The organism is Arthrobacter dokdonellae (assembly GCF_003268655.1).
Lineage (GTDB): Bacteria > Actinomycetota > Actinomycetes > Actinomycetales > Micrococcaceae > Specibacter > Specibacter dokdonellae.
In genome coordinates this window covers 3,265,947-3,381,289 of the sequence record NZ_CP029642.1, presented here as the reverse complement: position 1 = coordinate 3,381,289, position 115,343 = coordinate 3,265,947, and the positions used below count along the sequence as shown (strand labels likewise).

Sequence of the window (115,343 nt, the reverse complement as noted above, 5' to 3'; positions counted from 1 at the left end):
GCCAGTGACGGCGGCGCCCTGGCCACCACCGACTTCAACGGACCCGGCAAGCAGGACGGCAAGACGGGCCTGTACGCCCTGGCCAACGCCGACCTGTTCAACCTGCTGTGCATCCCGCCCTACCTGAACGGACCGAACGACGGCGACATCGACTACGCCGGGCTGGTTCCGGACGCCGTGGCCTACTGCCAGTCGCGCCGTGCCGTCCTGCTGCTCGACTCCCCGCACGCTTGGGGCGACGCGGCCACCGCCGTCACGCAGTTCCGCTCCGGCGTGATCGGAACCACCAGCAACTACGCGGCCCTGTACTTCCCCCGGATGCTGTCCCCGGACCCGTTGCGCGGCAGCCAGCCCGGAGAACTGGTCCCCTGTGGGGCCATGGCCGGCATCATGGCACGCACCGACAGCAGCCGGGGCGTGTGGAAGGCACCGGCCGGGCTGGACGCCACGTTGAATGGCGCGCAGGCCCTGACCGTCACCATGAACGACGCCGAAAACGGCAATCTGAACCCGCTGGGCGTGAACTGCCTGCGCAGCTTTCCGGCCGCCGGCACAGTGGCCTGGGGCGCCCGGACCCTGGAAGGAAACGACCAGCTGGCCTCGCAATGGAAGTACCTCCCGGTGCGCCGGACGGCACTGTTCATCGAGGAGAGCCTGTACCGGGGCACGCAGTGGGTGGTGTTCGAGCCCAACGACGAACCGCTCTGGGCGCAGATCCGGCTCAACGTCGGCGCCTTCATGCACAACCTGTTCCGCCAGGGCGCGTTCCAGGGCTCCACGCCGAAGGACGCCTACTTCGTCAAGTGTGATGGCGAGACCACCACGCAAAACGACATCGACCTGGGCGTGGTCAACATCCTGGTCGGATTCGCCCCGCTCAAGCCGGCCGAATTTGTGGTCATCACGCTGGCGCAAATTGCCGGCGCGGTGCAGGTTTAGGAGGGGACCATGGCCCAGTTCAGCGTCAATGCCCAGCGTTTTGACCCCTACAAGAACTTCAAGTTCCGCATTAAGTGGGACGGGAGGTACGTGGCCGGCGTCAGCAAGGTTGGCGGCCTCAAGCGCACCACGGAGGTGGTCAAGCACCGCGAAGGCGGGGACCCGTCGTCGTCCAGGAAGTCCCCGGGCCGCACCGAATTTGACGCCGTCACGATTGAACGCGGCGTCACGCATGACACCGACTTTGAGGCGTGGGCGGCTAAGGTGTGGGACTTCGGCTCGGGGCTCGGTGCCGAAGTCTCGCTCAAGGACTTCCGCAAGGACATCATCCTGGAGGTCTACAACGAGGCCGGCCAGAAGGTGCTCGCCTACAACATCTACCGCTGCTGGGTTTCCGAGTACCAGGCGCTGCCGGACTTGGACGCCAACGCCAACGCCGTCGCCATTGCGCACATCAAGCTGGAAAACGAAGGCTGGGAACGGGACCCCTCCGTCACCGAACCCACGGAACCGACCCTGAGTTCGGCGAACGGGTGATGGGCGGTGCCGGGGCCGGGGGCAGCCCAACTGCTGGAGGTGTGGGAACGGGGCCTTGACCAGGAGCCGGTGCGGCGTGCGCTGACCTTGCTGGCCGCAGCCTGCCCGCGGGAATCGGCAGGGGAGCTGGCCGGCTGGCCGCTGGGCCGGCGCGACGCGGCGCTGCTGGCGTTCAGGGCGGAACTGTTCGGGCCGGAGCTGGAGGCTCTTGCGCAGTGCCCGGGCTGCGGCCTGGAGGTGGAGCTGTCCTTCCCGGCCGGCTCCCTCGGGCCCGCGGGCGCCGCGCAGCCGGTCACGGTCCGGCGGGACGGCTTCGAGGTTGTCCTGCGCGCCGTCACCAGCAACGACCTGCTCGGCCTGGACTCCGCCGACGCACAGCCCGACGCACAGTCAGCCCTGGTGCACCGCTGCATCGCCGGCGCCTCGGCCGGCGGGGTCGCCGTGGAGCCGGCATCCCTGCCCGCCGGCCTGGTGGCCGCCCTCGGGGAGGAGCTGGGCCGGGCGGATCCTGCCGGCACCACGGAGCTCGCGCTCGAGTGCCCCGGGTGCGCCCGGCACTGGCTGGCGCCGCTCCACATTGCCTCCTACCTGTGGGCGGAGCTGCACCACTGGGCCCGGCGCATGCTGCTGGACATCCACACCCTGGCGCACGCCTACGGCTGGTCCGAGCGCGACGTCCTGGCCCTGCCGCCACGCCGCCGCCAGGCCTACCTGGAGCTGGTGGCCCCGTGAACTACCTGGCCGGCTTGTTGCGCCGCGAGCTTCCCCCCGCTGCCCCAGGTGCCGGAACCTTGGGCGCCGGCACCTTTATAGCTGGAAGAACGACGCCGGAGGGCGCCGTGGTGCCGCGCCTGGCCTCCCGCTTCGAGGAACCGGGCGCCCCGCTGTGGCCGGGCAGCGGAAACGTGGCAGCAGCAACGGGCGAGGACGCGGGCCCGTGGACAGGCGACGCCCCCTCCGGCAGCACGTGTACCGCCGCTGCCGCCAGCGCTCCGGCACCGGACCGTCCTGCCGTGCCGCGGCCGGGACCGAGGCCCGCGCCGCCCGCAGCCGCCGCGCCGCAGCCGGGCGGAGTCCGTACTCCCCGGGCTGGCACTGTGACGCCGCCCGCCGTCCGGGAACGCCCGCACCTGGCGGTGGACGCCGCGCCGCCGCGCGCGGCCGCGGCGAACCGCCCCGGCAGCCCCGTGCCGGCCGTGCCCCAGCCAGGCGTCCGGCCGGGCGCGGCTGGCCCGGACGACCGCCACAACACCGGCGGCGAGCCCGGGCACTTGATGCGGGCGGCCGGCGTCGTCCGCGGGGAGGCAACGGTATGGCGGCCCGCCGGGGTGCCGGCACAGCGCCGCACCGAGACGCCTGCGCCGTCCCAATTCCCGGAAGCCGGCACGGTCCGGCCGCGGCTGGAGCAGCTGCTGCGCCGCGAACCGGCACGGGCCCCCGAACAGCACATCCACGTCCACATCGGCCGGATCGAGGTCAAGGCCGCGGCGGCGCCGGCGCAACCGCCCGCTGCCGGGCCGCCGGCATCCGGGCTCATGAGCCTGGATGAGTACCTCAAGGGCCGGCGATGAGCAGCACCTGGGCAGTCGCCGTCGTGACCGCAGCCCTGCGGAACCTCCTGCTGAACACCGTCCCGGTGCTGGATCCGGCCCTTTCCGACCTCAGCGTCACCACCCGCACGCCGGACATGGCCCGCAAGACCGTCACCGGGGCCTCCCTGAACGTGTTCCTCTATGGCACGGCCGTCAACGCCGGCTGGCGCAACCAGGACCTGCCGCGGACCCGGCCGGGGGAGTCGGCCACCCCGCCGCTGTCGCTGAACCTGCACTACCTGGTCACGGCCTACGGCCGCGACGACACGGACCAGGACGCGGTGAGCCACCGGGCCCTGGCCGCGGCCATGAGCGTGCTGCACGACCACCCCGTGCTCAGCCCCGACGAACTGACGGCGGCGCTGGCCAACAGCGACGTGGCCGGCCAGCCCGAACGCCTGCGCATCACGCCGCTGCCGCTCTCCACCGACGAGTTGTCCAAGCTGTGGACGGCATTCCAAACCAGCCTGCACGTCTCCGCCGCCTACGAGGTGACGGTCGTGCTGATCGACAGCCACACGCCGGGGAGCGCCGCACTCCCCGTCCTGGCCCGCGGCAGCCGCGACGAAGGCGCACAAACGGTCCTCGGTGCGGCTGCCACGCTCAGCGCGCTGGTGCCGCCGCGCTCGCAGGCGGCCGCCGCGCAGGGGCAGCCCGTGGTGGTGGCCGGAAGCGGGCTGGCGGTGCTGGACACGGTGCTGCGCTTCACGAGCCTGTGGCGCCCCCTGCCGCCCGGCCCGCCGCTGCCGCCCGTGGAGCTGGCCCCGGCGCCCGGCCCCGCGCCCGGCCAGCTGGTGGTGGTGCCGCCGGACCTTGGCGCGGACCCCGCCGCCTGGGGCCAATGGGTGCCCGGCTTCTATACCGTGTCCGCCGTGACCCGTACGCCCGGCCTCCCGGCAGTGGTCAGCAACAAGGTGGCCTTTGCCCTGGCCCCGGCCGTGACCGTCAGCCCGCACAACCCGGCCGCCGTGTCCGTGGGCGGCACGGTCACACTGACCTGCTCGCCCCGGATTGGCGCCGGCCAGGACGTCGTGGTGCTGTGCGGCGGCGCCACGGCCGGGGCCACCGTGAGCAACCCGTCGCCCGGGGACCCGGGCTACGCCGGCACGCCCACCACTGTGACGTTTGCCGTCCCGGCCGTTCCTGCCGGGCTCCACCCGGTCAGGCTGCGCGTGGACGGCGTGGACAGCATCCCCGTCGACTTCACCGGTCCCGTGCCGGCCTTCGACCCGGCCCAGCAGGTGAGGGTCACATGATCGCGCAGCAGGAGTGGCTGGCGGCCAACGACGAGTTCCTGGCCGCCCGGCTGGACTGGCTGCGGGGGAGGCTGGAGGCGCTTGCCGGCGGGGGCGCCGGCGAGAATGGAATTCGCCGCTCCGGCCCGGCGGCGCCGCGGCCTGAAGCGCCCCGGCCGGCGGTCGCGCCCGGGCCGGGTGAGCCGGCGGTGGAAGGCGGGCTTCGCGCGGAGCTGCCGCTGGAGCGGCTGGCCCGCGCCTTTGGCCTGAGCAGCTTTGAAGAGGACGTGCTGTTCCTGTGCGCGGCCATGGAACTGGACACGGGCCTCGGCGGGCTGTGCGCCCGGGCCCAGCACGATCCGCAGTGCAACTACCCGACCTTTGCCCTGGCCCTGGCGGCCTTTGACAACCCCGCCTGGGAGGCCATGGCGCCGCACCGGCCGCTGCGCCATTGGCCGCTGGCCGCCGTCGAACGGGCTGCCCCCCTGACGGGCGCCCGGCTGTCCGCCGACGAGCGGATTGTCAATTACCTCAAGGGCCTGGACCACCTGGACGAATTCTTTGAACCGCTGCTGGCGCAGCTGCCGGCCTCCGGTTCGCTGCCGCCGTCACAGGCGGCCGCCGCGGCACGGATTGCCGCGATGGCTGCCGGCACCGGCGCCACCCCGGCCATTGCCCTGCCGGGACCGAACCAGCTGGGCAAGGAACTCGTGGCAGCCCACGTGGCGGCCGGCTTTGGGCTGGAGCTGTTCAAGCTCGACGCCGCCGAACTGCCCGCCGGGGCCGCGGACGTGACGGCGAGCGCCCGGTTGTGGCACCGGGAGGCACTGCTGTCCACGGTTGCGCTGTTCATCGACGCCACGGACACCGAGCCCGCGGGGGCGCAGGCGGACGCTGTCCGCCGGTGGCTGGCGCAGACCGGCGGGCTGGTCTTTGTGGCCGTCAGGGAGCCCTGGCCCAGGCTTGGGGCGGCCGCCGTCACCATCGGCAAGCCCACCGCAGCCGAACAGGCCGACGCCTGGCGGTCCGGCCTGGGGCCCGGGAGTGCCGGGGCGGCCACCGCGCTGGCCAACAGCTTCGACTTTGAACTTGGCGAGATCGCCGCGTCCCTGGCGCAGGCCGCCTCCCTGGCGCAGGCCGGCCCGGCGGATGCGGCTTCCCCGGCGGAGGACGGGAAGCGGCAAGGCGGGCTGGACGGTGCACTGGCCTGGGCCGCGGCACTGGAAACCTCCCGGCCCGCCCTGAACCGGCTGGCCCGCCGGGTCGACGCCAGGGCCCGGCTGGCCGACCTCAAGCTGCCGGCCGTCGAATCGGCGATGTTGCGCGAAATTGCAGGCCAGGCCGGGCAGCGCCGCGCCGTGTACGACGGCTACGGGTTCGGCGCCCGGATGAACCGCGGCACCGGCATCAGCGTTCTCTTTGCCGGCGAGAGCGGCACGGGCAAGACGATGGCCGCGGAGGCGCTGGCCAACGAGCTGGCCCTCATGCTGTACAAAATTGACCTCTCCGCCGTGGTCAGCAAGTACATTGGCGAAACCGAGAAGAACCTGCGCAGGCTCTTCGACGCCGCGGAGGGGGGCGGGGCCGTGCTGTTCTTCGATGAGGCGGACGCCTTGTTCGGAAAGCGCAGCGAGGTCAGGGACAGCCATGACCGCTACGCGAACATTGAAGTGAGCTACCTCCTCCAGCGCATGGAGAGCTTCAACGGACTGGCGGTGCTGGCTTCCAACCGCAAGGACAGCCTGGATCCGGCCTTTCTGCGGCGCCTGCGGTTTGTGGTGAATTTCCCGTTCCCCGCGCAGGCCGAACGGCTGTCCATCTGGCAGGGGGCCTTCCCGGCCCAAGCCCCCGTGGGTGGCCTCGACCTGGACCGGCTGGCCCGGCTGAACCTCACCGGCGGGAGCATCCACAGCGTGGCCCTGAACGCGGCATTCCTGGCCGCGAACGACGGCGGCCGGGTCACCATGCCGCTGGTCCTGGCTGCGGCGCGCAGCGAGTTCCGCAAGCTGGAGCGGCCCATAATCGACGCCGACTTTTTCTGGCACACGGAGGCGGACCGCTATGGACATTGACGTGAGAATCGACAGGCTGGTCCTGGAGGGGCTGGATGTGGATACCCGCTCTGCAGCCCTGGTTTCCACCGCCCTCGAGACGGAGCTGGCGCGCCGGCTGGGCGGTGATGCCGGGAACACCGCGGAGGCCGGCGATGGCGGCGCCCGGGCGGCGGATTGGATGCTGGCCGGTGCGGCGGTGCCGGCCCTTCGCCCGGCGCCGGTGGCCTTGCCCGGCGGTTCCGACCCGCGGGCCATGGGCCGTTCCATCGCCGGAGCCGTGATGGGAGGGCTGAACCATGGCCGATGAATTTGACGGCGCACGGGCGGAAGCGGCCAAGGCGGCAGCCATGTCTGTCGCGCGCCCGGCCCGCGCCACGGGGGAGGCCGCCCGGTCCGGCGGCGCTCCCCTGGCGGACGGGGTGCGGCGGGGCTTTGAAGCGCGTTTCGGGCGGGATTTCACCCGGGTCCGGGTGCATGCGGATTCGGGGGCGGCGGCCCTGGCGCAGTCGATGAACGCGGCGGCACTGACGGTTGGCAGCGACATCTTCTTTGGCGGGGGCCGGTTTCAGCCGGGCACCATGGAAGGCAGGATGCTGCTGGCCCATGAACTCACGCACACCCTGCAACCGGCAGGCCAGGGGGTTTCCACGCCAGGGGATGCGTCGGAGCGGGCAGCCGACCGGAACGCGGCCGCCTACCCGGGCAGCGGCATGCTGCGCATTCCCCCCGGCGGCCGGCACCTTCCCGGGGCGGTCCGCCGCCAGCCGCTGGCGGGTGCCGGCAACTCCGTGCAGGGCGACCCGGCGACGGCCCTGATTGAAGACGCCTCCCCGTTTCTGGCGTCGGCCATTGGCTCGCAGACCCTGGACAATTTCCCGACCGGCCAGGCCGAACCCACGCCGGACCAGCTGGGGCAGCTGAAAGTGCTGGCCGCCACCATCACCGTCCTCCTGCAGCGCTACACGCTGTCCATCGTCACCATCACCGGCCACGCCGACACCGTGGGCACGGAAGCCAGCAACGCCCGGCTCGGCCAGGACAGGGCGGATGCGGTGGCAGGCGCCCTGTCCGGAATGGGCGTCCCCGCCGCCATCATGGCCACGGACAGCCAGGGCGAGGGGCCCGCCCAGGCCGTGGCAACCAAGGACAATGTCCCCAACGCACGCAACCGGCGGGTGGAAATCCGCTTCCACCCGCGCAAATCGCCGCTGGGACGGATGGTGCCGGAACTTGTCCCGCCGCCCGGACCGGGTGGTGCCGGCCTTGGCCCCCCGGCCCCCAAACCCATCGACCTCACCTACCATCCCCAGCCCGTGCCGGACAACGGCGTGAACCTGCCGCCGGACTTTTACAAGCCACTGCCCCCGCCGGTCAAGGGCAGCGGGCCGACGTCAATCGTGGACACGGTGGCGGAAAAGTTGATCGACCCCGTCATCGACGCCGTGGCCGGGGGGCTGTCCAAGGACAAGCGGGACTGGCTCAAGGAGAAGGCCCGTGACGCCGTCATCAAGGGTTCCTCGGCCGCTGCGCGCGCCGCGGCCGAGAGCCTTGGCCTGCATGACGCGGACGGATTGAAGGCTGTCGAAAAGGCCGTGGAAGCAGCCATCCAGGAGAAAGGCAGGGGTACCCCATGAGCTCCCCGCCCATCGCCCCCCGGCTGGTCCGCGGCGGGATCGTGCTGATCGACCCGGTCACGGCCGCCGTCGTGCGCATCATCGCGCTGCAGTACAACCCGGCCACCCTGACGCGCACCCTGGCCGTGCACGGCGCCGGCACGGACACGCCGGACCGCTCCGAGGTGCTGCGCATCAAGGGCCCGCCCACCGAGACGATCAAACTGGAGGCGGACATCGACGCCGTCGACCAGCTGGAGCTCGGCACCGGCCCGGCCACCGCCTCGGGAATCTTCCCGCAGCTGGCCGCCCTGGAAACCATGGTGTACCCCAGCAGCACGCAACTGCTCGCCAACAACGCCCTGCAGCAGGCCGGCCGGCTGGAGATCCTGCCCATGGAGGCACCCCTGCCCCTCTTCGTGTGGAGCAGGAACCGGGTAATTCCCGTGCGCATCACCGACTTCTCCATCACCGAGGAGGCGTTCGACGTCAACCTCAACCCCATCCAGGCCAAGGTCAGCCTGGGCCTGCGCGTGCTCACGGTGGACGACACCGGCTTCGACCACCGCGCGGGCGGCCTGTTCATGAGCTACCTGGCGCAAAAGGAACAGTTCGCCGCCGGCAGCCCGCAAGCCACGCTGGACACGCTCGGAATCAGGGGGATTTAGCCATGGCCGCCAGCTTTGCCGCCAACAGCCGCTACGCAGCAACGGAGTCCCGGACGTGGACGACGCCGGACGGGCAGGTCATTGCCTACCTGGCCCGCCGCTTCCTCCCGCACCCGGAAAACCTGGCGGGGACCGGCAGCCACGTGGTGGTCGCGGGGGACCGGCTGGACAACATTGCCGCCGCGGCGCTGGGGGACCCGGACCTGTGGTGGCGGGTGGCCGACGCCAACCGGGCCATGCTCCCGCGCGAGCTCACCGCGGAGCCGGGCACCACGTTGCGCATCGCCCTGCCCGAAGGAGTCCCGGGGGTGCCCCATGTCTAGCTCGCTGCAACTGGGGCTCATGGTGGGCCCGGCCATCGCGGTTCCGGTCCCCGGGGACGTCATCGAGGCGCTCACGAGCGTCGAGGTCACGGCGGGGGACACCGGCCCGGGGGCCTTCACGCTCCTGTTCACCATGAGCAACAACTCCGTGCTCCCCACCCTGTTCCTCGTGTCCGGCGGATCCCCCTTCCCGATCGTGCGGGTGGTGCTCACCGCCACCCTCAACGGCTCCGTGGCCGTGCTGGCCGACGGCGTCGTGACCCAGGTCCAGGTGCTGCCCGGCAGCGACGCGGCGCACTCGGTCCTGCAGGTCACGGGCGAGGACCTGACCAAGCTCATGGACAAGCTGGACCTGACCGGGCTGCCGTTCCCGGCCATGCCGGCCGAGGCGGCCGTGGCGCTGGTGCTGGCCAAGTACGCCGCCCTGGGCGTGCTGCCGCTGATCGTGCCGAGCATCATGCTCGACGTGCCCATCCCCACGGAGAAGATCCCCGCCCAGCAGGGCACGGACCTGAAATACATCACGGCGCTGGCCACGAAGGTGGGCTACGTGTTTTACCTTTCGCCCGGCCCCCTGCCCGGCACCAGCACGGCGTACTGGGGACCGCGGATCAAGGTGGGCGCCCCGCAGCCTGCGCTGAACCTGGACATGGACGCCTTCACGAACGCGGTCTCGATCACCTTCAGCTACAAGCCGCAAAGGTCCGTCCTGCCCCTGGTCTACATCCACAACGAACAAACCCACATCCCCGTCGTCATCCCCATCCCGCCCATCACCCCGCTGAACCCGCCGCTGGGACTCGTGAACCCGCCGCCGTCGAACACGCTGCCGCTGAGGGACACGGCCAAGTACACCCCGGCCCAGGCCATCATGGTGGGGATCGCCGCCGCGGCGAACACTGCGGACACCGTCGAGGGCACCGGCTCCCTGGACGTGTTGCGCTACGGGCGGCTGCTGTCCCCGCGCCAGCTCGTGGGCGTGCGCGGCGCCGGGCTGGCCTTTGACGGCCTCTACTACGTCTCCGGGGTGCGGCACTCGATCAAGCGCGGCGAGTTCACGCAAAAATTCACGCTCAGCCGCAACGGGCTCATCTCGACGGTATCGGCGGTGGCGGCATGAGCGGGGACTACTTCGGCAAATTCCGCGGCACCGTCGTGCAAAACGTGGACCCGCAGCAGATGGGCCGGATCCAGGCGATCGTCCCCAGCGCCACCAACGTCATCCCCACCACGTGGGCCATGCCGTGCGTGCCGTTCACAGGCACGCAGTCGGGCGTGTTCGTGGTCCCGGCCATCGGATCGGCCGTCTGGATCGAGTACGAACAGGGGGACCTGGACTACCCGATCTGGACGGGCGGGTTTTGGGGCAGCGCCGCCGAGGTGCCCGCGATCGCGCTCGCCGGCAACCCGCTCAGCCCCAGCATCGTGCTCCAAAGCGGGCTCGGGAACTCCATCACCATCAGCGACCTGCCCGGGCCCGCCGGCGGCATCCAGATCAAGAGCGCCGGCGGGGCGGCCATCCTGGTCAATGAAACGGGCATCACCATCACCAACGGGGCGGCCACGATAGTGCTGGCCGGCCCCACGGTGACCATCAACAACGGGGCGCTGGCCGTCACCTGAGGGCCGGAACGAAAGGGGAACACCATGCCGGGACCACTGCTCCACGTGGGCGCCACGGTGCTGTGCGCGCACGGCGGCCAGGCCCAGCCCACCACGCCCAACCCGCGCGTCACGGTGGGCGGGCAGCCCACCGTGACCATGACACCGCCCTGGACCGTGGCCGGCTGCCCCATGCCGCCGCCGTCGGCCGGAAACGGCCCCTGCGCCACCGCCACCTGGACGACGGCGGCCACCCGCCTGCTCTCCGGCGGCGTGCCGCTGCTCCTGGCCGACAGCCAGGCGCTGTGCGCACCGACGGCCACGCCGCTGCGGCCCGTGGCGTTCCAGCTGCGGGCCACGGGGACGTGAGGGACGCCATGAACTTCGACTACCCGTGGCACTTTGACGAAAAGGGCCGCACGGCGACCACCGACGAGGCCGGCCACGTACGCGACATGATCGAACAGTTCCTGTTCACGAACCCCGGCGAGCGCGTGAACCGCCCCGATTTTGGCAGCGGTCTCCAACAGCTCATCTTCGGCCCCAACAGCCCCGAACTGGCCGCCGCCCTGCAATTCACCGTCCAGGCCGGGCTGCAGCGGTGGCTCGGCGACGTCGTGGACGTGCAGTCCCTGGCCGTGGACAGCAGCGACTCGACCATCAGCGTGGACATCAGCTACCGGCTGGCCGGCAGCGGCGACGTCCGGACGGAAACGTTTACGGGTGGGGGTGCGCCATGAGTGACGGGACTGCCGGGACGCCCTGCGGCGGCCGGTGCGCCGGCTGTTGCGGCACGGACGTGGCCCGGGCGTCGGCCTTTGCCAACCGGGCGCAACTGAACGCGATCGATTATGTGGAGGTCTCCGACGACCAGCTGACCGTCTTCGTGTATTTCATGGGTGCCGTGCCCGCCGTGGCGGGCGGCACGGCCCCCGACGGCCTGCGGACGGCCAACGCCCGCATCACCGGCGGCGAGGCCGTGACCGGGATCGCGGCGACAGGCGTGTACGTGCTTGAAGCCGACGACGGCGCCGCCCCGGGCGACGACTCCGGCGCGGAATCGGCCGGCACCGCGCTCGCCGTCACGGTGGACCGCCGCGGGGACTTCTCCACGTACACCCTCAGCCTGGGCGTCCCGGCACCGGACGGCGGGTGGGGCACCCTGCCCGGATTCGACCCCTCCTTCTCAGCCGCCTGCTTCAGCTTCAAGGCCGCCTGCCCCACCGGCATCGACTGCGTGCCGGCCTGCGACACGCCGGCCGGCGCACCGCCGGACTCCTCCATCGACTACCTTGCCAAGGACTACGAAAGTTTCCGCACGCTCCTGCTGGACCGGCTCGCCACCACCATGCCGGCGTGGCGGGAACGCCACGCGGCCGACGTCGGGATCGCCCTGGTGGAGGCGATGGCCTACGCCGCGGACGAGCTGAGCTACTACCAGGACGCCGTCGCCACCGAGGCATACCTGCGCACGGCGCGGCGGCGGATCTCGGTGCGCCGCCACGTGCGCCTGGTGGACTACTACCTCCACGAGGGTCTGAATGCACGCGCCTGGCTGACCGTGTGGACGGACCGCGACACCCCTCCCGTGGACGCCGCCGACGCCTACTTCATCACCGGCTTCCCGGACCTGGCCGCGGCTCCGGGCACAGTGCTCACGGATGAAGCCCTGGCGCAGCTGCCCGCCGGCGGCTACACCGTGTTTGAACCCGCCGACGCCACCGCCAGGGCCCTGGTGTTCCGGGCCGCGCACAGCGAAATCGCGCTGGACGCGGGCGGCGAGCAGGAGTGTTCGCTGCCCCGGGGTGCCACGCACGCCACCCTGGTGGACAAGGCCCTGTGGCGGCAGGCCAACCCGGAGACCCCGACGCCGGCCCATTGGGGCGGCGCCATCCCCGGGCAGCCGCTAAACCTGGCGGTGGGCGACGTGCTGATCTTCGAGGAGGTCCGCGGGCCCGCCACGGGCGACCCCGCCGACGCCGACCCCAACCACCGGCAGGCCGTGCGGCTGACCGCCGTGACCCCGCCGGCCGACGGCGGCTGGCTCGTGGACGTGGAATGGGACGCCGCCGATGCGCTCGCCTTCCCGCTGTGCCTGTCCACCCGCGCCCCGGCCCCGGACTGCGCGCCGGTGGAGGGGGTCTCCGTGGTGCGCGGCAACGTGCTGCTCGTGGACCATGGCCGGCGCGTGGCGGACCCGCCCTGGGACCCCGTGCCGACGCTGACCGTGACCGGCGAATGCTCCTGCGAGGGCGCCGCCGTGGAGGAAACCCGCGTAGCCGCGGCCCTCACGCCCACCCTGGCCCGTGGTCCCCTCACCCACTGCGACGCCGTGGTGCCGGGCCCGGCCGCCAACGTCCTGGTCCGGGACCCGCGGTGGGCGCTGCCCGCCGTCGGACTTTCCTTCACGGACCCCGCCACCGGCGCGCCCACGCTGTGGGAGCCGCGGCGGACCCTGCTGGACAGCGGGCCCCTGGACCGGGTTTTTGTGGCGGAGATCGACGACGGCGGCCGCGCCTGCCTGCGGTTTGGCGACGGCGCCCTGGGGCAACAGCCCGGCGCCGGGCTGGTGGGAACGGCACGCTACCGGGTGGGCAACGGGGCGGCGGGGAACGTGGGCCGGGACAGCATCGCCTTCTTGGTGCTGCGGAATGCGTCCTGGAGCGGGGCCAACATCAGGCCGCGGAACCCGCTGCCCGCCATGGGCGGCACCGATCCCGAAACCGTGGCCGAGGCCCGGCTGCTGGCGCCTGACGAGTTCCGCCGCGGCCGGCTGCGGGCCATCACGGCGGAGGACTACGCCGAACTCGCCGGAACGCAACCCGGCCTGCAACGGGCCGCCGCCCAACTGGCCTGGACGGGAAGCTGGTACGAGGCCAGGGTGGGCGTGGATCCCTGGGGGAGCGAACAACCCACGGCGCAACTGCTCTCCGACACCCGCGCCGGCCTGGCCCCCTACCGGCGCATGGGGCACGACCTCGCCGTGGCCGCGGCCGACTACGTGCCCGTCGACGTCGAACTGTCCGTGTGCGTGCTCCCGCACCATGTCCGGGGGGATGTCAGGGCGCGGCTGCTGCGCGTGCTGGGCAGCGGCGACGCCGGCAACGGGGCGCTTGGCTTCTTCCACCCGGACCGGCTGACTTTTGGCGGCGGCGTATACGCCTCGGCCCTGGTGGCGGCCGCCCAGTCCGTTCCCGGCGTCGAAAGTGTCGTGGTGACGCGGCTGCAGCGGCAGGGGAAAGCGGCCAACCATGAGCTGGAAACCGGCGTGCTGGCCGTGGGGCCGCTGGAAATCGTGCGGTTGGACAACTCCCCGGACTTCCCGGACCACGGGAAGCTCACATTGACGTTGGGAGGCGGGCTGTGAACAATCCGGCAGCAGGCGGGTGCGGTCCGTGCGGCTCATGCGGCGGTGGTTGCGGGTGCGGCGGATCCGCGGCCACCCCGGCAGCTACGTCCAACCCGCCGGGCCTCGCAACATTGTCCTACCGGGTGGGGTCCCGGCCAAGCTTCCTGGCCGCCATGACCGCCAGGCTCTCCAGCGGCGCCCACACGCCTCTCGCGGCGCTGCGCACCCGTGACCCCGGCGACGCGTCCATGGCCATGCTGGATGCCTGGGCCACGGCCGGCGACGTGCTCACCTTCTATCAGGAGCGGCTCTGCAACGAAGGCTACCTGCGCTCCGCCACGGAACAACGCTCGGTGCGGGAACTGGCCGCACTGGTCGGCTGGCGGCCCCGCCCCGGCGTCGCCGCCACCGCGTACCTGGCGTACACGGTGGACCCCCACACGTCCGAGGTCCTCATTCCCGCCGGGTCCCGGGCCAACAGCATCCCCGGCCCGGACGAGACCATGCAGGCCTTCGAAAGCAGCGACGACCTCCCGGCCCGGGCCAGCTGGAACGAACTGCGCCCCCGCATGGCCCGTGCCCAGACGGCGGCTTCGGTCATCGCCGACGGCCTGTATCTGGCAGGCACGGCCACCAAACTGGCACCCAACGACCCCCTCGTGCTGGACCTGGGCACCGGGACGGTGCAGGCCGTGCGGGTCAGAACCGTCACCGAAGACCCCGTTGCGCAGCTGACCCGGGTGGAACTGGCGGACTGGCAGGGCGGCAGCTTCGGCGCGTCCGCCCAACGCCAGGCGCTCGCCGCATCCAGGGCTGCCATGGACGCGGCCGCCGGGACCGCCACCGCGCAACGGGTAAGCCTCGTGCTCGACCGGCTGGAGCGGCTCGTGGGCACCGTGCCGGCCTCCGAACTTGCCCGCCAAGCAGGCGCAAACGCTATGCCCGCGCTGGGCCGGGAACTGGCCGCAGCCAGGGACAGGGGCTACGCCCGGCTGATCCCAGCCCTGGAGGCGGCCCACGCCATCCTTGCCTCCATCGCGGCCCCCGGACCGGAGCCTGCCGGCGCGCCTGCGGGACGGACACCGGCGCGGCCGGCAGATCGCGCCGGCGGCCGCGAGGAGAACCCCGTGGACATCCTGGTGGACGGCCTGCTCCGCCCCGCCTCCGTGCCGCCCGCCAACGCCCAAAAGCTGGAACGCTCCTACTCGGCCACGTTCGCCGGCGCCGGCGAGGTCTACCCCCAGCTGCTCGCCGGCCTGTACGCCAACCTGGGACCCACCCTGTTCCCGGCGCTCGCCGCGGAACGCATCAGCAGTTCCACCACGCTGTCCGTGTCCGCCTTGCGCCAACGCTGCCCCCTGTTTGGCCACAACGCCCCGGTCCCCGGCTCCTTCAAGGGCGGCGTCTATGTCCCGCCGACCTCCGACTGGGCCCTGGCCCCCGACGAACACGCGAATGTGGCCTACCTGGACGGTGCCCGGGAATTGCTTCAGGCCGGGCAATACGTGGTGATGCAGCACGGCGCCGACACGGATCCGGGCGACTTCACCGCTGAGCTGACCGTGATCAAGACCGTCCGCACCGGATCCCGCCTCGCCTACGGGCTCGCGGCTCCCGCCACCACCATGGTCCTCTCCGATGCCTGGTGGAAGCCGAGGGGTCGGGACTTCCCCGACGGACCCGACACCATGGGCACGCTGCGGGCGTCCACCGCCTACGCCGGGCAGGAAGCCCTGGAGCTGGCCCGGGAACCCATCACCGAGGACGTCGGCGGCAGGGAACTCGAACTCGACGGGCTCTACGACGGACTGACCGCAGGGCGTTGGGTCATCGTGACGGGGGTGCGGACCGACGTGGCGGCGGCCGGCGTGCAGGGCGCCGAGCTGCTCATGCTGGCCGCCGTCGTCCACACGGGCCAACGCGGCGACGGCGGCATCCTGGCGGGGGAGGAACGCCACACCTTCCTGACCTTTGCCCGGCCGCTGGCCTACACCTACCAACGGGACACGGTGAGCGTCTTTGGCAACGTTGCCCATGCCACGCACGGCGAAACGCGGCAGGAAGTCCTCGGCGCCGGCAACGCCGCACTGGCACTGCAGCAGTTCACCCTCAAACAATCACCCCTGACGTATCTGGCCGCGCCCACGCCCGCCGGGGTCGCGAGCACCCTGGTGGTCCGCGTCAACGGCGTGCAGTGGCCGGAAGCACCGTCCCTGGGCTACCTGTCCGGATCCCGGCGCGGATTCTTCACCACCGCCGCGCCCACGGGCAGTACCACCATCACGTTCGGCAATCCGCCCCACGGCCAGCGGCTTCCCACCGGAACGGACAACGTCAGGGCCGGGTACCGCAGCGGCATCGGGGCGCCGGGCAATGTCCGGCCCGGGCAGATCAGCCAGCTGGCAACGCGCCCCCTCGGCGTCATGGCCGTCACCAACCCGCTGCGGACCTCCGGCGGGGCGGACGCCGAGCCCTCCGAGCTGACCCGCAGCAACGCGCCGCGCTCCGTCACGGCCCTTGACCGGCTGGTGTCCGTTGGGGACTATGCGGACTTCGCCGCCACCTTCGCCGGGATCGGCAAGGCAAGCTCCGCCCTCCTGTACGCCGGGGGCTCGGCACTGCTTCAGGTGACGATTGCCGGTTTGGGCGATGTCCCCATCGATGCCGGCTCCGACCTGTTCCGCAACCTCCGCAGCGCCCTCATCCTTTACGGAGACCCCCAGCTGCGCGTCCGCCTGGTGGCGCGCGAGGCGCTGGCCCTGGTGCTCAGCGCCAACGTGAAAGTGGCTGCCGACTATGACTGGACCCTCGTGGAGCCCGCCGTGCGGGCGGCACTGCTCCGGACCTACGGCTTTGACGCCATGGCGCTGGGCCGGGACGTGCCCACCAGCGCCGTCACCGCCGCCATGGCAGCCGTGCCCGGCGTGGACTACGTGGACGTGGACGTCTTCCGCACGCTCCGGGCAGCGGAGCTGACCGCCGGCGTGGCGGACCTGACCGGGGGGCCCACGCCGAATTCGCCCCTGCAAGCGGGCGATGATCCCGGCACGCAGCCGCCCCGCCGCATCCGCGTCGCCCCGGACCGGGTGGAGTCCGGCGCGGCACTCCCGGCCCAGCTGGCCTGGTTCCAAGCCGCTGTCCCGGACAGCCTGATCCTGAACGAGGTGCGCCCATGAACCGGCCGGCAGACTACCTGTACAACCTCCTGCCCGTCATCTACCGCATCCGCGATGCCGAGCAGGGATACCCGCTGCGTGAGCTGCTGGCCGTCATGGACGAACAGGGCGCCCTGATTGAGCAAAACATGGCCACGCTCTACGGGAACTTCTTCATCGAGACGGCCGAGGACTGGGCCGTCCCCTACCTGGGGGAGCTGGTGGGCTACCAGCCCGTGCACGACGCCGGCCTGCCCGGGACCGGGGCGTCCAGCGCCGCCCGCAACAGGATCCTGGCACCCCGGCGCGAGGCCGCCCACACCGTGAACTTCAGGCGGCGGAAGGGAACCCTGTCCGTTCTGGAACAGCTGGCCCTGGACAACTCGGGCTGGGAGGCCCACGCCGCTGAGTTCTTCACGCTGCTGGGCTGGAACCAGCAGCTCAACCACCAGCACTTGGACCGCGGCGGATCGGCTTCCCTGCGCGACGGCCGTGTCCTGGCCAGGCTCGGCGGCCCGGACGACGGCACGGCACATTCCGTCGATGTCCGGCGTCCGGGCTCCCACCGCACCCGCGGCCGCCACAACATTCCCTCCATCGGCCTCTTCGTGGCGCCCCTGTCCTCCTTCGGGCTCACCGACGCCCCCGCCTGCTGCGTGGAAAAGGAAGGCAGCCAGTGCTTCACCTTCAGCGTGCTGGGCCATGACGCCCCCTTGTTCACCCAACCCGTGGACCACGGCTCGGCCGACGCACTCCGCCCGGAACTGCGTCTGCCCAGGGCCATCGGCCGCCGGGAATTCGAGCAGGTGGAGAGCCGCCGCCCGCCCAGGGCCAGGGCGTCGGCGTCGTACTTCGGGCCCGGCCGCAGCATCTCCGTCACGGCGTGGGGATGGCGGGGACAGTCCCGGCTGGTGCTGGAGCCCGACGACGTCATCCCGGCCAACCTTTCCGACTGGCACGCCTACAAGGCGCCCCGCACCAAGGTCCTGGTGGACCCCGAACGTGGCCGGCTCGTGTTTCCGGCTGGCCAGCTGCCCCGCGGGGTGACGGTGGACTACCACTACGGCTTCAGCATGGAGATCGGCGGCGGCGAATATCCGCGCCCAACGGCCCAGCCGGACGGTGCACGCGTGTACCGGGTGCGCAAGAGCGGCCGGCTGGCCGGCGAATATGCCACGGTGTCCGCCGCCTACAGCCAATGGTGCACCGACCGCGACGCCGCGGACCCGGCGGCGGGCACCAAATCTGCCGTGCTGGAGATCATGGACAGCCGCGCCTACGAGGAACGCTTCGAATTCGCTCTGGTTCCCGGCGAGTACCTGCAGCTGCGGGCGGCCAACGGTACCCGGCCCGTCCTGCGGCTCCTGGACTACCGGGTGGACCAGCCCGACCCCCTCAGCGTCACCGGCGGGGCGGCCGCCCGCTTCGTGCTGGACGGGCTGCTGGTGGTGGGCCGAGGGCTGGTGGTCAACGGGCCGGCCGCCCGACGCGCCGCCAGCGACGGCGAGGACCCCACAGGCGCCGGCGATCTGTGCGACGTGTCCATCCGCCACTGCACGCTGGTGCCCGGCTGGAACCTGGACTGCGACTGCGTGCCGCTGCGCCCCGAGGAGCCCAGCATACTCCTGGACGGTACGCGTGCGGCGGTGCGGATCACCCGCAGCATCCTGGGGCCCGTGCAGGTGCGCCGCGACCCGGACAACGGCCAGGCTCCCGTGCTGGCGCTCGCCGACTCCCTCTGGGACGCCACCGATCCATGCAGCATCGTGCTGGGCGACGAGACAGGCGGCTCCGCGTTCAGCGTACTGTGCGTGCGACGCTGCACCGTGATGGGGGACGTCCTGGTCCACGCCGTCACGCTGGGGGAGGACACCATCTTCCTCGGCACTCTTCTGGCGGCCCGCCGGCAGCTCGGCTGCCTGAGGTTCTGCTACGTTTCACCGGGTTCCAGGACCCCGCGCCGCTACAACTGCCAGCCGGACCTGGTGCGGGAGGCGGCCGACCTTGGGGCGCCGTCGGACCCGGCTGCAGCAGCCGCGGCGGCGGATCGGGAGGCGCTGCGGGTCCGCCCCGCGCTGGAAAGCCGGCGCTACGGCAACCCGGTGTACGGGCGGCTGGCCCCGGGCACCGCCGCGGAAATTGTGCGCGGCGCCTCCGGTGAATCCGAGATGGGCGCCTTCCACGAGCTCTTCCAACCCCAGCGTGCCGCCAACCTGCACGCACGGCTGGATGAATACACCGTCGCCAGCTATTCCGCCGGCATCTTTTACACCAGATAGGGGCACATCATGAAGGGCGACTTCAGCCGGGACACCTTTGATCCGCGGAACCACTATACCCGCGTCCTCATGCAACAGGGACGTGTCCACCTCGACGCCGACTTCAACGAGCAGGCCGCCATCGCCGTGCACGCCCGGCGGCTCCTTGCCCGGGACCTGATCGGCCCCGAAGGCGGGCCGCGGGACAATGCCGGTTTTGCCGTCATCACGGACCCCGCCGCGGCGAAGGCGCTGGGCAAGAAGCTGGTGCCGGGGGACTTTTTGATCGGCGCCGGGCGCTATTACGTCAACGGGGCCATGTGCCAAAATCCCGCAGCCCTGCTGTACAGCGAGCAACCGGGCTACCCGTTCGACGCCGCGAGCACCACGGACAACCTGGCCGAGCTGCCCAACTACACCATCTACCTCGACGTCTGGGAGCGGCACATCAACGTCGTGGAGAACCCGGGACTCCTGGAACCGGCCCTCGGCGGACCGGACACCGCCACCCGGGCACAGCTCACCTGGCAGGTGCGGGTGCTGCCCATCAGTTTGCCCGACGACGGAACGGGTGTGGCGGGGCAGTTTGTGCGTGCCGTGCCGTTGCTGGCCGCGCAGGCTGAGCCGCCCGCCACGAACAACGACCCCTGTTCGGTGGATCCGGCGGCCCGCTACCGGGGCCTGGAAAACCAGCTGTACCGGGTGGAAATCCACGCCCCGGGACCTGCCGGCGGACCGGGGCGGGGCGCCACGTTCAAGTGGTCGCGGGACAACGGCTCCGTGACCCTGCCGCTGGCCGGATCACCCGCCGTGGACGCCGCGTCCAACACCACCACTGTCACACTGGCCACGCTGGGGCGGGACACGGACCTGGGCCTGGTGGTGGGCGGCTGGGTGGAACTGGTGGACGACAATTCCACGCTCCGGCATGCCGCCGCGCCCCTGCTGCGCGTCCATTCGATCGACCGCGACGAGTTCAGCGTGGTGCTGGAAGGGCAGGCGGACCCCGAATCGGGCCTGGACCCGCGGCTGCACCCGTACCTGCGCCGCTGGGACCACGACGGCGACGCGGCCGCCGGCGGGGCCGTCGCCGTCGTCGAATCCCCGGTGGGGCAGCCGCAGTGGCAGGATCTTGAGGACGGGGTGCAGGTCTGTTTCCCCGCCGCCGACGGCGGATCCCCGGCCACGTACCGGACGGGCGACTATTGGCTCATCCCGGCCCGGACCGCCACCGGCGACGTCGAGTGGCCCCGCGACGACGGTGCGGCAGCCCTCAACCCGCAGCCCTTGCCGCCCAGGGGCGAGGAACACGCGTACGCCTCGCTGGCAGGCGTCGGCCCCGGACCGGCCGGCACCCCGGGGCAGGTGTTCACCGAGCTGCGGAAGTTCTTTGCCCCGCTGGCCGTGTGAGCCGCCGGCCCCGCTGGCATGGCCCTGTGCCGCCCGGCGTCACACTGTGAAGCCGGTTCTCACGCCTTCCTTGCATCAACACCAATCAAGGAGGTGGCTGCAATGCCAGAAACCACAGCTCAAACCCTTTCCGCCCGGATGGACCCCGCCACGGAGGCCCTGGCGCGCCGGTTCGTCCAGTTTCTCGAGACGGGAACGGCGCCCGCTGGCCTGTTTGCCGAGGACGTCTTTGTCGACTTCACCCTTCCCCTGTGGCGCAAGCAGGTCCGCGGAAGGCGGGCCGCCGAGCAGCTGCGCCGGGCGGGCCACCCCGGTCCCGGCACCGTGCCCCGCTGGCGCGCCGACGCCACCCCCGGCGGCTTCGTCATCGAATTTGAGGAAGCCTGGGCCGCCGACGGGCAGCAGTGGACCGCACGCGAGATGGCCCGGGCGGACGTCGCCGGCGGAGAGGTGGCCGAACTGTCCGTCTACTGCACCGGGGACTGGGACCAGGCGCTCAGGGCGCAACACGCGGCCGCGGAAACATTGATCAGGCCCTGACGCCGCCGGAAAGGTGGGAACGGCCCCGCCGGATGTCTATGATCTATGCATGGCCACTGCCATGGGGTCCGATTCATCCGCCGGGGCCGGCTCTTCCGGGCCATCCGCCGTCGAACTCCTCCAGCGCGCGGCCGCCGCCCGCCAGGCCAAATCGTCCGACGCCGACGGGCTGTACCTCGCCGCGTGCCGCGCGGCCGCGCAGTCAGGCCAAACCGGCGTGCTGGTCTCCGCCGCGCTGGCCCTGGTGGACCACCACCGCTTTGGGACCCCGGCCGGCACGCTCCCGGCCCTCCTCCACCAGGCCTACTCCGCTGCGGGGCCGCCTGAGCGCGGGCGCCTGGCCGTTGCGCTGGCCCGGCTCTGGGTGTACGCCGGGGAGGCCGCCCGGGCGGCGCCCTTCGCTGCGGAGGCGTTGGACACGGCCCGCGCATCCGGCGACGCCGACGACGTCGCCGCGGCGCTGGAGGCAGGGCTGCTGGCGCACTGGGGGCCGGACGACTTTGGGGTCCGGACACCGCTTTGTGCCGAGCTGGAAGAACTCACGGCCCATACTGCCGACGTCGACCTGCGCCTCCGCGCCCTGTGCTGGGCCCTGACGAGTGCCCTCGAACGGCTTGACGGGCTGGCCCTTCAGCGCCGACTGCGCGACCTCGAACTGCTGGCCCGGCAGTCCGGTGCGGAACGGGCGCTCTTTTACTCGCAGTGCCGCAGGGCCATGGCCGCGCTCCTCGCCGGCCGGACCGGCGAGGCCGAACGGTTGGCTGCTGCCGCCGCAGCCTCCGGCGCCCGCGCCGGCGAGGCGGACACGTATGCCGTGGGGCATGCGCTCGGCGGCGAGATTGCCCGCCAGCGCGGCCGGGCCCCGGAGCTCCGTGCCGAGGCCGCGAGCTATGAGGACTACGCGACCGCCGAGGGCGTGCCTTCCATCCTGGCCCAGGCCGCCGTCCTGTGGCTCGACGCCGGGGAGTCCGGACATGCGTCCGTCCTGGCACGGCGCATCATTGGCGACGGCTTTGCCGGCATTCCCCGGGACGTCGACTGGCTGCTGACCGCAACCCAGGTGGCGGAGGTTGCGACGGGGACCGGCGACCGGGCCGCCGCGGCGCTCATGGCAGGCGTCCTTGAACCCTTTGCGGGGCGGGGGGTGGTCAACGCCGCGGCTGTCAGCTTCCACGGCGTGGTGGACCACTATCTTGCCGGCGCCTACACCCTGCTGGGCGACGGCGGCCGGGCGGAGCGCCACCGCTCGGTCGCCGAAAACGCGTATGCCGCCCTCGGGGCCGATTGGTGGGCCGCGCGCCTCTCCCCGGCGGCCGGCGAAGGTGCGGCGGCCGGCGGCAGGGCGGCCGGAGACGGGGCGGGAGACCGCGGCGCGGCGGACAGGCCAGGTCCTTCCGTCCACCTCGCGGGCGCGCCGCCGGCTGAACTGCTGTTTGCGCCCGGGGCGCCCGGGATCTGGCAGATCGGCCGGAAAGAGGCTCCACAGGTCTTTCCCGCGCGAGTGGGATTCTCATACTTGCGGCTGTTGCTGCGGAACCCGGGGAAGGACATTGCCAGCGTTGACCTTGTTTCAGGGTTTGACAGGGCGTTGCGGGCCGACCAGGACTCGGGCGGCCCCGTTCTCGACGCACGGGCCCTTGCTGCCTACCGGCGGCGCCTGGCGGAGCTGGATGCGGAGATCGGCGAGGCCGAGGACTGGAACGATCCGGACCGCGCCGCCGCAGCCCGGAGTGAACGGCAGGAGTTCATCCACCAGCTGGCCGCGGCCCGCGGGCTGCTGGGGCGGCCGCGCGCCTTGGGCCCGGCGTCTGAACGGGCTCGGACATCGGTGCGCAAGGCTGTCGCCGCCGCCTTGGAAAGGATTGCCGCCGCGGATCCGGACGTGGCCCGCCTGCTGCGCGACGGGATCAGCACCGGGAGGATGTGCCGCTACGAGCCCGACCCGTCCCGGCCTGTCCGGTGGCTCACCGACCCGGCCCGGCGCGAGTAGCCGCGAGGGACGGAGTGCCAGGCCGGCGGCGGCGTGTGAAATTCACACGCCCCGCCGGTATGGCGCGCCGTCGGCTTTGGGGCCGCTGGAAGGTGTGCCCGCCGTCGTCTTGGCTTCAGCGCGTCCACTCGTACGGCGTCGTGGTGGACACCTTGACGAGCCCGGACCGTTCGAGGATGGGGCGGGAGAATTCCGTGGAGTCGCTGTGGACCAGCTTTTTGCCCATGGCCAGCGCCGAACGGGCCCGTGCGGCCGTCAGCGCCCGGTAGATGCCCCGGCCGCGGAACTCCGTCAGGGTGGCGCCGCCCCAGATCCCCGCGAAGTCCGTGCCCGGGACAGGTTCCAGCCGGCCCGCGCTGACCATGCGGCCGGCCGTCTCTGCCACCCACAGCTCCATCCCGTCATCGCGCGCCAGGCGCGCGATGAGGGCGTCCGCGCTGCGCGTGTTCACGGACTCGCCGAACGCCTCGTCGGCCATGGCGCTCATGGCCCGCACGTCGCCATCGTCCGTGACCTTGCGCAGCGTCACGCCGGCCGGCACGGGGGCGTCCGCACACAGGCCCTCGAGCGGGCCGACCATGATGGATTCGGGCTCGCCGGGCACAAAGCCGTTCGCCACCAGCGCCTCGTGCAGGCCCGGCGCGTGGTCGTGGCCACGGGTCTTCCATTCGACGCCGGCGATGTCCGGGTCCGCGCGGAAGTGGGCCAGCGCGTCCCCCACCAGAGCCGCGATATCAACGGCCCCCGCCAGATCCCGGTAGGTGACGAATCCGCGGCCCCCGGCAAAGGTCACCAGCCGCAGCGGCCCCATCGCGGCCACGCTCAACGCGCTGGGCGTTTCCGCGTCGGTCCGGAGCTGGTCGTCATAGGCCTGAAGGTACCGCTCTGTGTCAGTCATTCTGACCATCTTCACAGTCCGCTACGCTGGCCGCAACCGGGCCCGCCGCTGTCATCCCGCCGGCGGACGCACCGTGTCAGCCCCACCCGCTACGGTTAAACCATGACCCTCACCGTCGCCCAGCTGTCCGAGTCCGAGCTGCTCCAGCGCATCTTCCCGCGCCTGCATGCCGGCACCTCCACGCTGCTGGGACCCGGCGACGATTCAGCCATCATCGCCGCCCCTGACGGCCGCACCGTCATCTCGATCGACACCCAGGTCCAGGACAGGGACTTCCGCCTCGCCTGGCCCAACGGCTACGCCACCACCGGCTACGACGTCGGCTGGAAGGCCGCTGCGCAAAACCTCAGCGACATCAACGCCATGGGCGCCGTGGCCACGGCCATGGTGGTGAGCCTGACACTTCCGGGCACGACGCCGGTGGCCTGGGTTGAGGGGCTGGCCGACGGCCTGAGCGCCGCGATTGTTGCGCTCGGCGCAAGGCAATGTTCCGTCGCCGGGGGAGACCTGTCCGGCGGCTCTGAAATTGTGGTGACCGCCGCGGTGACCGGCTCCCTCGACGGGCTGGACCCCGTGCTGCGCAGCGGCGCCCGCCCCGGGGACGTTGCGGCCGTATGCGGCAACCTGGGATGGTCCGCAGCCGGGTGGGCGCTGCAGGAAAGCGGCATCGCGCCGGAGAGTTACACCGCGGGCCCGCAAAAGGCCGCGGACCTCTTCAACCGGCCGCAGCCGCCGCTGGCAGCCGGACCCGCTGCCGCCCGTGCCGGGGCAACAGCCATGATGGACATTTCCGACGGCCTGCTGCGCGACGCCGGGCGCCTGGCCGCGGCCAGCGGCAGCGGCCTGGACCTGGACGGCGTCGTGCTGGCAAACATGGCCGGGCAGCTGGCGGAGTGCGCGCTGGCGCTGGGGGCGGATCCGCTGCGATGGGTGCTCAGCGGTGGGGAGGACCACGGATTGTTATCCACATTCCCAGCCAACGCTGCGCTCCCGCACGGGTTCGTTGGGATAGGCTCAGTAGTGTCCGCGGGCGCCGGCCAACCGGCCGTTTCCATCGACGGACGGAACTTCAAAAGCGTCGTGGACGGCGCTGTGGGATGGGATCATTTTGCAGTCTAAGATTGCCGCAACTGCCCCCGTAATTCGGCGTTGGCTCGTCAAGGCCGAACAGACACTCGCCAACCACAGCGACCGGCTCAACGCCATCAACATCTATCCCGTGGCCGACGCCGACACCGGGACCAACCTCTACCTGACCGTCAGGGCCGCCTCCCAGACCGTGGCCGAGCTCGAGCCCTGCGACGCCGGGGCCACCATGGCCGCCGCCGGGCGGGCCGCCATGGAACATGCCCGGGGCAATTCCGGCACGTTGTTCTCCGTTTTCCTCAGCGCCATGGCCGAACCCCTGGCCGGGCAGCAGCGGCTCAGCGGGCCCCTGCTGGCCGCCGCCCTGCACCGGGCCCAGCTGCGGTCCTGGAGCGCACTGAGCGATCCCATGCCCGGGACCATGCTGTCCGTGCTGGAGGCAGCGGCGCACGGCGCCTCCGAGGTGGAATCCGCGCTCAACGGCGACGACTCCAACCAGGCGCTGGCCGAAACCCTTGACGGCGCCGTGGCCGCGGCCCGGGAAGCCGTGGTGCTGACCGAAAGCCAACTCGGCGTGCTGTCGGACGCCCATGTGGTGGACGCCGGCGGGGTGGGGCTGCTGCTGATCCTGGACTGCCTGCGTTCGGTGGTCGTGGGCGAGCCGCTGCAGGAGGACCTGCTGGACGGGCTTGCCGGATACAAGATCCAGGACCCCAACATCGCCCTCGACATGCCCGAACAGCTGGGCGTTGAGGTCATGTGCACCATCAACCTCACGCCGCTCGCGGCCGCCGGGCTGCGCATGCAGCTGGACGAACTGGGGGAGTCCGTGATCATGAGCGCCGTCTCCGAACAGGCCGACGACACCGGCGCGTACCCGTGGCGCGTCCACGTCCACGTCCCCTCGCCGGCCACCGCGCTGGATGCCATCCAGGCCGTGGGTGATCCAAGCAATGTCAGCATTTCAGGCCTGAGCCCCAACGCCGTGGCGGACGCCCATGACCTCCTCTGAGGGCCCCGGCTTTGATTTTGGCGCGTTCGACGCCGGGCTCGGCGGCGTGCCCGACTCGCCGCAGCCGCCACGCCCCCGCGAATACGCCGACCTGGCCCTGCAGCTCTCCCGGCTGGTGGGCGCAGCCAGCGCGAAGTCGGTGGAGAAGCACCTGGACATCACCACGGTGGGCCAGATGCTCCACCAGTTCCCGCGCCGGTATCTCGCCCGCGGCGAGCTGACCGACCTTGACAACCTTCCCCTCGATGAGGAGGTGACCATCCTGGCCCGGGTGGTGGACCTCACCACCCGGCACATGCAACGGCGCAAGGGGACCATCAGCGACGTCGTCATCACGGACAATTCCGGGCGCCCCTCCACCCTGAAGATCAGTTTTTTCAACGGCTGGAAGGCGCAAAAGGAGCTTCATGCGGGCGTGCTGGCCATGTTCTCCGGCCGAGTCTCCCTGTACGGCGGCCACAAGTCGCTGACCAACCCGGACTACGTGCTGCTGCCGGATGATCCCCTCGCCGAACACGAGGCCGAGCTTCAAGCGGTCAAGCCGGTGCCCGTCTACCCGGCCACCGCAAAGTTTCCGAGCTGGAAGACCCAAGGCGTCATCACGGCCCTGCTGCCGGCCCTGGACCTCACCAAGGTTCCCGACCCCGTGCCGCCGGCCATTGCCGCGCGGGAAAGGCTCATGCCGTTGTGGGAGGCCTACGAGCAAATCCACATGCCCGCCACCATGGACGACTGGCCGCGCGCGCAGCAACGCTTCCGCTACCAGGAGGCCCTGGCGCTGCAGGCCTCGCTGGCGCAAAAGCGGCTTGAGGCCCTGCGGCTGGACGCCACCGCGCGGCCCCTGGTTCCGGGCGGGCTGCTGGACGCCTTCGACGCGCAGCTGCCCTACACGCTCACCGCTGGCCAGCGTCAGATCTGCGACCTCGTGGCCGGCGAAATCGCCGCCGGGCACCCCATGCACCGGCTGCTGCAGGGCGAGGTGGGCTCCGGCAAGACCGTGGTGGCCCTGCGCGCCATGCTCCAAGTGGTCGACGCCGGCGGGCAGGCCGCCTTCCTGGCCCCCACCGAGGTGCTCGCCGCCCAGCACCTGACCTCCGTCCTTGCCCTGCTGGGGAGCCTGGGCCAGGGCCCGCTGCTGGGCGGGCCGCACGCCACCACCGTGGTGCTGCTGACGGGCTCCATGCCGGCGGCGGCCCGCAAGAAGTCACTGCTGGCCGCGGCGTCAGGGGAGGCCGGCATTGTCATCGGCACGCACGCGCTGCTTTCGGACAACGTGCAGTTCGCCGACCTGGGACTGATTGTGGTGGACGAGCAGCACCGCTTTGGCGTGGAACAGCGCGACGTCCTGCGCTCCAAGGCGGCCAAGCCGCCACACCTGCTGGTCATGACCGCCACGCCGATCCCGCGCACCGTGGCGATGACCGTCTTCGGTGACCTGGAAGTGTCCGAGCTGACCGAGCTGCCCAAGGGCCGCGCCGCCATCACCACGCACGTGGCGCCGCTGGCCGACCACCCGTCGTGGGCATCGCGGGTTTGGGAACGGGCGCGCGAGGAGATCGACGAAGGCCGCCAGGTGTACGTGGTGTGCCCCAAGATCGGCGACGACGACACACCCGGTGGGAGCGGCTCCGGTGGTCGAGCAGCGAGCCCTGCGAGCGGCCCCGGTAGTCGAGCAGCGAGCTCTGCGAGCGCGTCGAGACCTGGCGTTTCGACAGGGGCCCACGAGCGCGAGGGGGCCCCGGCCGAGCTTGCGAGGCAGGGGAGCGCTTGGGGATCGACCACCGATGGCGGCGACGAGCGCGCCATGGCGGGGGTACTCGACGTCGTACAGTATCTGCGCACGGTCCCGGCGCTGGCAGGCACGCGCATTGAGGCGCTGCACGGGCGGCTCGATTCGGCGGACAAGCAGGCCACCATGGCCGAATTCGCGGCTGGCGGCATTGACGTGCTCGTGGCCACCACGGTGATCGAGGTGGGCGTGGACGTGCACAACGCCGCGCTGATGGTGATTCTTGATTCGGACCGGTTTGGGATGTCGCAGCTGCACCAGCTGCGCGGGCGCGTGGGCCGCGGCGGGCACAAGGGCCTGTGCCTGCTGGTGACCGGGCTGGAACGCGGCCACCCCAGCAGGCGGCGGCTCGACGCCGTGGCTGCAACAACGGACGGATTCGCGCTGGCGCGCCAGGACCTGGAACTGCGGCGTGAGGGTGACATCCTCGGTGCCCGGCAGTCCGGCGGGCGCTCGGGCCTGCGCATGCTCAGCGTCCTGCGCGACGAGGAACTGATTGAACGGGCCCGTGCGGATGCCACCGAGATTGTCAGCGCCGATCCGGAGCTGAAAACGCACCCTGCGCTAAAACTTGAAATCGACACCTACCTGACTGAACAGAATGAGGCCTTCCTTGAACGCGGCTAAGGGCAGTTCGGATCCTTCAAGGATGGCCGCGTGAGCCGGATTGTTGCCGGTGCCGCCGGTGGAACGCCGCTGGTGTCGGTGCCCGGCGACGGCACGCGGCCCACCACGGACCGGGTGAAGGAGGCGCTGTTCTCGCGCCTGGAATCCATGAACATGCTCGCCGATGTCCGGGTGCTGGACCTCTATGCCGGCTCCGGCTCGCTCGGGGTGGAAAGCGCCAGCCGCGGGGCGAAGTCCGTGGAGCTGGTGGAGTTCAATGAAAAGGCCGCCGGCGTGTGTCAGCGCAATGCCGAACTCGTGAACAAGGTCCGCGGAGCCAAGGTTGTCTCGGTGCAGCGGTCCCGGGTGGAATCGTTCCTCGCACGTGTGGCCGACGCCGGCGTGGACCAGTGGGACCTGGTCTTCATGGACCCGCCCTACCCCCTGACCGAGCCCGAACTGTCGCAGGTGCTGGAGCTTCTGGGCCCGCGGCTCAGCCCGTACGCGGTGGTGGTGGTGGAACGCTCCGCCCGCACGCCCGAGCCCGCCTGGCCGGCGTCGTTGGAGCTGTTTGCGGAGAAGAAGTACGGCGAGACACGGCTGTGGTTCGCCGAGCCGGCAGGTAATTGACCCGCAGGTGACTGCACGGCTGTCGTTTCCCCGCCGCCCGACTGGCACCGCCGTCTTGCATGAATTCGACTTTGATCAGGATGACGAATCGGAGATTTGAGGCGGGTATATCGGCCTCAAATCTCCGATTCGTCATCCGCGGCCGCGGGACCGCCTGACAACGTCCCGCGGCCGGATCAGGCTGCCTAGAACGTGAAGTTCAGAATGCTCGTCGTCCCCGAATTCAACTCCAGGGTCATGGACTGTTCGCCCGACTTGAAGCCGGGGATCCGGGCCTGCTCGGCCAACGGCTTGCCCGAGGACTCCTCGCCGTCGATCCGGGTCTGGTCCCGGGCGCTCAGCGCCGGGCCGGACAGCTGGGTCATGGTTCCCGTGGCCGCCTGGCGGGGCAGCATCAACGTGATCTTGACAGGGGTCTGCTTTGCGGGGTCGTTTTGGTTGACCACCATGACACCCATCGTGCCGTCCTTGTGCTCGACCGGGTAGGCGTAGATGTTTTCGTCGCCGTCCACTTCAGACCTGAGGAAGTTTCCGGCACCGAGCTTGTTGACCATCATGATTCCGTAATACAGGGGCTCCATTCTTAGCTTGCCCGTCGGCTGACTGCGCGTTCCGGTGTCACACAAGGGCGACATTGGAGCGCCGCCGCGGCACGGTTCAAAGCCCCCGTGGAAGTTGAGCTGGGTCACTCCCGCCTCGGCGGAGCCCAAGGCAAAGTTGACGGCCCAGACAGCGGTGGCATGGGACCGGGTGACTTCATCGGAGCCCGAGCACGAGGACGCGTTGGTCTCCGTATTCCAAGCGTGGAGGCCAGCAGCGCTGGCGGCTTTTGCTGCTGCCGCGGCATAGTCGAAGCTGGCTTCCGCCCCTTGGCGTGACATAAGGTTCGCGATGGAACGCGTGAACGGTTCAGGCGAGTCTACTTTGCACAGGTATAAGGGGTAGTTGTGGTACGACATCGCGCCAATGTTTGGAAGCTTGAGCGCCACAAAATCCTTCCACCAGCTTTCCCTGTATACCTCGGGGCCAATGACCTTGACGCCGGGTGCCGACGTGGCAATGGCAGCCGACACCTGCTGCGCTTCCACGTTGTAGTCCTGGACCGTCCAAGGGGCCTTTCGCAGGGTCTTATACGGGTCGCCCGTGAGGGCCCAGCCGTTGGGCTCGTTACCCAAACTAATGCCAACGAGCCGGTTGCCCAGGATTTCTTGGGCCCATTTGGCCAGGTCCGCGGAACGTGCGGGGTCCAGGTGGCCCATGTCCGTTGACAGCAGGACGCGGGCGTCCCCGGCGTCGAGCAGGCGTTTGAGCGTACGCAACGTGTCGGGCGTCACCTTGACGATTTGGCGCTTGTCGCCCTTGTAGGCCGGCACGACCTTCCAGTTCGGGATGGGCTCGTCCGTGGACGTCCAGAAGAACCGGCGGTCCACGGCCTGCGCCCCGAAGCGGATGACGGGATCGCCGGACATCTTCAGGATTTCCGCAAAGTTCGATTGGGCTGGATCCATCTGCATATCAACAAGATGATCCGTGTCCATGGAAAGCCCGGCCAGCCCGACGGGCATGATTTTTCCGGTGGCGTCGGAGCCGACCTTGATGGTGGTCGGCTTGACCGCTTCGGTTGCCGTCGCTGGCACGGCCGGCTGTACGTACGCCGGCCTGTTAAAAGTCGGGAACACCGACGGCGTGGCCGGAGTGGTAATGACGATGGGAGCCTGTGTGATTTTCTCGGCGCCGCTGGACCCGAAGAAGTTGTTTAGCATCGGCATGCCCGCCACCACGAGGGACACCACGGCCGTGGCCACCACCGCACCGGCCACGCCGGCCGCAGCCATGCGCTTTCGGGCCATGCCGCCCGCAGGGGACCGCTTCATCCGGCGGGCCTGGCCTTGGCCCTTCGGTTTGGCGGGTTGCTTGGGGGACTTGCGGGACGGTGTCATTTAGGCTCCAGAAATGCAGGTGATGGTGGGGCCTGCCAAAAACAGGCCCGTCAAAGTCTATCGGGACATGCGCCGACACGGACGTCGGCAGCCCCTCCGGTTGCCCGTCCCGCGGCGTGTGTTCTCCCGGCTGCCAGCGGGTCAATTCCAAGCATCGGCGAGTAGCGTTGCCTGCAACAAAAAGTACGTGCACATAAAGGCTCCAACCAACCAGCCTTTTCGTTCCCGCCGCCGGTGCGCTGCCGGCGTCGAGCCCGTCGACGCGGCGCGCGGCACTCCCCGGAGGCCGGAACGCCGCCGGCAACCACAACTTCATTTCAGGGCCGCCGGGCAAGCCGGCGGCCCGCGGCCGGCGCCGCACGCGGCGTCTGGCCCAGTGCAAAGGCCGCGACCATGCCATTACTGTTAGCGTTCCTGCCACTCATCGCCATCATCGTGGCGGTGGTGGTGCTTCTCGTGGTGATCCGGGTGTCCGTGAAAATGATGTGGCAGGTGGCCGAACCCAACGAGGCCCTGATTATCTCCGGCTTGACCCGCGGACGGCCCGCCACCACCGACGGCATGGACTTTAAGATTGTCACCGGTAAGGGCGCGTTTGTGGTCCCCGGGCTGCAGACCGTCCGCGCCCTGTCGCTGACGTTGAACGAGACGGAGCTGCAGGTCAACTGCGTCACGTCGCAGGGCATCCAGGTGGTGGTCCAGGGCGTGGTGATCTTCAAGATCGGGGACTCGACGCCGTTCATCGCCAACGCCGCGCGGCGCTTCCTGGGACAGCAGCCCAAGATGGAAAGCCAGGTCTACAACGTCTTTGAAGGGCACCTGCGCTCCATCATCGGCAGCATGACCGTCGAGGAGATCATTCGGGAGCGCGACAAGCTCGCGTCCCAGGTGCGCAGCGCCAGCGGCATTGAAATGGAGAAGCTGGGGCTGGTGGTCGACTCCCTGCAGATCAAGGACCTCGAGGACCCCACCGGGTATATCCAAAACCTGGCGAAGCCGCACATTGCCCAGGTCAAGATGGAGGCGCGGATTGCGGAGGCCACCCGCAACCGCGAGGCCGCCGAGAAGGAAGCCGAGGCGGCGTCTCTCATTGCCGACGCGCAAAGCGTCTCCGCCATCCGGCAGTCCGCCGCCGCCGCCAACGCCGAGCGTGCCCGGGCCAACGCGGCACAGGCCGGCCCGCTCGCCGAGGCCACGGCGCGGCAGCAGGTGGTGGTGCAGGAGACCCAGGTGGCCATGCTGGAGGCCGACCGCGAGGAACAAAAGCTTCAGACCACCGTCCGCAAGCCCGCCGACGCCCGGGCCTACGCCCAGCGCACCGAGGCCGAAGCCCAGAAGGCGGCGGACATCAGCGCCGCCGAGGCCCGGGCCAAAAAGACCGAGGTGGAGGCGCAGGCCAACGCCACGGCCGCCGCGGCCATGGCCGGCGCCACGAAGATCACCGGCGAGGCCGAGGCTGCCGCGACGAGGGCACGCGGGGAGGCGGCGGCGTCGGCCATCAAGGCCAAGGCCCTTGCCGAGGCCGACGGCATCAAGGCCCGCGCGGAGGCCCTCGGCAGCAACCAGGAGGCCGTCATCTCGCAGCAGCTGGCGGAAAACATGCCCGCCATTGTTGCCGCCGCGGCCGAGCCCTTCGGCCATGTGGGCCAGCTGACCGTCCTCAACGGCGGCGACGGCGTCAACGAGATGGTCGGCGGCATCCTGGCCCAGGTGGGGAGCTACCTGCCCGCCCTGACCGAATCGCTGAGGAAGGGAAAGGGCGATGGCGGGCGGCCGTCCCAACCGTAGGGACCTGGACCGGAGCCTGACGGGACGGGTGGGCCGCGTGTCAGGGGCGGTGGGGCCGGGAACGGTGGGTGAGGTGATGGTCCCGTTTCTGGGCGGAACCACCGCGTTCCATGCCCACCCCTACGACGAAACCAGCGTGTATCCCGTGGGGGAGCGGGTCCTGGTGATGTACTTCGAACCGCCGCAGACCGTCTACGTGGAGCAGCTGCCGGACTTCCTTCGCGAAGACGGGTGACGTGGGCCGCCGCGGCTGCGGCGCGTGTCACCCGGCGAGCTCGTCCAGTTCCACGCCGCTGAGCACCGTGGCCGGGTGCGGGCCGGCCGCGACCAGCGCCTGCGACCATTCGGCCGGCCAGCCACCCTTCCGGCCCAGCAGGATGATGTTGCCGGGGTAGCGCCGCGTGAACAGGTTCGTGGCGCCGTACGCCGCGGTGCCGGGAATGGCCTCCCGCATCGCCCGGGCCTGGCTGCGCACCAGCGAAAACCCGGGCTCGTCGCCCACATTGACGGCCAGCACCCCGCCAGCCGCCAGCACGGCCGCCGCTTCGCGGTAAAAATCCGTGCAGGCCAGGTGGGCCGGCGCGTCCGGTCCGCTGAAAATGTCCAGAATGACGACGTCGAACGTCAGGCCGGCGGGCAGCGCGCCGAGCGCTTCGCGGGCGTCGCCCACGTGGCTGGTGAGGTTCGTCCCGGCCGGCAGCGGCAGGTGTTCAAGGACAAAGTCGAGCAGTTCGCGCTCCAGCTCCACGGCGTGCTGGACGGAGCCCGGGCGGGTGGCCTGGATGTAGCGGGCCAGCGTGAGCGCGCCCGCGCCCAGGTGCAGGACAGCGACCGGTTCCCCGGCCGGCTTGACCAGGTCCACGGCGTTGGCGATCCGGCGCAGGTATTCGTAGAACACCTCGTCCGGGTGCGCCAGGTTGACCTGCGACTGTTCGGCGTTGTCAATGCTCAGGACAAAGGCATGCTCATGCCAGGGATCGGCGTCGATCGTGGCGTGCACGCCTGAAGCGCGCAGGTAGCGGCTGGCCAGGACCACTACAGCTTGTCCTGCAGGGTGGCCAGACGTCCGGCGGCCTGCTCCAGCACTTCTTCCCTCTTGCAGAACGCGAAGCGCAGCAGGGACCGGGTCCGTTGTGCGCCCTCGGGGTGGCAGAAAACGGCGACGGGGATGGCTGCCACGCCGATGAGCTCCGGGAGGCGGCGGGCCAGGGCCGTGGCGTCGGTGATGCCCAGCGCTGCGGTGTCGGCGTTGATGAAGTAGGTGCCCTGGGAGGTGAGCACGTCCAGGCCGGCTGCGCGCAGGCCTTCGCTGAGGATGTCGCGCTTGCGGCGCAGCGTGGCGGCGGCGCCCGTGAAGAAGGTCTCATCCATGCGCAGGCCCGCGGCGATGGCGGTCTGAAACGGGGTGCCGGAGGAATAGGACAGGAACTGTTTAACCGTGCGGGCCGCGGCGACCAGCTCCGCCGGGCCCGAGATCCAGCCGACCTTCCAGCCAGTGAAGGAGAACGTCTTGCCGGCCGAGGAAATGGTCAGTGTCCGTTCCGCCGCCCCGGGCAGCGTCGCCACGGGTATGTGCCGGGGACCAAACGTGAGGTGCTCGTAGACCTCGTCGGTGAGGATCACGGCATCGTACTTGATGGCGAGGCGGACCACCTCGGTGAGCACGGTCTCGGGGAACACTGCGCCGGTGGGGTTGTGCGGGTTGTTGACGATGACCATTTTGGTGCGTTGGCTGAAGCTGTTTTCCAAGGCGGCGAGGTCCGGCATGAAATCGGGGGCCAGCAGGGGCACGGTGGTGTGGCTGGCGCCGCTGAGGCCGATCATGGCGCCGTAGGAATCGTAGAACGGTTCGAAGGTGAGGACTTCGTCGCCGGGTCCGGTCAGCGCGAGGATGGCCGAGGCGATGGCTTCCGTGGCGCCCGTGGTGATGACGATTTCCGTGTCCGGGTCCGGGGTGAGGCCGTAAAAGCGTTCCTGGTGTTTGGCGACCGCTTGGCGCAGCTCGAGGATGCCCTTGCCGGGCGCGTACTGGTTGTGGCCGCCGGCGATGGCCTCCTGCGCCATGCGGCTGAGCTCGGCCGGCCCGTCCTCGTCGGGGAAGCCCTGGCCCAGGTTGATGGCCTGGTGCCTGTTGGCGAGCGTGGTGATTTCCTCAAAAATGGTCACCCCCAGCGAGCCGTCCGGGCCCAAAAGGTTGGCGCCGTCCGCGGTGCGCTGCCATGGGGTGGTCATTGCTGCTCCTTGCTGCCGGACCCGCGCGGCTGCCGCGGGGTGGTGTGGTTCTAAATACGTTACCCGGGGTGGCGCCGGACGGCGCGCCGTGGCGGACCGGGGCGTACCGGCCGGTAGGCCACGTAACGGAGACGACATGGGCCCGAACGGGTCGTTTCCGGGGCGTTCTTCGGATAGATTCAGGCTATGCAGCGCGCCGTATGCCCCGGATCGTTCGACCCGATCCACAAGGGGCACATAGAAGTCATCGCGAGGGCCACCGCACTTTTCGACGAGGTGGTCGTGGCCGTGTCGACAAACTATGCCAAGACGTACCGGTTCACGCTGAATGAACGCCTGGACATGGCACGGACCACGTTTTCGGCCCTGTCGGGGATCGTGGTGGAGCCGATGGGGGAGGGGCTGCTGTCCGACTTCTGCCATTCGCGCGGAATTTCCGCCATCGTCAAGGGCCTGCGCTCCTCCTCGGATTTCGACTACGAGCTGCCCATGGCCACCATGAACCGCCAGCTCTCCGGAGTGGAGACGGTCTTCCTGCCCGGTGACAGCCGCTACCTGCACCTGTCCTCAACGCTCATCAAGGAAGTCCACACGCTCGGCGGGGACGTCTCCGACTTCGTGCCGCGGGCCGTGTTGCGCCGGCTGCAGGGCGACGTGGGACCGGACACCCGCCCGACGCCGGTGGTCCCGCCACGCCCATAGCGTCCCGTCCGGTTTTCGTCCCGTGGTGCGCACCGCCCGGCATGCCCACGGCGCACAACACCGTCCTGCGCCAGACACGCAGCGGCCGCAGCGCAAAACAGGACAGGGTCGGCGGCCTCCGCTCCGCACCACGGGACCACAGCGGCGGGCCGGCGCGCGGCGCAAGCCGGCCCTCCGGCGTCGTGCCTCCTGAGAGTCACGTCACGGACGGCACGCCCCGTGCGGTTCGACTCCCCGGTGGCGGCTGGCGTAGACTGGACAAGGCCGAAATGGCTTTGGTAACCGCCCGTTTTGAAGCCCGTGATTATTCGGGATAGGATGGTGCGTCGGTCGTATGTTCATTCAGGAGTTCTCATTAGCGCAACCACGTTGGGCAGCAATCCCAACCACGGCACCCCCCTCACCGTAGGTGTCAGGGAGCTCGGGCGAAGCCCGGGCAGCATGCGGACTTTCAACGAACGTATTCCCGTGCCAGAGGATTTTGGCACCCCGCTCATCAAGGTGACGCCCGGAACCGATCTGGATCTGGAACTCCGATTTGAGGCCGTCCATGAAGGAATTCTGGTGTCGGGCAGCGTGCTTGTCGAATTGACAGGCGAATGCTCCCGGTGCCTGGCGAACTTCACGGAGGACCTTGAGGTTGATGTGCAGGAACTTTTCTTCTACGAGCAACCCCCCGCGGGCCTTGATGAAGACGAAGATACGCAACGTTGGGTCGAGCACGATTTCATCGATCTTGAACCGGTGTTGCGGGACGCAGTGGTAACCGCCCTGCCGTTCCAGCCGGTGTGCCGGGAAGACTGTGAGGGCCTGTGTTCCGAATGCGGGATACGCCTTGCGGATGAGCCGGGGCACCACCACGAGATCCTGGATCCCCGGTGGTCCGCCCTGCAGGGCTTGACCGGCGAAGAAGACTAGTCAATAAGTTTTACCTGTGGGCACGTGCCTGCCGGTTATCGAGAGAAAAGAGTTTGCCGTGGCTGTTCCCAAGCGGAAGATGTCCCGTGCCAATACGCGCGCACGCCGTTCCCAGTGGAAGGCCACCGCGCCGAACCTGGTCAAGACCATCGAAAACGGCCAGGTTGTCTACAGCCTGCCGCACCAGGCCAAGGTCGTCACCGACTCCGCCGGCACCGCCCTGTTCCTGGAATACAAGGGCCGTAAGGTTGCCGACGTCTAAGACGTCCTTGCGGCCATCCGGCCGTTCGACCACTTAATAGTCTTGCAGGAGCTGCTCATGTCCTCAGTTGCGGAACCCCCGAAGCTCGAGGACGGGCACAAACTGCTTTTGAAGCGTCTCGGTGTCACTATTGATGCCGGGACGCTTCGTCTTGCCCTGACACACCGTTCCTACGCATATGAAAACGGCGGCATCCCAACCAACGAACGCATGGAGTTCCTCGGCGACTCCATTCTGGGCTTCTCCGTCACGGACGCCCTGTACCGCGACAACCCGTCGCTGCCCGAGGGTGAGCTGGCCAAACGCCGCTCCGCCGTGGTCTCCACCCGGGCCCTCGCCTCGATTGCCCGCTCCCTGGGCCTGGGCGAATTCATCTACCTGGGCCAGGGCGAGCGCCTCACCAAGGGCCGCAACAAGTCCTCGATCCTGGCCGACACCATGGAAGCACTCATCGGCGCCACGTATCTGACGAACGGCATCGAGACGGCCCGGCAGCTGGTCATGCGCCTGGTGGGGCCGCTGCTGGCCGACTCAGAGGTCCTCGGAGCCGGCACCGACTGGAAGACCAGCATCCAGGAAATTTCCGCCGCCCGCCACCTGGGCTCGATCGCCTACGAGATCGACGGCACCGGCCCCGACCACGACCGCTCGTTCTCCGCGCGTCTGGTGATCGGCGGCCACCACTACGGCACCGGCGCCGGGCCGTCCAAGAAGGAAGCCGAGCGCGCCGCCGCCGCCGCCGGGTGGAAGGCGCTGCAGGAACGCTTTTACCCGTCCAAGGATTCCAAGCACGACGCCGGGACCCCGTCTGCCGATACCGCCCGTTCCGTGGCTTCCGGGGCTTCGGTGGCTTCCAGTGCGGCTTCCAGTGCGGATTCTTCCCCGTCCAAGTCCTCCGGACCAGCCGCGGACTAAATGCCTGAACTACCCGAAGTCGAGGTTGTCCGACGCGGTCTGGAACGCTGGATCGTGGGCCGGACCGTCATCGGCGTCGCCGTGCACGATCCCCGCTCCATCCGCCGCCACGCGCTCGGCGTGGAGGACTTCACCGGGAATCTGGTCGGCGCAACAGTCCTGGACGTGGTGCGCCGCGGCAAGTTCCTGTGGATGCCGCTGGGCGATTTCGCACCCGGCACTTCCGCACTCCCGCACACCGCGCCGCCGCACACCGCTCTCGTTGCCCATCTGGGCATGAGCGGCCAGCTGCTGGTGGAATCGCCCGGGCAGCCGCACGAGAAACACTTGAAGGTCCGGCTCTCCTTCTCCGCGCGTGACGGTGCTCCCGAAGAACTGCGCTTTATCGACCAGCGGATCCTTGGCGGGCTGTTTGTCACGTCCCTCGTGAAGACTGCCGACGGAAAGCCCGGCGGTACCGGCATTTCCATCCCCGCCGGAGCCGCGAACGGGCGCGAATCCGGAGGATGGGCACTGATTCCGTCCGAGGCGGCGCACATCGGCCGCGATCCGCTGGACCCCAACTTCTCCATCGACGCGCTGCACCGAAAATTGCGGGCCACGAAGACGGGCCTCAAGCGAGCCCTGCTCGATCAGGGGCTCGTCTCCGGCATCGGCAACATTTACGCTGACGAGGCCCTGTGGGCGGCCAAGATGCATTACGCCCGGCCCACTGACACCATGCGCCGCCCCGACACGGAGCGGATCATCCACGCCGCACATGACGTGATGTCCCGGGCCCTCGACGCCGGCGGCACCAGCTTCGATTCGCTGTACGTCAACGTCAACGGTGCCTCCGGCTACTTCTCCCGGTCACTGAACGCCTACGGGCGGGAGGGCCAGCCGTGCCTGCGGTGTGCTGCCGCCGGGCTGTCGACGAGGATCCGCCGGGACACCTTCATGAACCGGTCCTCCTACAGCTGTCCCGTCTGCCAGCCCAAACCCAGGAACGCCCGGCTCTAGACCGCCGCCTTGGGTGGCAACAAGGGGTGCGGACGGGTGGCTCGGTGGCCCGAACCCTGACATTGTTCCCGAACTCTGATGCCGGAGGCCTTGCACAGTTCGCTGCGTCAGGGTTGGCGGACTTAACCAGTGGCGCGTGCTCTGGCGGCCGGGCCGGGCCGGGCCGGGCCGGGAACCGCATACACGCACCCCAGTTCCACCATCCTCCATGTCCTCCACCTGTGGGGACGCAACAGGGACGGCCACGTCAACGTCCCCTACCAGGCCTCCCCCTCAAGGCAGGCGCCCGGATTCCACAGGCATGTCCAGAGCTTGACGCCCGACGACGTGACAGCAGGCTTGGCGGAACTGCTGGACCGGATGGCCGGACGCCGGGGAGTCCGGCGGACCCGGAATGTCGTTGCCGCCCTCAACGCCCTCTCGGAGTCGGCCGGTGAATCACGGACCCGCCTCATCATCGCCCACCCGCCGATCGAGGTGCCGGAGCTACAGGTCACCCTGAACGCGAGCGGGCGCTCCTACCGTGTTGACTTCGCTGCTGACAAAACAGCCGAACCCTGATGCAGGGGCTGGGGTGTGTGGCGGCGCATCAGGGTTCGGCGAAGTAACCAGGGTTGGACGTGCGCCGTGGTCCGCGGCGGGTTCTAGCTCTCCTGGTACACGATCTCCTTCTGGTCCTTGCCGGAGAAGAGGTTCCAGTACTGTTCCGCGATAAGGTCCGGATCGAAGAATGTCCCGGGCTTGACCACCCCGCCGATCGTGACGGTGCCGACGGTGATGCCTGCCGGCGCCAGTTCGTCAGCCAGAGTGAAGGCGAGGTTTCGCAGCCCCGCCTTTGAGATCGCCGCGGAGGCCCGTGAGGCCACGGGGCGCAGGGCGAGCATGCCGCCGGTGAACAAAATGCACCCGGAGCCGCGTACGGTCATGGCCGGGATGACGAGCTGCGCGGAGTTCAGGGCGCCCGCGACGTTGATCGTGAAGTCGTTGAGCATGTCTTCTGCGGACAGCGCGGACGGCTCGGAGATGGAGTTGGCGCCGGCGTTGTACACCATGACGTCCGGGGCCCCGAACTCGGATTCAACCTGGGCGAAGGCCTCCGCCAGGCTGTCCCGGGACGCGGCGTCGGCGACGATGGCATGGGCTTCGATGCCCTGGGCCTTGAGCTTCACTGCCTCCGACTTCACTGAATCCAGACGCCGTGCCAGCAGGACCACCTGGAATCCCTCACTGCCGAACCTCCTGGCGATTCCCGCGCTGACGCCGGGGCCCGCCCCGACGATGGCAATTAGCGACTTGCTCATTTCAACAACCTCCAGTGAACTTGCAGACGGCTTCAGCGGCCGGTGGCCGTGCCCGACTCGCCGACAGGGGCGACCATGGCATATGAATAGATTCCGGATCCATATTTATAAGGGTACCTAAATAAAATAGCACGGCTTGGTTGGCATCGGCCGCTGGGTGCGGAATCTCGTGGTGGATCACACACCGTCCCGTTGGTTTGCCCGGCGTGCTGCCGCGAGGCGCGGGGTCGCCTGGCTGCATGCGGCTATTCCGCCACAGCCCCATCCTTCGAGTTAGTCTGACTGCCCCTGACACGGCAACTGCCATAGGCCTCCCTGTTGTTGCGCGGACGCTCCGGGATTGCACGCCCGAATGTGCCACCTCGGGCCGGTCACGGGCCATGGCGCAAAAGGCCGGCGGCCAGTGTTTGTATCGTTGCGTAATTGTTAAAATATTGTTGCTATTTGGGGGGATGTCGGTAGCATGCTGTAAGTCACGTCACACGCTCCTTTTATGAGTCGAGAGAAGATCACCTTGCGCGCACCAAGAAATCAACGACGATTCGCCGCCTCGCTTCGATGGCGGGCCAGTGCAGCCGCAGCCGTGGGCGCAGCCCTTTTGGGCGGCATGCTGCTGGCCCCGCTCCAGCCGGCCCAGGCGCTGGACAACGGGGTGGCACTGACGCCGCCCATGGGGTGGAACAGCTGGAACCAGGTCCGCTGCTACGGCCTGAACGAGAATGTCGTCAAGGCAACGGCCGATGCCATGGCTGCCAACGGCATGGCCAAGGCCGGCTATGACAACGTGGTGGTCGACGACTGCTGGCAGGGCGGGCGGGGAGCCGACGGTGCCCTCTTTTCCAACCCCGACCGCTTTCCCGGCGGCATGAAGGCGCTTGGCGACTACATCCACTCCAAGGGCCTGAAGTTCGGCATCTATGCGGTTCCCGGCAGTGAAACGTGCGCCAACCATTGGGACGCCTACCCCATTTACGGGCTGGGCAGCCTCAACCACGAACAGCAGGACGCCGACACCTTTGCCTCGTGGGGCGTGGACTACCTCAAGTACGACTGGTGCCGCGCCGACGAGACCGACAACCTCAACCGCCAGGCCGCCTTCGCCAAGATGCGCGATGCCCTGAAGCAAACGGGCCGGAAGATGGTCTACGGTATTTCCGAATACGGGGTCACCCAGCCCTGGACGTGGGGCAAGGACATCGCCAACCTGTGGCGCACCACCAGCGACATCGCCCCCACCTGGGCCTCGATCAGCGGCATCATCAACAGCCAGGCAAGCTTGTCACAATACGCCGGCCCCGGCGGCTGGAATGACCCCGACATGCTGCAGGTGGGCAACGGAAGCCTTACGGACGATGAAAACCGCAGCCACTTTGGCATGTGGGCCATGCTTTCGGCGCCGCTGTTCATGGGCACGGACCTGACCCAGCTGTCCCCTGAAACCCTGAAGACCGTCAGCAACGCAGAAGTCGTGGCCGTCGACCAGGACCCACTGGGCAAGCAGGCCGTTCGTGTCCGCAACAGCGGCGGCATCCAGGTGTGGGCCAAGGAGCTCTCCGGTGGGGACATTGCCGTGGCGTTGTTCAACACCACCGCGCAGCAGCAGCTGATTTCCTCCAACGTGGGGGAAGTCAAGGGAAGCGGGGCCTACTCGGTGCGCTCCCTGTGGGACGGCGCCGACGTCCTCAACACCTCCAGTGCCTTCTCTGCCACGGTCCCGAGCCATGGCACCGCACTCTTGCGCCTGACCCCCGGCACAATACCGGGCCTGCCTTCGGTTCCCGGCATCGGGGGCAAGGTCACGCTGGCTCCAGGGGCCTCGGGGACCATTCCGGTCACGGTGCAAAATATCGACCAGTCCGCCCTCGCCGGGGCAAGCCTGACGTTTGCGGCCACACCCGGGCTGACACTTCCCACAACCGCCGTGGCGGTGCCAAGCATTGCGGCCGGAGGCACGGCCACCGTCCAGGTTCCCGTGACCGCCGGATCCAAGGCCGCTGGCAGCTACACGGTCCCGGTGACCATCTCCGTCGGGGGTAAGGAATTCCCCGGAAGCGTCACGGTAAAAGTCCTGCTGGCCGACAGTGTGTACGTCTCGGACCTGACGTGGGACAACTCCACCAACGGCTGGGGTCCGGTGGAACGGGACATGGCAGTGGGCGGCAACGCCGCCAACGACGGCCCGGCCATCAAACTAGGGGGCGTCACGTACCCGAAGGGCCTGGGCACCAACAGCCCCGCATCGGTGACGTTCACCGTGGATGCACAATGCACCACCTTCCGGTCCGTCATTGGCATCGACGACGACGTCATCGCACGTGCGGCGAAGGACGGCGTCACTCCTCGGAGCACCTTTGAGGTCTATGCCGACGGCAAGCAGGTCTATGCCAAGACCATTGCCCAAGGCATTGACCAACCGCAGACGCTTGCCGTGGACATCAGTGGGGCCAAGGTCGTTGAGCTGCGCAACAACCTCGTGGGCACCGCCTCCACCGCGTCCTGGCACGCCTGGGCGGACTGGGCCGATGCGAAACTGGACTGCGGCGCTGCCGACGTCGTGGCGCCCACGGCGACCATCACCACAGACACGGCCGCCAACGCCGCCGGCTGGTGGAAGGCCCCGGTCGTGCTCACCGTTGCAGGCGCAGACGACCGCGGCGGGCCGCTGGCCCTGGAGAGCCGCACCGACTCGGGCGCCTGGACCCCCTACACCGCCCCGGTGACCCTGTCGGCCGAGGATAGGCACACTTTCGAAGCGCGGGCCACCGATGCGGCCGGAAACGTCTCCGAGGTGGCCCACCAGAGCGTCGGGATCGACACAACCGGCCCGAAGCTCGCACTGGCCAACGACAAGGCAGGCAAGGCCATCACCGTGACCGCCTCCGACGCCCTCTCCGGGCTGGCCAAAGTGGAATACAGGATCGACGGCAAGGACACCTGGCTTCCATCCGGAGCCGCGATCGCCATGACCGGCAAGCCGACCCTGGTGCGCGTGCGCGCCACGGACGTGGCCGGGAACGTCACCAACGGCTCAATCCAGTGGGAACGTCGACACCGGCCCAATCCTCCGGGACGGGGCGGTGCCGGAGCCCACTGACGCCGCGGCGGCCGTGGCGTCGGCGGGAACGCCACGGCTGCCGGCCGAACCCTGCTACGGCCCGGTCCGGTAATATTCCGCCAAGCGGGCCAGGCTCTCGTCCAGGGATACGGCCGGCGTCCAGTCCAGCACGGCCTGGGTGTGCCGCTGGTCAAACCAGTGGGCCGTGGAGAGCTGCTCGGCCAAAAATCGTGTCATCGGGGGTTCGTCGTTTACCCAGCCCCTCGTCCCGGCCGCCGCCCACGCCTTTTCAATGACGGAACCGGCCCCGCGGGCCAGCCAGCCCGGCACCGAGAAGGCCGGTGCCGGCACGCCGGCGGCGACACAAATGCCCGCAATGAGCTCACCCACGGGACGCGGTTCGCCGTTGGTCACCACCAGGGCCTGCCCATGGGCATAGTCCATGCGCTCGAGCCCGCGCACAATCGCCTCGGCGGCGTTGTCCACATACGTGGTGTCGATCAGTGCCCGGCCGCCGTCGATCAGCGGAAGGCGGCCGGCACGGGCCCGCTCCACCACCCGTTCCACCAGCTGGGTGTCGCCGGGACCCCACACAATGTGCGGCCGGATGGCCGTCACCCTGAAACTGGGGGAGTCCTCGGCCAGCGCCAGCTCCTCCGCCGCGGCCTTCGAGCGGGCATAAAAGCCGCGGGCCAGGTCAGGGTTGGCCGGTGCGGCACCGGCACCCACTATCGAGGCGCCAAAGTGGGCCACGGACGGTGAGGACACAAACACGAAGTCACGCACGCCGGCACGTTGCGACGCGGCCAGGAGCTGGCGGGTGCCCACAATGTTCGTGGCCACAAAGTCCCCCCACTCGCCGGTGAAGGAGACTTTGGCGGCCAGATGGATGACGGCGGCAACCCCTGAGACCGCACGGGCGGCCACGTCGGGATCCGCCACAGAGCCCTGGACCGACTCCCACGGGTCGTGCACGGCGCTGCGCTGCAGCGTCCGCACCGCGTAGCCGCGCCCGTGCAAAAGCTGCGCCACGGCGCGTCCCAGCAGCCCGCTGGCGCCCGTCACCAGCACGCGGGGCCCGGCCGCCGGCTCAGGCGAGGGACCCGGGGAGCCCTGGGGCGCCGTCGAACGCCGCCTTCCGGAGGGCCTGTTCACGGGCGGCCGGCCTTCTCCCCGGCCAGCATGCGCGACGCCCACGCGGACAGCGCCGTGCGGTCGATCTTGGAATTGTGGCGGATGTCGGTGGGCATGGCGTCGATGACCAGCACGGCGGACAGCTCCAGCCCCACGCCGGCGGCGGCGGAACGGAGCTGCGCGGCCAGCCCGGTCCCGGCCAGACCGGAATGCTTCGCGGGCGGGACGGTTTCCACGACGGCCACAGCTGCCTGCACACCGGCGGGACCCACGCCCACGACGGCGGCCCGCGCCACGCCGGGCACCTGCTCCGCGGCGAGTTCGCCCGCCACGGGGGTCCTGACGCCAGCGGGCGTCGTCAGAATGTGCGCCAGGCGGCCCTCAACCCAAAGCCGGCCGGCGTCGTCGAAGTGGCCCACGTCGCCGCTGCGGTGCCAGCCGGGAATCGAGGCGCTCTGCTCCTGCGTGATCCACAGGCGGTCGTAGCGCTCCTTGACATGCGGGGCGCGTACCAGGATCTCGCCGGTGACATTGGCGCGGGTGGTGGGCTCGGGATCCACGCCGCCCTCGGGGGTGAGGGGGGCGACGGCCACGGTGGCGCCACTGACGGGCATGCCGACGCACACACCGTTGCCGGCGCCGGCCTCGCGGATGCCGGCTAGGCTGATGTCCGTCACGGGCAGCGCCTCGGTCATGCCGTAGGGCGTGTGCAGGGTGGCCTGCGGTGTCAGGTCCTGCACCTGGGCCAGCAGGGGCTCGCCCAGCGGCGCGCCCGCGGAAAGCACAATTTCGACGCCGGCCAGCGCCGTTTTGTGGGTGTCCGTCAGTTGCGCCGCGGTCGCCACCACGTTGACCAGTGCCGCCGGGGAGGCGAAGACGACCGTGGCGTCGATGGCTGCCGCGGCATCCGCCAAAGCGGCGGCGGTGAGGGTGCGCGGGGCGGTGACGTCCATGTCCGGGGTGACCGACGTGGCGCCGAGTGCCGGGCCCAACAGGGCGAACGGGGCGAAGCCGGCCACGAGCGCGGTGCCGGCCTCCAGCTTGTAGGCGGCCTTGAGGGTGTCCCGCATGGCGGCCAGCCGGCGGTGTGTGTAGACGACGCCCTTGGCCGGGCCCGTCGAACCGGAGGTGAACAGCACCGCGGCGTCGTCGTCGGCGCCCGGAGACCCCATGGCGGGTGCGGACGCGGCCAGGTGCATGACACGGCCGTTGGCCAGCAGCTGGGGAACCGTCGCGGCCACGTTCAGCAGCTTGCGCTTCGTGGCATCCATTGCCGGGGTGAAGTCCTCCGAGCAGACTTTCACGCCCGGCCAGTTGTAGAGGCGGGCGCCCGCCAGCGCGCGCTCAATGCCGATCAGGTAGGCGGGGCCGGCCCCCTTGATGGCGCGGCTCATGCCCTTGGTGCCGAGGCCGGCGTCGGCCACCACGATGACGGCACCGAGCCGAAGGCAGGCGTAAATGAGGGTGGTCAGCGTGATGCCCGGTGGGACCAGCAGGCTGACGCGGTCGCCGCCGCGGACGCCGAGGTCCGCGAGGCCGGCGGCGAGATCGTCCACGTCGCGTGCCAGGTCTGCCCAGGATACGGAGCGCGGGCTGGATCCCGATCCCTGGCCGCTCGCAGGGCTCCCCGCTCGATCGCGGGTGGCTGCCCGGCCGGCGGCGGGGACCATGTCCACGATGGCGGTCGAGTGGTCGTTGCGGCGGGCGTCCAGCTCGGCGAGCATGGGGCGGAATGGCCCGGCGTCGGATTCCGGCGCGTCCGCCGGGCCCGCTGCCCGACCGCCGGGAGCCACGTCGCCGGGAGCCCGACCGCCCGGGGCGACGACATTTTTCGCCAGCCAGTCAAAGGCGGGGGTCGCGATGTCGCGGTCTTCCTGGACCAGGTGGCCGGCGCCCTCGAAGCGGTGGACGTCCGCGTGCGGCATCCGGGACAGCAGGTCACGCAGGTAGCGGTCGGAAAACACCGGGTCCTTGGGGCCCCACATCATGAGCGCCGGCACGCCCAGGGTGCGGATGCCGGAGGAGACCTCCTCCAGGGCCGCCCGCGACGGGTGCGACTCCGCAGCCGGGATGTCCGCCACGAAGTTGCCCACACCGGCGCGGCGCAGGGCGGTGCGGTACGGGGCCATGAACGCGTCGCGGACCTCGGGGGCGAGTGCGGGCTGTGCAAGTGCGTGCGTGACGCGCAAAAAGGCGGCGGACGTCGTCGTGCCCCACCGATGGATGGCGGGGTGGAGGGCCAGCTTCAGGGCGGGCGGCAGGGAAAAGCCCGCCGGGTGGACGGCCGTGTTGGTCAGCACGACGCCGGCCAGCTGGTCCCGGTGGCGGTCGGCCCAGCCGAGGGAAATGATGCCGCCCCAGTCGTGTCCCACCGTGACCACGGGCCCGTCAAGGTGCAGCGCGGCGGTGAGGTCGCCGAGGTCGGTGATGCGGTCTTCGAGGCGGCGGAAGGTGCCGGTGCGTTCGGAGAATCCCATGTCCAGCTGGTCGACGGCGACGACCCTCCAGGGGCCGCCGGCAGCCAGCGTGGACGGGGAGGTGGCCCCGGCCAGCAGGGTGCGCCACAGGTACGACCAGGTGGGGTTGCCGTGCACGCACAGCAGCGTGCCCGCCGGTTCCACGCCCGTGGCGGCGACGTCGTCGGCGTTGTCCAGAAAGTGCCACTGCCGGGACGTGCCGGGCGCGTCCACGGCGGCGGTCGACGGCACGGACAGGGTGCGGCGCCAGGAGGCATGCACGCCGGGCCAGGGTTCGGGGGCGTGCGTGGCGGCCCCGGGGGACGCGGCGGAGGGGGAGAGGGGAGAGGCGGCCGTGATCCCAGCTACCACGCAATCTCCATCATCGCGGTGTTCAGCCCCGAGCCCACGCCCATGCACAGCACGCGGTCGCCGGGGCTGAGGCTCTGGGCCTCCTGCGCCAGCGTCATGGGCAGGGACGCCGGGCCCACGTTGCCCCACTTCGGGAACGTGATGGGCACGCGGTTGCGGACCAGATTCACGGCCTTGATGATGGCGTTCGTGTACGAGTTCGACACCTGGTGTGTGACGTAGCGGTCCATCCCGCTCCAGTCCCAGCCGTCGGCGTGGGCCTCGTGCCAGGCGTCCGTGACCAGTTCCAGTCCGTTGTCCAGCAGGCCCTTGGTGTCCGTGAACATGCCGTCGGGCCCGCCCACGCACAGCTCGTGGTGGGAGGTGCCCGCGCGGGAGACGCCGCCCAGGATGCGGTGGCCGCCCGGATGGGCGTCGGCCGGGCCGATGACGGCGGCCGCGGCGCCCGAACCCAGGGTCAGGGTGGCGAACTCGCGCAGGTAGTCGTCACGTGTGGACGTCTCGGCGTTGAGCCGGCGGAAGGTGGTTTCCTGCGTGGCCTGGGCGTCCTCGCCGGCCACGATCAGCGCGTACTTGATCTGTCCGGAGTCGATCATGTTGGCGGCCAGCGTGATGCCGTTGACGAAGCCCAGGCAGGCGTTGGCCAGGTCGAAGTTCAGGGCCGACGACGGCAGGCCCAGTGCGTTGTGGATCTTCACCGCCACGGACGGCTCCAGGTTGCGGCGGGTCACGGAGGTGTTGATCAGCAGGCCGATCTCGCCAGCCTCAATACCCGCCTCGGCGAGGGCCTTCGCTCCGGCCTCGATGGCGGCGTCGTCAAAGGCGGTCCCGGGCGCCCACCAGCGGCGCTCCTCGACACCGGCAACACGTTCCAGCAGCCGCTTCGACAGGCGCAGGCGCTTCAGGCTCGGCGCAAGGCGTTCGTCAAAATCGGACGAACTGACCACCACGGGGGCCTCGACACTGGTGACGGCGAGTAAGGCGGTGTTGTGGTGGTGAAAAGTCGCGTTGCCGATCAAATTCCAGCCTTTATCTTCTGTGTGCGTACGGTGCCCGGGAACCGAAAGAACGATGGTATGCGGCCGCGACCGGGGGGCATCCGCGTGCCTCCATCCCCTCGCGACAACAAGCCTCACCGTTAACTATGCACCTTGCGGCCGGTTTGACGCACATGCACCGCGGTGCATACATGTGGGAAACTTCCCCGGCAGAGTGCCGCGGCACGGTAGATTGGCTAGTGAAAACCGCCCCGGCGCAGGAGTAGAAAACAGTTTGCATCTAAAAAGTTTGACCGTGCGCGGATTCAAGTCGTTCGCCTCGGCCACCACCTTTGACTTTGAGCCGGGGGTCACGGCCGTGGTGGGCCCCAACGGCTCCGGCAAGTCCAACGTGGTTGACGCCCTGGCCTGGGTCATGGGCGAGCAGGGGGCCAAGACGCTGCGCGGCGGCAAAATGGAGGACGTCATCTTTGCCGGGACTGCCGGGCGCCCGCCGCTGGGCCGCGCCCAGGTGGCCCTGACCATTGACAACGCCGACGGCGCCCTGCCGATCGAATACTCCGAGGTCACCATCTCCCGGACCCTGTTCCGCACGGGCGGTTCGGAGTATGCCATCAACGGCACCGGCTGCCGGCTGCTGGACATCCAGGAACTGCTCTCCGACTCCGGCCTGGGCAAGGAAATGCACGTCATCGTGGGCCAGGGCCAGCTGGACAAGGTCCTGCACGCCACGGCCGAAGACCGGCGCGGCTTCATTGAGGAGGCCGCCGGCATCCTCAAGCACCGCCGCCGCAAGGAAAAGACGCTGCGCAAGCTGGACGCCATGTCCGCGAACCTGGCCCGCCTCAGCGACCTCACCGGCGAGATCCGCCGCCAGCTCACGCCGCTGGGCAAACAGGCCGCCGTTGCCCGGCGGGCCCAAGCCGTGCAGTTCGACGTCCGCGACGCCCGGGCCCGCCTGCTGGCCGACGACATCGTGACCCTCACCACCGCCGTCGAACGTGACGAGGCAGCCGAGGCGGCACTCAAGTCGCGGCGCGAACAGGTCGAGGCGGACCTCCTGGCCGGACGCACCCGGCAGGCAGCGCTGGAGCAGCAGTCGGCGGCCGCCACGCCCGTGCTCAACGCCGCCCGTGACACCTGGTACCAACTGTCCGCCACTCGCGAAAAGATGAAATCGCTGGGTGTGCTGGCCCAGGAACGGCAGCGGCACCTGGGCGCCGCCGAGGCCGCGCCGGATCCCAGCCGCGATCCGGACCGGCTGGCCGGGCAGGCGCAGCGGCTGCGGTCCGAGGAGGCCGAGCTGGATCTGGCGCTGGAGGAGCGGCGGATCGCCTTGGAGACCGCCATGGACATCAAGGAGGACGTGGAGGCCGCCGTCCGCGCCGAGGAACAGCGCGTCCGGGAGCTGCTGCGCGCCACGGCGGACCGGCGCGAGGGCCTGGCCAAGCTGGCGGGGCAGGTCGCTGCGGCCCGGTCCCGCGTCGAGTCAGCCGAGGCGGAGATCGGCCGCCTGCACCAGGGCAAGGCCGCCGGCGCCGAGCGGCACGGCGAGGCCGCCCGCGAGTTTGCGGCCCTGGAGTCCCAGGTGGCCGGCGTGGAGGAGGGCGAGGAACGGCTCGACGCCGACTACGAGGAGGCCGCCGCGGCGCTGGCGGAAATTGACGAACAGATCCGGGAGCTGACGGCCGCCCAGCTCGCCGCGGACCGGGAGCGCGATTCCCTCACCGCCCGCCGCGACGCCCTGTCCGTGGGCCTGCTGCGCAAGGACGGCTCCGCGCACCTGCTGGCCGCCGGGCTGCCGGGCGTGCTCAGCGCCGTGGCGGAGCTGCTCACGGTGGCGCCCGGCCACGAGACCGCCATCGCCGCTGCCCTGGGCGCGGCGGCCGAGGGCGTGGCGGTGGACTCGGCCGATGCCGCCGTGGCCGCCCTGGAGCGGATCAAGGCGGACGACGGCGGACGGGTCACCCTGGTCGTGGCGGGCGGCGCGGCGGCTGCTGGCACTGCGGCGGCAGCGGAACCGGACGGCACGCAGCGGCGCCGCGCGGCTGCGCCTTTCCTCGCGGGAGACGTGGAAGCCGCGGCGGCCGCGGTGGCGGGGGGCGGCGTCGGACGGGCACAGGTGGATGGTCCGGCGGAACTGGGTCCCGTGCTGGACGCGCTGCTGGACGGCGTCGTGCTGGTGCCTGACCTGACCGCGGCGCAAACCGTCCTGGAGCAGTTTCCGTCCCTGACGGCTGTGACCGCGGACGGGGACGTGCTGGCCGCGTATTCCGTCCGCGGAGGATCGGCCACGGCGCCCTCGCTCCTGGAACTGCAGGCCGCCGTCGACGAGACCGACGCCAAGCTGCGCGACGCCGCATCCGAGGGGGAGCGGGCACGCTTCGCGCTGGCGGCCGCCAAGGCTCAGCGGACCACGGCCTCGGAAAATGAGACAGCCACGCTGGCCGCGCTGCACGAATCCGACGCGCGGCTGGCCGCCGTGGCAGAGCGGCTCGGGGCGCTGGGCGCCACGCTGCGGTCGGCGGCGGGGGAGGCGGAGCGGCACGAGCTGGCGCTGTCCGTGGCGGGTGCCAACCTGGAGAAGGAGCAGGCGGCGCTGACGGAAATTGCCGCGCGGCTGGCACGCGCGCAGGAGGCCCCTGCCGAGGCCGATCCGTCCATGGACGACCGGGACGCGCTGGCCGCGCAGGCCACGGCGGCGCGTGCCGTGGAGATGGAGTCCCGGCTGGCGCTGCGCAGCACCGAAGAGCAGTTGAACGCCGTCCGCAACCGGGCCGCCGCGCTGGAACGGGCCGCCGCCACGGAGCGCGCCGCCCGCGAGCAGGCCGCGCAGCGCGCACGCCGGCGCCGTTTTCAGGCGCGGAAGGCCGCCGCCGTTTCGGCCGGCGTGGAGGCGCTGCTGCGGCATGTGGAGGCGTCCATTGAACTGGCCGAGGAGGAGCGGGACGCGGCCGAGGAACGTCGGGCCCAGCGCGAGGTGGAGCTCATGGCCGTGCGTTCGGCCACGATGGAACTGGAAGTGGAACTGGCCAAGCTGACCGATTCCGTCCACAAGGACGAGCTGGCCAGGGCTGCCCAGCGCCTGCGCGTTGAATCGCTGGAAAACAAGGCGATCGAGGAGCTGGGCCTGACGGTCGACCACCTGCTGGCCGGGTACGGCCCGGACACGCTCGTGCCGCCCAGCCCGGGGGCGTCAACGGACAAGTGGGCATCGCTGCGCGTGGCCGTGGACGACTCCGGCAGCGAGGTGCCCGAGGGCGTGCCGTTTGTGCGCGAGGAGCAGGAAAAGCGGCTCAAACGGGCCGAACGGGACCTGGCCGCGCTGGGAAAGGTGAACCCGCTGGCCCTGGAGGAGTTCGCGGCGCTGGAGGAACGCCACCAGTTCCTGTCCACGCAGCTGGAGGATTTGAAGTCCAGCCGCAAGGACCTGATGGACATCATCAAGGAGGTGGACCAGCGGGTGGAGGAGGTGTTCACGGCCGCCTACACGGACACCGCCGTGCAGTTTGAGCGCGTCTTTGGCCGCCTGTTCCCCGGCGGCGAGGGCCGGCTGGTGCTGACCGACCCCTCCGACATGCTCACTACCGGCATCGAGGTGGAGGCCCGGCCGGCAGGCAAGAAGATCAAGCGGCTGTCCCTGCTCTCCGGCGGGGAGCGTTCGCTGACCGCCGTGGCGCTGCTCGTCGCCATCTTCAAGGCCCGGCCGTCGCCGTTTTATGTCATGGATGAGGTGGAGGCGGCCTTGGACGACACGAACCTCGGCCGGCTCATCACCATCTTCGAGGAGCTGCGCGAATCCAGCCAGCTGATCATCATCACGCACCAGAAGCGCACCATGGAAGTGGCGGACGCCCTTTACGGCGTCTCCATGAGGGGCGACGGCGTTTCCACCGTCATCAGCCAGCGCATCGACCGCGCCCCGGCAGACGTCTGACCGCTTCCGCCCAACCCCTCCCTGGACATCTATGTTGCAGTTATTCGACCGGGAAGCGTTTTCCTGCGCGAATTTGGTCCAACTTCTGCAACACAGAACCGGGGCGGGACCCGGACCGGGAGGGGGCGTCAGCGCTGGGTCTCGGCCGCCGGGAGCCAGAACACCACGGCCACCAGGGCCACCACCGTCGCCATCGAAAACGCCAGGCCGTAAGAAAACAGGTCCACCAGGTAGCCGGCCGCGATGGGCCCGATGATCGCGCCGAAGTCGGAGCACATCTGGAAGGTGGCCAGGACCTTGCCGCCGGAGCGCTCGTTGCCGATCACGTCCGCCACCGTGGCCTGCTGGGCCGGCCCCATGAGCCCGCTGCCCAGCCCGGCCACGAGCGACACGGCAAAGAACCAGAACACGTCGCCGGTGAACCCGAGGACACCCATGCCCAGGCCGTTCACGAGCAGGCCCAGCAGGATCATGGGCTTGCGGCCCCAGGTGTCGGCCAGTCTGCCGGAAAACATCAACGCGATTCCGGTGCCAATGGCGAAGACCGCCAGCGAGATCCCGGCCACCTCCGGCCCGGCGCCGAGGGCAGCCGTGGCGAACAGTGGCACCAGGGCCATGCGGATCCCAAACGCCGACCACCCGTTCGCGAAGCTCGACGCCAGGACGGCCCGGTAGGCGGGGATGCCCAGGGCAGCGCGCAGAAGCAGCGGCTCCTGCTTGACAGTGTTCGACGCCGGACCCCCGCCTGCCGCCGCACCCTCGCCCGCCGGGAGGGGGCCGGCCGCGGCCCCCTCCCGGACTGGACCCTGCGCGACGGCCTGGACACCCGCCGGCTCCGCAGCCTTGGCCGGCACCGGCACGGCGGCGGGCAGCTGCGTGGCCACGAGCAGCGCCACCAGCACCAGGGCGCCGGCATAGACAAGGAACGGCAGCTGAAGGCCGAACCCGGCCAGCAGCCCGCCGGCCGCCGGACCCGTGATGTTCCCCAGCAGGAACGACCCGGCGTACAGGCTGGAGACCTTTCCCCGGGCCTGCGCGGGAGCGAGCCTGATCAGCAGGCCCATGGCCGAGACCGTGAACATCGTGGAGCCGATCCCGCCCAGCCCGCGGTACAGCAGCAGCTGCCAGTAGTTCTGCGCGAAGGCGCAGGCGGCGGAGGACGCCGCGACGATCAGGATGCCCAGGATGTAGGTGCGCCGCTCGCCCAGCCGCTCCACGAGGACGCCGCTGAGCGGGGCAAAGACCAGCCGGGTGAAGGCGAAGACGCTGACCACGACGGCGGCGGCACCCACGCTGACATGGAAGCTCTGCGCAAACTGAGGCAGGACCGGGGCGACGATCCCGAAGCCGATGGCGATCAGGAATGCGGCGGCGACCAGGACCTTGATCTCCCGCGGGAGCTTGACCGCGGCGGCACTGTCGGCTTCGGGGGCTGGGCTGGGTGTTGACATCAGCATTGAGTTTGCCACAGCCCGGCCCAAGCGGGGGACCGGAGGGCCCGTGAGAGACTGGGACGGTGAACCAGACTCTTGCCATCATCCTGTACATCGTCATCGGGCTCGCCGTCGTCGGCGCCCTTGTCCCTGTCTTCCTGAAGGCGCGGAAGAACTCACAAAACTACACCGGCCCGCGCGACGCGAACGACCCGGCACCCCTCGACCCGGCGACGGGCCAGGCCGGGGACGCTTCCCCAGGGGGCGGCACCCTGGTGGAGGAGCGCCCGGAAACCCAGGCCCCGCCGTCGGACGTCGTAACGGCGGCCCCGACGGAAACGGCACCGGCGCTGGAAACCCCGTTGCCCGCGGAGGGCCGGCTGGTCCGGCTGCGCGCCCGGCTGGCCAAGTCCAACAACGCGCTGGGCAAGGGCCTGCTGGCGCTGCTCTCGCGGGACACCATCGATGAAAACGTGTGGGAGGAAGTCGAGGAGACGCTGCTGCTGGCGGACATCGGCACCGATTCCACCATGGAGCTGGTGGACACGCTGCGCGAACGCGTCAAGGTCCTGGGCACCCGCAGCGCCGAGCACGTCCAGGGCATGCTGCGCGAGGAGCTCGTCAAGCTGGTCGACCCCACCATGGACCGCAGCCTGAACATCGACCGCCACGACGGCCGGCCCGCCGTCCTCATGGTGGTGGGCGTCAACGGCGTCGGCAAGACCACCACCGTGGGCAAGCTGGCCCGCGTGTTCGTCGCCGAGGACAAGGACGTGCTCCTCGGGGCGGCGGACACGTTCCGCGCGGCCGCCGCCGAGCAGCTGGCCACCTGGGGTGCCCGGGTGGGAGTGCCGACGGTGAAGTCCGACGTCGACGGCGCGGACCCCGCCTCCGTTGCCTTTGAGGCGGTGAAGGCCGGCATTGAGGGCGAAGTTGACGTGGTCATGATTGACACCGCGGGCCGCCTGCAGAACAAGGTGGGCCTGATGGACGAGCTCGGCAAGGTCAAGCGCGTCATTGAAAAGCAGGCCACCGTCGATGAGGTGCTGCTGGTGCTCGACGCCACCACCGGGCAAAACGGGCTGGCCCAGGCGAAGGTGTTCTCCGACGTCGTCAACATCACCGGCATTGTGCTGACCAAGCTGGACGGCACGGCCAAGGGCGGCATTGTGGTGGCGATCCAAAAGACGCTCGGCGTGCCGGTGAAGCTGGTGGGCCTTGGCGAGGGCGCGGACGACCTCGCGCCGTTTGACGCCGAGGGCTTCGTGGACGCCCTGCTGTCCTAGAGCATGGTGTCCTAAGGCCTGGATTCCTAAGACATGACCGGCGCGCGTAACGCGCCGGAAACAAAAGCGGCGACAGGAATTAACCTGTCGCCGCTTTTTGTAACACGGCGGCAATCTTTGCCGCGCGCGACGGAAACACGGCCACGGAACAGTTGTAGGTGTCCAGATTGCACAGCCCCAACGGAGCGGCGGCGGCAACACCACTTGCAACGAAAGGCCGTAACCATGAATACCGGAGACACTGCCTGGGTCCTTGTGTCCGCAGCCCTGGTGCTGCTGATGACCCCGGGCCTGGCCTTCTTCTACGGCGGCATGACCCGGGCCAAGGGCGTGCTGAACATGATGATGATGAGCTTCGGCGCCATCGCAGTGGTCGGCGTCCTTTGGGTTCTGTTTGGCTACTCCGCGTCGTTCGGGAACGACGTCGGAGGAGGACTTCTCGGCAACCCGCTGCAAAAGCTGGGTCTGGCGGGCGTCCTTGACACCGGCAAGACCATGCCCCTGATTGGCACCATCCCCGAAATCGCGTTCGTCGGCTTTCAGGCCGTCTTCGCCATCATCACCGTGGCCCTGATCAGCGGGGCCATTGCGGACCGCGCCAAGTTCGGCGCCTGGATGGTGTTCGCCGCCATCTGGGTGAGCCTGGTCTACTTCCCCGTGGCCCACTGGGTCTTTGACTTCAGCAAGGACGCCAACGGAAGGAACACCGGCGGCTGGCTCGGGCAAGGCCTGGGCGTCATCGACTTTGCCGGCGGCACGGCCGTGCACATCAACGCCGGCGCCGCCGCCCTGGCCCTGTGCCTGATCCTGGGCAAGCGCAAGGGGTTCGGCAAGGATCCGAGCCACCGCCCGCACAACATGCCCTTCGTGATGCTTGGCGCCGGCCTGCTCTGGTTCGGCTGGTTCGGCTTCAACGCCGGCTCCGCGCTGGGCGCCAACGGCATTGCTGCCTTCGCCTGGATCAACACGCTGGCCGCCCCCTGCGCCGCCATCCTCGGATGGCTCCTGGTGGAAAAGCTGCGTGACGGCCACGCCACCTCCCTGGGGGCCGCGTCCGGCGCCGTCGCCGGCCTGGTGGCAATCACCCCCGCCTGCTCCGCCGTCACCCCGTTCTGGGCCATGGTCCTGGGCCTGCTGGCCGGCGTCGTCTGTGCCATGGCGGTGGGCCTGAAGTTCCGCCTCGGCTTTGACGACTCGCTCGACGTCGTCGGCGTCCACCTGGTGGGCGGGATCATCGGCACCCTGTTCATCGGCCTGGCCGCGGACCCCAACGCACCGGCCGCCGGCCAGGGCCTGTTTTACGGCGGGGGCCTGGAACTGCTCGGCAAGCAGTCCATCGGCGCCTTCTCCGTCCTCCTCTACTCCTTCGTCCTGGCCTACGCCATCGGCTGGGTCATCAACAAGACGATGGGCTTCCGCATCTCCGCCGCCCACGAGGCGGCCGGCATCGACATCTCCGTCCACGCCGAATCCGCCTACGACATCGGCGGCCGCATCTCCGGCAGCTTCCACCCGCTGGACGGCAACCCGGCCTGGCAGCACGCAGTCCCCGCCCACACCGAGTCAAAGGTTGACGCATGAAACTGATTACGGCCATCATCCGACCCGAGCAGCTCGACGATGTCCGCGGCGGCCTCGAAAGCTACGGCGTCCAGGGCCTGACCGTCAGCGGTGCCCACGGCTACGGACGCCAGCGCGGGCACACCGAGGTCTACCGGGGCGCCGAGTACACCGTGGACCTCCACCCCAAGGTCCGCATCGAGGTCCTCACCTCCGACGAACGTGCCTGGGACCTCGTGGACATCATCGTGGCCAGCTCCAACACCGGCACCGCCGGCGACGGCAAGGTCTGGATGGTGGAGGTCTACGAAGCCGTCCGCGTCCGCACGGGTGAACGCGGAGTCGCCGCCATCTGACGTCGGCGGCCGGGCCCCGTCGGGACCCTGTACGACGCCGGCACCCCACGTTCCCTCCACACGGAGACCCCCGCCGAGATTCATCCACAAATGCTGGGAGGCCGGAGCCGCTACCGCGGCGGGTTCGACACACTGGACGGCATGACCATTCAGGAGATCCGGAAAGGCAGCACCGCGGAGAACGCCATCAGGGCATTCGGCACGGTCGCGCGGCGGAAGGACCTGCTGTCGCGCGGCTGCACGGCGTGGGACTTGAAACAGGCACTGGCCGGGGGAACCATCCGGTCGGTGGCGCGCGGCTACTTTGCACTGCCGGAGGCCGATCCCCTTGACCTGCCGCTGGCCCAGCATCAGGCGCGGAGGACCTGCTTCACGAAGGCGGAGGAATGGGGCTTGTGGGTCATCCGACCCAAAGCGGAGCCCCATGTTGCGGCGGCGCACGGACGGCAGGTGCCCGGATGCGTCGTCCACCGGGTTCGTGGCGGGCTGACGTTGATTGACATTCTGCATCAATGCGTCCGCCGCGGGACGCAGGTTGAGGCCCTGGCAGTCCGAGTCCGCCGTGGTGCTCAAAAGGTGCACCATCGGCCGGCTCCGGAGCGCCTTTTCGGGGCGGGCCGGTGCGCCCGGACAGGCCATCGTGGCGATGATCGACCCGCAGCCCCAGTCGATCGTCGAACCTGTGGGCCACTACTACCTCAAGTCCGCCGGGTACAACGTACAGGGGCAGGCGGCCGTGCGGGGCGTTGGTCATCTGGATTTGCTGGTGGCGGGCGTCCGCGGGGTGGAAACGGACGGGGAGCAGTACCACAACACACCCAAGGGCTGGGCCGAAGACCTGCGGCGGGACAACCTGCTGGTCATCGAGGGAATCTGGAAACTACGAATACCGGCAGCCGTTGTTCTGTACAACCCGGAACTGATGCTGCGCTGCGTCAGACAGGCCCTGGACCGGATCGAGTCCACGAACACGTGACACCGGCCGGCACCTTGAGGGACCGGCCGGTGTCTTTAGGCGCAACGCGGCGGGCCGGCCTTGCGCATGGCGGTGAGGAGGGTCAGTCGTTGCTGGTGGTCCAGTCGGCGGGACCGTTTGAGCCGGCGGCGTATTCCTCCATGGGGACGGTGCCTTTCTTCCAGGCGTCAAAGGCCGGTGCCACGATCCGCCAGCAGTCCTCGGCCGTGTCGCCACGGACGGAAAGGAGCGGGTCGCCGTTGAGCACGCCCTCAAGGACTTCGCCGTACGGCAGCAGGGGGTCGCTGGACAGTTCCGTTTCGAGCTGCACGCGGTCCAGGGTGAAGAGGTCGCCGGGTCCGTTGACGTCCAAGTCCAGCGTGAGCGTCTCCGGCCCGAGCCCGATGTGGAGCCGGGTGGGGGAGTCGGTGCCGGTGAAGCCCTTCGGCAGGTGCGGCACCGGCTTGTAGGTCACCACGGCTTCCTTGCGCGCCCGTCCCAGCGCCTTCCCGGAGCGCAGAATGAACGGCACCCCGGCCCAGCGCCAGTTGTTGACGTAGACCTCCACCTCGGCAAGCGTTTCGGTGTCGTTGGCTGGGTCCACGCCCTCCTCGGCCACATAGTCGGGCACCTTCCGCTTTCCGATGGTGCCTTTCGTGTAGCGCGCCCGCCGGGTCGAATCAGCCAGGTCGGGCTTGTAGGAGTTGCCGATGGTGCTGGCGCGGAGCACGGCGGAAATGCTGGAGCGCACGTCCTGCTGGTCCAAGGTGGCCGGCGGCTCCATCGCCATGATGGCCATGATCTGCAGCAGGTGGCTTTGGATCATGTCCCTGCCTGCGCCGGCATGGTCATAATAGCGGGCACGGTTTTCCAGCGTCAGGTCCTCGTCAAAGATGATCTCGACCTTTTCAACGTGCTCCCCGTTCCACAACGGTTCCAGCAGGCGGTTCGCGAAGCGCAGGCCCATGATGTTCAGCACCGTCGACTTGCCCAGGAAATGGTCCACGCGGTGGATATGGTCCTCCGGAACCAGTCCGGCCAGCGTCTCATTGAGTGCGTGCGCGGATGCGGCGCTGGAGCCGAACGGCTTCTCCATCACCAGGCGGGTGCCGGCCGGCAGTTCCTTTTTCTTCAGGACCTCACAGGCCTTTTGGCTGATGGCCGGCGGCAGCGCGAAGTACAGGGCTGCCGGACCTTCCACCGCGGCCAGGAGTTCGCCAATCGCTCCCTTGGCGGTCACGTCGACCTGTTGGTAGCGGCTGTCCTTCTGGACCTTCTTCAGCTCCTTGATGCCGGCCGTGGTGGATGACCCGCCGGGTTCCATAGCCTCGGCAAAGCTCTCCGTCATCCGGTCCTGCCACTGTTTTGCACTCCAGTCGTCACTGCCGGCGCCCACCAGGGTGATGCCGGGTGCCCGCCCCGACGCGATGAGGCGTGCGACGCCGGGGAGCAAGAGCCTGCCTGTCAGGTCGCCCGAGGCGCCCAGGATGACCAGCGTCTTGATGCGCTTACCGCCAGAACTCCCGGAACCGCCTGAAGCCGCGGCGGTCCCCCAAGCCGGGGACCCGGCGTCGGCCTTGACAGAAGACTTTGCCGGAGTGGAAGCCCCGGAGCCGGTGTGCGACGGGCCGCGGGAGGCGGGAGTGGTGGCTGACTGTGGGCTGCGGGTCACTCTTGTGGTTTTGGTCACCCACCCAGCATGCCACTTAATCCAGGGGATTTCCTTTCCCCGCGGACCCACGGGGTGACGGCCGAAAGGCAGTGCGGCCGGCAGCGAAAGGGTGCAACGAACGCCCCCGCACTTGATACCCTTGATAGTTGAGTCCCACAGGAAAGGGAGCGGGCAGCCTTTAAGGGCTGGCCCGCCGTTCTCATCCTGCAAATTCGAATCGCCGCACCCGCGGCCTTGCCGCCATGGCCGGGCCGCGCGGGTGATGGCTGTACCCCAGACGAAAGAAGTACACGGCGCGTGTTCAACTCCCTATCTGACCGGCTGACAGCAACTTTCAAGAACCTGCGCGGCAAGGGCCGGCTCAGCGAGGCTGACGTCGACGCCACCGTCCGGGAGATCCGTCGCGCCCTGCTCGATGCCGACGTCGCCGTTCCCGTGGTGCGCGAGTTCACCGCGAAGGTGCGCGAACGCGCCCTGGGCTCAGAGGTCAACGAGGCGCTGAACCCGGCGCAGCAGATCGTCAAGATCGTCAATGAGGAACTCGTGACGATCCTGGGCGGGGAGACCCGGCGCATCAACCTGGCGAAGAACCCGCCCACCGTCATCATGCTGGCCGGCCTCCAGGGCGCGGGCAAGACCACGCTGGCAGGAAAGCTGTCCAAGTGGCTCAAGGCCCAGGGCCACAGCCCCCTCCTGGTCGCGGCCGACCTCCAGCGCCCCAACGCCGTCAAGCAGCTCCAGGTCAACGGTGAGCGTGCCGGGGTGCCCGTGTTCGCCCCGCACCCCGGCGTGTCCAGCGAATTCGAAAATGCCACCGGCGATCCCGTGGCCGTGGCACGGGCCGGTGTGGCCGAGGCCAGGTCCAAGCTTCACGACGTGGTCATTGTGGACACCGCCGGCCGCCTCGGCATCGACGCCGAACTGATGGCGCAGGCCGCGAACATCCGCGCCGCCATCAACCCGGACGAGGTCCTCTTCGTCATCGACGCCATGATCGGCCAGGACGCCGTCACCACGGCCAAGGCCTTCGACGACGGCGTGAACTTCACCGGCGTGGTCCTCTCCAAGCTCGACGGCGATGCCCGCGGCGGCGCGGCACTGTCGGTCGCGTCCGTCACCGGCAAGCCGGTCATGTTCGCGTCCACCGGCGAGTCCCTGGACGACTTTGAACTGTTCCACCCGGACCGCATGGCCAGCCGCATCCTGGACATGGGCGACGTCCTCACGCTCATCGAGCAGGCCGAAAAGAACTGGGACAAGGGCGAAGCCGAGCGGATGGCGCGGAAGTTCGCCGACCAGGAAGACTTCACGCTGGATGACTTCCTGTCCCAGATGCAGCAGATCCGCAAAATGGGCTCCATGAAGAAGATGCTGATGATGATGCCCGGCGCGGCAAACATCCGCCAGCAGCTGGAAAACTTTGACGAACGCGAGATCGACCGGGTCGAAGCAATCGTCCGCTCCATGACCCCGCACGAGCGCGTGGCCCCGAAGATCATCAACGGCTCCCGCCGCGCGCGCATCGCCAAGGGTTCCGGCGTGCACGTCTCCGAGGTCAATGGCCTGCTGGAGCGCTTCGGCCAGGCCCAGAAGATGATGAAGAAGATGGCCCAGGGAGGCGGCATTCCGGGCATGCCCGGCGTTGCCGGTCCCGGCGGCTTCGGGGGCGCCCGCAAGGGCAAGAAGGTGGTGAAAAAGAAGGCGCGCTCCGGCAACCCGGCCAAGGCGGCCGCCGAACTCAAGGCGGCACAGGAGAAGGCCAACGCGCCCAAGTCCCTGCCGACCGGTGCCGCCTTCGGCAGCGGCAGCGGGGACTTCGACCCCGCCAGCCTAAACCTGCCCAAGGGCTTCGAGAAGTTCCTGAAGTAGGACCGCTTTCCCGGAGCCAGGTCCGGCATGCGCGGCTGAGCCGGGCACTACGCCACACGGCGTGCGCGCGGCGCCAGCGCGAACGCCGCCAGTGCGGGCAGCACCGCCAGCGCGAAGCAACCGGCGAACGGCCAGGCCCCGCCCAGCCCGGCGAGCGCGGCGAACACGATGGCCGTCGCCGCCAGGGCAAGTGAGGCGCCGATGGAGTCGGCGATGCTCAGCGCGGAGCTGTTGAAGCCCTGGGTCTCCACCGTGGAGTACTCGAGGGTCGCGACGCTGGTGCGCGGATACATCAGTCCCATGCCGAATCCGCCCAACGCCCATCCGGCGATGGCGACCGCGGGCACCAGGGTGAGGGCCGCCGTCGCACCTGCCGCGGCGATGGCCAGGCACAGGAAAACGGCGCCGAAGCGGATGCTGCGCGCATGGCTGAGGCGGCCGCCCAACCGGCTTTGCAGCCACGAGCCGACCGCCCAGCACAGGCCGGAGACGGTCACGGAGAGCCCGGCGGCCAACGGCGGGAAGCCGTATCGCACGGTCAAGAGGTAGGGAATGTACACGTCGGCGCCGAAGAACGCGCCGGCAACCAGGCCGCGGCTGAGAATCACGCTGGGTAGGCCGACGTCGGACATCAGCGTGCGCCGGGGAAGCAGCGGGCGCAGCGCCAACAACGCGATGACGGCCGCCGCCGCGGGGCCTATCCAGAAGAGCAGGCCCTTGGAGTCGGCCAGGAGGTTGACGCCGAGCACGGCCGCCGCGGCCAGCAGGGCCCAGCCGAGGCGGCGCAGGTTCCACGGAACGGTCGGCCCGCCGGCGGGACGGCGCAGCCGGGCCATGGCGGGGATGACCATGGCCAAGGCGGCAGCCACCAGCCCAATGACCCCCAGAAACACCCACCGCCACCCAAGGGTCTGCGCAATCAGCCCGGCGATCAGCGGGCCGACGAGCGAGGGCACAACCCACGAGGCGGCAAACGCGGCAAAGATCTGCGGGTGGAGTGCGGACGGGTAGGCCCGGGCCACCACCACGTAGAGGGCAACGGTCAGCGCTCCGGTGCCGAGCCCCTCCACAAGGCGGCCGGCCAGGAAGACCGGCATGCCGGGTGCGGTGCCGACGACCGCCAACCCGGCGGCGAACAGCACCACGGAGGCGTAGAGGGAACCCCTCGGACCGGCGCGGTCGCACCAGTTTCCGGCCAGCACCATGCCCACGACGCCGGCGGCCAGGGGTCCCGCGAAGGCGAGCGCGTAGAGCGCCGCACCGTCCAGTGCCGCGCTGATGGTCGGCATGATGGTGGTGATGGCCAGCGCCTCGAAGGCGGACAGCACGATGAGCGCACAGATCCCCAGCGTGACAGTGCGGTAGCCGCGGCCGAGAATGCCGCCGGGCGCTGCCCCGCCGGGCGCTGCGTCCTCAACCCGCGCGCCGGAATTCTCTTCCTCGACACTCACACATCCCACAGTAGAACCTCACATGGCGGCGAGGAGGTCGATATGGATATTTGAGGTCGATATATCAGCCTCAAATATCCATATCGACATCCTCCGCGCTGGAGACGGGCAGGCAGCGGCCCCGAGCGGCACCTTTTGCCTGCCTACCCGGGGAATTGGCAGGAAACTGGTAGAAAACTGCCAGAGAACGCCCATTGGCAACCGTGACCTGCGGAACACCGCGCAAATGCCCATCCGTGCCAGGCAAAACGGCGTTCCTTAGGCCTTTTCGTGGCCAAATCGTCCTCCTGACAGTACGGCGGGGGAGGTTTACAATCTCCAGTAGGAGCCTTGAGTGGACCAGACAGGCCCGCTTCCGCGCTCTGCCATGGAGGCGCATGATGAAAAAGTTGCGAACTCATGGGGGGATCCGGAAGCCGATCTTCCGGATATTTGGAAGTATTGCAGTGGTTTTGCTGGCATTGACGGGGTGCTCCTCCGGAAGCGGGAACTCGAGCCCCACCTCCAGTTCAGGAAATGCCCCGGGAAAGTCTGCCAACACCGCCACGTTCGCGGAACCGCCCAACACAGTGCCGAACTGGATTTGGCCCTTCTCGCCACTCGCTGATTTTACCGTTTCCAACTCCTCGGACCTGCAGTACCTGCTGTTCCGGCCGCTGTACTGGTTCGGCAACGACGGCAAGGCCGAGGTCAGCGATTCGCTGAGTCTGGCCGCGGAACCCGTTTTCAGCAACGGCGGCAAGACGGTCACCGTCAAGCTCAAGGACTACAAGTGGTCCGACGGCACCAGCGTGACGGCACAGAACGTGATGTTCTGGTACAACATGCTCAAGGCGGAGAAGAAGAACTACGCCGCGTACACGCCGGGCCAGTTTCCGGACAACGTCGTCTCCGTCTCCACACCGGATGCGAAGACCATCGTGTTCAACACGGACAAGGCCTACAGCCAGCAGTGGTTCCTGTACAACCAGTTGAGCACCATCACCCCCATGCCGGACGCCTGGGACATGACGGCCGCCAACACCAAGGGAGACTGCGCCACGAACGAGTCCGGCTGCGCTGCCGTCTACAAGTACCTGATTTCACAATCGAAGGACCTGCCGACGTACGCCACCAACCCGCTGTGGCAGGTCGTGGACGGGCCGTGGAAGCTGACGAAGTTCAACGCCGACGGCCACATCACCTTTGTTCCGAACCCCACCTACTCCGGGCCGGTCAAGGCCAGCCTCAAGGAGTTCATTGAGGTTCCGTTCACCACGGACGACGCCGAATTCCAGGTCTTGCGCGGTGGGAACACCATCGATGTTGGTTACCTGCCCACCCAGGACCTGCAGGCAGCCAAGCCGGCCAGCACCGGCCCCGCCGAGGCCGGGCCCAACCCCTTGAGCGCCAACTACACGCTGGCGCCGTGGTTCCTGTACGGGATCAACTACTTCCCGATCAATTTCAACAACCCCACCGTGGGGCCGATTTTCAAGCAGCTCTACTTCCGCCAGGCACTGCAGTCGGTCGTTGACCAGCCAGCCATCCTGAGTTCGGCGGCGAAGAACTACGGGGTGCAAACCACCGGGCCCGTGCCGCTTTATCCGGACAGCCCGCTGATTTCCCAAACGGAGAAAAACAACCCGTATCCGTTCAGCATCGCCAATGCCAAGAAGGACCTCACCGACAACGGATGGACGGTCAACCCGGGCGGCATCAGCGTCTGCGCCAAGCCGGGCAGCGGTGCCGGCGAGTGTGGTGCGGGCGTCGCGGCTGGCGCCAAGGCTACATTCAACCTTCAGTATGCCAGCGGCAACCAGACAATCACGACCGCCATGCAGTCGATGAAGTCGAACGCCGCCCAGGTCGGCATCACGCTGAACATCACCCCGGCTCCGTTCAATACGGTGACCGGAACCTCAATCCCCTGCTCGGGCAAGACCTGCACGTGGCAGATGGGAAACTGGGGCGGTGGCTGGGTGTACGCACCTGACTACTACCCGACGGGCGAGGTGCTCTTCGAGACCGGTGCCGGTTCGAACAGCGGCAGCTATTCCAACCCGGCCATCGACAAGCTCATTGCCGACACCACCACGCAGAGTGGCACGGCCGTGATGCAGGCCTACGAGGATGCGCTGGCCAAGGACCTGCCCGTGATCTGGCAGCCGAACTACACCTACAGCCTGACCGAGGTGGCCAACGGCCTCCAGGGCGCCACGACGCAGAACCCGTACAGCGCCATCAACCCCGAGGAATGGCACTACTGAGCCGTCCTTCGGGCACAACAACAAAACACCATCACAGGGACGAGGGTGGTCCAGCCATGGCAGGCGCAGGAGCATTGGCCAGCATGGGACCGGCGAGGCGCGCGGCATCATGATTGGCTACATCCTGCGCCGCCTGGCCCAGGCCATCCTCGTGGTCCTTGTGGTGACCATCATTGTCTTCATCCTGCTGCACCAGCTTCCCGGCGGTGCGGCGCGGGCCATCCTGGGGCCGCGGGCCACCGCGCTCCAGGTGGCGCAGTTCAATGTCGCCAACGGCTACGACCAGCCCTTGTTTGTCCAGTATTTCAGGCAGCTGGGCGAGTGGTTCAGCGGCAACTTTGGCTTTTCCGTCAAGCTGAACCAGTCCGTCAGTTCGCTGCTGATCCAGCGCCTGCCCAAGACCGTCATCCTGAGCCTGCTCTCCCTGCTGCTCACGGTCATCGTCGCCATACCGCTGGGCATCTACCAGGCAGTCCGGCGCAACCGCTCCTTCGACTACGTGGCCACGGGGTTTTCCTTCATCTTCTACGCGGCGCCGACCTTCTTCATCGGCATCATCATGATCGAGGTCTTTTCGCAGAACCTGGGCTGGTTCCCGCCGGAGGCGCCGCAATCCAACGGTGTGGGTCCCATCTTCCAACAGTTCGACGCCATGATCCTGCCCATCGTCACCCTGGCGCTGCTGAGCATTGCCGGGTTTTCCCGCTACATGCGGTCCTCGGTGCTGGACAACGTCGACCAGGACTATGTCCGCACGGCCCGGGCCAAGGGTGCCTCGCCAACCCGCGTCTTGTACCACCACGTGCTGCGGAACGCACTGATCCCCATCATCACGCTGCTGGGCCTGTCCCTGCCGGCACTGTTTGCCGGCGCGCTGGTGACCGAATCCATTTTTAATTTTCCCGGCATGGGCCTGCTGTTTTGGCAGGCGGCGCAATCGTCCGACTACCCGGTGGAACTGGGCGTGGTGATCATCACGGCGTTTGCCACCGTGGCCGGGAACCTGCTGGCGGATGTTTCGCTGGCCATCATCGATCCGAGGGTGAAGCTGTGAGCGATCCAAGCAGGGCGAAGGTCGAGGTATCCGGCGAGGCGCCGCGCCCGGAAGGGCCGCCGGTTGCCGCCACGGGCCTGCCCGCAGGCAAGGCCAAGAGCATGTTCCGCCTCGGCTTTGAGGTCTTCATCCAAAACAAGCTGGCGATCGTGGGGATCGTGGTCCTGGTGCTGGCCGTGGTGTTCTGCTTCCTCGGGCCGCTCGTCTACAAAACGGATCAGGTCACGGTGAACCTGCTCCAGGTCAACCTGCCGCCGGGCCCGGGCCATCCGCTGGGCACCAACGAGACCGGCTACGACCAGCTGGGCAGGCTGATGGTGGGCGGGCAAACGTCCCTGATCGTCGGCTTTGCCGCCGCCATCATCGCGACCATCGTCGGCACGGTGTGGGGCGCCATCGCGGGCTTCTTCGGCGGCCTGGTCGACGCCGTCATGATGCGCATTGTCGACGCGATCCTCTCCATCCCCATCCTGTTCCTTCTGCTGTTCATCGTCACCATCGTCTCCCCAAGCGTTCCCGTCATGATCTTTGTGCTGGGCCTGACGGCGTGGCTGGTGCCCGCACGGCTGGTGCGCGGGGAGTCCCTGACGCTGCGCGTGCGCGAATACGTGCAGGCAGTGCACGTCATGGGCGGATCTTCCTGGCATTCGGTGCTGCGGCACATCATGCCCAACGTGATCGGCACGGTCATTGTCAACGCCACCTTCCAGGTGGCCGACGCCATCCTGCTCATCGCCTACCTCGGCTACCTGGGCCTGGGCATTTCGCCGCCGGCCACCGACTGGGGCGGCATGCTCAGCAACGGCACGGCCTTCATCTTCACCAACTACTGGTGGCTCATCTACCCTCCGGGAATCCTGATCATCGTGGTGGTGGTGGCCGTGAACCTCGTCGGCGACGGGCTGCGCGACTCCGTGGAGGTCAGGCTGCAGCGGCGCTGAAGGAACAAGCGCAACCCGGCCCTCCGGCGTCGTACATCAGGCAGGAAAGGAAAGGCAGCACCATGGCACTCCTGGAGATCACGGACCTCAGCACGGACATCCAGCTGAGCAAGTCGGTGGTGCATGCCCTGGACCATGTCAGCCTGCACGTGGACGCCGGGGAAACGCTGGGGCTGGTGGGGGAGTCCGGCAGCGGCAAGACCATGACGGCCATGTCCATTGAGAGGCTGCTCCCGCCCGGAGGCCACATCACCCGCGGCGAAATCCTCTTCGACGGCGAAGACCTCGTGCAGCTGGACGAGCCCAGGCTGCGCGAGATCCGCGGCGGGGACATCGGCATGATCTTCCAGGACCCCATGACGTCGCTGAACCCGGTCATCCCCATCGGCGACCAGGTGGCCGAGCCACTCATGCTCCACCGCGGGCTGTCCAAGCGGGACGCGATGAAGCGGGTGGTGGAAATGTTCGGGCTGGTTGGCATCCCCAGCCCCCTCCAGCGGGTCAAGGACTTCCCGCACCAGCTCTCCGGCGGCCAACGCCAGCGCGTGATGATAGCGATGGCGTTGATCTGCCAGCCCAAGCTGCTCATCGCGGATGAGCCCACCACCGCCCTGGACGTGACGGTGCAAAAGCAGATCCTGGAGCTCGTGGACAGGCTGCGCGATGAATTTCACATGGCCATGATCCTGGTCACCCACGACCTCGGCGTCATCGCCGGCAGCGCCGACCGCGTGGTGGTCATGTACGCCGGCAAGGTGGTTGAAATGGCCGATGTCCACACCTTGTTCGCCGCGCCCAAGCACCGCTACACCGATGCCCTGTTCGAGGCGCTGCCCGAGCGCGCCGCCGGGACGGGCGAACGGCTGTACTCGATTCCGGGCCTCCCCCCGGACCTCGTGGACCCGCCCCCCGCGTGCCGCTTCGCGCCGCGCTGCCGATTCGCCGTCGAATCCTGCCGCGCGCAGGTGCCGCCCGTGACCACCATCGCCACCCCGTACGGTCCTCAGGAATACGCCTGTTTTGTCCCGCGCACCACGCCGCTGAAGGTGCCCGAGCCCGTGGACCTGCGCACCACCGTGCCCGAGGCCGCGCGGGTGGAGGCCGCGGAGCTGGAGGCCGGCATGGACCTCTCCGACGTCCCGGACGCCCATGTCAGGCACGACGCCGGGACCCGGCCGGGCGCGATGGTCACCCCGGGTGCGTCCCACCGGGCGACGGAGAAGCCGGCCGACGGCGCGGCGTCCGACGACCGCGGCTGGGTGGCGCCCACCACGTTCATTCCGGCCGACGGCATCCCGCTCCTTCAGGTGCAGGGGGTGGTGAAGGACTTTCCGGTCACCGCCGGCGCCGTGCTGCGCCGCCACGTGGGGGACATCAGCGCCGTCGCCGACGTCACCGTGTCCATCCCGCGCGGGCGGACACTGGGGCTCGTGGGGGAGTCGGGCTGCGGGAAGACCACGCTGGGGCGGCTGGTGGTGGGGCTGGACGTGCCCACGGCCGGGAAGATCCTCTTCCGCGGCAGGCGCATTTCCCAGCTGCGCGGCAAGGAGGCGAAGGAGGGTCGGCGCAACGTGCAGTTCATGTTCCAGGACTCCTACGCTTCGCTGGACCCGCGCATGCGCGTGCGTTCCATCCTGCGCGAGCCGCTGGACATCCAGCACGTGGGCTCGCCGCGCGACCGCAACGAGCGGGTGGACGAGCTCCTGGCCGCCGTCGGGCTTCCCGCCCGGGCCGCCGAGCGGTACCCGCACGAATTTTCCGGCGGGCAGCGCCAGCGCATCGGCCTGGCACGGGCGCTGGCCCTGCAGCCGGGGCTGATCGTGGCCGACGAACCTGTCTCGGCGCTGGATGTGTCCATCCAGGCGCAGGTGCTGAACCTGATGAAGGAGCTGCAGCGCGACCGCGAGCTGACGTACCTTTTCATCAGCCACGACCTGTCCGTGGTCCGCTACCTCTCCGACGTCATCGCGGTCATGTACCTGGGCCGGATGGTGGAAGTGGGGCCGGCCGCGGCGGTGTATTCGCACCCGCAGCACCATTACACGCGCGGGCTGATCGACACCATCCCCATCCCGGACCCCATCGTGGAGCGGCAAAAGGCGAAGCTGGGGGTGCGGGGCGAACTGCCCTCGGCGATGAACCCGCCCAGCGGCTGCCGCTTCCGCACCCGCTGCCCCATGGCGCAGGAGATTTGCGCGAAGGTGGTGCCGCCCCTGCAACCGGGCGGGGGATCGGTTCCCATGCCCGCAGCGGACGTGGAGGCGGCAACGGCCGCCGCCGCGGCGCACGGGACCATGGTGCACATGACCGCCTGCCACTTCCCCATCAACGGGCACGCCGCCGCGGACACCCTGGTCGAGGGGACCGTGACGCCGGGCGCCTAGCGGGCCGGGGTCCGCCTGGAGACAGCGGCCAGCGGCTTGGACCCCTGGGTCCGCGGGCCCAGGGGTCGACGGCCCTGTCAGGGTGGTCCGGTACCCTGCTTGAATGACTAAACCCCGGATCGTGTTTGTGCACGGGATCGACGGCTACGGCGCGTCGGCCTGGCCTGTCCAACACCGCCTGGCCGGGCGCTACGATGCCCTCTTCCTGAAGCGGTCCGGATTTGACGCCGTCGAGCCTCCCGTGGCCACAGACTTTGCCGGCGATGCCAGGATCGTCATTGATGCCTTGGCCGACGGCGGGCACGTCGTGGCGCACGCGCAGGGCGCCATCGCAACAATGATGGCGGCGGTGGAGCGGCCAGACCTCGTCAGGTCCCTGGTGCTGCTCGAGCCTGCCCTGCTCTCGCTGACGGCCGAGCTGCCCGCCACCACCGCCTACCGCGAACATCTCGCGCCGCTGTTTGCGCGCAGCGCGTCCCTGACCGACACGGCGTTCTCCGCCGAGTTCCGCCGGCTGACGGCGTCCATGAACGGGCCCGGCGGCAGGCCTGGCGCCTTCGCTGCCGGTACGGCTCGGCCGCGGACGGTCCCGGCGGAGTCCGCTGCCAGGATCGCGGCCCGCGTTCACCTCCAAGCGCCTCAGTGGGACGCGCCGGTCCACATAGTCCCGGGCGTGCCCACGCTGGTCGTCACCGGCGGATGGGAGCCGCTGTATGAGGAGATCGCCGCATACCTCGCCGCCACCGGCGCCCGCCACGAGGTCACCCGCGGCGGCCACCGGCCGCAGGACTCCGAGGCAGGGGCGGCCCTGATTGAGGAGTTCATCGGCGGCGTTGAGGCCGGCGGCTGACGACACACGACGCTCGCGCCGCCGCTCCGGCGCGAAGGGCCAGCGCGACGGCCGACACGAAGGGCCCGGGCGACGCCCGACGCCGCCGCTCCGGCAGCTATGAACCCGGCGCTCCTGGCTGCCGCGTCGCTGCCGATCTGCCTCTGGTCCGGAGTTCCGGGCGGCTTCGGGTATGACGATTCCGATCTGCCGGGGGGCGCTTCGCGGCGAAGAATAGTCCCCGAGAGTACGGCAGTGGCGGGGTCGCCGGCTGCCGGCCCGCCGGGAGCTGTACCGTGCGTGAATACCACCCTTGCGGAGGTCGAAACGGATATTTGAGGCCGGCATGGACAAATGAGGTCGATAAATCAGCCTCATATGTCCATATCGGCCTCATATCTGCATCTCGGCATCCTGAGCTGCACCAAGGCGCGAGGGCATGGGCGGGATCGTGGCCCGTCAGGCCCACTGGTACGTTCTGGGGCGCCCGAACGTTCCAGCGGACCAGCCGGGCGGTTCTCGCATTCACGGCTTTGGATCTCGGGGCGGGCGACGCCGGACCTGTACAGGAAAGGGGGTCGGTGCCAGGCCGTAGGATCGTTCCATGCTTGAAATCCGTCCGGCGGCCTTGAGTGAATTCTCACTTTTGCCTGCCCTGGAGGCAGACGCGGACCAGGCGTTTGCCACCCTGGATCCACCGTTCCCCTTCGGCGACTTTCCGCCGCCGGGCACGGCCGCGAGCTATGCCGGCGCTTTCCACATCATGGTTGCCGGCCGCCCGCCCGTAGGGTTCGCCCGCCTGGAAGTCGTCGACGGGCAGGCCCATTTGGGCCAGCTGGCCGTCAGCCCCGAGCACGCACGGCGGGGGATCGGCCGGGCGCTTGTCATGGCGGCCAAGGCGTGGGCGCTGGAGGTCGGCTTTCACACGATGACGCTGTGCACCTTCGCCGACGTGCCCTTCAACGGACCGTTTTACGCCAGCTGCGGCTTTGTTGAAATGCCCGGAGGGCCGGAACGGCCGCTGCCGCCTGGGTTGGCAGCCCTGCGCCGCGACGAAGTGCGCCTGGGCCTCGACGCCCTGGGACGCCGCATCGCCATGTGCGCAGACCTTCGGTGAGGTGCGGCTTGCTCTGGCTTCGCGGCCCGGGCGGGGCAGCACCGGTCTGACAGCACGCGCGGGCAGCCCCCTCGCGACCAGCCCCCGCGGGGCGCACCGGCAAAACTGCCGGGCATTAATGGGTCATCTGCCCCATGTTGTTGGAGTGCCGCAACATTAGGCTCGTGACACAGCAAAGGAGCACGCAATGACAACCACAACACCACAGGAATCCGCAGCCAGGGCCGAATCCGCAGCAACGCTGCCCGACGACCCGGCTGAACACTTCGCCGGCTACGCCGTCATGGGAGTGCCGTTCAGTTCCGGGCACTACCTGGCGTTCCGGCGCTTCCCGGCCAGTTCGATCGGCCCCGGCTATCGCGCCGTCTGGCTGCGCACCCCCGACGGGCACTGGAGCATTTATGCCGATGTCCCACCGGACCGCAGCTGCGCCAGGTACTTCGGAGCCGCAGCGGCGGAGACCGTGACCGCGCAGGTCGACGCCGAGTGGACGGGCGCCTGGACACTGACGGTGGGAGTGCCCGGCGTCGTACATTGGAAGCTGGAGCTTGCGGCAACCTGGGTCACGGCCGCGGCCACGGCGATGGCCCTGCACTTCCCCTCCGCACTGTGGCGCAGGGACAGCATGGTCAACGCCATGGGCCGGATGATGGGGCCGGCCCTGGGTGCGGGAAAGTTGAAATTTGCCGGACTTGTCCCGAATGGACAGTCGTTCCAAGCCAAGCCGCTGCGCGTCTGGGCCGTCACGGGCAGCAGCGCCATGATCGACGGCGTCGACGCCGGCGCCCCGCAGCCGCTGCCGGTCCAGGACCACCTGGCTGATTTTTGGCTGCCGCAGCGGGGGTTGTTTGTGGCGGACACCAGCGTCAGGTTCCCGTCCACCGCGGCATCCCCTCACGACGCACTTGCCGGATCATGAAAGGACGGCCGCACCATGAGCATCATTGAAACCACCCCGGAATCGACTGCAGCAGGGCCTGTCGCGCGGATTTACGCCGACGACCTCCAGGCCCTCGGCTACGTCCCCAGCCACACGAGGGCCATGGCAGTGAACCCCGAAGCCCTCGCCGCCTGGCGGGCGCTGCAGGCCGCCATCGCCGGTTCGCTGGGAGTGCGCCGCTACGAGCTGGTGACGCTGGCAGCGGCGCGCGGCCTCGGCTCAACGGCCTGCCTGCTCGCGCACGGCAAGAAGGCGCTGAACTTCATGACGGAGGACGAACTCATCCGAGTTGCCCACGACTACCGCACGGCCGGCCTGCCCCGGGAAGAGGTGGCCATGATGGACTTTGCCGTCAAGCTGAGCACCAGTTCCGCCACCATGGACGACGGCGATTCCCAGTCCCTGCGCGATGCCGGCTTCAGCGACAGGGAGATCGTGGACATCGCCTTGGCAGCCGCGGCCCGCAACTATTTCAGCAGGGCGCTGCAGGCGCTGGCCGTGGACGTCGATGTTCCGCCCGGGCTGGGACGCGAACTGCAGGACGCCCTGCTGGCACCCCTCCGCGGATCGGCGGATCACCCCGCCGGCGCCCCGGCGCCGGCACCGGTTCCAGACGACTGACCAGCGTCCCGGGAAGCGGGCGGCCTTACACTGGAGATGTGGCAGCGCGCGGTTTCGGGGACTCGACCTGGCCTCCCACGGCCCCCGGGCCTGCGGGAATGTCTCCGCGGCCTCCGGCAGCGGCCGGACGCGCCGAAGTCCTGGCAGCCCTGTCCCTGGCCATCGACTTGGGACTCGGCCAGCCCATGGAGCACATGTTGCGGGCCATGCTGCTGGGGATGCGGATGGCCGAACAACTCGGAATCGGGCAGGAAGCACGGGGACGGATCTACTACGCCAGCCTTCTGGCCTGGATTGGCTGCCACGCCGACTCCTTTGAGCTGGCGGCGCGCTTTGGGGACGACATCGGTTTCCGCGCCGACTATTACCTGATCGACGCACAGGGGCTTCCCATGCTGTCGCTCATGCTTCGCCGCACGGGCACGGAACTGCCGCCGCTGCGGCGTGCGGCCCGGCGGTCCCGGTTCGTGGCCACGGCGAACACGGCGGTCAGGGATTTGATCCGTTCCCACTGCGTGTCCGCCGGCCAGCTGGCGACCAGGGTGGGGCTGGACCCGGGCCTGCCGGCCATCCTGGGCCACGCCTTTGAACGCTGGGACGGCAAGGGGCTTCCGGCGGGGAGGTCCGGCGTCGAAATTCCCCTGGAAATGCGCATAGCCCAGCTGGCCGACACGGCCGAGGTCTTCCTGCGGACCGCCGGCGCCGAGGCTGCCGTGGCCATGGTCAGGCAACGTCGCGGCACCCAGTTCGACCCGGAGCTGGCGGACTTGTTTTGCGGGCACGGTGCGGAGCTGACGGCGGGGCTGCTGGACGGCGATCCGTGGCCGGCCGCGCTCGCAGCGGCACCGCGCGACGCGGCCCTGTCGGAGGCCGACATGGATGCGGTCCTGGCCGCCATGGGAGACTTTGCCGACCTGAAATCCCCGTGGACGGCGGGACACTCCCGGGCCGTGGCCTTCCATGCTGCGGCCGCCGCCGCTGAATGCGGGCTCCCCGACGTCGACGTGGGTCTGCTGCGCCGCGCCGGCTGGGTCCACGATCTGGGCCGGATGGGCGTTTCCAACGCGATCTGGGACAAAGAAGCGGAACTGTCGTCGATGGAGCGCGAGCGGCTGCACATGTACCCGTTCCTCAGCGAGCGCATCCTGGGCCGGGTGCCGGGCCTGCGGCGGGTGGCCGCGCTGGCCGGTGCGCATCACGAACGACTTGACGGGTCCGGCTACCCGCGAGGGCTCACGGGCGCGGAGCTGGATGCGGGCCAGCGCATCCTTGCCGCGGCCGACTACTACCAGACCAGCCTGGAGCCGCGTCCGCACCGTCCGGCCGCCGCGCCGCAGGAGGCCGGTGAGCGGCTGCACGCCGAAGTGGTCACAGGCCGGCTGGATGGGCGTGCCGTTGATGCGGTCCTTGCCGCCGCGGGCCGCGGCGATCCCCGGCGGCGCAGCGGACCCGCCGGGCTGACGGCCAGGGAACTGGAGGTGCTGGCGCTGGTGTGCCAGGGGAAGAACAACCGGGACATCGCCGCCGCGTTGTTCATCGCGCCAAAGACCGCACGCAACCATGTGGAGCACATCTACGAAAAGACCGGGTCCGCCAACCGCGTCTCGGCCACCATCTTCGCCTTGGACCACGGACTGTGGGACCGGTCGGCAAACAGAACGGAATCCCGGGAATAACTTGAAGCTTCAAGTAGTTTGATACGATATGAACACCACAAACCTTGGAGAAGCCATGACCAGCCAGCAAGACCTTTTGTCCCCCGGCCTGCAAATGGGCACTGTGATGCTCAAGGTGGGGGACATGTCCCTGATGGGCGACTACTACCACAAGGCGCTCGGACTTGACGTCGTCGCCGAGGCCGACGGCGGCCAGTACCTGGGCCGCGGCACCACGCCGCTGGTCCACCTGCAGCCGGCCGGAGGCCTCCACGTCCCCGGCCGCGGCGAGGCCGGACTGTTCCACACCGCCCTGCTTTTTGAGGACCAGGCAGCCCTCGCCGCCACCGTGGCCAGCGCCGCCCACCACAATCCGCAGCTGTTCGTCGGAAGCGCCGACCACCTGGTCTCGGAGGCGTTCTACTTCACCGACCCCGAGGGCAACGGCATTGAACTGTACTGGGACCGGCCGCGGGACGCCTGGACCTGGAGCGGCGGCACCGTTCAGATGGACAGCCTGGCCCTGCCGCCGCAGCAATACCTCCAGCGGCACCTGACCGAAGAATCGGTGGCCGCGCAGCGGGACGCAGCGGCCGGCGTCGGACATGTCCACTTGCAGGTGGGGGACGTCCAGACAGCCGAAAAATTCTACGTGGACACGCTCGGCTTCGAACGCACGGCGGGGTGGCACGGCCAGGCGCTGTTCGTCTCCGCGGGCGGCTACCACCATCACATGGCCATGAACGTGTGGAACAGCCGCGGAGCCGGGCCCCGCAAGGACACCTTGGGCCTCGGCGAAGTCCTGATCAAGCTCCCCGGCCAGGACGACGTCGGTGCGCTCGCCGAGCGCCTTGGCCACCATGGCATTGCCGTCGCCAACACCGGCGCCGAGATCCTCTTCGATGACCCGTGGAAGAACCGGATCCGGGTTAGTGTGGAGACTGCACCCGCCGCGGCCCAGCGCTGACCCGGCACCCCCTTCGCGAAAGGCACAGTGTGGCCCTTTACTCCGAGTTCTTCATTGCCGACCACCACCAGGCCGTTGCCCGGGCCAAGGCCCGCGAAGCAGGAACGTCGCCCGCCGTGGACGTTCCCGTGCTGCCCACCCCGGGCCTGAGCGACTTTGAAATTGAGATTTTGGGGGAGCTTGCCGTGAAGAAGGTCCATGCCACGGGCGTCGGCGCCGAACTCAGCCTGGTGGACATTGAGCTGGATTCGCTGTACGCGGTTCCCGACGCGCTGCTGGAAGTCTTTGCCGAGCTCAACGCGCCGGAAGAGCCGGACGACGTCGTGGAGCTGGCCGCCGAGTGGGCTGCCGCGGAGGAGATGGAGTCCACGCCCGAGGTTACCGAGCCGCTGTTGCGCGCCCTGGCGGCCATGGCCGTCGCCGCCACGGCCGTGGCCGAAGACAATGCGAAAATGGGGTTGTTCTTCTTTTCGGCGGCATGATCCCCGGCCGCTCCCACCCGCTCCGACCGCTCGCACGAGTGCTGACGTTGGCTGCGAGACCGGTGGTTACAACGGCTTTTTTGTCGCCAACATCAGCACTCGCGGCGCCATGACGCAAAACACGCGGCGTGCACGGTGTCACGCGTCGCACGGGTGCGGGATTATCTGGCATAATGGACGGGTACTCGATCCGTGCGGCCCCTCTCTCCGTTCGATGATCCTGTCCTTAGAAATCTGCGTGATCGGCCCGCCCCACGGGAGCGTGATAGCGGAATTCGCCCCTTTTCGAACCAGGAGTAACCACAAAAGTGGCCGTAAAGATTCGCCTTAAGCGCTTCGGCAAGATGCGCGCACCGTACTACCGCATCGTCGTCATGGACTCTCACGCGAAGCGTGACGGCCGTGCCATCGAGGAAATCGGCAAGTACCACCCCACCGAGCAGCCTTCCTTCATCGAAGTGAAGTCTGACCGTGCCCAGTACTGGCTCGGCGTTGGCGCCCAGCCGTCGGAGCCTGTCGCCAAGATCCTGAAGATCACCGGTGACTGGCAGAAGTTCAAGGGCATCAAGGGCGCCGAAGGCACCTTGAAGACGAAGGAAGCCAAGGCTCCCTTTGTCGCTCCCGAAGCCAAAAACCTTGTTGTCAAGGAAGCCATCACCAAGAAGGCCGCCAAGGCTGACGAGGCTGAGGCTGCCGAGAGCACCGAGGCAGAGTAGCTTGTTGGCTGAAGCGCTGGAGCACTTGGTCCGTGGGATAGTTGACTCTCCCGACGACGTCAAGGTGGGCCTCAACAACAACCGCCGCGGGGAATCCCTCGAGGTGCGCGTTCACCAGGATGATCTGGGCCGGGTCATCGGCCGCCAGGGACGCACCGCCCGCGCGCTGCGCACCGTGGTGGCAGCCCTGGCCCACGGCGAGCCGGTCCGGGTTGACGTAGTCGACACCGACCGCCGCCGGTAACCTGCCGCCACTTTAGCCTTGCGCCCGCACGTGGCGAGGCAAAAGCTTTCAGTAGTAAAGCCACGCGTTTGGCCCCGGCACCATAATGGTGTCGGGGCCAAATCTTTTCCCGGCCATTGCGGCCCCCAACCACCACGCACCAAGGAGTTCACATGCAGGTTCAGGTTGCCCGGATCGGCAAGCCACACGGCATTCGCGGCGAAGTGACAGTGCTTGTCCTCACAGACGCCCCCGATTCCCGGTTTTCCGTCGGAACTGAATTTGCCGCCGAGCCCGCGAAAATCGGCACGCTCACGGTGCGCAGTTCGCGCTGGAACAAGGACATCCTGCTCCTTGGCTTTGAGGGCGTGGACACCCGCAACGACGCGGAACTGTTGCGCGGCACGACCTTGTTCTTCGAATCCGACGAAGACACGGACGACGACGCCTGGTACGAACACGAACTGCTGAACCTTGAGGTCAGGGTCGGCGCCCGGACCGTTGGCAAGGTCACGGGCCTGCGCACGCTGCCCGTCCAGGACCTGCTGATCGTCGAGGACAACGACGGCGACGAAGTCCTGGTCCCGTTCGTGGACGAGATCGTCCCCGAGGTGAACATTGAAGAGGGCTACGTCCTCCTCACACCCCCGGCGGGCCTGTTCACGGTGAACAAGGAGGCCTCAGAAAACGATGAATCCGGCGAGGCCGCTGAAACGGAAGGCCAGCAGGACTGATGCGCTTGGACGTGGTCAGCATCTTCCCCGAGTACCTGGCGCCGCTGGAACTGAGCCTCATCGGCAAGGCCCGCACCGAGGGCCTGCTGGAACTGGCCGTCCACGATCTGCGCGGCTACACGCAGGACCGCCACCGGACCGTGGACGACACCCCGTACGGCGGCGGAGCCGGCATGGTCATGAAGCCCGAGCCGTGGGCGCAGGCCCTGGAAGACATCGCCGCCTCCAGCCCCGCGTCCGAGGGCGCGCGGCCCACCCTGATCGTCCCGTCGCCCGCGGGCGAGGTGTTCAACCAGGCCCTCGCCTACGAGCTGGCCGAGGAGGAGCATCTCGTGTTCGCGTGCGGCCGCTACGAAGGCATTGACGAACGCGTCCTGGAATGGGCCACCGACAGGTACACCGTCCGGCCCGTCAGCCTCGGCGACTACGTCCTGAACGGCGGCGAAGTCGCCGTGCTGGCCATGGTGGAGGCCATCGGCCGCCTCATCCCGGGCGTCGTGGGGAACCCCGAATCGCTCGTTGAAGAATCGCATTCCGACGGACTGCTGGAATACCCCGTCTACACGAAGCCTTCAAGTTGGCGCGGCCGGGACGTCCCCGAGGTGCTGCTCAGCGGCAACCACGGCAAGATCGCCAAGTTCCGCAGGGAAAACCAGCTGCGCCGCACGGCCGCCCGCCGCCCCGACCTGCTGGACAAGCTGGACGTCTCCAACTTCAGCAAGACCGAACGCAACGTGCTCTGGGAACTCGGGTACGCCGTCGAACAGGGCAGGGCGGTGCGCCGGACCGGGGAGTAAGGAGTCCCTCCGCAGCTGCCAGCGGCCCCCCTTGACAGCTTCCCGCCGCAGGCCTACGTTGAGGGCAACATTGGAGCGGTCAATCCGTGGCAGTCGTGCCGGCAGGATGCAGCATGGGGCGCAGGAGCCATCGGTCCGACCGATGCGGCAGACGCCGCGGAACGCTGGGGAGAGCACCATGCAAAAAGACTTAGCCGTCCGGGTCCTCAGCGGGGCCGCCGCGTTCGGCACGGTGCTGGCATTGAGTGCCTGCGGCTCGGGCTTCGGCGGAAACGCGGCCTCGACAGGCTCCGGGGCGGCAGGGGGAGGAGGCGGCCTGACCTCGTCGTCGTCCGCCCTGACGGTCATGATCGGTTCCAGCGGCAACGCCGAAACCAATGCGGTGAAGAGCGCCGTGGCCGACTGGTCCAAGTCATCCGGAACGAAGGCCACGGTGATCGCGGCCAGCAACCTTGACCAGCAGCTGGCTCAGGGGTTTGCCGCCAAAAAGCCTGCCGACGTCTTCTACCTCTCCACCGGCTCGCTCGCCGGGTACGCCGCCAACGGCTCGCTTTTGGCCTACGGCGACCAGCTGAAGGACACCTCCGACTTTTATCCCACGCTGGTGAAGTCGTTCACCTACAACAACAAGCTCTATTGCGCGCCCAAGGATTTCTCCACCCTGCAGCTGGTCATCAACACCGACATGTGGAAGGCCGCCGGGCTCACCGACTCCGACTATCCAAAGACCTGGGACCAGCTGGAGGCCGTCAGCAAGAAGCTGACCACCGGCAAGCAGACCGGCCTGGTTGTCAGCGGCCAGTATGAACGGCTCGGGGCGTTCATGGTCGAGGCCGGCGGGAACCTCATGAACGCCGACAGCACGCAGGCCACCGCGAACAGCGCAGCGAACGTCCAGGCGCTCACGTACGCCAAGAAGCTCCTGAACGACGGCGCCATGAAGTTCGCTGCGGACGTCGGCGCCAGCTGGGGCGGCGAGGCGCTCGGCAAGGGCCTGACAGCGATGACGATTGAAGGCAACTGGATCACCGGCGGCATGCAGTCCGACTACCCGAACATCAAGTACAAGGTCATCCCGCTGCCGTCCGGCCCGAAGGGGCAGGGCACGCTGGAGTTCACGAACTGCTGGGGCATTGCGGCCGACAGCCCCAACCAGGCAGCCGCGCTGAAGCTGGTGGAGCAGCTGACCACCAAGAGCGACCAGCTCGGCTTCGCGAAGGCGTTCGGGGTCATGCCCTCCATCCAGTCCGCGGCGGACTCCTGGAAGCAGGAGTATCCGCAGCTCGCCCCATTCCTCGAAGCCGCTGCCTACGCCCAGGGCGTGCCGGCAGCCAAGGGTTCCGCCGCCGTCGTCAGCGACCTCGATTCAAAGCTGGGAAGCCTGGCCAAGAGCGATCCAAAGACACTCCTGGATGAGACACAGAAAAACCTCCAGGCCCTGCTGAAGTAGCCGTGTCCGCCAACGCCGTGCGGTCCCGCTCGGGTATCCACGGCCACGAGACCGCCTCCGGGTGGCTGTTCACCGGCCCGGTGCTCTTCCTGCTCGGCCTGTTCCTGGTGATCCCCGTCCTGATGGCACTGTGGGTGAGCTTCTCCGACTGGGGCGGCCGCGGCAGCCCGTTCTCGGCCGGTGTGCACTTCATCGGCTTCGACAACTACTCCAAGCTGCTCGCCGGCGGCGGGCTGGCGGAGCAGGACTTCGGCACCTCCCTGCGCAACAACGCCTGGTACGTGGTGCTCGTGGTGCCCTTGCAGACGGCGCTGTCCCTCTTCCTCGCCGTGCTGGTCAACCGGGCCGTCCTGCGCGGCCGCGGCTTCTTCCGCACGGCGTTCTACTTCCCCTCCGTCACGAGCTCCGTGGCCATCACCGTCCTATGGCTGTTCCTGTTCAGCTCCACCGGCAGCGTCAACAAGCTGCTCTCCTACATCGGCATCACCGGGCCGAACTGGTTCAACGAACCCAGCGGCATCCTGCACGACCTCCTCGGCGTGTTTGGCGTGCAGAACGGGCCCGCCTTCCTCACCGGCGGCACGTTCCTCGGGATCTCGTGGTGGGACTGGCTGGCCGGGCCGTCGGTGGCTATGAGCGCCTACATCATCATGGGGATCTTCACCACCAGCGGAACCTTCATGCTGTTGTTCATCGCCGCGCTGCAAAACCTCGACCGCGACGTCACCGAGGCGGCCATGGTCGACGGCGCCAACGGCTGGCAGCGCTTTTGGCAGGTGACCCTGCCGCAGCTGCGCCCCACCCTGTTCACCGTGCTCACCCTTGGCCTGATCGGCTGTTGGCAGGTCTTCGACCAGATCTACACCGGCACCCAGGGCGCCCCTGACAAGACGACGCTCACCCCGGCCTACCTGTCCTATCAGGCCGCCTTCCAGGACCAGGGCTGGGGGCAAGGCGCCGCGATCGCATTCATCCTGTTCGTGATCATCGTGTTCTTCACGCTCTTCCAACGCTGGGTGCTGCGCGAACGCAAGGTCTCCCGGCGCAAGATGCGGCCCTACCTGTCCGTGGGAACAGGCAGCAGCGGCGTCCCGGCCGGCGCCGCGGCCGCGGGGCCACCACCGACGCCGGACGGAGAACGCCGATGAGCATCACCCGGTCAACAGACACAGCCGGCACGAAACAGCACCCCGTGCGCCGCCGGGACCGCAACGGCACCGTGGCCGCCACGTCCGTGCTTTACGCCGTCCTCATCGCCCTGGCCGTCATCTACATCTTCCCGTTCCTCGTGCAGGTGGCGACGTCGTTCAAATCGGAGACGGAAGCGGCGCAGAGCCCGGTTTCACTGGTGCCGCAGGTGTGGACGACGGCGGCCTACCGGGGGCTGTTCGCCCACTCGGACTTCCCCGTCTGGTTCAAGAACTCCGCAATCGTCACCGTCTGCGTCACCCTTGGCCGCGTGTTCTTCGACTCGCTCGCCGGCTACGCCCTGGCCCGCCTGCACTTCCGTGGCAGGGGCGCCATCTACGCCGGTCTCATCGCCGTGATGAGCGTGCCCGGCGTCGTCCTGCTCATCCCCAAGTTCCTGGTGCTCAACCAGGTCGGCATCTACGACTCATACACCGGGATGATCGTGCCCCTCCTCACCGACGCGGCCGGCGTGTTCATCATGAAGAACTTCTTTGAATCGGTCCCGATCAGCGTCGAGGAGCAGGCCCGGATCGACGGGGCCGGCACGTTCCGGGTGTTCTGGTCCATCGTCCTGCCCATGTCCCGGCCGGCCCTGATGACCATCATCATCCTCTCCTTCCAAGGGTCGTGGAACGAGCTCTCACACTTCATCGTCTCCACCCAGTCGCCGGCTCTGACCACCCTGACGAAGGGGGTGGCCTCGCTGGCCAGCGGACAGCTGGGAGGGCCCACCCAGTATCCGCTCAAGCTTGCCGCCGCCGCGCTGATGACCATTCCGGTCGCCGTCATGTTCTTCATCTTCCAGCGACGGATCATGAACGCCACTGAGGGGGCCGTGAAGGGATGAGCCACGGCGGGGCCGCGCCCGCGCCCCGGGCCGGGACCCGGCGTCGTGCCGCCGACATCCTGCTGCCGGACAATTAGTTGTTGCCCCGCACGGTGTGGCAAAATGGGGGAAGTGCCTACTGGGCGCGTTCCTGCCACAGGGGGAGCGTTCGTCAACAGGGCGGCACGCCGGGATTCATCCTTGATACCCCGGGCTAAAATCTTTCGCTTTCCATGACTGGCCCCGCGCCGTCCATGGGGGCGTGACACAAAGCAGATGACCTGTGGCGTCTGCCTGGAGTGAAAAATGCAGATTCTCGATTCTGTTGACGCAGCCAGCCTGCGCAGCGACATCCCCGCCTTCCGTGCCGGCGACACCCTCAACGTTCACGTGAACATCATTGAAGGTTCCCGCTCGCGTGTCCAGGTGTTCAAGGGCTTCGTCCTTGGCCGCCAGGGCGACGGCGTCCGCGAAACCTTCACGGTCCGCAAGGTCTCCTTCGGTGTCGGCGTGGAGCGTACCTTCCCGGTGCACTCCCCGGTCATCGACAAGATCGAGGTTGTCACCAAGGGTGACGTCCGCCGCGCCAAGCTGTACTACATGCGCAACCTGCGCGGCAAGGCTGCCAAGATCAAGGAAAAGCGCGACGCCGTTCCCGCCAAGTAAGGGATCCGCGCTTTGATCCAAGCGAAACGCCAGTCCAGGAAACTGGGCTGGCGTTTTGTTGTTGTGGCCGTCGTGGTGCTTTTCCTGCTGACGGCGGTGGTGCGCAATGTGTGGGTGGACGTGTATTACATCCCGTCCGCGTCCATGGAACCGCTGCTGCTGACCGGGGACCGCGTGCTGGTTTCGCGCACCGATTTTGCGCTGGCGTCCATCAAGCGCGGCGACGTGGTGGTCTTTGACGGCCGTGGATCGTTCACCCCGCTGCAGTCCGGCAACGATCCTCTCGCGGAGGCAGCCGTTGCCGCCGGGCAGTGGCTGGGCCTGGTCCCGAACAACAACATTTACGTCAAGCGGGTGCTGGGCGTGGCCGGGGACACCGTCAAGTGCTGCACCGCCTCCGGACGGCTCGAGGTCAACGGGGTCCCGGTCACCGAGAATTACCTGTACCCCGGCGATGAACCCAGCGCGTTGAAGTTCGACGTCACCGTTCCGCAGGGTAAATTGTGGCTCATGGGCGACCACCGGAGCATCTCCGCGGACTCCCGGTCACTGCTCGGGATGCCCGGCGGCGGCCTCATCTCGACCAGCAAGGTGATCGGGCGGCCGTGGGCCACGGTCTGGCCGCTGGGGCGGATCCACCTGTTGCCGCGCGACGCCCCCTGACGTGGCCCGTCCCACCGCCTGCTGAACTGAACTGTTGAACCCAACTTAAGGAACCACTCCCATGGAGCACAAAGTGCCCGGCGATCCCGGCCAGTCCCACCCGGGCGACGGCGGTGCCCCGGGCGTCCCGGGCGACGGCGGTGCCCCGGGCGGCAGCGCCCACCACGGCACCCATGCCGCACACGGCGCACATGCGCCCGAGGCCACCGCGATGGAGCGCTTCGGCAACAGGGCCTGGTCCTGGGGCAAGGAGATCGTCACCATTCTGGCCATCGCCTTGGTGCTGTCCTTCCTGATCAAGACGTTCCTGTTCAGGGCCTTCTACATTCCTTCCGGCTCGATGGAAAACACCCTGCGCATTGACGACAGGATATTTGTGAACCTGCTGGTGCCCAAGCCGTTCGCACTCGAACGGGGGGACGTCGTCGTCTTTAAGGACACCCAGGGCTGGCTTCCTCCGGAACAGCCGCAGACCGGACCGTTTACATGGGTGGGCGACGTCGCCACGTTCCTGGGGCTGGCGCCCGACAGCTCGCAGCAGCACCTGGTCAAGCGCGTCATCGGCCTTCCGGGGGACCATGTGAAGTGCTGCGACGCTGCTGGAAAGCTGACCATCAACGGCGCGGCCATCACGGAGCCGTACCTGTTCCCGGGGGCCTCGCCGTCGGACACCACCTTCGACGTGACGGTCCCCGCGGGGCATCTCTGGGTCATGGGCGACCACCGGAACAACTCCGAGGACTCGCGCGCGCACCAAGCCCTGAGCGGCACCGGATTTGTGCCGATTTCCGACGTGGAGGGCCGTGCCATCGTGATTGCCTGGCCGCTGAACCACATGGGGATTCTGGGGAACTATCCCAACGTCTTCGCCAACGTGCCGAAGCCGTCCAGCGTCAGCCAAGGGACGTCGTCGGGCGTCGTCCCCACGGGAAAGTAGTGGCAGCCCTGCCGCCCACCCTGGAGTGGGAACGCGAGCTGGCGGCCCAGGGCTACACGCTGGTGGCGGGCTGCGACGAGGTAGGCAGGGGCGCGCTGGCCGGCCCGGTCAGCGTCGGGGTGGTGGTCATCGATGCCGCCACCGCCGCCGAACTGCCCGGGGTCAAGGACAGCAAGCTGCTGCGCGGACCGGTGCGCCAGGCCCTGGTCCCGGCGATCCAGGAGTGGGCACAGGCGTATGCCGTCGGACACGCGTCCGCGGCGGAGATCGACGCCGTCGGCCTTATGGCCGCCCTGCGATTGGCGGGGACGCGCGCCCTGGCCGCGGTGTCCGCCGAACTGCTGCCGGGCTACGTCATCCTGGACGGCAACCACGACTGGCTCTCCGTGCCCGTGCAGCCGGAGATCCTGTTTGCCGGACCCGCCGCCGGACCCGCCGTCGAGCCCGCCCCGGGCGCGGCCATGATGGTGCGTACCCGCATCAAGGCGGACATGACGTGCCTGTCCGTCGCCGCCGCCAGCGTCCTGGCGAAAGTGGAACGCGACGCCATGATGGTGGAGCTCGCGCAGCAATTCCCGCAGTTCGGCTGGGACGGCAACAAGGGCTACGCCACGGCCGGGCACCGGGCCGCGATTGCCGGCCACGGCGCCACGGACTTCCACCGCAGGACCTGGCGCCTCACCTAGCGTTTCGCCGCCGGCGTACGGCCCCGTTCGTCGGCAGTGCCCCAAGTGATGGATGATGGAACCATGAGCGCTGAGGACCTGGAAAACTACGAAACCGACATGGAGCTGCAGCTCTACCGCGAATACCGGGACGTGGTGAACCTCTTCAGCTACGTCGTGGAGACCGAACGCCGCTTCTATCTGGCCAACCACGTCGACCTGCAGGCGCGCTCCGCCGACGGCGAGGTCTACTTCGACCTGACCCTTCAGGACGCTTGGGTGTGGGACGTCTACCGCACAGCCCGGTTCGTCAAAAACGTCCGTGTCATCACCTTCAAGGACGTCAACGTGGAGGAACTGATCAAGACGGACGACCTCCAAGTCCCCAAGGACGGCCAGCTGGGACCGCTGGGCTGAGCACTCCGTCGCCGCTGTCGGCACCAGGGCTGACGCGGGCTGAACTGACGGTGCCACCGCACACGGCGGGGACGACGGCGGGACGCACGTTCCGCCGTCGTCCCCGCCTTTGTTCCTCCACAAGGCATGCCCGGGTGCGAGCCGTCCACATTTAGCCCAACCCCCCTGCCCCGGCGTGGAATTCTCCGCCACGCTGGCAGTGGAGGTTGCCATGAAAGCAAAGGATGCGTTGGGCCAGACCGGTGAAATGGTCGCGGCGGACTACCTCGAGGACCGGGGATTCCGGGTCATCGACAGCAATTGGCGCTGCCCGTCCGGGGAGATCGACCTGGTGGCCCTTGACGGGTCGGAGCTGGTGATTGTCGAGGTCAAGACGCGGCAGTCGAGGCGCTACGGCGACCCCCTGGAGGCAGTGACACCGGCCAAGCTGCGCCGGCTGCGGACCCTGGCCGTCCTGTGGGCACGGGAACACCGGCACGTCATGGGCCGGCTGCGCATCGACGCTGTGGGCATCATCATGGACGGCCGCTCGGCCCCCAGCATCGACCACCTCAAGGGTGTGGGCTGAATGGGGATGGGAAGGGCTCTGGCGGTGGCCCTGATGGGCCTCAACGGCCACGTCATCGAGGTCGAAGCCGACATTGGCCAGACCCTCCCCAGCTTTGTCCTGCTGGGTCTTCCGGACGCCGCATTGAATGAGGCACGGGAACGCATCCGCTCGGCCGCCCAGAACTCCGGCATACCCCTGAGCCGGCGCAAGATCACGGTCAACCTGGTCCCCGCGTCACTGCCCAAGAAGGGCTCCGGCTTTGACCTGGCCATCGTCATGGCCGCGCTGGAAGCCGCCGGAGACGTGCGCCGGACAGGGGGGACGGTCTTCATCGCTGAACTTGGACTGGACGGGCGGCTGCGCCCTGTCCGCGGCGTGCTGCCCGCCGTCCTGGCCGCCATGCGGGCCGGGCGGCGGGAATTCGTGGTGGCCGAATCGAACCTCGCGGAGGCGGAGCTTGTCGCGGGCGCCAAGGTGCGCGGCTACGGCTCGCTGGCCCAGGTTGCCGCCGACTTCGAAGCCGATCCCGAAACGTTGGTGTTCGCCGTGACGCAGGGCGCCGGCACGGCAGCCGCTCCGCTGCGTGAAGACGCCGCGGCCGCGAGGCAGGGCCCGCCGGACCTTTCGGAGGTGGCGGGCCAGGGGGAGGCCCGGCTGGCCCTGGAGATCGCGGCTGCCGGCGGGCACCACCTGATGATGGTGGGCCCTCCGGGATCCGGGAAGACAATGCTGGCCGAACGCCTTCCGGGTCTGCTGCCCCCGCTTAGCGACGACGAGGCGCTGGAAGTGACGGCCATCCATTCCCTGGACCACGTGCGCCGCGGCGTCAACGGCCTGATCCGGCGCCCGCCCTACGAGCGCCCGCACCACTCCGCAAGCACGGCGTCGATCATTGGCGGCGGCACCGGCATTCCCCGGCCCGGGGCTGCATCCCGAGCACATCGGGGGGTGCTTTTCCTGGACGAGGCACCCGAATTCGACAAACGCGTCCTGGATGCCCTCCGCCAGCCGTTGGAGAGCGGCGAACTGGTGCTGCACCGCTCGGCGGGAACAGCGGCATACCCGGCACGCTTCCAGCTGGTCCTGGCCGCGAACCCCTGCCCCTGCGGGAAGGCTGCCGGCAAGGGCATCAGCTGTGAATGCACGCCCATGGCACGGCGCCGCTACTTTGGCCGGCTCTCCGGTCCGTTGCTGGACCGAGTGGACATCCAGTTGCAGGTAAACCGCGTGCAGCTGGCCCAGCTGTCCGATTCCGAGCCGCGCGAAGGCACGGTCCAGGTGGCGGCAAGGGTGCAGGTGGCCAGGGACACCGCCCGCGAGAGGCTGCGTCCATTCGGACTGGTCCACAACGCCGACCTCACCGGCAGGATCCTGCGCGGGCCCCTGCGCCTGCCCCCGGCGGATACGGCACTGCTGGACCGGGCCATGGGTCTGGGATCACTGACGGCCCGGGGCTATGACCGGGTGCTGCGCCTGGCCTGGACTGTGGCCGACCTGCGAGGGCGGGACCGGCCCGGCGCCGAGGACGTGGGCCTGGCACTGACATTGCGACAACGAGGAGAAGGACAATGAACGGCAACACTGTGGACTCCGCCATGCCCGCGGCGGGCAACGCCGACCTCCGATTGGCGCGGGCGGCCCTGACCCGCCTCATGGAACCATCGGACTTGGCCGGGCTGGCACTGATCGCGGTCGCGGGCCCGGTGGACGCGCTGGCGTTCATCCGCAGCGGCGCGGAGTCAAGCGCCGTGCTGGAACAGGAAATGACGGCGGTGCTGGCTGAGACGGGCACCGGCCGATGGCCGGGCCTGGCTGATGCCTTGGGACGGTGGCGGCCGCGGGTCGGCGACCTTGCCCCTGAGCGCGACCTGCGGATGCTGGAACGGTACGGCGGCGGCTTGCTAATTCCCGAAGATCCCGGATGGCCGCGCGCCCTGGCCGACCTGCAACTGACCGAGCCCATTGCCCTCTGGATGCGCGGACGCGTGCTGCGCATACCTGGCCAGGAACGGTGCATTGCTTTGGTCGGCTCGCGGGACAGCACCAGCTATGGCGCCAACGTCACGGGCGAGATGGCATCGACCCTCGTCCAGCGCGGCTTTACCGTGGTCAGCGGCGGTGCGTACGGGATCGATGCCAATGCGCACCGCGGTGCCCTCGCCGCCGCGCGACAGGACCCGGGCTATTGGGGCGTGCCAGCATTGGAAGGTGCCGCGTCCGCCAGCATGGCACAGCCGCCGACGCTGGCCGTCATGGCCGGGGGCGTGGACAGGTTCTACCCCTCTGGCAACGAGGACCTGCTGCGCACCGTCACCGAGCAAGGGTGCGTCATCGCGGAGGTTCCGCCGGGCACCAACCCCACCCGATACCGCTTTCTGCAGCGCAACCGGCTCATCGCCGCGCTGTGCGAGGTGACAGTGGTGGTGGAAGCGAGGTGGCGGTCCGGGGCACTCAACACCGCACACCACGCCGAGGGGTTGAGCCGCTCCGTCGGCGCCGTCCCCGGGTCGGTCTATTCGGCAAATTCGGCAGGCTGCCACCGCCTGCTGCGGGAAGGGGCCGCCGTCTGTGTCACGGACGCGGCGGACATCGCCGAGCTGGCGGGAGCGGCCGGCGCCAACCTGGCGCCCGAACAGGAAGGGACAGCGGCCCTGCATGACGGACTCGGTGTTGAAGACCTCCTCCTTCTGGACGCGCTCCCGCTCCGCTCGGCCACCACGGCGGATAAGCTCAGCGTGGTGGCCGGCCTGGGGACCGAATCGGTGCTGGCCGGGCTGGGACGGTTGGAACTGCTCGGGCTGGCCCAGAGGCAGGGCGGCGGCTGGAAACGTGGCAGCTAAGACATGGCTGGCCGGCGGCCAACGCGGACTTGATAACGTGGGCGCCATGGACATCACGGTTGTGCAGGCGGACATCACCACGCTGGAAGTGGATGCCGTGGTCAACGCGGCCAATTCCGGGCTTCTTGGGGGAGGCGGCGTGGATGGCGCCATCCATCGCGCAGCCGGGTCCGAACTCCTGGCCGAGTGCCGGGAACTGCGACGTACACGCTATCCGGAAGGGCTGCCCGCCGGGGAAGCCGTCGCCACGGGGGCCGGGCGGCTTCCGGCCCGTTGGGTGATCCACACGGTGGGGCCCAACCGACACGCGGGCCAGGTGGACAGGCGCCTGCTGGAGCTGTGCTTCTCGCGGTGTTGTGAGGTGGCCGCGGAGATCGGCGCCCGGTCCGTTGCTTTCCCTGCGATCGGCGGGGGAGTGTTTGGCTGGTCCACGCAGGATGTGGCGGCAGCGGCAGCGGCCGGCTTCTCCGACGTCGAACGCCGCACCGCAGGCCGCGGCGGGCCGGAACTGCCGGCCTCGGTTGTTCTCGTGGCCTTTTCGCCGGCCATGGCGCAGGCGTTCCGCGACGCCCTGGCCTGACCTGAACGGATGCAGACGGCTGGGGCGGACCGCGACGCGGGGGCCGGGCTGGGCTGAACTGCGTCTCCGTGGACTGAACGGAACGGCGACGCCTTGGTCCAGTCCGCGTGGCACCGGCGGGTCAGCTTGCCGGGACGGCGCAGACAGCGCACAGTGGGGTTGTGGACCATGACGAACGCACCCGCCTGCCTGAACCGCTGGCCCGGGCAGCCGACGGCTTTGAACGCTACCTCGTGGCGGAACGCGGGAGGTCTGCGCACACTGTCCGGGCCTACCGCGGCGACGTGGACTCCCTGCTCATCCACGCTGTGGCAGAGGGCGTCACCAGCCTTGGCGGACTTGAACTGGCGCTGCTTCGCCGATGGCTGGGCGAGCAAAGCGCAGCCGGATCATCACGCTCCACGCTGGCCCGCCGTGCGGCAGCGGCCCGCAGTTTCACGGCTTGGGCTCTCCGCGAGGAGCTCGTGGAGAAGGACCCGGCGCTTCGTCTGAAGGCGCCCAAACAAGACCACGCGCTCCCGGCAGTTTTGCAGCAGCAGCAAATCCAGCGGCTCATGGCTGCCCTGCAGGATGCAGCGGCGGGCGGAGATGCCGTTGCCCTCCGAGACCATGCCATGGTGGAGCTGCTGTACGCCACGGGCATCCGCGTCGGCGAACTCGCCGGCGCGGACGTCGACGACCTCAACCGGGAACGGCGGACCCTCCGCGTCCTCGGCAAGGGCAACAAGGAGCGCGTGGTCCCCTACGGGCTGCCGGCGGCGGACGCCGTCGAGCGGTGGGTGGCGGCCGGCCGGCCGGGGCTGGCCACGGAACGCAGCGGCCCTGCGCTCTTCCTGGGCAAGCGCGGAGGCCGGATCGACCAGCGCACGGTGCGCACCGTCGTCGAACACGTCTTTGGCGCGTTGGGCGACACTTCCGCCACCGGGCCGCACACGCTGCGGCATTCGGCGGCCACCCACCTGCTGGACGGGGGCGCGGACCTGCGGGCGGTACAGGAGATCCTGGGCCACAGCTCGCTGGCGACCACGCAGCTGTACACGCACGTTTCGGTCGAGCGCCTCCGCGACGGCTACCGGCAGGCGCATCCGAGGGCCTGAGCCGGGCCGGCGGCATACTCGCAGCGGCCATGTGCGACACTTTTATGACCTGTGGTGGCGCAATCGGCGCCGCTACGGCACAATGAGAAGGAACCATGGGGCTGACGGCGATCCGCCGCCACAAGCCATGGTGGCCGCATAAGGCTTTTGGCAATCCAGGGTCGGGCACATCCGGCTCCGCGCAACAACATGTTCCATCCGGTTGAAGGTCGTTGGGGAAGACGCACCTACTGCAATGGAGGATGGAATGAACGTCGTATCGACGCGCGGTGTCTTGTTTGTGCACTCAGCCCCGGCTGTCATGTGCCCACATATCGAATCATCCATCGCCGGAGTGATGGACCAGCGCACGGGTTTGCAGTGGACGCCACAGCCCGCGGCGCCCAATGTCATGCGCACGGAGTATGTATGGCACGGTCCCGCCGGCACGGGGGCGCGTCTGGCCTCGGCGCTTCGCGGCTGGGCCAATGTGCGCTACGAAGTCACGGAGGAACCCAGCGCCGGCTGCGACGGCTCACGATGGTCGCACACGCCGGAATTGGGCATCTTCCATGCCGTCACCGATGTCCACGGCAACATCATGGTGTCCGAGGACCGCATCCGTTACGCCTATGAGGCAGGTAAGGGCGAACCCGCCGCCGTCTATCAGGAGCTGTCTCTGGCACTCGGCGAGGCCTGGGATGAGGAGCTGGAACCGTTCCGCCACGCGGCAGCAGGCGCCCCGGTGCGCTGGCTCCACCACGTCGGATGAACCCCCTTCGAGATTCGAGATAACCACTTCTTCAACTGTTGAGGTTCGAGATAACGACCTCTCCGTCGGATGAGAACCGAGATGGATCGGTCGTGATCTCGAACCTCAGCGGCGTGGGAGGTCGTGATCTCGAACCTCAACGAGAAGGCGGCGCCCACGTTAAAACGTGGGCGCCGCCGTCGTGCTTCACTACAGCCGGGAAACGTCAGTCCCGCCGGGAAGGCTAGACCATGTCAACCTTCGGGCCGGTGCTGCGGATGGCAACAACGGCGTTGTGGCCGCCAAAGCCGAATGAGTTGTTCAGGGCCACCACCTGGCCCTCGGGCAGTCCGCGCGGGGTGCCCGTGACAATGTCCAGCGGAATTTCGGGGTCCTGGTTTTCCAGGTTGATGGTGACGGGCGCCAGGCGGTGATAGACCGCCAGGACCGTCAGCACGGACTCAACGGCGCCTGAAGCACCCAGCAGGTGCCCCGTCTGCGACTTCGTGGCGGAGACGCACACGTTGTCCACGTGGTCGCCCAGGGCGGCGCGCAGTGCGGTGTACTCGGGCCGGTCGCCCACCGGGGTGGACGTGGCATGGGCGTTGACGTGGACCACGTCTTCGGCCTGGGCGCGGGCGTCGAACAGCGCGGCCTTCAGGGCGCGGGTGGCGCCAAGGCCTTCCGGGTCCGGCGCGGTGATGTGGTAGGCGTCGGCGGTCACGGAGGTGCCGGCCAGTTCGCCGTAGATGCGGGCGCCGCGGGCCAGCGCGTGCTCCTCGGCCTCGAGCACCAGCGCCCCGGCGCCTTCGCCCATGACGAAGCCGTCACGGTTGACGTCGTAGGGCCGTGAAGCGTGCTCGGGGTCGTCGTTGCGCTTGGAGAGCGCCTGCATGGCGGCGAAGGCGGCCATGGGCAGCGGGTGGATCGCGGCTTCGGCGCCGCCGGCCACCACGATGTCGGCCTTGCCGGAGCGGATCAGCTCCAGGCCCAGGTCCATTGCTTCAGTGCCCGAGGCGCAGGCGGAGACGGGCGTGTGCGCACCGGCACGGGCGCCAAGGTCGAGGCTGACTGCCGCGGCGGGGCCGTTGGGCATCAGCATCGGGACAGTCATGGGCAGCACCCGGCGCGGGCCCTTCTCCCGGAGGGTGTCCCAGGCGTCGAGCAGCGTCCACACCCCGCCGATCCCGGTGGCGAAGGCCACGGCCAGGCGGTCGTGGTCGACCTCCTCCAGGCCGGAATCCTTCCACGCCTCGCGTGCCGCCACCACGGCAAACTGGGTGGACGGATCCATGCGCTTGGCTTCCACGCGGCTGAGGGTCTCGGAGGCGGGAGTCGTGACCCTGGCGGCGAAGTGCACCGGGATGTCGTACTTTTCCACCCACTCGTCGGTCAGGGTGTGGGCGCCGGAAACACCCTTCAGCGCGTTCCTCCACGTGGTGGGGACGTCGCCGCCGATCGGCGTGGTTGCTCCGAGTCCAGTGATGACTACTTTGCGGGCCATGGTTCAACTCTCTAAAAATGAACAAAAATGTACAGGACAGACTCAGTTACTGCTGTGGGTGGCCGGCACGCGATGTGCCAGCCACCCACGAATGCCCCGTGTCGCAGTTGCGGATGAGGGCAGCAAGGGCGAGAAGTTACGCCTGTGCGCCGGCGATGAAGCTGACTGCGTCACCGACGGTCTTGAGGTTCTTGACTTCTTCGTCGGGGATCTTGACGTCAAACTTCTCTTCAGCGTTGACCACGATGGTCATCATGGAGATCGAGTCGATGTCCAGGTCATCCGTGAAGGACTTGTCCAGCTCAACAGCCTCGGGGGCCAGGCCGGTCTCTTCGTTGACGATTTCAGCCAAGCCGGCCAGGATTTCTTCGTTGCTAGCCATTGACGGCTCCTTCTTTTGTTGTTTTTGCTGTGATCAAGGACTTTGATCTTTTCAGGCAGTGTTGATCAAACCACGTTTGCGGCTTGCCTTGCTATCTGAAGCTAGGGGAGGCGGACCACTTGGGCGCCGAACACCAGGCCGGCACCAAAGCCGATCTGAAGCGAGAGTTTACCGGAAAGCTCCGGATTCTCCGCCAGCAGGCGGTGCGTTGCCAGCGGAATGGAGGCCGCGGAGGTGTTGCCGGCGTCGGCAATGTCCCGGCCGATGATGACGTGCTCGGGCAATTGGAGCTGCTTGGCAAGTTCGTCGATGATGCGCATGTTGGCCTGGTGGGGGACGAAGGCGCCGAGGTCGGCGGGGGTGATGCCGGCGTCGTCCAGGGCCTTCTTGGCCATCTTCGCCATTTCCCATACGGCCCAGCGGAACACTGTCTGGCCGTCCTGGCGCAGGGTGGGCCACAGGGTTGCGTGGGCTTCGTCGGCCGCGGCCGATTCAATGTCGTCGGCCTTCATGGCGTGGTCGCTGAAGTCCCGGACCTCGATCAGGGAATGCGTCATGCCGATGGCGTCCCACTTGCCGCCGTCCGAACCCCAGACGCTGGGGCTGATGCCGGGCTCGTCGGACGGGCCGATCACGACCGCGCCGGCGCCGTCCCCGAGCAGGAAGGAGATGGTGCGCTCGTGGTTGTCGATGACGTCGGACAGCTTCTCCACACCGATGACCAGCACATATTCGGCGGTGCCGGAGCGCACCAGGGCGTCGGCCTGGGCCACGGCGTAGCAGTAGCCGGCGCACGCCGCGGAGATGTCGTAGGCGGGGGCCGGGGTGGCGCCGAGCCTGTCCGCGATCAGTGCCGCGGCCGACGGCGTCGCGTACGGGTGCGTGACCGTCGAGACGAGCACGGTGCCGATCTGCGACGGTTCGATCCCGGCGTTCCTGATGGCCTCGGCGCCCGCCCCGACGGCCATGTCGACGACGGATACGTCGCGGGGCGCGCGGTGCCGCGTGATGATGCCGGTGCGCTGGCGGATCCACTCGTCGGAGGAATCGATCCACTGGCAGACGTCGTCGTTGGTGACGATCAGGTCGGGGCGGAAGGCGCCGATGCCCAGGATGCGGGCCCCGTTGCGGGCGGTGTTTTGTTTCAGCGTGGGTGTGCTCACTTGTGGTCCTCTTCGTGCTGCGCGTGCCCGGACAGCAGCTGCTTGGCGGCTTCCAGATCGTCCGGTGTCTTCAGTGCAACGGTAGCAACACCGCTCATGCCCCGCTTGGCCAGGCCCGTCAGGGTCCCGGCCGGCGTCAGTTCGATCAAGCCCGTCACGCCCACCGCGGACATGGTGTCCATGCACAGGTCCCAGCGGACCGGCCGCGACACCTGGGCGATGAGGGACTGCAGGGCCGCGTCTCCGGAACGGACGACGGCGCCGTCGTAGTTGGAGAGCAACGGCACCTTGGGTGCGTGGGGCGTGAGCGACGGGGCGAGGGCCCGCAGTGCCGCGACGGCCGGCGCCATGTGGTGGGTGTGGAAAGCGCCGGCGACCTGGAGCGGGATGACGCGGGCCTTGGCCGGCGGTGCCGCCACGAGGGCCGCGATCTGCTCCAGCGTGCCGGCGGCAACGGTCTGGCCTGTGGAGTTCATGTTGGCCGGGGCCAATCCGGCGGCGGCAATGGCGGCCAGGACCTCCTCCGGATCGCCGCCCACCACGGCGGCCATGCCGGTGGGGGCGGCAGCGGAGGCCTCGGCCATCTTGTTGGCGCGTTCACGCACAAACGCCATGGCGTCCGCGCTGGACAGGGTTCCCGTCAGGGCGGCCGCCGTGATTTCACCGACGGAGTGCCCGGCGACCACCACCGGCAGGGACTCCAACGGGACGTCCAGCAGGGCCTCGGCGGCGACCAGCCCGGCGGCCACGATCAAGGGCTGCGCGACGGCTGTGTCCTTGATGGTCTCGGCGTCGGAGGTGGTGCCGTGGGCGATCAGGTCGATGCCCGCCGCCTCGCTGAGAGACGCCAGTTTTTCCTCGACGCCCGGGCGTTCGAGCCAGGGCGAAAGGAAGCCGGGCGTTTGGGAACCCTGACCAGGGCAGACTATTGCAAGCACAATTACCAGCTTTCCAAACTTGACGGTGTTTACACGGTGTTTGCGTGCACCAAGCTCAAGGGGATGATTTGTAGGAAGTCTACAATACCCGGGCCGCCAACGGAGGGCGTCAGCCCCGCGCGGCCTGGCGCTCCTGCGGCTGCTTGGGCGCCACGGCCAGCCGGCCCACCACCAAGGCCGTCTGCAGCACAAACGCCTCACGCGGGATCAACGGGTCCCACCCCGTGACGTCGCAGACCCGCCGGAGCCGGTAGCGGACCGTGTTTGAATGGACAAACAGGTCCCGGGCCGCCGCCTCCAGGGAATGCCCCAGCTGCAGGTAGCTGTTGAGCGTTTCAATAAGTCCGTTGGACGCCGCCATCAGGGGACGGTAAATGTTGGACACCAGTGCACGGCGGGCCGAATCGTCACCGCCCATGACCCGTTCGGGCCAGAGGTCGTCCGCCGAAACGGGACGGGGCGCGCCCGTCCAGCCCCTTGCCGCGGCCATCCCTGCGAACGCCGCCTGGGCCGACGCCGTCGCATCCGTCAGCGTCGCCGCGAGCGGGCCGTAGACCACGGGGCCCGGGGCGAACAATTCACTCAGGCGCAGGTAGGCGGTCTCGGGGTCCGCGACGCCGCCCAGCACCAGGATCAGCCGGTCGCCCTGGATGCCCACCATGGCGTCCGCGGCAAAACGTCCGGCGGCGCGGCGCAGTGTGGCCAGGAATGTGGCGTTGGCCTCGGCCGGCGCCGGGCCGACCATGATGGTAAAGCGGTTGTGCGAGGTCCAGCCCAGCGCGGAAATGCGTGACTGCAGGGCGTCGGGGTTCTCCCCACGCAGGATCCCGTCCACGGCCAGGGCTTCCAGCCGGGTGTCCCAGGCGCCGCGGTTTTCCGCAGCGCGCGCGTAGACATCCGCGGCGGCGAACGCCACCTCGCGGGAGTAGCGCAGCACCGCCTCGCGGAGGGCTACCTGCTCCGTGGCGCCGGCCAGTTCGGGGACGCGGTCCTCCACCACCTGCACCACGGTCCGGATCAGCTGGAGCGCCCGCTGCAGGCTGATGGAGCGGGTGAGCTCCGTGGGGGCCGTGCCAAAAACGTCGGAAAGAACCCAGCTGGGTGACGAGGGGTGTTCGTACCAGGACACGAACGCGGCGATGCCGTTTTGTGCCACGAGGCCGAGCGAAGACCTTTCATCCGCGCTGAGTCGGCGGTACCAGGGCAGGGTATTTTCCAGCTCCCGCAGCATGGTGGTGGACAGCGGGCCAATGTTGGCGCGCAGCCGCTCGAGCGTGACCGTGCTGCTCTTGGAGCCCCGTACCTGCTTCGGCGCCCCTGCCTGGGGAGGGGATTCGGGGACTGCGGTGGCGGCTGCTGCCGTACCGGAATTCTTAGCTGCCATTCCTCGAGGATATGTCCTCCGGCCCCCAATGCGGTTAATTGTGTGAATACTACAATTACCGGCGCGTTGGCCGGGTCCGTTGGCCGGGCGCGTTGGCCGGGTCCGTTGTGCGGGTCCGATGGGCGGGCCCTGCCGGTCCGTGGGGCGGCCCCTGCCGGTCCGGGGGTACGCAAAGGGGCCGGTGCAGGCAGACTGCCTGCACCGGCCCCTTCACGTGGGCGCGCCGGTGGGTGTTAGCTGTCGCCGCCGGCGTTGCCGGTGGTGCCGGCGTTGATGTTGTGCAGGTCGTATTTCTCGGCGGCCTGGCGGGGCGCGTCGGGGTCGATCTGCCCGGTTTTGGCGAGCATTTGCAGGGCGCGGACGACGATGCTGTGGGAGTCGATCTTGAAGAACCTTCGGGCGGCGGCGCGGGTGTCGGAGAAGCCGAAGCCGTCGGCGCCCAGGGTCGCGAAGTCGTTGGGCAGGAACTGGCGGACCTGGTCCGGGACGGCCTTCATGTAGTCCGTGACGGCGACGACGGGTCCTTGCGCGCCGGCCATCTTTTCGGTGATGTACGGGGTGCGGGCGGGTTCGCCGGGGTGGAGGAACGCGTGTTCCTCGGCGGCGAGCCCGTCGCGGCGCAGTTCGGTCCAGGACGTCACGGACCACACGTCCGCGGCGACGCCCCACTCGGCGGCGAGGATGTCCGCGGCTTCCAGGGCCCAGGGCACGGCGACGCCGGAGGCGAGCAGCTGCGTGCGGGGCCCGTCGTGGTCGGTTTTTTTGAGCAGGTAGATGCCGCGGGTGATGCCCTCGACGTCCATGGCGGCCGGGGCCTTGGGCTGGAGGATCGGTTCGTTGTAGACGGTGAGGTAGTACATGACGTTGGGATCGGTGGAGTCGGGCCCGTACATGCGTTCCAGCCCGGCCTTGATGATGGCCCCGATCTCGTAGCCGTAGGCGGGGTCGTAGGTGATCACGGCGGTGTTGGTGGAGGCCAGGAGGGGGGAGTGGCCGTCGGCGTGCTGGAGGCCTTCCCCGGTCAGGGTGGTCCGTCCGGCGGTCGCGCCGATGATGAAGCCGCGGGTCATCTGGTCCCCGGCGGCCCAGAACTGGTCCCCGGTGCGTTGGAAGCCGAACATGGAGTAGAAGACGTAGATCGGGATCAACGGTTCCCCGTGCGTGGCGTACGCGGTCCCGGCGGCGGTGAACGCCGCGACGGAACCGGCCTCGTTGATGCCCGCGTGCACGATCTGCCCGGACACGGATTCCTTGTAGGCCAGGACCAGGTCCCGGTCCACGGAGAGGTAGTTCTGCCCGTTGGGGTTGTAGATCTTCGCGGTCGGGAAGAACGCGTCAATGCCGAAGGTGCGGGCCTCGTCCGGGATGATCGGCACGATCCGTGAACCGATGCCCTTGTCGCGCATCAGGTCCTTCAGGAGCCGCACGAACGCCATGGTCGTGGCGGCGTGCTGCTTGCCCGAGCCGCGGTTGGCGACCTCGTAGGTCTTCTCCCCGGGCAGCGCCAGCTCGGTGTGGGCGTGGCGGCGTTCGGGCAGGAACCCGCCCAGGGCGTGGCGGCGTTCCATGAGGTACTTGATTTCCGGGGCGTCCGGGCCGGGGTGGTAGTACGGGGGACGGTACGGGTCCGCTTCCAGGACCTCGTCGCTGATGGGCAGGCGCAGGTGGGTGCGGAAGTCCTTCAGGTCCTGCAGGGTCAGCTTTTTCATCTGGTGCGTGGAGTTGCGGGCCTCGAAGTGCGTGCCGAGCCCGTAGCCCTTCACGGTGTGGGCCAGGATCACGGTCGGCTTGCCCCGGAACTCCACCGCGGCCTGGTACGCGGCGTAGACCTTGTGGTAGTCGTGCCCGCCACGCTTGAGGTTCCACACCTCGTCGTCGGACAGGTGCGCGGCGAGTTCCTTCGTTTGCGGGGTCTGGCCGAAGAAGTGCTCGCGGACGAACCCGCCGGACTCGGCCTTGTACGTCTGGTAGTCCCCGTCCAGGGTCTCGTTCATGACCTTCACCAGGGAATGGTCCGTGTCGCGGGCCAGCAGGTCATCCCACTCCCGGCCCCACAGGACCTTGATGACGTTCCAGCCCGCGCCGCGGAAGAACGCCTCCAGTTCCTGGACGATCTTGCCGTTGCCGCGCACCGGCCCGTCCAGGCGCTGGAGGTTGCAGTTCACCACGAACGTGAGGTTGTCCAGCTTGTCGTTCGCCGCGAGCTGGAGCAGGCCCCGGGACTCGGGCTCGTCCATTTCCCCGTCGCCCAAAAACGCCCACACGTGCTGGTCGGAGGTGTCCTTGATGCCCCGGTTGTGCAGGTACCGGTTGGACTGGGCCTGGTAGATCGCGTTCATCGGCCCGATGCCCATCGACACCGTCGGGAACTCCCAAAAGTCCGGCATCAGCCGCGGATGCGGGTACGAGGACAGGGCATGGCCGGCCTTGGACTTTTCCTGCCTGAACCCGTCCAGGTCCTCCTCGGACAGGCGCCCCTCCAGGAACGCGCGCGCGTACATCCCCGGGGACGCGTGTCCCTGGAAAAAGACCTGGTCCCCGCCCCCGGCATGGTCCTTGCCCCGAAAGAAATGATTGAACCCGACCTCGTACAGGGTCGCCGCGCCCGCATACGTGGAAATGTGCCCGCCGACCCCGATGTCCGGACGCTGGGAACGATGGACCATCACCGCCGCGTTCCACCGCAACCACGCACGATACTTCCGCTCGATCTCCTCGTTGCCCGGAAACTCCGGCTCCTGGTCCGCAGGAATCGTGTTCACATAATCCGTCGTCGTCACCATCGGCACGCCAACACTCTGAGCCCCGGCACGCTGGAGCAGGCTGCGCATGATGAACTGCGCCCGCTCCGTGCCACGCTCACCAATCAACGCATCCAACGACTCCAACCACTCGGCCGTCTCCTCCGGATCACGATCAGGCAACGCATCCGTCAACCCGCTAAGAATATGGGAGCTAGTGTCTCCTGAAGCCACGTCCAACCTCTCTTAAAAGCAGTGGGGGTTTGCCCATTGCGGTGGCACTGGGCGTTTACCAACACTCTAGACCGCCGCTCATGCTTGTGCGTAGCCGGGGCCGCCGGATGAAGCGGAACTGCGGGGGACGCGGGGCCGGGCACCCGGTTGGCCGCGGGCGGGGAACGGCGCGCCATGCCGGATCCCCTCGGGCCCCGGGGTAGCGTAAATCACACCCGGGTCGCCGGCGTGTGCCGGGTGAAGCGGCTTAATCTCCACGATCGGCGCCACGGAGTAGAGGCAATATGGGCGCAACCCCTAGACTGGGGGCTGTACAACTTTTAATCCGGCGCGGAAGCGCTGAACGCAGGAGGAATCACGTGAGCGAGGCCGACGCCGGCACTGTAGCCAAGGTGGCAGGCAAATTGGGGTTCAAGGATGGCGATCTCGTCCAGGAACTCGGATATGACGACGACGTTGATCTTGACCTACGGGACAGCATTGAGGAACTCATTGGTTCCCAGATGTATGACGAAGACGACCATGACGTGGTTGACGCCGTCATCATGTGGTGGCGGCAGGACGACGGCGACCTCGTCGATGCCCTGGTCGATTCGCTGACAACCCTCGACGAAAGCGGCGTCGTGTGGATCCTCTCGCCCAAGTCGGGCCGCGACGGCTATGTTCCGCCCGCCGAAATCCAGGAGGCTGCGCCCACCGCCGGCCTGCACGTGACCACCACCGCAGGCGTGTCCACGGACTGGGCCGCCACCCGCCTGGTCCCGCGCAAACGCCAGTAATGGACGACGCCGGCACGGGCCCGGGCGTTCGTGCCGGGGACACTGCGCCTGACTTTTCCCTGCCGAACCAGTTCGGCGAGCCGGTTTCCCTCTCCGGGCTGCGCGGAACGCCGGTGGCAGTGGTTTTTTACCCCTTCGCCTTCTCCGGCATTTGCACCGCGGAGCTGTGCGGGCTGCGGGATAATTTTGCCAGCTTTCGCAGCGCGGACGTCCGTCTGCTGGCCGTATCCGTGGACAGCAAGTACACGCTCCGCGCCTACGCGCAGGCGGAGCGGTACGAATTCGACCTGCTGGCCGACTTTTGGCCGCATGGAGAGGCGGCCCGTTCCTATGGCGCCTTTGATGCCGAACGTGGCATGGCCACGCGCAGCACGTTTGTGATCGATGCCGCCGGCATGGTCCGGGATGTCTTCAGCACGCCACCTGGCAAGGCCCGCCCGCTGGAGCGGTACCGCCAGGCGCTGGCGGCGCTGTAGCGATGGATGCCGGGCGTGCGGATCCCGTCCGGCCCGGCATCGGGCTGACCGGACTGGTGCAAAACGGTGCCGCCGGCCAGAAACTTGACGGCGCCGCCCGTGCTGTCCTCGCGACCATGGTCCCGGCCCTGGCTGCCGGCAAGTTCGCACTGCTGACCGGCGCCGGACTGAGCACCGATTCGGGCATCCCCGACTACCGCGGCCCGGACGCTGCCCCCCGTCAGCCGCTGACCTACCAGGAGTTTGTGGGCTCGGAACCACTGCGCCGGCGCTACTGGGCGCGCAACCACATCGGCTGGGCCACCATGCGCCATGCGTCGCCGAACGCAGGCCACCGCGCCGTGGCCGCCATGGAGTCCGCCGGCCACCTGACCGGCGTCGTGACCCAAAACGTGGACCGGCTGCATGAGGACGCCGGTGCCCGCAACGTGGTGGACCTGCACGGTCGCTTTGACGAGGTGGTGTGCCTGCGGTGCGGGGAGGTGTACGCGCGGGCGTTCATCGCCGTCGTCCTGGCGCAACTGAACCCGGGGTTCCTGGAGGAGGTGGCGGCGGCAGGGGGTGCGGGAGCCGCGCCGGACGCCGACGCCGACCTGGACCATGAACGGCTGATCGACGGTTTCCGGGTGGCCTGCTGCCCGCTGTGCGGCGGGATGTTGAAGCCGGACTTTGTCTTCTTTGGCGAAAATGTGCCCAAGGAACGGGTGGAGCGGGCCTACGCCATGGTCGATTCCGCCGCCTCGCTCCTGGTGGCGGGTTCGTCGCTGACGGTCATGAGCGGACTGCGGTTTGTGCGCAAGGCTGCCAGGGACGGGAAGCCCGTGATGATCATCAACCGGGGCGCCACGAGGGGCGACGGACTGGCCGGCGTGAAGCTGGAGGCGGGCGTCAGCGAGTCGCTGGAGTACCTGCTGGACCTGCTGGCGCCCGGATTGGCGCGCCCGGCGGGGCATCGGGTACAGTAGTCTCTCGTTGGTCAGGCCAACGGGCCTTGCCCGTCCGCTTGGGCACTGAATGGGTCTTTAGCTCAGCTGGTAGAGCGCCACGTTTACACCGTGGATGTCATCGGTTCGATCCCGGTAGGACCCACCACAGGAAAACCCCGCCGTTCCGAGGCCCTCAGGCCCAGGAACGGCGGGGTTTTTGTCGCTCAATCCGTGGGGTCGGCTGGTCCGAAGGTCAACTGGCCGGAACGCTCCCTGCCCTTGAGGATGTCCAGGATTTCGCAGCCAATGGCGTGAGCTGCCGCAGCGAGCGGCACGGGCCCCTGGCCTCCGCCGGCATCCCCGAGGTGCTTGAGTTCCTGGCCGAGCAGCTCCAGGTCCCAGAGTTTGTCGCCCGTCTTGGCCGCCAAGGGCAATGTAAACCCCATGTCTGGCACTCTCCTTCTTCCTTGGTGGGAAGAGACTATGGCGCCAAGCTGCGAGCCCGCCGCTAAAATGTCGTAAGAAAGCTGAGTGGACCACGGCTCGCCGGTCACCCGGGGCATTGCCGTCATCTGGCGGGCCAACGGCGCAAGGCGCCGACGGCACCGACGCGCGGCGTCCGGCGTCGTCCTTCAGCGGGACGATGACATCACCGGCGACCCGTCGTCGCCGGCGGCCCGGGAATCGCAAAAATGGAAGGATCCCGGCAGCGCGTATTCGCGTCGCCGGGACCCTGGGTCTGTTGGCCCTTATTCTCCGAGACGTCCCGCACGGGATTCGCTCTGGTCTTGCCCCAGCCCAAGAAACCAACAGATTCGACACTATCGTGCCGGCGAGCGGCTGGCAATGGACGGGCCGTTCCACCACGGCAGGAGCCGGCCCCCGCGCTGCGGCAGGGATGTCAGTGGCTGTCCGTAACGTACGGGGCATGACGTCAATGGTTGAGCATGTCCTGGTCCGCACCGCACCGTCCGGCGAGCCCTTGGTGGTGGAACGTGCCGGGCGGGAATGGCAGGTGGCCGAGGGGCCGCTGCGCTGGTTCGAGAGAACCAACTGGTGGGAGCAGCAGCGGCGGATGCCGCGGGGGCAGGGCCGCATCGATGTCGAGGTCTGGCGGGTGCAGGCACGGCTGGGGCGTAATCCCCGCAGCGACCTGGCCACCATGGATCTGGAACGCGATCCCACGGGAGGCGGCTGGCGGCTGAGACCCGCCGCCTAGGCGGGTGTGCGCGGGTGGCACCTGGCGCCCGCCGCAGCCGGACAGGCGCTTAAGCCGCAGCCGGACAGGCGCTTAAAGTGAAAGGCTCCTCGCCACAGCTATTGGGGGACGCTGTGGAGAGGAGCCAGTAACAAAAATATAACGGTTTCGGACTGCCTAAAGCAAATCGGCCTGCTGGAGCCCACGATGTGCGTCCATGAAGGGCAACTGCAAACTTAAGTTGAGGGACCCTCCACTGTGGCTATTGGGGGACGCCACAGTGGAAGGTCTGCACACGAATATACAACCATCCGCGCCCTTGCACAACACCGGACGTTCTACCTCCCTGAGGGGACAGTATGATGGTGAGTGTTCATTGCAGTGAACAAAAGTGTTCGCTGTACGCACGGGGACCGCGGCCGGACCGCCAGCCACGCCCGTCCAACGTTGAGGAACTGCATGACGGAATCCCAGGCCACCAAGCGCGGCAACGACGCCCGCGGCCACTCCTCGCCGGCACCCGCCGTCACCAGGGCGGCGGCCGTGCTCGACGCGCTGTCCGAGTCGGATTCCGGCAGGCTCACGCTCAGCGACCTGGCCCGAGAACTGGGGATACCCAAGTCCTCCACGTCAAACCTGCTGCAGGCGCTCGAGGACGCGGAACTGATCACCCGGCTCGGCACCGACTACGCCCTGGGCGTGAAACTGGTGGAACTTGGTGCCGCCTACCTGAGCCGACGCGACGAGGTCCGCGAGTTTTACAGCTTCTGCGAGCAGGCCGCGACACTCAAGGGGGAAACGGTGCGCATCGCCATGCTCGACGGCGGGAGCATCATCTACCTTGCCCGCTATGAAGGACATCCGGCGGTCCGCCTCACGTCCAACATCGGCGACAAGATGCCCGTCTCCGTCTGTGCGGTGGGCAAGGCCCTGGTGGCCCGCCTGCACGACCACGACCTTGAACAGCTCTACCCCGACGGACTGGAGTTGCCGGTCATGACCCCAAAATCCCTGAAGACCGGGCGGGCGCTGAAGGATGAAATCGCCCGGATCCGCGAGCAGGGGTATGCCTTCGAGGACGAGGAATCCACGCTGGGTGTGGTCTGCCTTGGCATGGCGGTGCCCACGCGCGGGGCGCACGGGCCCAGCCTTGGCGTGTCCGTGACGGCCTTGAAGGCAACCTTCTCCGATGCCCAGCGCGACGCCATGGTGGGCGAGCTGCGCGAGCTTGTCCGGGTACTTGGCAATCCCATGGGGTGATGGCGCAATAGCCCAACCTTCCTTGGCGGCAGCTAACTTTCCTTGGCGGGGCGTTCACTATGATGTACGCTGTTCATCATAGTGATCGATCTCATGGTCGATGTCGCGTTTTGGACCAACGGTGGTCCGGGAAGTTTCAAGGGAGAACAAGTGACTACACAGCCTTTACATTCGCAGGGCCAGACCCTGGGTGCGGGACAGGACACCGTGCCTGTCGACCCGGAGCAGCTCCGCCGGGCCACGCTTGCCAGCTCCGTCGGCTCGGCACTTGAGTACTACGACTTTTACATCTACGGCCTGGCCACCGCGCTGATCTTCGGCCCGTTGTTCTTTTCGCCGCTGGGCCCCTCTGGCGCACTGATCGCCTCCTTTGCCACCTACGGCGTCGGCTTCGCCGCCCGCCCCTTCGGAGGCCTGATCTTCGGCTATATCGGGGACCGCTTCGGCCGCAAGCAGGTGCTGCTGCTGACCATCGGACTGATGGGAACGGCGTCGTTCTGCATTGGGCTGCTGCCCACGCACGCACAGGCCGGCATGCTTGGTGCCGTGCTGCTGGTGATCCTGCGCATCATCCAGGGGCTGGGAGCCGGAGCCGAACAGGCGGGCGCCACAACCCTGATCTCCGAAGTGGCGCCGCGCAAACGCCGCGGCTTCTTCGCGGCACTGCCGTTTGTGGGCATCCAAGTGGGCACGCTACTGGGCGCCGGCACCTTCGCCCTCATGGGCCTGGCCCATCCGGAAGTACTCACCGGCTGGTTGTGGCGCGTGCCGTTCCTGGCCAGCATCATCCTCATTGCCATTGCCATCTACATCCGCCTGAAGCTGAAGGAAACCCCCGTCTTCCAGGAGCTGGAGAAGCACAAGAGTGTCACCAAGAACCCGGTGGGCGTGCTGTGGCGCTCATCCAAGAAGAACGTGCTGATCGGCATGGGCCTTCGGATGGGCGAGAACGGCAACTCCACCATCTACTCCACGCTTTTGGTTGGCTTCATGGCGGCCAAGGGCGGCGTGTTTGAAGGTGACAAGTTCATCGGCCCCGTCGGGCTGCTGATCGCCGCAGGGTTCTCCGCCATCATGGTGGTCGCCTTCGGTGCGCTCTCGGACCGCATTGGCCGCGTCAAGGTCTACCGCTATGGTGCACTTTTCCAGCTGCTGTTCGCCTTCCCGGCGTTCTACCTGATCTCCCTGGGTAACGTGACCCTGGTCTGGATTGTCATGAGCATCGGCATTGCGCTCGGCGTGCAGTCCATGCTTGGCCCGCAGTGTGCCCTGCTGCCCGAATTGTTCGGCTCCACCCACCGCTTCACCGGCGTGGCCATGAGCCGGGAAATTTCGGCCGTGTTTGCCGGCGGCATTGCCCCGTTCGTGGGCGGCCTGCTGCTGGCCGTCACCCACCAGTCCTGGATGGTGCTGGCCGGCTACTCGCTGGTGCTGGCGGGAATTTCCTTCGCCACCACCTTCTTCACCCCGGAAACGGTGGGCCGCGACCTGCTGCTGGCCGACGACGCCTAGCTTCCCCGCCCGGCGGCGCCTGCCTTGGTAGGCGCCGCTTGGCGTTTAACAGCTACGCACGACGCCGGACGCCGCCCTTCCGCTGTCCGGCCGCATGCCTTTCATGGTACGGACACGACGCCGGCGGTCCCTGCCGGCGGTGGAGTTTGGGCAGGGGCAGGACCGGGCACGAAGGCTCCGCCGGGCGACGGCGCGTTCTGCCGGGCGCAGGACCGGGGGCGGGCCCGGCGTACAACAGTGTCCTGCGCCGTGCACGGGGCGTGCGCGGCACAGAACGGGACGGCAAAAGGGGAGCCTCCCTTCGGAGGCTCCCCTTCTGGCGCACAGCGGTGCGTCACGCTTAATAGAAGTGGACCGGGTCCACCACGTGCAGAAGCGGGCCGCCGGCCTGGAACCGCGACAAGTTCTCGATGAACCGCTCGGCGATCAGGCGGTTCTCGGCAACGCTCAGGGCCGAGGTGTGCGGGGAGACCATGACGCGCGGGTGCTCCCACAGCGCGCTGGAGGCCGGCAGCGGCTCCACAGCGAACACGTCAAGGCAAGCGTAGGAGACCTGGCCGTTGTCCAGGGCCGCCAGCAGTGCGTCCTCGTCGATGACGGTTCCGCGGCCCACGTTGACCACGACGGTGCCGGGCTTCATGGCCGCGAAAACCTCCGCATTGATCAATTTCTCCGTGTAAGGCGTTCCGGGCAGGGTGTTGATGAGGGCGTCGGCGTTGGCGAGCAGCCCGGGTAGCCCAGCGGTGTCGGTGACGGTGTCAACGCCGTCGACCGGTTCGATGGTGCGCTTGGTGCCGCTGACGTTCATGCCCATGGCGCCGGCCAGCCGGGCGGTTGCCATGCCAATTTCACCCAGGCCGGTGATGACCACGTTGGAGCCGCTGACGAGGCGGGTGGGGGTGCGCAGTTCCGGCCAGTGCTTGGCGGCCTGGTCGGCGGCCATCTCCGCCGTGCGCTTGAAGCCGTTGAGCACGCCCATCATGGCGAACTCCGCCAGCGTCAGCCCGTGCACGCCGGCGGAACTGGTGACGGTGACGCTTTGTAGCTGGGCCTCCGACAGATTGGCGGCCTTGACGGCCCCGCCGGCGCCGGCGGCCATGGCCTGGATCCACTGGACCTTGCCGCTGGCGGCGATCTCGGCCAGTCCGGCCGCGTTCTCGTTGGGAAAGCCGTACAGGACGTCCGCGCTGCGCAGCATGTCCCAGTAACGGGACTCCTGATCCGGCGTCCGCTGGAAGGCCGGGTCGCCGCCGTGGTCCGCGGGGTAGCGCTCCGGCGGCAGCAGGTCAGGTTCGTAGAGCACCGACACGGCTGGATGGGCGGCCTTGATGGCCTCCACGTGGTCGGCTTCCAGCGGGACGGCGATCGCAACAATGAGTTTCTGAGGAGTCATGGTGTTCATCATACTGAATTGTGGATAGGATACTGAACAGATGGGGCTACATGACGACAGCGGCCACAAGGCAGTGAGGACTGGTAAATCGATGATGCTTGGTTCAACGCCGGCGGGGAACTCCATGACTGTCGGCTTTGCCGGCCTCGGCCACATGGGCGCGCCCATGGCGGCCAGGCTCCTGGAGGCCGGCTGGCCGCTGGCGGTCTGGAACCGCTCGCCGGCGGCCGTGGATAGGCTGGCCTCCCGGGGCGCCACGCACGCTGACACCGTCGAAGAACTCCGCGACCGGGACGTCATCATCTTCATGCTGCCGGACCTCCCCTTCGTCGAGGCCGCCGTCGAACCCCTTCTCAGCGCATGGGGCACCAATCCGCCCGGGCCCGGCACGGCCGTCGTGGTCATGAGCAGCGTGTCACCCGACGGGGTGCGCGCGTTTGGCGGCCGGGTGGCCGCGGCAAGCGCCGGCAACGCGTCGGTGGTGGACGCCCCCGTCAGCGGCGGGACCGTCGGGGCGGAAAACGGCACACTCGCCATCATGGCCGGCGGCGCCGAGTCCGATTTCCAACGCGTGCGCCCCGTCCTGGAAGCCATGGGCACCACCGTCCGCCGCCTCGGTGACCTGGGCGCGGGATCGCTGGCCAAGGCATGCAACCAGCTGCTGGTGGGAACCACGACGGCGGCACTCGCCGAGGCGGCCGAACTCGCCGAGCGCTCCGGCATGGATGTCGCCGCCCTGTTTGAGGTGCTCGCCGGCGGCCTCGCCGGGAGCCGGGTGCTGGACATCGTGGGGCCGCGGATTGCCGCCAGGGACTACGAGCCCACGGGGCCGGCGAAGTTCATGCACAAGGACCTCGGCTTCATCATCGACAGTGCCGCGGCGGCCGGATCGGCGGTGCCCATGGCCACGGCCGGGCACCGGCTCTACGGCACGCTGAAGGACCAGGGGCTCGGCGAGCTGGACCTGGCCGTGGTCCGTGAGAGCATCGCCCGGCTGCAGCCACGCCGGTAACGGACCCCCGCCGCCGACAGTGAAGCCGCCGACGGCCCGTAAGCGGCCGACAGCGAAGCCCCGGCCAGCAAGCGGTTTGACAAGAAAGAGGAGGATTTTTGAATGAGTGGAATGTTTGACCTGAGTGGCCGGGTGGCCCTCGTGACGGGTTCCAGCCGCGGGATCGGCAACTCGCTGGCCCGCGGCCTGGCCGAGGCCGGTGCGACGGTGGTGCTCAACGGGCTCAATGCCGAACGCCTCGCGGCCGCGGAGGCCGTGATGGCTGACGATTTTGCCGCGGGCCGCATCCGGTCGCTCGACTTTGACGTCACCAGCGACACTGCCGCCGCGGACGGCGTTGCCTGGATCGAGTCCAACGTGGGGCCGCTGGACATCCTGGTCAACAACGCCGGCATCCAGCACCGCGTCCCGCTGCTGGACCTCGACGTGAAGGACTGGGACCGGGTCATCAGCACCGACCTGACCAGCGCCTTTCTCGTCGGCCGCGAAGCCGCCCGCGGCATGCTGGCCCGCGGCCGGGGCAAAATCATCAACATCTGCTCCGTCCAGACGGACCTGGCCCGGCCCACCATCGCCGCCTACACCGCGGCCAAGGGCGGGCTGCGGAACCTGACGCGGGCCATGACGGCCGAATGGGCCTCCGGCGGACTGCAGATCAACGGCATTGCCCCCGGCTACATCCACACCGAGATGACGCAGAACCTGGTCGACGACGACGCGTTCAACTCGTGGATCCTGGGCCGCACCCCGGCCAACCGGTGGGGGACCGTGCAGGACCTGGTGGGGCCTGCCGTGTGGCTGGCCTCCGAGGCGTCCAATTTTGTCAACGGCCAGACTATCTTCATCGATGGCGGCATGACGGTAGTTGTTTAGGAAACAAGGATCATGACACACACCTTTGAACTGCCCGCCAGCGCCCCCGCCGTGGTGGCCCACGGCAAGGACGACCTCCGCATCGAGGACATCGCCTTGAAGCGGCCCGCCGCCGACGAGGCCGTCGTCGAAGTCGCCTACGGCGGCATCTGCGGTTCCGACCTCCACTACTGGCTGCACGGCGCCGCGGGGGAGTCGCGCCTGTTGGAGCCCATGGTGCTGGGCCACGAGGTTGTCGGGGTGGTGGCCCGCGCCGCCGCCGACGGCACCGGACCGGCCGCGGGCACCCCGGTGGCCGTCCACCCGGCCACCCCCGGACCCGGCGCGGCCCGCTACCCGGCGGACCGTCCGAACCTGTCCCCGGGCTGCACCTACCTCGGCAGCGCCGCCCGCCATCCGCACACCGACGGCGCCTTCCTGCGCTACGCAAACCTGCCCGGCAGGATGCTGCGCGTCCTCCCGCCGGAACTGTCCCTGCGCCGGGCGGCCGTCGTCGAGCCGGCCAGCGTGGCCTGGCACGCGGTGTCCCGGGCCGGTGACGTCAAGGGAAAGCGGGCGCTTGTGGTCGGTGCGGGGCCCATCGGCACCCTGGCCGTCGCCGTCCTTAGGCGCGCGGGCGCGGCCCACATTACCGCCGTCGACATGTTTGACAGGCCGCTGGAAATCGCGGCGGCGGTGGGCGCGGACACCGTGCTGAAGGCCGAGGACGCGGAGGCGATCGCGGCCGTGGAGGCCGACATCGTCATTGAATCCTCCGGCAACCGCTTTGGCCTGGCCTCCGCCATCAGCGGCGCCATGCGCGGGGGCCGCGTGGTCATGGTGGGGCTGCTGCCCTCCGGCCCGCAGCCCGTGGCCATCTCGCTGGCCATCACCCGGGAACTGGAACTGGTGGGATCCTTCCGCTTCAACGACGAAATCGACCAGGTCATCGCCGCGCTGGCTGACGGCTCGCTGTTCACCGACCCCGTCACGACCCACGAATTTCCGCTCTCACGGGCGCTGGAAGCCTTCGCCGTGGCACGCGACTCGGCCGTGTCCGGCAAGGTCCTGCTGGACTTCGGGGCCTGAGAGGCACGACGGCGGGTGCCCTCCGGCGTCGTGCCTGGCAAGTTGGCCCGAATCTGCACAGATGTTTCACCTGTGCAACATGGCGGGCCCATTCCGGGCCGGAGTGGGAAGGGCCCCGGTCCGGCGATAAGCTGAGGGAAACCATGTGTTCCCACCTATGGAGGAAAGTATGTCCGCACAAATTGGCGTAACCGGCCTGGCCGTAATGGGTGCCAACCTGGCCCGCAACCTGGCCCGCAACGGATACACCGTGGCACTGCACAACCGCTCCGTTGCCAAGACGGATGCCCTGCTGGAGGCCCACGGCTCGGAGGGCGACTTTGTCCGCACCGAGACGCTGGCGGAGCTGGTCGAGTCCCTGGAAAAGCCGCGCCGCGTGCTGATCATGGTCAAGGCCGGCGGCCCGGTCGATTCCGTGATCGACCAGCTCGTCCCGCTCATGGAGGCCGGCGACATCATCATCGACGGCGGCAATTCCAACTTCCAGGACACCCGCCGCCGCGAAGCGGACCTGGCCAGGAAGGACCTCCACTTTGTGGGGGTCGGCGTCTCCGGCGGCGAAGAGGGCGCACTGCTCGGCCCGTCCATCATGCCCGGCGGCTCCAAGGAATCCTACGCCGCGCTCGGCCCGCTGCTGGAGAAGATATCCGCCAAGGTCGACGGCCAGCCCTGCTGCGCCTGGATCGGCACCGACGGCGCCGGCCACTTCGTGAAGATGGTCCACAACGGCATCGAATACGCGGACATGCAGGTCATCGGCGAGGCCTACGACCTGCTGCGCAGCGCGGCCGGGATCGAACCGGCCGAGCAGTCGGAAATCTTCGCCAAGTGGAACGAAGGCCAGCTCGCCTCCTTCCTGATCGAAATCACCGCCGAGGTCCTGGGCCACGTGGATGCCAAGACCGGCAAGCCGCTGGTTGACGTGATCGTGGACTCCGCCGGCCAAAAGGGCACGGGCCGCTGGACCGTCCAGTCCGCCCTCGATCTGGGCTCGCCCACCTCCGCGATCGCCGAGTCCGTGTTTGCCCGCGGCCTCTCCTCCCAGCGGGACCAGCGCGCCATCGCCCAGGACGTCCTGTCCGGCCACGAAGTTTCCGTGGACCTGGGCGCCGACTTCGTCGAGGACGTCCGCCAGGCGCTCTACGCGTCCAAGCTCATCAGCTACGCGCAGGGCATCGACATGCTCCAGTCGGCCGCCGTCGAATACAACTGGGACCTGAAGCTGGACGAGATCGCGTCCCTGTGGCGCGGCGGCTGCATCATCCGCGCCGAACTGCTCAAGGACATCACGAAGGCCTACGCCGCCGAGGACAAGCCGGCCAACCTGCTGTTCGCCCCGGCGTTCGCCGCCGAAATCGCCGAGGTCCTCCCGGCCTGGCGCCGCGTGGTGGCCGCTGCCGTCCAGCTGGGCATTCCGGTGCCGGTGTTCTCCTCCTCGCTCGCCTACTACGACGGACTGCGCCGCAAGCGCCTGCCCGCAGCCCTGACCCAGGGCCTGCGCGACCTTTTCGGCGCCCACACGTACAACCGTGTCGACGTCGAGGGCACTTTCCACACGCAGTGGAGCGGCGACAAGAGTGAGGTCAGCGCCGTCGACACGCACTGACCCCCAACGTCTGTGTTGCAGTAGTTGGACTGATTTCGGCGATTTCGACCGATTTTCGTCCAACTGGTGCAACATAGTCGCTTAGGGGACGGCCCTTCTAAGGGGACGACGGCGGACGCGTCGCGTCCCAGCGTGCCCGTCAGCCTGGGCAGTCGGTGAGAATTTCCGCCCCGTTTACCGTGATGGCCACGGTGTGCTCCGTGTGGGCGGTGCGCGCGCCGGTGGCGCTGCGGAGCGTCCAGCCGTCGTGGTCCATGACCAGGCTCGCCGTGTCGGCCATGACCCAGGGTTCTATCGCCAGGAGCAGGCCCGGCTGCAGGACGTAGCCCCGGCCGGGGCGGCCGTTGTTGGAAATGTGCGGGTCCTGGTGCATGGTGGAGCCAACCCCGTGACCGCCGAATTCGGTGTTGATGGTGTACCCGGCGGCGGAGAGCACAGTCCCGATGGCATGGGAAATGTCCCCGATCCGCGCCCCCGGCCGGGCTGCTCCAATCCCGGCGGCCAGGGCGGCCCGCGTCGTGTCAATCAGGCGCTGGTCCTCCGGGCCCCGCGGCGTTCCCACAATGAAGCTCACCGCGGCATCGGCAACCAGGCCGCCCAGGGAAACGGCAAAGTCCAGTGTCAGCAGGTCGCCGTCACGCAGTGCGTAGTCGTGCGGCAGGCCGTGCAGCACGGCGTCATTGACGGAGGTGCAGATGACGTGCCCGAAGGGGCCGCGGCCGAACGCCGGCGCGTAGTCCAGGTAGCAGGACGTGGCGCCTGCCTCCGCGATCATGGCGGCAGCCCAGTCATTGATTTCAAGGAGGTTGGTGCCAACCCGAACACGCCCCTGGAGCGTCTTGAGCACGCGGCCAACAAACTGCCCGCTCTTCCTGGCGCGTGCCAGCTCCGCGGGGGTGAGGATTTCGATCAAGACCGTGCCTTCCAGGCATCCAATAGTTATACCGGTAATACTATACCGCTATGATGTAGCCATGGTCCGTTTACCCTTGTCCCCGGAAGAAGTCCTGCGCGGCAAGCTCCTGGGGGAGTTGTTGCGGCGTGCGCGCGGCGGGCGGCCGATGCTCGACGTGGCGCTGGCCGCCGGCATTTCACCGGAGACGTTGCGCAAGATCGAGAGCGGCAGGGTGCCAACGCCGTCGTTCTCCACAGTCGCCATGCTCGCCCTGGCCCTGGACCTGTCGCTGGATAGCCTGTGGCGGACGGTCCAGAAAGGTGCCAGCGCCCCGGGGATGGATGCCCGCCGGGCGTCCTGACCGCCCCGGACCCGCCAAGTGCGGGTCTAGATCCACATGGCCGGGTCGATGTACTCGGCCGGGTCGACGGCGGGCGCCATTTCCTTCTTCGAATCACGGTGCCGCCATGTGGCCGGAATGCCGGTGAGGATGGAGTTGGCGGGCGCATCCTTGACCACGACGGCATTCGCACCCACCGCCGAGTCGTCGCCGATGGTGATGGGGCCCAGGATCTTCGCGCCGGCTCCGATGGTGACCCGGTTGCCGATGGTCGGGTGGCGCTTGACCTTGGCCAGCGACCGGCCGCCGAGCGTCACGCCGTGGTAGATCATGACGTCCTCGCCGATTTCGGCAGTCTCGCCAATGACCACGCCCATGCCGTGGTCGATGAAGAAGCGACGGCCGACGGTGGCACCGGGGTGGATTTCGATGCCAGTGGCAAAGCGGGCCAGCTGCGACAGTGCCCGCGCCGGGAAGCGCAGGTTTGGATTGGCCCACATCCTGTGGGTCAGACGGTGCATCCAGATGGCATGCAGGCCTGAATAGATGAAAAAGTTCTCCGCAGAACCCCGGGCCGCCGGGTCATGTGACCGGGCGGCCTCGAGGTCCTCGCCTAACCTGGTGAAAAATCCCACAGACTTCCTTCAGTGCGCGTGTCAGCCGCGGATGTCGTCGTACAGGACGGTTGAAATGTAGCGTTCGCCGAAGTCGGGGACCACAGCCACAATCAGCTTACCGGCGTTCTCTTCGCGCTTGGCCACTTCCAGCGCGGCCCAAACAGCTGCCCCGGCGGAAATGCCGCCGAGGATCCCTTCCTGGGTGCCCAAGGCGCGGGCCACGGCCACGGAATCCTCCAGCGTCGCGTCCAGGACTTCGTCGTAGATGCCTTGGTCCAGCACCTCGGGGATGAAGTTCGCGCCCAGGCCCTGAATCTTGTGCGGGCCCGGCGCCCCGCCGTTGAGGATCGCCGAATCACTCGGCTCGACGGCGATGATCTGCACGCCGGGCTTGCGGGACTTGAGCAGCTGGCCCGCGCCGGTAATGGTGCCGCCGGTGCCGATGCCTGCCACCAGGATGTCCACGGCGCCGTTGGTGTCTTCCCAGATTTCCTCGCCCGTGGTGGTCCGGTGGATTTCCGGGTTTGCCTTGTTGGCGAACTGCTGGGCCCAAATGGAATTCTCCGTGTTGGCCACAATTTCCTTGGCCTTCTCCACGGCGCCGCGCATGCCTTCGGAGCCGGGGGTGAGCACGATCTCCGCGCCAAAGGCGCGCAGCATGACCCGGCGCTCGGTGGACATGGTCTCCGGCATCGTCAGGATGACCCGGTAGCCGCGGGCAGCACCCACCATGGCCAGCGCGATCCCGGTGTTGCCGGAGGTGCCCTCGACAATGGTGCCGCCCGGGCGGAGCTCGCCGGCCGCCTCGGCGGCGTCGACAATGGCCACGCCGATGCGGTCCTTGACGCTGTTGGCCGGGTTGTAGAATTCCAGCTTCACGGCCACGGTGGCGTTGAGGCCTTCGGAGAGCCTGTTCAGCCTCACAAGCGGTGTGCCGCCCACCAGTTGCGTGACATTGTCATAAATACGTCCCATGGATGGTCCTGTTCCTCAAAGAGTGGGTGGCGGATGGCACGGCCCAATTGTGTTAAACGTCAGCGTAACGGGGCGTCCGATGCGGATTCTACGCGGTCAGCCACTCGGCGTAATGTTTTCTGACTTTGGCAATCTTGGGGTTGATAATGACCTGGCAATATCCCACCCCGGGCCGCTGGGCGTAAAAGTCCTGGTGGTAGTGCTCTGCTTCGTAGAGGCGCCCAAGCGGCGAGACCTCCGTGACGATGGGGTCCCGCCAGTTTGGCTGGTTGCGCACAATCGCCGCCCGGAAGGCGGTTTCCTCGGCGGCGTTCGTGTAGAACATCGAGGACCTGTACTGCGTGCCCGTGTCGTACCCCTGCCGGTTGAGAGTGGTGGGATCGTGCTGGGTAAAAAACATGTCCAAGATGGTGTTTTCCGGGATCACGTTCTCATCAAACGTCACCGAGACCACCTCGGCATGCCCCGTCATGCCGGAGCAAATCTGTTCGTATGTCGGGTTGGGGATGGCGCCGCCGGTGTAACCGGACACCACCGACTCCACCCCCTTGGTCATCTGGTACACGGCGTCAAGGCACCAAAAGCAGCCGCCGCCCAATACAAAGGTCTTCACATCCATCTATAAGCCGACTCCGCCACATTTGATTCCCTGCCGTTGCCGGGCCCCCAACCGCTAAGCTGGAAAGATGAGCAAGGATGCAAATGATGCGACACGCGGTCCGGACGGTGCGGAGCCGGCCGGGGTGCCCGGCGAACACGCTGCGGCCGTTGAGTCAGCGCAAGCCGAAGAGCCGCAAGCTGCTGAACCAGTGGGGCCTGCTGAACCGGCCGTGCCTTTGGAGCCGACCTCGCCCGCTGAACCGGCC

102 protein-coding genes and 1 tRNA gene (1 of these 103 only partly in view) are annotated in these 115,343 nt (G+C 68.6%); 80 read left to right on the top strand and 23 right to left on the bottom strand.

Annotated features, from left to right (window positions below):
* From DMB86_RS15080 to DMB86_RS14985, 20 genes are all read left to right on the top strand, one after another.
* Positions 1–939 carry the 3' end of a phage tail sheath family protein gene (locus tag DMB86_RS15080; RefSeq protein WP_113718524.1) on the top strand. 951 nt of this gene lie to the left of the window's left edge, so the window shows 939 of its 1,890 coding nt (coding positions 952–1,890); its start codon lies beyond the left edge, outside the window; its stop codon occupies positions 937–939.
* A 9-nt stretch (positions 940–948) separates the two neighbouring features.
* Positions 949–1,476 carry a phage tail protein gene (locus DMB86_RS15075; RefSeq protein ID WP_113718523.1) on the top strand — a complete coding sequence of 176 codons (528 nt, stop codon included), beginning with the start codon at positions 949–951 and terminating at the stop codon, positions 1,474–1,476.
* Between the two features lie 6 nt (positions 1,477–1,482).
* The gene (locus DMB86_RS15070; protein WP_113718522.1) at positions 1,483–2,208 is read left to right on the top strand and encodes a hypothetical protein; all 726 of its coding nucleotides are present in this window, start codon (positions 1,483–1,485) and stop codon (positions 2,206–2,208) included.
* Positions 2,205–3,047, top strand: coding sequence for a hypothetical protein (locus DMB86_RS15065; protein WP_113718521.1), 843 nt, complete (start codon positions 2,205–2,207; stop codon positions 3,045–3,047). The genes DMB86_RS15070 and DMB86_RS15065 overlap by 4 nt, the downstream gene beginning before the upstream one ends.
* Positions 3,044–4,324 carry a Pvc16 family protein gene (locus tag DMB86_RS15060; protein WP_113718520.1) on the top strand — a complete coding sequence of 427 codons (1,281 nt, stop codon included), beginning with the start codon at positions 3,044–3,046 and terminating at the stop codon, positions 4,322–4,324. Before DMB86_RS15065 ends, DMB86_RS15060 begins: the two co-directional genes overlap by 4 nt.
* Positions 4,321–6,375 carry an ATP-binding protein gene (locus DMB86_RS15055; protein ID WP_113718519.1) on the top strand — a complete coding sequence of 685 codons (2,055 nt, stop codon included), beginning with the start codon at positions 4,321–4,323 and terminating at the stop codon, positions 6,373–6,375. Before DMB86_RS15060 ends, DMB86_RS15055 begins: the two co-directional genes overlap by 4 nt.
* On the top strand, positions 6,365–6,664 hold the full coding sequence (locus tag DMB86_RS15050) for a hypothetical protein (RefSeq protein WP_113718518.1): 300 nt from the start codon (positions 6,365–6,367) through the stop codon (positions 6,662–6,664). Before DMB86_RS15055 ends, DMB86_RS15050 begins: the two co-directional genes overlap by 11 nt.
* Complete coding sequence (locus tag DMB86_RS15045; RefSeq protein ID WP_113718517.1) at positions 6,654–7,991, top strand: eCIS core domain-containing protein; 1,338 nt, start codon at positions 6,654–6,656, stop codon at positions 7,989–7,991. The genes DMB86_RS15050 and DMB86_RS15045 overlap by 11 nt, the downstream gene beginning before the upstream one ends.
* Entirely contained in the window at positions 7,988–8,638 is a 651-nt protein-coding gene (locus DMB86_RS15040; RefSeq protein ID WP_113718516.1) for a hypothetical protein, read from the top strand. Before DMB86_RS15045 ends, DMB86_RS15040 begins: the two co-directional genes overlap by 4 nt.
* A 2-nt stretch (positions 8,639–8,640) precedes the next feature.
* Positions 8,641–8,961: a LysM peptidoglycan-binding domain-containing protein gene (locus tag DMB86_RS15035; protein WP_113718515.1), complete on the top strand. Its 321-nt coding sequence runs from the start codon at positions 8,641–8,643 to the stop codon at positions 8,959–8,961.
* Positions 8,954–10,081: a hypothetical protein gene (locus DMB86_RS15030; RefSeq protein WP_113718514.1), complete on the top strand. Its 1,128-nt coding sequence runs from the start codon at positions 8,954–8,956 to the stop codon at positions 10,079–10,081. The genes DMB86_RS15035 and DMB86_RS15030 overlap by 8 nt, the downstream gene beginning before the upstream one ends.
* Positions 10,078–10,584, top strand: a complete 507-nt coding sequence (locus DMB86_RS15025) for a phage baseplate assembly protein V (protein ID WP_113718513.1) — start codon at positions 10,078–10,080, stop codon at positions 10,582–10,584. Before DMB86_RS15030 ends, DMB86_RS15025 begins: the two co-directional genes overlap by 4 nt.
* 24 nt (positions 10,585–10,608) lie before the next feature.
* Positions 10,609–10,932: a hypothetical protein gene (locus tag DMB86_RS15020; RefSeq protein ID WP_113718512.1), complete on the top strand. Its 324-nt coding sequence runs from the start codon at positions 10,609–10,611 to the stop codon at positions 10,930–10,932.
* A gap of 8 nt (positions 10,933–10,940) precedes the next feature.
* The gene (locus tag DMB86_RS15015) at positions 10,941–11,303 is read left to right on the top strand and encodes a GPW/gp25 family protein (RefSeq protein ID WP_113718511.1); all 363 of its coding nucleotides are present in this window, start codon (positions 10,941–10,943) and stop codon (positions 11,301–11,303) included.
* Positions 11,300–13,930 carry a putative baseplate assembly protein gene (locus DMB86_RS21430; RefSeq protein ID WP_113718510.1) on the top strand — a complete coding sequence of 877 codons (2,631 nt, stop codon included), beginning with the start codon at positions 11,300–11,302 and terminating at the stop codon, positions 13,928–13,930. The genes DMB86_RS15015 and DMB86_RS21430 overlap by 4 nt, the downstream gene beginning before the upstream one ends.
* Positions 13,931–14,085: 155 nt before the next feature.
* On the top strand, positions 14,086–17,088 hold the full coding sequence (locus DMB86_RS21425; RefSeq protein ID WP_129545554.1) for a putative baseplate assembly protein: 3,003 nt from the start codon (positions 14,086–14,088) through the stop codon (positions 17,086–17,088).
* Complete coding sequence (locus tag DMB86_RS15000) at positions 17,085–19,346, top strand: hypothetical protein (RefSeq protein ID WP_113718508.1); 2,262 nt, start codon at positions 17,085–17,087, stop codon at positions 19,344–19,346. Before DMB86_RS21425 ends, DMB86_RS15000 begins: the two co-directional genes overlap by 4 nt.
* Positions 19,347–19,355: 9 nt before the next feature.
* Positions 19,356–20,735 carry a DUF6519 domain-containing protein gene (locus tag DMB86_RS14995; RefSeq protein WP_113718507.1) on the top strand — a complete coding sequence of 460 codons (1,380 nt, stop codon included), beginning with the start codon at positions 19,356–19,358 and terminating at the stop codon, positions 20,733–20,735.
* Positions 20,736–20,837: 102 nt separating this feature from the next.
* Positions 20,838–21,275 carry a nuclear transport factor 2-like protein gene (locus DMB86_RS14990; RefSeq protein ID WP_113718506.1) on the top strand — a complete coding sequence of 146 codons (438 nt, stop codon included), beginning with the start codon at positions 20,838–20,840 and terminating at the stop codon, positions 21,273–21,275.
* A 49-nt stretch (positions 21,276–21,324) separates the two neighbouring features.
* On the top strand, positions 21,325–23,265 hold the full coding sequence (locus DMB86_RS14985) for a hypothetical protein (protein ID WP_113718505.1): 1,941 nt from the start codon (positions 21,325–21,327) through the stop codon (positions 23,263–23,265).
* Between the two features lie 115 nt (positions 23,266–23,380).
* Here DMB86_RS14985 and DMB86_RS14980 read toward each other — a convergent pair whose 3' ends face one another.
* Positions 23,381–24,163 carry a GNAT family N-acetyltransferase gene (locus DMB86_RS14980; protein ID WP_113718504.1) on the bottom strand — a complete coding sequence of 261 codons (783 nt, stop codon included), beginning with the start codon at positions 24,161–24,163 and terminating at the stop codon, positions 23,381–23,383.
* A 102-nt stretch (positions 24,164–24,265) separates the two neighbouring features.
* Here DMB86_RS14980 and thiL point away from each other — a divergent pair, with 102 nt between their 5' ends.
* From thiL to rsmD, 4 genes are read left to right on the top strand one after another with little or no spacing between them, the layout of a single operon-like run.
* A complete protein-coding gene (gene thiL / locus DMB86_RS14975) occupies positions 24,266–25,282 on the top strand; it encodes a thiamine-phosphate kinase (protein WP_113718503.1) in 1,017 nt (338 codons plus the stop codon).
* Positions 25,272–26,261, top strand: a complete 990-nt coding sequence (locus DMB86_RS14970; protein ID WP_227878406.1) for a DAK2 domain-containing protein — start codon at positions 25,272–25,274, stop codon at positions 26,259–26,261. Before thiL ends, DMB86_RS14970 begins: the two co-directional genes overlap by 11 nt.
* Positions 26,248–28,677 carry an ATP-dependent DNA helicase RecG gene (locus DMB86_RS14965; protein WP_113718502.1) on the top strand — a complete coding sequence of 810 codons (2,430 nt, stop codon included), beginning with the start codon at positions 26,248–26,250 and terminating at the stop codon, positions 28,675–28,677. The genes DMB86_RS14970 and DMB86_RS14965 overlap by 14 nt, the downstream gene beginning before the upstream one ends.
* Before the next feature lie 30 nt (positions 28,678–28,707).
* Positions 28,708–29,286, top strand: a complete 579-nt coding sequence (gene rsmD, locus DMB86_RS14960) for a 16S rRNA (guanine(966)-N(2))-methyltransferase RsmD (protein WP_113718501.1) — start codon at positions 28,708–28,710, stop codon at positions 29,284–29,286.
* A gap of 185 nt (positions 29,287–29,471) precedes the next feature.
* Here the strand turns inward: rsmD and DMB86_RS14955 are convergent, their stop codons facing one another.
* Entirely contained in the window at positions 29,472–31,226 is a 1,755-nt protein-coding gene (locus DMB86_RS14955) for a hypothetical protein (protein ID WP_113718500.1), read from the bottom strand.
* A gap of 393 nt (positions 31,227–31,619) precedes the next feature.
* Here DMB86_RS14955 and DMB86_RS14950 point away from each other — a divergent pair, with 393 nt between their 5' ends.
* Both DMB86_RS14950 and DMB86_RS14945 read left to right on the top strand, forming a co-directional pair.
* Positions 31,620–33,014 (top strand): SPFH domain-containing protein, encoded by a 1,395-nt coding sequence (locus tag DMB86_RS14950; protein ID WP_113718499.1) that lies wholly within the window; start codon positions 31,620–31,622, stop codon positions 33,012–33,014.
* The gene (locus DMB86_RS14945) at positions 32,989–33,249 is read left to right on the top strand and encodes a hypothetical protein (RefSeq protein ID WP_113718498.1); all 261 of its coding nucleotides are present in this window, start codon (positions 32,989–32,991) and stop codon (positions 33,247–33,249) included. The genes DMB86_RS14950 and DMB86_RS14945 overlap by 26 nt, the downstream gene beginning before the upstream one ends.
* Before the next feature lie 27 nt (positions 33,250–33,276).
* Here the strand turns inward: DMB86_RS14945 and DMB86_RS14940 are convergent, their stop codons facing one another.
* Both DMB86_RS14940 and DMB86_RS14935 read right to left on the bottom strand, forming a co-directional pair.
* On the bottom strand, positions 33,277–34,050 hold the full coding sequence (locus DMB86_RS14940; protein ID WP_171814514.1) for a spermidine synthase: 774 nt from the start codon (positions 34,048–34,050) through the stop codon (positions 33,277–33,279).
* Entirely contained in the window at positions 34,050–35,246 is a 1,197-nt protein-coding gene (locus tag DMB86_RS14935; RefSeq protein ID WP_113718497.1) for an aminotransferase class I/II-fold pyridoxal phosphate-dependent enzyme, read from the bottom strand. The genes DMB86_RS14940 and DMB86_RS14935 overlap by 1 nt, the downstream gene beginning before the upstream one ends.
* 186 nt (positions 35,247–35,432) lie before the next feature.
* Here DMB86_RS14935 and coaD point away from each other — a divergent pair, with 186 nt between their 5' ends.
* The 6 genes from coaD (at position 35,433) to DMB86_RS14905 (ending at position 39,606) form a co-directional block, all read left to right on the top strand.
* Complete coding sequence (gene coaD, locus DMB86_RS14930; RefSeq protein ID WP_113718496.1) at positions 35,433–35,948, top strand: pantetheine-phosphate adenylyltransferase; 516 nt, start codon at positions 35,433–35,435, stop codon at positions 35,946–35,948.
* Positions 35,949–36,389: 441 nt separating this feature from the next.
* The gene (locus DMB86_RS14925; RefSeq protein ID WP_227878405.1) at positions 36,390–36,866 is read left to right on the top strand and encodes a YceD family protein; all 477 of its coding nucleotides are present in this window, start codon (positions 36,390–36,392) and stop codon (positions 36,864–36,866) included.
* A gap of 58 nt (positions 36,867–36,924) precedes the next feature.
* On the top strand, positions 36,925–37,128 hold the full coding sequence (gene rpmF, locus DMB86_RS14920; RefSeq protein WP_113718495.1) for a 50S ribosomal protein L32: 204 nt from the start codon (positions 36,925–36,927) through the stop codon (positions 37,126–37,128).
* Between the two features lie 57 nt (positions 37,129–37,185).
* Positions 37,186–38,043, top strand: a complete 858-nt coding sequence (rnc, locus tag DMB86_RS14915; RefSeq protein WP_113718494.1) for a ribonuclease III — start codon at positions 37,186–37,188, stop codon at positions 38,041–38,043.
* Entirely contained in the window at positions 38,044–39,045 is a 1,002-nt protein-coding gene (gene mutM / locus DMB86_RS14910) for a bifunctional DNA-formamidopyrimidine glycosylase/DNA-(apurinic or apyrimidinic site) lyase (RefSeq protein ID WP_113718493.1), read from the top strand.
* Positions 39,046–39,174: 129 nt separating this feature from the next.
* Complete coding sequence (locus DMB86_RS14905) at positions 39,175–39,606, top strand: hypothetical protein (RefSeq protein WP_113718492.1); 432 nt, start codon at positions 39,175–39,177, stop codon at positions 39,604–39,606.
* Positions 39,607–39,689: 83 nt separating this feature from the next.
* Here DMB86_RS14905 and DMB86_RS14900 read toward each other — a convergent pair whose 3' ends face one another.
* Positions 39,690–40,346 carry an SDR family NAD(P)-dependent oxidoreductase gene (locus DMB86_RS14900; RefSeq protein WP_113718491.1) on the bottom strand — a complete coding sequence of 219 codons (657 nt, stop codon included), beginning with the start codon at positions 40,344–40,346 and terminating at the stop codon, positions 39,690–39,692.
* A 514-nt stretch (positions 40,347–40,860) separates the two neighbouring features.
* Here DMB86_RS14900 and DMB86_RS14895 point away from each other — a divergent pair.
* On the top strand, positions 40,861–43,440 hold the full coding sequence (locus DMB86_RS14895; protein WP_171814513.1) for an NPCBM/NEW2 domain-containing protein: 2,580 nt from the start codon (positions 40,861–40,863) through the stop codon (positions 43,438–43,440).
* Between the two features lie 54 nt (positions 43,441–43,494).
* On the opposite strand, the gene DMB86_RS14890 is transcribed toward DMB86_RS14895, so the two are convergent.
* The 3 genes from DMB86_RS14890 to DMB86_RS14880 all read right to left on the bottom strand — a co-directional run bounded on the left by DMB86_RS14890 (position 43,495) and on the right by DMB86_RS14880 (position 48,382).
* Positions 43,495–44,472 (bottom strand): NAD-dependent epimerase/dehydratase family protein, encoded by a 978-nt coding sequence (locus DMB86_RS14890; protein ID WP_227878770.1) that lies wholly within the window; start codon positions 44,470–44,472, stop codon positions 43,495–43,497.
* An 80-nt stretch (positions 44,473–44,552) separates the two neighbouring features.
* On the bottom strand, positions 44,553–47,273 hold the full coding sequence (locus tag DMB86_RS14885) for an alpha/beta fold hydrolase (RefSeq protein ID WP_227878769.1): 2,721 nt from the start codon (positions 47,271–47,273) through the stop codon (positions 44,553–44,555).
* An 83-nt stretch (positions 47,274–47,356) separates the two neighbouring features.
* Positions 47,357–48,382 carry a 3-oxoacyl-ACP synthase III gene (locus tag DMB86_RS14880; RefSeq protein WP_113718489.1) on the bottom strand — a complete coding sequence of 342 codons (1,026 nt, stop codon included), beginning with the start codon at positions 48,380–48,382 and terminating at the stop codon, positions 47,357–47,359.
* A gap of 253 nt (positions 48,383–48,635) precedes the next feature.
* Between DMB86_RS14880 and smc the strand changes: the two genes are divergently transcribed.
* Positions 48,636–52,298: a chromosome segregation protein SMC gene (smc, locus tag DMB86_RS14875; RefSeq protein ID WP_171814512.1), complete on the top strand. Its 3,663-nt coding sequence runs from the start codon at positions 48,636–48,638 to the stop codon at positions 52,296–52,298.
* 128 nt (positions 52,299–52,426) lie between these two features.
* Here smc and DMB86_RS14870 read toward each other — a convergent pair whose 3' ends face one another.
* Entirely contained in the window at positions 52,427–53,755 is a 1,329-nt protein-coding gene (locus DMB86_RS14870) for an MFS transporter (RefSeq protein ID WP_418202282.1), read from the bottom strand.
* 59 nt (positions 53,756–53,814) lie between these two features.
* On the opposite strand from DMB86_RS14870, the gene ftsY reads away from it, so the two are divergent.
* From ftsY to DMB86_RS14850, 4 genes are all read left to right on the top strand, one after another.
* Entirely contained in the window at positions 53,815–55,017 is a 1,203-nt protein-coding gene (gene ftsY / locus DMB86_RS14865; protein ID WP_113718487.1) for a signal recognition particle-docking protein FtsY, read from the top strand.
* A 225-nt stretch (positions 55,018–55,242) separates the two neighbouring features.
* Complete coding sequence (locus DMB86_RS14860) at positions 55,243–56,598, top strand: ammonium transporter (RefSeq protein ID WP_113718486.1); 1,356 nt, start codon at positions 55,243–55,245, stop codon at positions 56,596–56,598.
* Positions 56,595–56,933 (top strand): P-II family nitrogen regulator, encoded by a 339-nt coding sequence (locus tag DMB86_RS14855; protein ID WP_113718485.1) that lies wholly within the window; start codon positions 56,595–56,597, stop codon positions 56,931–56,933. Before DMB86_RS14860 ends, DMB86_RS14855 begins: the two co-directional genes overlap by 4 nt.
* A 535-nt stretch (positions 56,934–57,468) precedes the next feature.
* Positions 57,469–57,909, top strand: a complete 441-nt coding sequence (locus DMB86_RS14850; protein WP_113718484.1) for a hypothetical protein — start codon at positions 57,469–57,471, stop codon at positions 57,907–57,909.
* An 82-nt stretch (positions 57,910–57,991) separates the two neighbouring features.
* Here DMB86_RS14850 and DMB86_RS14845 read toward each other — a convergent pair whose 3' ends face one another.
* Positions 57,992–59,392 (bottom strand): glucose-6-phosphate dehydrogenase, encoded by a 1,401-nt coding sequence (locus DMB86_RS14845; RefSeq protein WP_113719595.1) that lies wholly within the window; start codon positions 59,390–59,392, stop codon positions 57,992–57,994.
* Positions 59,393–59,857: 465 nt separating this feature from the next.
* On the opposite strand from DMB86_RS14845, the gene ffh reads away from it, so the two are divergent.
* Positions 59,858–61,429, top strand: coding sequence for a signal recognition particle protein (gene ffh / locus DMB86_RS14840; protein ID WP_113718483.1), 1,572 nt, complete (start codon positions 59,858–59,860; stop codon positions 61,427–61,429).
* A gap of 47 nt (positions 61,430–61,476) precedes the next feature.
* On the opposite strand, the gene DMB86_RS14835 is transcribed toward ffh, so the two are convergent.
* Positions 61,477–62,880, bottom strand: a complete 1,404-nt coding sequence (locus tag DMB86_RS14835) for an MFS transporter (RefSeq protein ID WP_113718482.1) — start codon at positions 62,878–62,880, stop codon at positions 61,477–61,479.
* A gap of 446 nt (positions 62,881–63,326) precedes the next feature.
* Between DMB86_RS14835 and DMB86_RS14825 the strand changes: the two genes are divergently transcribed.
* The 29 genes from DMB86_RS14825 to DMB86_RS14680 all read left to right on the top strand — a co-directional run bounded on the left by DMB86_RS14825 (position 63,327) and on the right by DMB86_RS14680 (position 91,222).
* A complete protein-coding gene (locus DMB86_RS14825; protein ID WP_171814511.1) occupies positions 63,327–65,129 on the top strand; it encodes an ABC transporter substrate-binding protein in 1,803 nt (600 codons plus the stop codon).
* Between the two features lie 109 nt (positions 65,130–65,238).
* The gene (locus DMB86_RS14820) at positions 65,239–66,183 is read left to right on the top strand and encodes an ABC transporter permease (protein WP_113718479.1); all 945 of its coding nucleotides are present in this window, start codon (positions 65,239–65,241) and stop codon (positions 66,181–66,183) included.
* Positions 66,180–67,124, top strand: coding sequence for an ABC transporter permease (locus tag DMB86_RS14815; protein WP_227878404.1), 945 nt, complete (start codon positions 66,180–66,182; stop codon positions 67,122–67,124). The genes DMB86_RS14820 and DMB86_RS14815 overlap by 4 nt, the downstream gene beginning before the upstream one ends.
* Before the next feature lie 62 nt (positions 67,125–67,186).
* Positions 67,187–69,508 (top strand): ABC transporter ATP-binding protein, encoded by a 2,322-nt coding sequence (locus tag DMB86_RS21110; RefSeq protein WP_236783340.1) that lies wholly within the window; start codon positions 67,187–67,189, stop codon positions 69,506–69,508.
* Between the two features lie 103 nt (positions 69,509–69,611).
* Positions 69,612–70,358 carry an alpha/beta fold hydrolase gene (locus tag DMB86_RS14800; protein WP_113718478.1) on the top strand — a complete coding sequence of 249 codons (747 nt, stop codon included), beginning with the start codon at positions 69,612–69,614 and terminating at the stop codon, positions 70,356–70,358.
* A gap of 583 nt (positions 70,359–70,941) precedes the next feature.
* The gene (locus tag DMB86_RS14795) at positions 70,942–71,454 is read left to right on the top strand and encodes a GNAT family N-acetyltransferase (RefSeq protein ID WP_113718477.1); all 513 of its coding nucleotides are present in this window, start codon (positions 70,942–70,944) and stop codon (positions 71,452–71,454) included.
* Positions 71,455–71,641: 187 nt separating this feature from the next.
* Positions 71,642–72,373 carry a hypothetical protein gene (locus tag DMB86_RS14790; protein ID WP_113718476.1) on the top strand — a complete coding sequence of 244 codons (732 nt, stop codon included), beginning with the start codon at positions 71,642–71,644 and terminating at the stop codon, positions 72,371–72,373.
* A gap of 15 nt (positions 72,374–72,388) precedes the next feature.
* On the top strand, positions 72,389–73,015 hold the full coding sequence (locus DMB86_RS14785) for a carboxymuconolactone decarboxylase family protein (protein ID WP_113718475.1): 627 nt from the start codon (positions 72,389–72,391) through the stop codon (positions 73,013–73,015).
* Between the two features lie 98 nt (positions 73,016–73,113).
* Entirely contained in the window at positions 73,114–74,691 is a 1,578-nt protein-coding gene (locus tag DMB86_RS14780; RefSeq protein ID WP_113718474.1) for an HD domain-containing phosphohydrolase, read from the top strand.
* 55 nt (positions 74,692–74,746) lie between these two features.
* Complete coding sequence (locus DMB86_RS14775; protein ID WP_113719592.1) at positions 74,747–75,637, top strand: VOC family protein; 891 nt, start codon at positions 74,747–74,749, stop codon at positions 75,635–75,637.
* A gap of 29 nt (positions 75,638–75,666) precedes the next feature.
* Positions 75,667–76,119: a hypothetical protein gene (locus tag DMB86_RS14770; protein WP_113718473.1), complete on the top strand. Its 453-nt coding sequence runs from the start codon at positions 75,667–75,669 to the stop codon at positions 76,117–76,119.
* 308 nt (positions 76,120–76,427) lie between these two features.
* The gene (rpsP, locus tag DMB86_RS14765; RefSeq protein ID WP_113718472.1) at positions 76,428–76,835 is read left to right on the top strand and encodes a 30S ribosomal protein S16; all 408 of its coding nucleotides are present in this window, start codon (positions 76,428–76,430) and stop codon (positions 76,833–76,835) included.
* Between the two features lies 1 nt (position 76,836).
* Positions 76,837–77,079 carry an RNA-binding protein gene (locus DMB86_RS14760; protein WP_113718471.1) on the top strand — a complete coding sequence of 81 codons (243 nt, stop codon included), beginning with the start codon at positions 76,837–76,839 and terminating at the stop codon, positions 77,077–77,079.
* Between the two features lie 152 nt (positions 77,080–77,231).
* On the top strand, positions 77,232–77,792 hold the full coding sequence (gene rimM, locus DMB86_RS14755; RefSeq protein WP_113718470.1) for a ribosome maturation factor RimM: 561 nt from the start codon (positions 77,232–77,234) through the stop codon (positions 77,790–77,792).
* A complete protein-coding gene (gene trmD / locus DMB86_RS14750) occupies positions 77,792–78,589 on the top strand; it encodes a tRNA (guanosine(37)-N1)-methyltransferase TrmD (protein ID WP_113718469.1) in 798 nt (265 codons plus the stop codon). Before rimM ends, trmD begins: the two co-directional genes overlap by 1 nt.
* Positions 78,590–78,767: 178 nt before the next feature.
* Positions 78,768–80,039 carry a sugar ABC transporter substrate-binding protein gene (locus DMB86_RS14745; RefSeq protein WP_113719591.1) on the top strand — a complete coding sequence of 424 codons (1,272 nt, stop codon included), beginning with the start codon at positions 78,768–78,770 and terminating at the stop codon, positions 80,037–80,039.
* Positions 80,040–80,041: 2 nt separating this feature from the next.
* Positions 80,042–81,187 (top strand): carbohydrate ABC transporter permease, encoded by a 1,146-nt coding sequence (locus DMB86_RS14740; protein ID WP_113718468.1) that lies wholly within the window; start codon positions 80,042–80,044, stop codon positions 81,185–81,187.
* Positions 81,184–82,077: a carbohydrate ABC transporter permease gene (locus tag DMB86_RS14735; RefSeq protein WP_113718467.1), complete on the top strand. Its 894-nt coding sequence runs from the start codon at positions 81,184–81,186 to the stop codon at positions 82,075–82,077. The genes DMB86_RS14740 and DMB86_RS14735 overlap by 4 nt, the downstream gene beginning before the upstream one ends.
* Positions 82,078–82,362: 285 nt before the next feature.
* Positions 82,363–82,722 carry a 50S ribosomal protein L19 gene (rplS, locus tag DMB86_RS14730; RefSeq protein ID WP_113718466.1) on the top strand — a complete coding sequence of 120 codons (360 nt, stop codon included), beginning with the start codon at positions 82,363–82,365 and terminating at the stop codon, positions 82,720–82,722.
* Positions 82,723–82,734: 12 nt separating this feature from the next.
* A complete protein-coding gene (lepB, locus tag DMB86_RS14725; RefSeq protein ID WP_113718465.1) occupies positions 82,735–83,385 on the top strand; it encodes a signal peptidase I in 651 nt (216 codons plus the stop codon).
* 61 nt (positions 83,386–83,446) lie between these two features.
* Complete coding sequence (gene lepB, locus DMB86_RS14720; protein ID WP_113718464.1) at positions 83,447–84,322, top strand: signal peptidase I; 876 nt, start codon at positions 83,447–83,449, stop codon at positions 84,320–84,322.
* On the top strand, positions 84,322–85,008 hold the full coding sequence (locus tag DMB86_RS14715) for a ribonuclease HII (RefSeq protein WP_113718463.1): 687 nt from the start codon (positions 84,322–84,324) through the stop codon (positions 85,006–85,008). Before lepB (DMB86_RS14720) ends, DMB86_RS14715 begins: the two co-directional genes overlap by 1 nt.
* A 63-nt stretch (positions 85,009–85,071) precedes the next feature.
* On the top strand, positions 85,072–85,404 hold the full coding sequence (locus tag DMB86_RS14710) for a DUF2469 domain-containing protein (protein ID WP_113718462.1): 333 nt from the start codon (positions 85,072–85,074) through the stop codon (positions 85,402–85,404).
* Positions 85,405–85,615: 211 nt separating this feature from the next.
* Positions 85,616–85,972, top strand: a complete 357-nt coding sequence (locus DMB86_RS14705; protein WP_113719590.1) for a YraN family protein — start codon at positions 85,616–85,618, stop codon at positions 85,970–85,972.
* A complete protein-coding gene (locus DMB86_RS14700; RefSeq protein ID WP_113718461.1) occupies positions 85,973–87,526 on the top strand; it encodes a YifB family Mg chelatase-like AAA ATPase in 1,554 nt (517 codons plus the stop codon). It abuts the gene before it with no gap.
* Entirely contained in the window at positions 87,523–88,794 is a 1,272-nt protein-coding gene (locus tag DMB86_RS14695; protein WP_227878402.1) for a DNA-processing protein DprA, read from the top strand. Before DMB86_RS14700 ends, DMB86_RS14695 begins: the two co-directional genes overlap by 4 nt.
* Positions 88,795–88,840: 46 nt before the next feature.
* Positions 88,841–89,374: an O-acetyl-ADP-ribose deacetylase gene (locus tag DMB86_RS14690; protein WP_113719588.1), complete on the top strand. Its 534-nt coding sequence runs from the start codon at positions 88,841–88,843 to the stop codon at positions 89,372–89,374.
* A gap of 161 nt (positions 89,375–89,535) precedes the next feature.
* Positions 89,536–90,471 carry a tyrosine recombinase XerC gene (locus DMB86_RS14685; protein WP_113719587.1) on the top strand — a complete coding sequence of 312 codons (936 nt, stop codon included), beginning with the start codon at positions 89,536–89,538 and terminating at the stop codon, positions 90,469–90,471.
* A 247-nt stretch (positions 90,472–90,718) separates the two neighbouring features.
* Positions 90,719–91,222, top strand: coding sequence for a DUF3145 domain-containing protein (locus DMB86_RS14680; RefSeq protein ID WP_113718460.1), 504 nt, complete (start codon positions 90,719–90,721; stop codon positions 91,220–91,222).
* 223 nt (positions 91,223–91,445) lie between these two features.
* Here the strand turns inward: DMB86_RS14680 and fabF are convergent, their stop codons facing one another.
* From fabF to aceE, 6 genes are all read right to left on the bottom strand, one after another.
* Positions 91,446–92,705, bottom strand: a complete 1,260-nt coding sequence (gene fabF, locus DMB86_RS14675) for a beta-ketoacyl-ACP synthase II (RefSeq protein ID WP_113718459.1) — start codon at positions 92,703–92,705, stop codon at positions 91,446–91,448.
* A 136-nt stretch (positions 92,706–92,841) separates the two neighbouring features.
* Positions 92,842–93,087 (bottom strand): acyl carrier protein, encoded by a 246-nt coding sequence (locus DMB86_RS14670; protein ID WP_038462997.1) that lies wholly within the window; start codon positions 93,085–93,087, stop codon positions 92,842–92,844.
* A gap of 101 nt (positions 93,088–93,188) precedes the next feature.
* Positions 93,189–94,250 carry a beta-ketoacyl-ACP synthase III gene (locus DMB86_RS14665; protein ID WP_113718458.1) on the bottom strand — a complete coding sequence of 354 codons (1,062 nt, stop codon included), beginning with the start codon at positions 94,248–94,250 and terminating at the stop codon, positions 93,189–93,191.
* Positions 94,247–95,188, bottom strand: coding sequence for an ACP S-malonyltransferase (locus DMB86_RS14660; protein WP_113718457.1), 942 nt, complete (start codon positions 95,186–95,188; stop codon positions 94,247–94,249). The genes DMB86_RS14665 and DMB86_RS14660 overlap by 4 nt, the downstream gene beginning before the upstream one ends.
* A gap of 109 nt (positions 95,189–95,297) precedes the next feature.
* Positions 95,298–96,572 (bottom strand): PucR family transcriptional regulator, encoded by a 1,275-nt coding sequence (locus DMB86_RS14655; protein WP_113718456.1) that lies wholly within the window; start codon positions 96,570–96,572, stop codon positions 95,298–95,300.
* 233 nt (positions 96,573–96,805) lie between these two features.
* Positions 96,806–99,553 (bottom strand): pyruvate dehydrogenase (acetyl-transferring), homodimeric type, encoded by a 2,748-nt coding sequence (aceE, locus tag DMB86_RS14650; protein WP_418202281.1) that lies wholly within the window; start codon positions 99,551–99,553, stop codon positions 96,806–96,808.
* 353 nt (positions 99,554–99,906) lie between these two features.
* Here aceE and DMB86_RS14645 point away from each other — a divergent pair, with 353 nt between their 5' ends.
* The 4 genes from DMB86_RS14645 (at position 99,907) to DMB86_RS14630 (ending at position 101,894) form a co-directional block, all read left to right on the top strand.
* On the top strand, positions 99,907–100,326 hold the full coding sequence (locus tag DMB86_RS14645) for a DUF3052 domain-containing protein (RefSeq protein WP_113718455.1): 420 nt from the start codon (positions 99,907–99,909) through the stop codon (positions 100,324–100,326).
* Complete coding sequence (locus DMB86_RS14640; RefSeq protein ID WP_113718454.1) at positions 100,326–100,802, top strand: peroxiredoxin; 477 nt, start codon at positions 100,326–100,328, stop codon at positions 100,800–100,802. Before DMB86_RS14645 ends, DMB86_RS14640 begins: the two co-directional genes overlap by 1 nt.
* 2 nt (positions 100,803–100,804) lie before the next feature.
* Positions 100,805–101,767, top strand: a complete 963-nt coding sequence (locus tag DMB86_RS14635; RefSeq protein ID WP_227878401.1) for an NAD-dependent protein deacetylase — start codon at positions 100,805–100,807, stop codon at positions 101,765–101,767.
* A 51-nt stretch (positions 101,768–101,818) separates the two neighbouring features.
* Positions 101,819–101,894, top strand: a tRNA-Val gene (locus tag DMB86_RS14630).
* Between the two features lie 58 nt (positions 101,895–101,952).
* Here DMB86_RS14630 and DMB86_RS14625 read toward each other — a convergent pair.
* Positions 101,953–102,174, bottom strand: a complete 222-nt coding sequence (locus DMB86_RS14625; protein ID WP_129545553.1) for a hypothetical protein — start codon at positions 102,172–102,174, stop codon at positions 101,953–101,955.
* Positions 102,175–102,656: 482 nt separating this feature from the next.
* On the opposite strand from DMB86_RS14625, the gene DMB86_RS14620 reads away from it, so the two are divergent.
* The 3 genes from DMB86_RS14620 to DMB86_RS14610 all read left to right on the top strand — a co-directional run bounded on the left by DMB86_RS14620 (position 102,657) and on the right by DMB86_RS14610 (position 105,698).
* A complete protein-coding gene (locus tag DMB86_RS14620; RefSeq protein ID WP_113718452.1) occupies positions 102,657–102,947 on the top strand; it encodes a hypothetical protein in 291 nt (96 codons plus the stop codon).
* Positions 102,948–103,385: 438 nt separating this feature from the next.
* Entirely contained in the window at positions 103,386–104,186 is an 801-nt protein-coding gene (locus DMB86_RS14615; RefSeq protein ID WP_113718451.1) for an IclR family transcriptional regulator, read from the top strand.
* Positions 104,187–104,393: 207 nt separating this feature from the next.
* Entirely contained in the window at positions 104,394–105,698 is a 1,305-nt protein-coding gene (locus DMB86_RS14610; protein WP_227878768.1) for an MFS transporter, read from the top strand.
* Positions 105,699–106,038: 340 nt separating this feature from the next.
* On the opposite strand, the gene DMB86_RS14605 is transcribed toward DMB86_RS14610, so the two are convergent.
* A complete protein-coding gene (locus DMB86_RS14605; protein ID WP_113718450.1) occupies positions 106,039–107,103 on the bottom strand; it encodes a D-2-hydroxyacid dehydrogenase in 1,065 nt (354 codons plus the stop codon).
* 112 nt (positions 107,104–107,215) lie between these two features.
* Here DMB86_RS14605 and DMB86_RS14600 point away from each other — a divergent pair, with 112 nt between their 5' ends.
* The 4 genes from DMB86_RS14600 to gndA all read left to right on the top strand — a co-directional run bounded on the left by DMB86_RS14600 (position 107,216) and on the right by gndA (position 111,650).
* A complete protein-coding gene (locus tag DMB86_RS14600; RefSeq protein WP_113719583.1) occupies positions 107,216–108,103 on the top strand; it encodes an NAD(P)-dependent oxidoreductase in 888 nt (295 codons plus the stop codon).
* Positions 108,104–108,205: 102 nt separating this feature from the next.
* A complete protein-coding gene (locus DMB86_RS14595; protein WP_113718449.1) occupies positions 108,206–108,976 on the top strand; it encodes an SDR family oxidoreductase in 771 nt (256 codons plus the stop codon).
* A 12-nt stretch (positions 108,977–108,988) separates the two neighbouring features.
* Positions 108,989–110,044 carry an L-idonate 5-dehydrogenase gene (locus tag DMB86_RS14590; protein ID WP_113718448.1) on the top strand — a complete coding sequence of 352 codons (1,056 nt, stop codon included), beginning with the start codon at positions 108,989–108,991 and terminating at the stop codon, positions 110,042–110,044.
* 169 nt (positions 110,045–110,213) lie between these two features.
* Positions 110,214–111,650, top strand: coding sequence for an NADP-dependent phosphogluconate dehydrogenase (gene gndA, locus DMB86_RS14585; RefSeq protein ID WP_113718447.1), 1,437 nt, complete (start codon positions 110,214–110,216; stop codon positions 111,648–111,650).
* A 139-nt stretch (positions 111,651–111,789) separates the two neighbouring features.
* Here gndA and map read toward each other — a convergent pair whose 3' ends face one another.
* Complete coding sequence (gene map / locus DMB86_RS14580) at positions 111,790–112,563, bottom strand: type I methionyl aminopeptidase (RefSeq protein WP_113718446.1); 774 nt, start codon at positions 112,561–112,563, stop codon at positions 111,790–111,792.
* Between the two features lie 61 nt (positions 112,564–112,624).
* Between map and DMB86_RS14575 the strand changes: the two genes are divergently transcribed.
* Positions 112,625–112,906: a helix-turn-helix domain-containing protein gene (locus tag DMB86_RS14575; protein WP_113718445.1), complete on the top strand. Its 282-nt coding sequence runs from the start codon at positions 112,625–112,627 to the stop codon at positions 112,904–112,906.
* Between the two features lie 26 nt (positions 112,907–112,932).
* On the opposite strand, the gene epsC is transcribed toward DMB86_RS14575, so the two are convergent.
* The 3 genes from epsC to msrA form a co-directional block, all read right to left on the bottom strand.
* The gene (gene epsC / locus DMB86_RS14570; RefSeq protein WP_113718444.1) at positions 112,933–113,520 is read right to left on the bottom strand and encodes a serine O-acetyltransferase EpsC; all 588 of its coding nucleotides are present in this window, start codon (positions 113,518–113,520) and stop codon (positions 112,933–112,935) included.
* Positions 113,521–113,541: 21 nt separating this feature from the next.
* Positions 113,542–114,477, bottom strand: coding sequence for a cysteine synthase A (cysK, locus tag DMB86_RS14565; RefSeq protein WP_113718443.1), 936 nt, complete (start codon positions 114,475–114,477; stop codon positions 113,542–113,544).
* A gap of 88 nt (positions 114,478–114,565) precedes the next feature.
* Complete coding sequence (gene msrA / locus DMB86_RS14560; RefSeq protein WP_113719582.1) at positions 114,566–115,090, bottom strand: peptide-methionine (S)-S-oxide reductase MsrA; 525 nt, start codon at positions 115,088–115,090, stop codon at positions 114,566–114,568.
* Positions 115,091–115,343: the final 253 nt, after the last annotated feature.

Bases quoted from the DNA above. Each gene is read 5' to 3' on its own strand.
- DMB86_RS15075 (WP_113718523.1), top strand. From the start codon at position 949: ATGGCCCAGTTCAGCGTCAATGCCCAGCGTTTTGACCCCTACAAGAAC.
- DMB86_RS15060 (WP_113718520.1), top strand. From the start codon at position 3,044: ATGAGCAGCACCTGGGCAGTCGCCGTCGTGACCGCAGCCCTGCGGAAC.
- DMB86_RS15055 (WP_113718519.1), top strand. From the start codon at position 4,321: ATGATCGCGCAGCAGGAGTGGCTGGCGGCCAACGACGAGTTCCTGGCC.
- DMB86_RS15050 (WP_113718518.1), top strand. From the start codon at position 6,365: ATGGACATTGACGTGAGAATCGACAGGCTGGTCCTGGAGGGGCTGGAT.
- DMB86_RS15045 (WP_113718517.1), top strand. From the start codon at position 6,654: ATGGCCGATGAATTTGACGGCGCACGGGCGGAAGCGGCCAAGGCGGCA.
- DMB86_RS15040 (WP_113718516.1), top strand. From the start codon at position 7,988: ATGAGCTCCCCGCCCATCGCCCCCCGGCTGGTCCGCGGCGGGATCGTG.
- DMB86_RS15035 (WP_113718515.1), top strand. From the start codon at position 8,641: ATGGCCGCCAGCTTTGCCGCCAACAGCCGCTACGCAGCAACGGAGTCC.
- DMB86_RS15030 (WP_113718514.1), top strand. From the start codon at position 8,954: ATGTCTAGCTCGCTGCAACTGGGGCTCATGGTGGGCCCGGCCATCGCG.
- DMB86_RS15025 (WP_113718513.1), top strand. From the start codon at position 10,078: ATGAGCGGGGACTACTTCGGCAAATTCCGCGGCACCGTCGTGCAAAAC.
- DMB86_RS15020 (WP_113718512.1), top strand. From the start codon at position 10,609: ATGCCGGGACCACTGCTCCACGTGGGCGCCACGGTGCTGTGCGCGCAC.
- DMB86_RS15015 (WP_113718511.1), top strand. From the start codon at position 10,941: ATGAACTTCGACTACCCGTGGCACTTTGACGAAAAGGGCCGCACGGCG.
- DMB86_RS21430 (WP_113718510.1), top strand. From the start codon at position 11,300: ATGAGTGACGGGACTGCCGGGACGCCCTGCGGCGGCCGGTGCGCCGGC.
- DMB86_RS21425 (WP_129545554.1), top strand. From the start codon at position 14,086: ATGACCGCCAGGCTCTCCAGCGGCGCCCACACGCCTCTCGCGGCGCTG.
- DMB86_RS15000 (WP_113718508.1), top strand. From the start codon at position 17,085: ATGAACCGGCCGGCAGACTACCTGTACAACCTCCTGCCCGTCATCTAC.
- DMB86_RS14995 (WP_113718507.1), top strand. From the start codon at position 19,356: ATGAAGGGCGACTTCAGCCGGGACACCTTTGATCCGCGGAACCACTAT.
- DMB86_RS14990 (WP_113718506.1), top strand. From the start codon at position 20,838: ATGCCAGAAACCACAGCTCAAACCCTTTCCGCCCGGATGGACCCCGCC.
- DMB86_RS14985 (WP_113718505.1), top strand. From the start codon at position 21,325: ATGGCCACTGCCATGGGGTCCGATTCATCCGCCGGGGCCGGCTCTTCC.
- DMB86_RS14980 (WP_113718504.1), bottom strand. From the start codon at position 24,163: ATGACTGACACAGAGCGGTACCTTCAGGCCTATGACGACCAGCTCCGG.
- thiL (WP_113718503.1), top strand. From the start codon at position 24,266: ATGACCCTCACCGTCGCCCAGCTGTCCGAGTCCGAGCTGCTCCAGCGC.
- DMB86_RS14965 (WP_113718502.1), top strand. From the start codon at position 26,248: ATGACCTCCTCTGAGGGCCCCGGCTTTGATTTTGGCGCGTTCGACGCC.
- DMB86_RS14955 (WP_113718500.1), bottom strand. From the start codon at position 31,226: ATGACACCGTCCCGCAAGTCCCCCAAGCAACCCGCCAAACCGAAGGGC.
- DMB86_RS14950 (WP_113718499.1), top strand. From the start codon at position 31,620: ATGCCATTACTGTTAGCGTTCCTGCCACTCATCGCCATCATCGTGGCG.
- DMB86_RS14945 (WP_113718498.1), top strand. From the start codon at position 32,989: ATGGCGGGCGGCCGTCCCAACCGTAGGGACCTGGACCGGAGCCTGACG.
- DMB86_RS14935 (WP_113718497.1), bottom strand. From the start codon at position 35,246: ATGACCACCCCATGGCAGCGCACCGCGGACGGCGCCAACCTTTTGGGC.
- coaD (WP_113718496.1), top strand. From the start codon at position 35,433: ATGCAGCGCGCCGTATGCCCCGGATCGTTCGACCCGATCCACAAGGGG.
- DMB86_RS14925 (WP_227878405.1), top strand. From the start codon at position 36,390: ATGCGGACTTTCAACGAACGTATTCCCGTGCCAGAGGATTTTGGCACC.
- rnc (WP_113718494.1), top strand. From the start codon at position 37,186: ATGTCCTCAGTTGCGGAACCCCCGAAGCTCGAGGACGGGCACAAACTG.
- mutM (WP_113718493.1), top strand. From the start codon at position 38,044: ATGCCTGAACTACCCGAAGTCGAGGTTGTCCGACGCGGTCTGGAACGC.
- DMB86_RS14900 (WP_113718491.1), bottom strand. From the start codon at position 40,346: ATGAGCAAGTCGCTAATTGCCATCGTCGGGGCGGGCCCCGGCGTCAGC.
- DMB86_RS14870 (WP_418202282.1), bottom strand. From the start codon at position 53,755: ATGCTGATGTCAACACCCAGCCCAGCCCCCGAAGCCGACAGTGCCGCC.
- DMB86_RS14860 (WP_113718486.1), top strand. From the start codon at position 55,243: ATGAATACCGGAGACACTGCCTGGGTCCTTGTGTCCGCAGCCCTGGTG.
- DMB86_RS14855 (WP_113718485.1), top strand. From the start codon at position 56,595: ATGAAACTGATTACGGCCATCATCCGACCCGAGCAGCTCGACGATGTC.
- DMB86_RS14820 (WP_113718479.1), top strand. From the start codon at position 65,239: ATGATTGGCTACATCCTGCGCCGCCTGGCCCAGGCCATCCTCGTGGTC.
- DMB86_RS21110 (WP_236783340.1), top strand. From the start codon at position 67,187: ATGGCACTCCTGGAGATCACGGACCTCAGCACGGACATCCAGCTGAGC.
- DMB86_RS14800 (WP_113718478.1), top strand. From the start codon at position 69,612: ATGACTAAACCCCGGATCGTGTTTGTGCACGGGATCGACGGCTACGGC.
- DMB86_RS14795 (WP_113718477.1), top strand. From the start codon at position 70,942: ATGCTTGAAATCCGTCCGGCGGCCTTGAGTGAATTCTCACTTTTGCCT.
- DMB86_RS14790 (WP_113718476.1), top strand. From the start codon at position 71,642: ATGACAACCACAACACCACAGGAATCCGCAGCCAGGGCCGAATCCGCA.
- DMB86_RS14785 (WP_113718475.1), top strand. From the start codon at position 72,389: ATGAGCATCATTGAAACCACCCCGGAATCGACTGCAGCAGGGCCTGTC.
- DMB86_RS14780 (WP_113718474.1), top strand. From the start codon at position 73,114: ATGTCTCCGCGGCCTCCGGCAGCGGCCGGACGCGCCGAAGTCCTGGCA.
- DMB86_RS14775 (WP_113719592.1), top strand. From the start codon at position 74,747: ATGACCAGCCAGCAAGACCTTTTGTCCCCCGGCCTGCAAATGGGCACT.
- rimM (WP_113718470.1), top strand. From the start codon at position 77,232: ATGCAGGTTCAGGTTGCCCGGATCGGCAAGCCACACGGCATTCGCGGC.
- trmD (WP_113718469.1), top strand. From the start codon at position 77,792: ATGCGCTTGGACGTGGTCAGCATCTTCCCCGAGTACCTGGCGCCGCTG.
- DMB86_RS14745 (WP_113719591.1), top strand. From the start codon at position 78,768: ATGCAAAAAGACTTAGCCGTCCGGGTCCTCAGCGGGGCCGCCGCGTTC.
- DMB86_RS14735 (WP_113718467.1), top strand. From the start codon at position 81,184: ATGAGCATCACCCGGTCAACAGACACAGCCGGCACGAAACAGCACCCC.
- rplS (WP_113718466.1), top strand. From the start codon at position 82,363: ATGCAGATTCTCGATTCTGTTGACGCAGCCAGCCTGCGCAGCGACATC.
- lepB (WP_113718464.1), top strand. From the start codon at position 83,447: ATGGAGCACAAAGTGCCCGGCGATCCCGGCCAGTCCCACCCGGGCGAC.
- DMB86_RS14710 (WP_113718462.1), top strand. From the start codon at position 85,072: ATGAGCGCTGAGGACCTGGAAAACTACGAAACCGACATGGAGCTGCAG.
- DMB86_RS14705 (WP_113719590.1), top strand. From the start codon at position 85,616: ATGAAAGCAAAGGATGCGTTGGGCCAGACCGGTGAAATGGTCGCGGCG.
- DMB86_RS14700 (WP_113718461.1), top strand. From the start codon at position 85,973: ATGGGGATGGGAAGGGCTCTGGCGGTGGCCCTGATGGGCCTCAACGGC.
- DMB86_RS14695 (WP_227878402.1), top strand. From the start codon at position 87,523: ATGAACGGCAACACTGTGGACTCCGCCATGCCCGCGGCGGGCAACGCC.
- DMB86_RS14690 (WP_113719588.1), top strand. From the start codon at position 88,841: ATGGACATCACGGTTGTGCAGGCGGACATCACCACGCTGGAAGTGGAT.
- DMB86_RS14680 (WP_113718460.1), top strand. From the start codon at position 90,719: ATGAACGTCGTATCGACGCGCGGTGTCTTGTTTGTGCACTCAGCCCCG.
- fabF (WP_113718459.1), bottom strand. From the start codon at position 92,705: ATGGCCCGCAAAGTAGTCATCACTGGACTCGGAGCAACCACGCCGATC.
- DMB86_RS14670 (WP_038462997.1), bottom strand. From the start codon at position 93,087: ATGGCTAGCAACGAAGAAATCCTGGCCGGCTTGGCTGAAATCGTCAAC.
- DMB86_RS14655 (WP_113718456.1), bottom strand. From the start codon at position 96,572: ATGGCAGCTAAGAATTCCGGTACGGCAGCAGCCGCCACCGCAGTCCCC.
- DMB86_RS14640 (WP_113718454.1), top strand. From the start codon at position 100,326: ATGGACGACGCCGGCACGGGCCCGGGCGTTCGTGCCGGGGACACTGCG.
- DMB86_RS14635 (WP_227878401.1), top strand. From the start codon at position 100,805: ATGGATGCCGGGCGTGCGGATCCCGTCCGGCCCGGCATCGGGCTGACC.
- DMB86_RS14625 (WP_129545553.1), bottom strand. From the start codon at position 102,174: ATGGGGTTTACATTGCCCTTGGCGGCCAAGACGGGCGACAAACTCTGG.
- DMB86_RS14620 (WP_113718452.1), top strand. From the start codon at position 102,657: ATGACGTCAATGGTTGAGCATGTCCTGGTCCGCACCGCACCGTCCGGC.
- DMB86_RS14615 (WP_113718451.1), top strand. From the start codon at position 103,386: ATGACGGAATCCCAGGCCACCAAGCGCGGCAACGACGCCCGCGGCCAC.
- DMB86_RS14605 (WP_113718450.1), bottom strand. From the start codon at position 107,103: ATGATGAACACCATGACTCCTCAGAAACTCATTGTTGCGATCGCCGTC.
- DMB86_RS14600 (WP_113719583.1), top strand. From the start codon at position 107,216: ATGACTGTCGGCTTTGCCGGCCTCGGCCACATGGGCGCGCCCATGGCG.
- DMB86_RS14595 (WP_113718449.1), top strand. From the start codon at position 108,206: ATGAGTGGAATGTTTGACCTGAGTGGCCGGGTGGCCCTCGTGACGGGT.
- DMB86_RS14590 (WP_113718448.1), top strand. From the start codon at position 108,989: ATGACACACACCTTTGAACTGCCCGCCAGCGCCCCCGCCGTGGTGGCC.
- gndA (WP_113718447.1), top strand. From the start codon at position 110,214: ATGTCCGCACAAATTGGCGTAACCGGCCTGGCCGTAATGGGTGCCAAC.
- DMB86_RS14575 (WP_113718445.1), top strand. From the start codon at position 112,625: ATGGTCCGTTTACCCTTGTCCCCGGAAGAAGTCCTGCGCGGCAAGCTC.
- cysK (WP_113718443.1), bottom strand. From the start codon at position 114,477: ATGGGACGTATTTATGACAATGTCACGCAACTGGTGGGCGGCACACCG.